The following is a 111,517-nucleotide window of genomic DNA, read 5'->3' on the forward strand; positions in this document are numbered from 1 at the left end:
CTCTTCGTTGTAGTTCTTGGACATCGGGTAGATCTTCTCGCTTTCCCTGGTCTGAGACCAAGATCAAGCGTGTCCACTACCCGGGGTCAAGGCCCGATGGGCCCTGGCCGCAGGCTCGGCCTGATCTGAGTGCGGGTGCGCCTGCGACTGCGGAGGTACTCGGCGCGTATGCGCATCGCGCCGAGATACCGAACGATCTCTGGACTTCACTCGTTCTAGGGGCCACCGAGCAGATCGACATCAACGGGTATGCCTATCCGTTCGTCTTCGAGCTGCTTCCCAATGCACCGCAGCTGATCGCATCGAAGTGCCGGCAGGGGGCGCGGGTGCGGCTGGCTTTCGCGGATCCTGATTGTGCTCATGTTCTGGAGCGTGATGCGCTGGAGCAGATGAACGGGACACTGGCGGGGCGTATTCGCAATGCGCTGAACATGTTCGGGCAGCTGACCGATACGCCTGGATACAATCGGTCTGCACACTACGCATCTGTACAACTCGGTGTTCAGGTTCGATGACAAGATGATCGTGACGCCGTATCTGGTGCGCGCTCGCGGGTATCAACACCCTGCTATGTATCTCCGGCAGCTGACCCCGCACGGCATCTTTTCGTCGTTTGCCGATCAGGTGGAACAGATCTGGGGCACGGTGGCCCCCTATGAGCGGGAGGTGGCTCGTGGGCAGTCGGCATGACTACTATCGGGACCCCAGTGCTCCCAAGGCGAACAGCCTGGTGCCGGGCGGCTCGGCGCTGGTGGTCGACGAGCGCGGCGCGATTCTGATGCAGCGACGGAGCGACTCGGGCAACTGGTCGTTTCCGGGTGGGATCATGGACATCGGGGAGACGCTGGAGCAGTGTGTGGTCCGGGAGACCAAGGAAGAGTCCGGGCTGGATATCGAGATCACCGGTCTGCTGGGCATTTACACCGATCCGGAGCACATCATCGAGTACGGCGATGGTGAGATTCGGCAGGAGTTCAACGTTACGTTCTACGGTCGGGTCGTCGGTGGGCGGATCGAGGTCAGCGACGAGTCCACGGAAGTTCGGTTCCTGACCATGGATGAGCTGGCGGAGTTGCCCGTGCACGACACGGTTCGACTGCGACTGCGGCACCACGAGGAGCAGCGGGGTACGCCCTATCTCGGTTAGAGAGTGTCGGCGGGCACAGGCGAACGCGGTTGGGGTGATACGCGGATCGGTTAGCCTGGGCGGGTGCGTTTCTGATCGGGATGGGCGATTGAGGCGGTGGGGTGATGGACGGGAAAATTGGGCTGGGGCAGCCTCATTCGTCGCGGATGTATGACTACTTTCTTGGGGGGAAGGATAATTATGAGGTTGATCGGCAGGCTGCTGCCGAGGTGTTGAAGGTGTGGCCGGGGATTCGGACTGCGGCTCGGGCCAATCGGCAGTTCATGCAGCGGAGTACTCGGTTCCTCGTCGACATGGGGGTTCGGCAGTTTTTGGACATCGGGACGGGGATTCCTACCGAGCCGAATCTGCATCAGATTGCGCAGCGGGGGGAGCCTGGGGCTCGGGTTGTTTATGTGGATAACGATCCCCTGGTGCTGGCGCATGCTCGGGCGTTGATGACGGGGAGTGGGCTGGGGGCTACGACCTACATTCATGGGGATGTCACCGAGCCGAAGTCCATCCTGCAGGCGCCGGAGCTCGGGGAGGTGCTCGATCTGGACGAGCCGGTTGGGTTGAGCATGATCGCGTTGCTGCACTTCGTCGACTCGGGGACCGAGGAGATCATGTCGGCGTTCGTCGATGCGCTCGCTCCTGGGTCGTATCTCGTGATATGCACCGCTACAGCGGATTTCGATCCCGAGCAGGTGGCGACGGCGCGGGCGATCTATCGCGCTCGCGGGATCACGGCGCAGGAGCGCACTCATGACGAGGTCACGGGATTGTTCCGTGGGTTGGATCTGGTGGAGCCGGGGGTGGTGCCGCCGCATCGGTGGCGGGCCGATCAGATGACCGAGGTCTCACCGTCTTACGACGCCGATGTCTCCTGCTATGCCGGAGTGGCCCGCAAGCCCTGACCCGGCGCCTGACATTCCGGAGAGCTGTGTCGTCGAAACACATGGGCGGCACTCGCCCATCGATATCGACTCCGGGAGACGATCATGACCACTTCAGTTCCAGCAGCACAGTTCACCGAGGCCGCCTCCGAGGAGAGCCTGGCGCGGACGGCGGCCGCGCTCACCGCGCACGGTTTCACCGCCGAGATTCTCGACGATGCCGCGGCCGCCCGGGCTCGCATCGAGGAGCTGATTCCCGCGGGCAGCAGCGTATTCACCGGCGCCAGTGAGACTCTCCGCCTGTCGGGAATCGACAAGGACATCAATGCCGGCGACCGCTCCACGTCGGTCAAGGCACGAGTCCTGAGCATGGATCGCGTCGCCCAGGCCGACGAGTTCCGCCAGCTGCTGGCGAGCCCGGATGTCGTCGTGGGCAGCGTCGCGGCGGTCACCGAGACCGGCTCCCTGGTGGCCGTGTCCGCCACCGGCAGCCAGATCCCCTCGTACGCCGGCGGCGCCGCCCGGGCGATCTGGATCGTCGGCGCGCAGAAGATCGTCCCGGACCTCGCCACCGCGCTGCGCCGCGTCGAAGAACACGCACTCCCGCTCGAAAGCGACCGCGCCCGAGCGGTCTACGGTCAGCCCAGCGTGGTGAACCGCTTGCTCGTGCTCAACGGGGAGCTCATTCCCGGGCGCGGCACCGTGCTGCTGCTGCGCGAAGCCATCGGCTTCTGAATCAGTCCACCAGCACGGTGTAGATCCTGTTGTCCGGGTCGACGGTATTGCGCACGGCCTTCAAACGGCTCCAGTTGTCGCCGAAGTAGCGTTCGATCCGGTCGCCGGGCTCGAGGTAGTTGACGTAGCCGCCGGAGGAGGCGGATCTGATCAGCTGATGCGCCGCGAACACCCAGGCCATCGCGATCTCGGATGGAATAGGCTGGTAGGCACCCCATTCCACCATCGCGGCATGATTGCGCCACGGGTAGGCGGCCTCGGCGAGCGGGGTGTCACGCACCGCGCCGTCGAGCGTATTGATCTGCACCCAGCCGGTGTTCCCGGCCTGCGAGAAGGCCGTGATCGCCTCGATGATCACGCCGATCACGTTCTGGTCCAGTGTGGCGACGATATCGGAGCCGTTGGTGAAACTGGCCCGCGGTTCGGTGAGACTGCCGCCGGCGAGGTAGACGATCGCGTCCATATGCGACAGCGTCCGGGATTCCACTGTGAGCGGCCGCATTCCGATGGCGTCGGACAGCGCGTCGACCACGCTGTCCCCGCTGTCTGCGGGGCAGACGATCTGCATCCAACATCGCAGCCCGCCGTGGCCGTCGGCATCGATGCTGACGTCGGCCCATTGGCTGTGGTCGGCGGTCCGCAGCCATTGCTGCCAGCCGGCGATGGCCTGCGCCGCGTGGTCGCCGGGGAAGGTTATCGCGACAACGTCTTTCGAGGTGGCCGGGCAGGTGTTGTAGGTGAACGACGTTGCGACGCCGACGAATTGGCCGCCGCCGCGCAGCGCCCACAGCAGATCGGGCCGCGAAGTATCGGAGACCTGCGTAATGGTGCCGTCCGGCAGCACCAGGGTCGCCCCGGTGAGCCGATCGCAGGTCACGCCGTAGGTGCGGGACTCGAAGCCGAGGCCACCGCCGAGGGTGAGCCCGGCGATTCCCACCGAGGGGCACATGCCGGTCGGCAGCGTCTGCCCGTAGCCGTCCAGGGCCTGGTAGACATCGCTGAGCGCATTCCCGGGCCCGATCACCGCGGATCCGCTGTCATAGTCGACGCCCGCGAGCCCGCGCAGGTCGATGATCATCACCCCGGTTGCGGACGAGACTCCCGCATAGGAGTGGCCGCCGGATCTGGCGGCGAATCGCAGCCCGTTCTCGCCCGCGAAAGAGACTGCCGCCGCGACGTCTTCGGCGGAGGACACCTGCACGACCGCCGCCGGCAGCAGATCGTCGAACCGGGTGTTGAAGATCTGTTTGGCGGCGCCGTATCCGCCGTCGGTGGGCAGGACGACCTGGCCCTGGATCCGGTTCTGCAGCTCACCCCAGTTCGCGCCGGCGGCGATGTCCGCCGCGGACGGCGATGGGTCGGCATGCGCCGCAGGCAACCATGTGGCAGACGCCCACGTGGCCGCCGCGACCCCGAGTACACCTCGCAGAAATGTGCTGCGAGAAATGTCAACGCCCCTGGTATCGATCGCTCGGCCCCTGTTCCCTCATACAACGCTCACCTACCTCTCAAGGTACTTGCAACTGGGGTTTCAGGTCACCCGAACCGGCAGCCGAGCTGCCAACGACGACAACGGATCTCGTTGATCGAATCGTTTCCGGATCGAAATTTCGGGGTGCTGGTGGGCCGTGAGCTGGTCTTGCGATGTGTCCGCGCCGGTTGCTGTGACTTCACCGAGAATATTCTGTGATTTTACCCGGAAGCTGAGATACGGGACCCGTTTCGCCCCTGCGGCTTCACCACGGCACCCGGCCGGCGTCATTGAAATAGCCGCCGGTGGGGCCGTCATCGTCGAGGGTGGCGAGGCGGACAGCTACGCGTGCGCCATCGGCGGCGGACCGGGTCACCCCGGGGATCCCGGCCGTGAAGTCCGTCGCACAGGCACCCGGGTCGGCGGCATTGACCAGGATGCCGTCCGGGGCAAGATGTTTCGCGTATTGGACGGTCACATGGTTGAGCGCGGACTTGGAGGGCGGGTAGCCCAGATACGCGGGCAACCCTGCGAAGTAGTCGTGCGGGTCGGTCATTCGGGCCATCGAAGACGTTGGTGTCCAACACCGCCCGCAGCGTCTCGAGGACAGTCGACCCGGGTACCTGGCTCTCTCGGGGACCGGAGATGCCCGCATTGTTCACCAGCACGTCCAAGCGTCCGTACGCCGCCTCGATCCACGCTGCTGTCGACTGGGAGTGACCCTGCTGAAACGCACCAGCCGCAGCGTCGAACTCACCGATCCTGGAAAGGTGCTGCTGCGCGCGGGAATTCGCGCCTTGGATGCCGTGGCCGGCGCGGTGCGCCCGGCCGAACAACGATCTCACCGGACTGCGCACACTTCACCTGCAGGCGCACAGCCAAATCGCGGTCCTCGCACCCGAGCACCCGCTCGCGGTCCGCGACGGCGGGGAACTCACGCATCTCGTCACCACGCATCGCGCGGTGGCGCTGCTGCCCGATTCCGCTGTGGGACAGTTCCCGCGCAGTCTGCCCTGCATTCCGGTCGCCGATGCCGAGCCGATCGTCTCGGTCCTGGCCTGGCTTCCGGATACCGAATCTCCTGCGCTGTCCGCGTTCCTGCGTCACAGCCGGGCGCTCGCGGAACGACTCGAAACCATTGCCGTCACCAGCCCAGTGCAATAAAGTATTCCTACATAATGAATGACGTACATAAATCTCCGGCCCGGAGCATCCGTGGCACGGACGGACTTCTCTATGACCCTGGTACCCGTCAATCGATGCAAATGCTGGCCGCCGACAACGGGATCGACGCACTCGAAGCAGCGGCGGCCCTGCGATCGGCCTGGCAAGCTGTCGACCGGCTCCGCTCACGAGGCGCGGGCGGGCGCGGGCTGAGCACCGGCGCCTTGGATGTGCTCGGCCGGCTCGGCGCCGCCGATCACGAGCTGAGCATCGGCGAGCTGGCCCGGGCCTGTGGCGTGAGCTCTCGCAATGTCACCGGGCTCGTCGACACTCTCGAGGGCAACGAGCTCGTACGCCGTGTCCCGGATCCCCGCGATCGCCGTAGCGTGCGAGTGGCGATCACCGACGCGGGACGGGAATGGCTCGATTCCTTCCGGCAGCCCACCGATAGAGCAATGTCGGCCATCTTCGCGGGGTTCAGTGCGGACGAGCTCGCGCAGCTCCGGCATTTGTGCCTTCGAGTGGTCGAGAACCAGCAACGGATAGAGCAATACCTCGCCGCGGACGACACGAACCCGGCCCCTTGAGCACTTGGAGAACACCATGACCGCAACGGATTCCGAGGCCCGGCAGGCCGTGCAGACCTACCACCGAGCCCGCCTGCGCGCCGATATCCCCACCGCCGCCGCGCAACTCGACGACGACTTCCACTTCCGCAGCCCATTCATCGAATCCGACAGCCCCACAGGTCATCTCGCGGGCATCGACCAGCTGGTTCAGATCACCGACCACGTCGACCTGATCACCGAGTTCTACAGCGAGACGGATGCCGTCCTGGTCTACGACCTGCATACCAACTCCCCCGCCGGTATCCAGCGCACCGCCGAGCACTTCCGCCTGCGCGCCGGCCGCATCACCGCGATCACCTTGATCTTCGATGCGTCCCCGTGGCAGGCCATCATGGCCGCCGCCCACCTCGAGGCGCACTGACCGGCTGGGCGCTATTGGCTGGGCGACCGACCGGCCCGTAGCCTGTGTCGCATGGCCCTCGACCACGGTGATCCCGGCGACGCTCCCTCGGCTCCGCTACCGCTGACAGCGATTCTGAACGACGCCCGGCCCAGCGCGGCCGAAGAGGCGAGAACAATTGTCGCGGCGACGAATACGGCGACCCTGGCGACCCTCACCGAGGGCGGGTCGCCGTGGGCGTCCTTCGTCACTTACGGATTGCTCGATGGGCAGCCGGTGCTGTGCGTGTCCCGGCTGGCCGAGCACGGCCGGAACCTGGCCGGCGATGCGCGAGCCAGCCTCGCCGTGGTGTCACCCGACCTGCCGGATGATCCGCTGGCGGGTGCGCGGATCACCTTGGCCGGCAGAGCCGAAAAGCCCGAGGGCGAGGAGGCTACCGCCGCGCGTGAGGCGTACATGGCGGCTGTGCCCGCGGCCAAGTACTACATCGATTTCAGTGACTTCACGCTGTGGGTAGTGCGGGTGGAGCGCGTCCGCTGGGTCGGCGGATACGGGCGGATGGATTCCGCGAGTGCCGAGGACTACGCCGCGGCCGCCGCGGATCCGATTGTGCCGCTGGCCGGTCGGGCCGTCACGCATCTCAATGACGATCACGCCGATGCGCTGCTGGCGATGGTGCAGGCCCGCGGCGGATTCCCGGACGCTACCGCGGCCGTCTGCGAGCGTGCCGATCGGTACGGCCTGGATCTGCGGGTCACGACGCCGCGTGGTGTGGCCGTGACCCGGGTCGGATATCTCGAGCCGCTCGACGAAGTCGGTGAATTGCGTGCGGCGACGGTCGAACTCACTCGCCTGTCGCGTGCGGAAGCACCGGACGGTCGGTAGCGAAAACCCCGGTTGAGCTCGCCCGATGTCAATCCGGGTGAGCACCACCGTGCAGCCGTTTCCCCCTTCGACCCTGCCCGGCAGGTTTGGCGCCCGTGACAGCGGGCAGGTGACTGCTGTCGCGCCGTGGCAATGTCGCCGTCCGGCGCGCACCACCGCTGTCAGAAGGGATCGAGACGATGGCGGTCCTCACCACACTCGCGCTCACCGTGGCCGCCGCGGCAATGGTCCCGGCCATGGCCGGGACCGGCTACCGAAACCCGGACTACCCGCAACCCGGATGGGGACTCCCCAGCGGTTGCATCATGCTCTGCGATCCGGGACCCGGCTCGACCATCCTGCCGCCCGATCAACCGATGCCGAGCTGCATCATGCTGTGCGACGACCGATCCGGGTGGATGATGCGCGGCAGCTAGGGCGCCGGCAGCGGCGGCAGTTCGAGGTTCTCGCGGAAAGTGGCGCCCACGTAGTCGGTGCCGACGATTCCACGCCGGCGCAACTCCGGGAGCAGACCGTTCAGCACGAAGTCCCGCGTGCGCGGGTCTGCGAGCCCGCCGAGACTGATGACGTCGAGGACGCCCGCGTCGTAGCGCTCGGCGATGGCGTCCGCGAGCTGATCCGGCGTGCCCGCCGGCGCCCAGTGGCCGGTGTCCTTGGCGGCGATGATCAGCTCCCGCAGCGTCTTTCCCGAACGCGCGAAGGCAGTGAAGATATCGACTCGCCCGCGGCGGCGTTGCACCGACTGCACGTCGGGTAGCAGGTTCTCGGGAATCGGCCGGTCCAGCGGCAGATCGGTGAGATCGATTCCGCCGCCGAACATGTCGGCGAGCGCTAGCCTCCCTGCCTCGAAATCGGTGGCTTCCTCCCGCTCGCGCACCAGGCGCTGCACTTCGGCCTCGGATGCGCCGTAGGTCGCATGGAAGGAGCTCATGATGAGCGGCAGCTCCTCCGAACGGCCCAATTCCACTGCGCGGGAGCGGATCTGCTTCGTGTAGGTGACCGCATCCTCCAGTGTCGGCAGCGACGTGAAGACGACCTCGGCGAATCGCGCACCGAGTTCGATCCCCGCCGCCGACTGGCCTGCCTGGAACTGCACCGGACGCCGCTGCGGCAGCGGCGGGATGTTCAAAGGCCCACGCACGGTGAAGTATTCACCCGCATGGTCGATCGGCCGGACCAGCGACGCGTCGAGGACGGCCCCGCCGCGCCCGTCCGGCGTCAGCGCCCCGGACCCCCAGCTGTCGAACAGCGCATTGATCACCTCGAGCGACTCCGCCGCCCGCGCATACCGTTCCTCGGGACTCGGCAGGTCCCCGGCGCCGTAATTCTCCTCGCCCACCGAGGAGGTGACCGCATTCCACGCCCCCCGCCCATTGCTGACGTGATCCAGCGTCCCGAACAGCCGAGCCAGATTGAACGGATGGTGATAGGTGGTGGTGACCGTGGCGATCAACCCGACATGGCTGGTCGCGGAACTCAACGCCGACACGACGATCAGCGGTTTCCTGCGCGCCGATGGCTCCCTGCGCCCCGAAACTGAGCAGGTCCGCCGCGAACAACGCATCGAACTTGTTGGCCTCCGCGATCTTGGCGATCTCGATCACCGACTCCAAGGTCGATCGCCCCGGATCCACCGCGGCCGCGTACACGTCCGCCGAACCACTGACTCCCGTAACCGTTTTCAGCGGCCGCCGCCGCACGCTGCCCACCTGATCGACGCTAGGCTCCCCACCACGTGGCGGCGATAGTTACTGTCGCCGTGAACGAAACTCCCACACACCCAACGCCGTCGATTCCGGTAGTCCCGGCAGCGAGACCGGCAAGATGCCGGACAGTGGCGCATCACCGCTGATGACATCCGACGGGAGCGAATCCGGCGGCGGAGTCAGCCAGGCCCGGACATGTCCGGATTTCGTGTGCACCAAGGCGGTGGGACGGTCGGCCGCCACCGCACCCAGCACGTCGACGGCGAGCAGGTCGGCTGGTCCGGGGATGTGGTCCGGTAGTTCCTGGCAGATGCCGTGCAGGTAGAGCCGGCCGTCCAAGCGAGCCGCCCGGAAGGCGTAGCGCAACTTCATCATTCGCCCATCGGGGCGGCGCATGAGCCATTCACCGGTCCCGGCGTGATCGGGTTCGGCGGTGTCCACCGCGGTGAGCACCTCGGCCGTGTCACGCAAGTCGGTGAGTGTCGACAGCAGATCGGTGAGGGTGGGTTCCGTACCGGGCGGGAAGCCGTAGAAGTCGGCGCTGCCCGGGTGCGACACCGTGCTCGGCCGCCCGGGGTCGGTGACGTCCCAGGACCAGCCCAGAGCACGCGGCGGCGCCGGTGGATTCTCGTCTCGGCTGCCCAGCCAGACCATGAGCGCATGCACCTGCCGGCCGGGACCGAGAATCGGACGCGCGTACGCCAGCCGGGTGCCGGGGGTGAGGTCGACGAGAGATTGCGAATCCTTCAAATTGTCGACGACCACACCCACCAGTTTCTGGACCATGGTCAGCGAACTGCCTCGGAAAACATTGCTCAGGGGCCGCCATTTGCGGACCCGCGATCCGGCGGCAACCACGGTCGGGGAGTCCGACAGGGTCTCGATGACCAACCATTCACCGTCACTCACCGCGATACCGCCCGCCACCCATGGTTGGCGATGGTAACGAACAAGTGCGGAGTCCGCAGTCCAGGGATTCTCCGGCAAACTCAAGCGTGCTCCCCGCGGGCCGCCGCCACGGGGTCCGCCGGCGATGCCGACGCCGCACCCAGCCAGAAGGTCAGCGCAGCAGCGAATCCCGGGTCCGGGCACCGTCGGGGCCGTCGACGCGGTCTCCCGACCAAGCCACATAGCCGTCGGGCCGGATCAGTACGGCCGCTGGAATATCGTCCGGAAGCTGCTGTACCGCAACGACATCCACCAATGGATGAGAGAAGCGCCCGGCTCCCGCATCAGCCAGCAGTAGCACTGCCCGCCCGCGTTGCAGCAGATCGGTGACCGCACGCGGTCCCTGCCCGGCCACCTCGACGGTGATGTTCGGGAAGAACTCCCCCGCCCACTCCCCATCGCCGGGCGCGCTCGGATAACTCACCGCATGGCCGTTGACCGTATCGGCCAGCCGATCGTGCGCATCGGGGTTGCTGAGCATTTCCCTGATGAACGCGCGCAGCGGATCGTGCTCGGTGCGCGGATTCATCAACATCGCCTGCACCCGGGTGTTCTCGATGACGCGCGCGGCCACCGGCTGCCGCTCGGTCGAATAGCTGTCCAGCACAGCGGGATCGGCGCTGTTGCGCAGTACCGATACCAGCTTCCAGCCCAGGTTCACCGCATCCTGCAACCCGGTGTTCAGCCCCTGCCCGCCCAGCGGATAGTGCACGTGCGCGGCGTCACCGGCGACGAACAGGCGCCCGTCACGATACTGGGTGATCAGGCGGCTGTAGTCGCTGAATCGGCTGGTGTACGCCAAATCCTCCAGGTCGACGCGCCGGCCGGTGATGCGCTCGACCGTGTCCGAGAACTCGTCGGCGGTAATGGGCCGATGCCGATCCGGATCGGGCCCGTCGAATTCGAAGGTGATGATGCGGCTGGACCCGAATCTGTTGAGGTTCAACAGCGTCCAGCCTCGCGGGGTGGGCTGCCAGCCGGGCCGCAGCTGCTCCGGATGCGGCAGCCGCGCCATGCCGAGCATGGCCCGCAGTGTCGGCGGATACTCCACGATGGGAAAGTTCCCGGACTCGCGCACGATACTGCGCGGCCCGTCACACCCGACGCCGTATTCGGCGGTGAGCGTGTAGTTTTCCGAGCCGTCACGGACCGACACGGTGACACCGGCCCCGTCCTGCTCGACCGCGGTGACGGTGTGACCGCGCCGGATCACCGCGCCCAGCCCCGCCGCCCGTTCGCCGAGCGCCCGCTCCACCGAAGTCCAGATACACCGTGCTCATGCGCGCACCCCGAAGATCGGCAGCCGCCCGGTGCGCCGGAAGGCCACCAGCCCTTCGGTGATCACCACGCCGTCCTGCAGCATCTCGATATTGAATTCGACCGTCCCGTCCTCGGTGGGCGGCAGCGGTTTCGCTGTGGTGCGCGTGGCCAATTCGAGTTCGCCCCGCCCGTCGTGGAACTCAATCGCGCGGTCGCGGTGTCCATGGCTTCGGGTCCGGCGGCGGCGCTGCGCATCGTCGACGAGTTGAAAACCGAAGCTGCCCTGTCGAATTCACATCTGCTGCCCAGCGTGCGCGGGGAGCTGCTCACCCGGCTCGGCCGCGTCGCGGAGGCTCGCTGTGAGCTCGAGCTCGCGATCGGGCTGTGCGGCAACCAGAGCGAGCGCACACTGCTCGAAGGCAAACTCGCCAACCTCAACTGACGACTGCCGCCAGCTGCTATCGGTGCAGGGACACCCGATCCAGGTAGCCGTCCAATCCCATGCTCGCGCGGCTCGCCCGCCATGCGAGATGTGCGTCCGGGCGCACCAGCATCGGCTCCGGCACGTCGGCGACCAGGGTGATCACTTCCCCGCCCAGCCGCTGCAAGGCTGGCGTAGGGGAACCATCCGGAACGAGCATCGCCCAACGACCGCCGAGGGCTCGGTGCAGCTGCGCCGTCTCCCCATCGGCCAGGCGGCATTTCACGTCAGGCACCCGATCACCGCTGTGTGCGGCCGCGAGGTCGCTGATGATTGCGGTCGGGAGACCTCGCCGGCGGCCCGAGCTGGCCAGCGGACCACCGCGATAGGAGACGCCGAGTTGACTACCGGCTGCCCGGACCCGGCTCTGGATGAACGATTGCCGCGCGAGCGGTAGTGCGACACGGTCGCGGAAGGTGCGGATCAGGGCATTGCCGCCCAGCATCATGCGGGTGAGGAGTGTGGTCCCGGCGCCCACTTCATTGGCGACCGGGCGCCGTTCGGTTTCGTAGGTGTCGAGGAGTTGCTCGACGGCCAGGCCTTTGGCGACGAGTACCAGCTTCCAGGCGAGATTCTCCGCATCGCCGAATCCGGTGTTCATGCCCTGGCCGCCGAAGGGGCTGTTGATGTGGGCGGCGTCGCCGGCCAGCAGGAGGCGCCCGGATCGGTAGTGGTCGGCGAGGCGGCGCTGGATCCGGAATACCGATGCCCACTCGACCTTGTCGAATTCGATTGCGCTGCTGAGCAGTTCGGTCATGCGGCGGTGCAGTTCCGCCAGGACATCCGTGTCGTCCGAGGACAGGGGCGCGATCAGGCGCCAGAGGTTGTCGCCGGGCAGCGGGAAGGCGATCAGCAGACCGTCCCGATGCGCCCACGCATGGGTGCCGTCGCGGCCGATCGGTAGGTGCGCGCGGACATCGGCGAGCCCGAACCGCTCGATAATGGCTTCGCCGGGGAAAGCGAAGCCGCCCAGCTTGCGGACTGTGCTGTGCGCGCCGTCGCAGCCGACCAGCCAGTCGGCGCGGGTACTTGTCGCATTGTCGAGGGTGACGGTCACACCGTCGGCGGATGGCACGGCGTCGGTGAGTGTGACACCCCATTCGACCGTGCCGCCGAGCTCCGAGAGCCGCTGCCGCAGTTGCCCTTCCACCTCGGCCTGGGAAACCAGCAGGATCGATTGGCTGCTTCCGGCGACCGGGCTCTCGCCCATTCGCACCGTGAGCAGGTCGCGGGCACCCTCGTGAAAGGTGAGGCCCATAGTCGTGATGCTGCGTTGCGGGAGATCGCCGAGAGCGTCCAGCCGGTCCAGTACTTCCGCGCCTCGCGGTTGCACCGCCAAGGCGCGGGAGGTGGTCGCGGGCTCCGCGGCGGCGTCGACGAGCCTGACGTCGATGCCGCGTTGCAGCAACCCGCAGGCCAGGGCGAGTCCTGTCGGTCCGGCGCCGCAAATGAATACTGTCATCCGCTCCCCCTCAGTGACTGCAGTCCGGCCCAGTCTAGGCGCGCGACACCGGGTTACGGGCGCATCACCGCGGAGATCTGGGCGACCAGCTGCCACGGCCGGTTCGCGTCCGCGATGGCTTTGCCGCTGGTGAGGATGGCCCCGGACAGTCCGCGTGCCGGATCGGCCCAGCCGTATTGGGTGGTCAGTCCGCTACGGCCGAAATGGGATTCGGTGTGGTCGCCGAACTTGGAGCGGCGGCCGCCGAGCTCGTAGCCGGCGATCGACACGCGCCCGGCCGCGCCGGGGATCCACCGCGACGGGTGTATTGCGGCGCGCAGCGTCTCGGGCTGCATAATGCGGACGCCGTCCAATTCGCCGCCGCGCGCGAGGATCTCGTAGAAGCGCGACAGCTCGAAGGCGGTCGTGATCAGATTGCCGGACGGCAGTTCGGCGGTGAGGAACGCGCGTTCGGTGTCGGCGGACCTCGGGCCGGAGAATCCGCCGCCGAGCGCTCGGCCTGCGAGATGCTTCCAGACGCGCGACGGGCCCGGGCCGACCTTGACGCTCGGCACCACCTCGTCGACGTCCTCGGGCCGGACCCCGAAGTTGTTCCACCGGAAGCCCAGTGGATCGAGCACCTGCTCCTGCAAGTGTTCCCGCATGCGTTTGCCTGTGGCCCGCTGCACCAGCAGCCGCTGGATCAGGCCACTCGTGAGTGCGTGGTAGACGCGGAACATGCCCGGCCGCCAGCTCGGCACCAGATCCGCGAGCCCGCGCACCGCCAGTTCCTCGTCGAGGACGAGCTCCTGCCCGCGATAGGGCGGCGAGATGAACGGCACGCCCGCCGCATGCGAGAGCACATCGGCGATGGTGATCCGATCCTTGCCGTGCGCGGCGAACTCCGGAATGTATTCGCACACCCGGTCACTCAGCGCGAACGCGCCCTGCTCGATGAGCATGGCCATGACCGCGGCGGAAACGCCCTTGGCCGTGGAGAATCCGCAGAACGGTGATTCGGTGGTGACGAGCCGCTTCTCCGTACCGGGTCCGTCGGTCGGGGCATTGCCCCAGCCGTACCCAAGGGCGCGGTTCAGCACGATCCGGCCGTTGCGGCGCAGGCAGACCTGAATGGCGGGGGTAGTGCCCAGGCGATACCAGGATTGCACCGACTGCCAGATGGCATCGACTTCGCCGGGAGTGAGGCCCGCGGCGGCGGGGTCGTCTTCGGGGCCGAGCGTCGTGGCGGCGTCCAGGTCCGGATCGATGCGGACCAGCGCTGTCGTGCTTGGGCTCATGCCAACAGGATAGTGAGATCACCCGACCTCGACTCACAGCAGATTCCCAGCCTCGAGCCAGGGTTCTCACCGGCTCGTTGGTAAGACTCGCCGCGGTGACAGCGACCACAGCCGAGCTGGCCCCGTCCGAGCCGACCACGCCGCCCACCACCGGAACCGCGACCCTGCCACCTGCCCGCCGCTGGGAGCGGCTCGCGCTGGCGGTGCTCTTGATCGGTACCGCAGCCGCCTACCTGTGGAACATCACGGTCAACGGGATGGGCAACAACTTCTACGCCGCCGCGGCCTGGGCCGGTTCCGAGAACTGGAAGGCCCTGCTGTTCGGTTCGCTGGACCCGGGCAACTTCATCACCGTCGACAAGCCGCCGCTCTCGCAGTGGATCATGGGGCTGTCCGGTCAGATCTTCGGATTCAGCAGTGCGAGCATGCTGGCACCCGAGGCAATCATGGCCGTGCTGGCCGTGGCCCTCATGTACGGCGCGGTGGCGCGGGCGACCCACAGCCGCGCCGCCGGCCTGCTGGCCGGTCTGGTGCTGGCGTTGACGCCCGTGGTGGCGTTGATGTTCCGGTTCAACAATCCGGACGCGGCGATGGTGCTGTGCATGACCGCGGCCGCCTACTGCACGATCCGGGCGCTGCCCAAGGCGAGCTGGAAGTGGCTGGCCCTCGCGGGTGTGGCGCTGGGCTTCGCGTTCCTGGCGAAGATGCTCGAGGGTCTGATGTCGCTACCCGCGCTGGGCCTGGCGTATCTGATCGTCGCGCCGACCACGCTGCGCAACCGGGTGTTGCATTCGCTGGGTGCGCTGGTGGCGCTGATCGTGTCCTCGGGTTGGTATGTGCTGCTGACCATTCTGTGGCCGGAATCGTCGCGGCCGTATCTGGCCGGGTCCAAGGACAACACGTTCATGGATCTGGTGCTGGGCTACAACGGTTTCTCGCGGTATCTCGGCAAGAACCATATCGGTGGAGGCAAGAAGGGCAATCCTTTCGGACTGCCCGAGGGATACGAAATCCCGAAGAGCTTCCGTGGCGGTTTCGGTGGTTTCTCCGGCGCTGGGCCGGACCGCTTGTTCACCGGTGAGATCGCGTTCGAGATCTCGTGGCTGCTGCCTGCGGCGCTGGTCGCGTTCCTGCTGGTGCTGATTTCGCGATGGCGGGCGCCACGCGCGGATCTGGTGCGTGGGGCGAGTCTGGTGTTCGGCCTGTGGGTCGTGATCGACGGTGTGCTGTTCGCCGAGATGAAGTCCGGCATGCACGCCTACTACACGCTGACCATCGCGCCCGCGATCGCCGGTTCGTTCGCCATCGGCGTGTACGAGTTGTGGCGCCGGCGGGCCGATGTGATCGGCCGCGTGGGCGGTGCCGCCTTGATTCTGGCCGCCGGTATATGGGGTTTCGTTGTGCTGCAGCGTAATTCCCATTGGCAGCCGTGGTTGCGCTGGACCGAGCTGGCGGTGACCGTGGTCGCGGCGGTCGGGCTGCTGGTGCTGGCGCTGCCGCCGGCCGCGCGCTGGGATCGCTTCCGCGGCCGGGCGACCGCGCTGCTGCTGGCGATCGGTGTGCTCGCGGGTCTGGCCGGTTCGGCCGCCTACGCGGTGGCCACGCTGCCGGAGTCACACACGGGTGGCGGTCCGACCGTGGGCCCGAAGATGCCGGAGAAGCCCGGCCCGATGGACCTGTTCCGCAAGCAGATTCAGACCATCTTCGGTGGTGACGTCAACCCACAGCTGGTCACCCTGCTGCAGGGCACCGATACCATGTGGTCGGCTGCCATCGACCGCTCCTCCCCTGCCGCCGGGCTGGAATTGGCCAGTCGCACTTCGGTTCTCGCGATCGGCGGTTTCCTCTCCGAGGATCCGGTGCCGAGTCTGTCCCAGTTCCAGGATTACGTCCGCAATCACCAGATCACCTACTACCTCACCACCCAGGTGCATCTGCCCGACGCGTGGCGCACCGACAAGAAGCCGGCCGAAACCGGCCCCGATGCCCCGAAACCCGATCCCGACCAGGGCATCTGGTACCCCGGCGGCAACGCTGACATCCGCAACTGGGTCCAGGCCCACTACACCCAGACCCGCAAGATCGGCGACATGGTCGTCTACGACCTGACCGCTCCCGCCCACTGACCCGGCGGCTTCACCACGGCTTCCTCACAGGCTGAACGCGATAGACCGCAAAACCAGCACGAGAATGAAGATGATGGTGAACGCCAGATCCAGTGACACACTGCCGAGCCGAACCGGAGGTAGCGCCCGCCGCAGCGGAGCGATCACCGGTTCGGTTACCCGGTAGGTAAACGCCCGAACCTTGTACGTCCACGGTGCAACGTCACCCCGACTCAGCGTCTGCACCCAATCGACAATCAACCGCACGATCAGGATCAGCAAAAACACCGTCAGGAGCCATCCGAGCACGGTTCCAACAATGGTCACGGCAAACTCCTTCGTCTGGTGCAAACCGTCTTACCAGGCTCAACGCACCCAATGACCTAGAAGTGCCGGACCATTTCCGCGTCGCGGTGAACGCCCCGGTGGAACTGGGGGCGGCTGGGGTGCTTGACCTTGGTTGGTGGGTCTTCGACGATGGGCGGATGGTGGCGGCGTGGAGACGGGCCTGTGCCGGTCGAGGGTTGGGTGTGGGGCTGGTCTTGTCGGCGGTGCTGGTCGGGGTGGCGCCGGGGGCCGGGGCTGATCAGGGGGACGGTGGGGTGGGGTGGGCGGCTGATTCGGAGAGTTATGCGCCGGAGGATTTTCATGCGGCGCCGTATTTGGGGAATGGGCGGATCGGGACTGTGGTGCCGCCGAGTGGGGGTGGGTATCACGATTATGGGGAGGGGGTGCAGACCTCGTTTCCGTTGCTGCAGTCGCGGTATACGGGGACGTATTTGGCGGGGTTCTATGCGCGGCAAGCACTTTCGCAGAACGTGTGGAACAACACTCAGGTGATTGCGGCGTTGCCGGCCTGGTCGGGGTTCACCGTGAGTGTGGGCGGGAAGGACTACGGGCCGGGGGTGGATCCGGCGGCGGTGCGGGATTATCGGCAGACGTTGGATTTTCGGGGCGCGACGGTGACGACTACGGCGGAGTGGGTGCCGGATGCGGATCATCGGGTGGATTTGCGTTATGAGACTTTTGTTTCGCGGGCGCGGCCCGATCTGGCTGTGCAGAAGCTGACGATCAAGCCTCGGTTTTCCGGTCGGCTGGATGTCACCGATGCGATCGATGGTTCGGCGGCGCGGCGTGTGACGCCGGTGAGTGCGAATGCTGATGCTGCGCAGCATCGAATCTCGGTCGGTGTTCGCGCTGAGGGGACTCAGGACACGGCGTTCATTGTCTCCGGTGATGAGACTCCAGCGGGGATGGTGGGGACGTCGTTGCCGGATGGGAGCGGGATCCGGTATGACGCGGCTGTGGAGGACGGCCGGTCCGAGACCTTCGTCAAGTACGTCGGTATCTCGTCTACCGATTACGGCGCGGACCCACAGGCTCAGGCCACCGCTGCCGCGGAATCGGGTCGGTCCGCCGGGTTCGATGCCGTCCATGGCGAGCATGCGAATGCGTGGGATCGGTTGTGGCAGCCTGCCATCGATATTGCCGGGCGTGATGACTATCGGGGGTGGGTGCGCAGCGCGTTGTATGCGGTGCTGTCCAGTGTGCGTGAGGGCGATCGGTGGTCGTTGCAGCCGGCGGGGTTGTCGTCGGATGACTATGGCGGGCTGACCTATTGGGATGCTGAAACATGGATATTCCCAACGCTTCTCGCGCTGTATCCGCAACTCGCGCGGACGGTGGTGGATTTCCGTGCCGCGGCCTTGCCACAGGCGGAAAGCAATGCGCGGGGTTACGGGCTGCCGGGTGCGATGTATCCGTGGGACGACGGGCCCGCTCAGCAATGCGCGTCACCGGCGGTGTGTGGGTTCACCGAGGAGCATCTGCACAATGAGATCGCCTTGGCGCAGTGGCAGTACTTCGTGGCCACCGGCGACGAGGCGTGGCTGCGCAGCACGGGTGCGCCGGTGATCGTGGCGATCGCGGACTATCTGGCTGCGCGGGTCGGGCCGAAACTGCCTGATGGGAAATACCATTACGCTCCGGCGGCAGGCTCCGATGAGTATGTGTCGGTGACGGTGGACAATGCGCTGACCAATGGCGGGGTCATGAACACGATGCGCATTGCGGCACTGGCGGCGCAGCGTGCCGGTTTGCCGGTGGATCCGCGGTGGGCCGATATCGAGGCGAATATGGCGATGCCGGGCGATATCGCACCCGGTGTGCCGGCCGAATACCTCGGTTACGGTGGTGCGCCGATCAAGCAGGCCGACACGGTGCTGCTCAGTTACCCCTTCTCCTATGCCGCGCAAGGCTATTCACCCACGGACACCTTGCACTATTACTTCGACCGCACCGATCCCGGCGGCCCGAACATGAGCAACAGTGTCGGTGCGATCCTCAGCGCTGAGCTCGATCCGTGCCGCACACAGGAATACCTCGACCGATCCGCGCAACCGTACGTCCGTGCGCCGTACGGATTCCAATCCGAGGCGCGCGGTGACCGCTCGGGGGCCAATGCGCTCGGTCAGTCGGCGTGGATCTTCATCACGGGATCGGCGGGCTTCCTGCAGGGACTGTTGTATGGCCCGACCGGATTACGCTGGACAGATACCGGCGCGCGCCTGGATCCGATGCTGCCCAGCGGATTTCCCGACGGCATGACCGTGCACGGCCTCGCCGTCGGCGACACCCGATTGACGGTACGCATCGAATCCTCCGGCACCACGGTCACCGCCGAGTCAGGACCGGCCGTCACCCTGGACACACCCATCGGCAACAAGACCATCGCATCAGGGCAATCCCTGCGACTGCCGACTCGCGCAGCCTGTTGAGTCAGGGGCAGGGAGTGCCCTCGAAGTCCGGATCGAGGGCCCGCTCGATGATGTAGGCGACCGTGGGCGATTGCGGCAGCGTGGCATGCAGGTACGCATCGGCCGGGCACAGGTCCTGGACCATGACGTTGTTCACGGTCGCGCCGGGACCGGCCCGCAGGAAGGTCGCCTCCGGTGGCGTCGAGACGTCGTCGAGCCGGCTCGCGATCGCGGTGTAGGCGATGCCCGGGACGGTATCGCCGTCCGCATTGAGTGCGCGCAGGAACTCACTGCCGGTGAGCTGCTGCAACACCGCGACTCCGGTGAACGGCGCGGCCAGCCACTCCGGACCGTTCGGGGCCGGAACACGATTCGCCAGCAGACCCCACAGGCTCATCCCGTGATTGGGTCCGACCAGTGTGATGAGATGCCCGACCTTGTCGGCGCCGTCATCGAAGCGCACATACTGCCGTGCCACCTCCGCACCCTGTGAATGCCCGACCAGCGCGACCTTCGCCGCACCGGTCGCACTGCGCACCTGCTCCACGAACGCGCCGATCTGCTGCGCGGAAGCATGAATGTCCCCGGTCGCGTACTGCCCCGGGATCGCCCCGAGCACACTCGACGTATCCCGCCCATAGTTCAGCGAGAACACGCAGTACCCAACCGCTTTCAACCGCGGCGCGAGCACATCCCACGCGTTCTGGTTGTCCCACGTGCCATGAATCAGCACAACGGGCTCGGGATGCGCCGCGCTCGGCACGCAACTCCAGTCGTTCGATCCGGGCGGCGCGACGCTGCCGTCCGGATTCTTTCCGAACGGCACCGCACCCGCATTCGGTGCACTGCACGCAACGAGAATTCCGAGTGCGGCAACGGCCGCGACCCGCCATTTCGAGCCAACCACCCGGATTCCTCCTCTGATCAGGCCACCAGGACGAATTATCAACCGCACAAATGATCTTCATCGATCATGCCGAGGACTTCCGCGCGGCGCACGCCCCCGGTATCAAGGTCACTCCCGCAGCAGCGGCCGCCCGCACTGTCACATGACGGATGTGCGCTGTTCGACTGCATGTCACCGGCGGGCGAGACGAGTTTGCGAACCTTGACCCGCGTCGGACGAGCCACGGTGACTCGGGATAGGACCGCCATGACAGAACATTTGCGCGCCTACAACAGTCTGTGGCAGGTCCGCGGCGACTCCTGGTGCCGATTGGAGGAAGCCTCCGATCGGCTGACCCGCCCGACCACCACGGGCGAATCGAAAGACAAATGGGCCGGCGTCTGCAAGGAACTGCTCGCGCGCCTGAGCACCCTGGAACCTTATTGGGCTTATCCCGGTTCACCCCAATTCGCGCGCTTGCAAAGGCTTTTCGTGGTGGGCAGCTACGACAAGTTCGCCCAAGCGGTCGCACGGATCAATCGCGCATTGACGACGGAGTCGTATCGCTCGGGCGATGTGGAGAACGCGGGCGCCGACGACCTGGATATGTTCCCGGCCGATCCGCGGCAGCTCGAACATGCCTCGGCCACTCAACGCGACCGCCCCTATTTCGAAGTCCTCGTGGTCGAGAAGATGACCGAGGACCAGGAACGGGCGCTGCGCAACGAGGTCCGTAAATGGCGGCGCCCCGACGACGAATTCGTCTATGAACTGGTGGTGGTCGCCAGCGGCGACGAGGCGCTCATCGCGGCACGGCTGAACGTCAACCTGCAGGCCGTGATCATCCGGCGGCGGTTCTCACACCAGTCGACACGAGACCTGTCGGCGCTGTCGGAATTCGCCGACAACGACATCTCGCACGAATTGGCCGATCACCAGACACCCGAGGAGCGCGCGCAGATTCTCGCGGTCTCCATGGCGAAGCTGCGGCCCGAACTCGACCTGTACCTGATGACCGAGGTCGAGGTCGAAGAGGTCGCGGGCCGCCTGGGCAAGTACTTCCGCCGGGTCTTCCACGCCCGCGAAGGCATGCTCGAACTGCACCTGTCGATCCTGCAGGGCGTGGCGACGCGCTATCACACCCCGTTCTTCAGTGCGCTCAAGCAATACAGTCACCGGCCCACGGGTGTCTTTCACGCACTGCCGATTTCGCAGGGCAAGTCGATCGTCAACTCACAAATGGCACGTCGACGGCCAACAAGGTGGTCACCCTGGCGCTCGTCGCGCCCGGCGATATCGTGCTGCTGGATCGCAACTGCCACCAGTCCCATCACTACGGCATGATGCTCGCGGGCGCGAATGTCGTTTACCTGGACGCATATCCCGCTCAACGAGTACTCGATGTACGGCGCGGTCCCGCTGCGCGAGATCAAGTCGAAACTGCTGGCCCTGCGCCGCGCCGGGAAACTCGACCGCGTGAAGATGATGTCGCTGACGAACTGCACGTTCGACGGCATCGTCTACGACGTCGAGCGGGTCATGGAGGAATGCCTCGCCATCAAACCCGATCTGGTGTTCCTGTGGGACGAGGCGTGGTTCGCGTTCGCCCGTTTCCACCCGGTCTATCGGACGCGCACGGCCATGGCCTCGGCGCGCGCCCTGCGCGAGCGGCTCCAGGAGCCGGAGAGCATGCGCCGCTTCGAGGAGTCGCTGACCGGCGAAACACCCAGCGACGAGGAGCTTCTGAACCGTCGGCTCGTCCCGGACCCGGCGCGGGCCCGCGTGCGCGTGTACGCGACCCAGTCGACCCACAAGACGCTCACCGCCTTGCGGCAGGGCTCGATGATCCATGTCTACGACCAGGATTTCGAGCAGAAGGTCGCGGAGTCCTTCCACGAGGCCTACATGGCGCACACCTCGACCTCGCCCAACTATCAGATTCTCGCGTCGCTGGATCTCGGCCGCCGGCAGATGGCGCTGGAAGGCGTCGAACTGGTGCAGCGGCAGATCGAGAACGCCATGCAGCTCCGCGATGCGATCGACAATCATCCGTTGCTCAGCAAGTACGTGAACTGTCTGCGCACCACCGATCTGATCCCGGAACGCTTCCGCCCGTCGGCCATCGCCCAGCCGCTGCGCTCGGGCCTGCGCAATATGATGGCCGCCTGGGAGCAGGACGAATTCGTCCTCGACCCGTCCCGCATCACCCTCTCCATCGGCCGCACGGGCTACGACGGCGACACCTTCAAACGCGAACAGCTGATGGATCACTCCGGGATCCAGATCAACAAGACCTCCCGCAACAGCGTGCTGTTCATGACAAATATCGGCACCACGCGTAGCTCGGTGGCCTTCCTGGTGGAGGTGCTGGTCAATATCGCCCGCGATCTCGACCAGAACATCTCCGAGATGAGTCTCGGTGAGCGTGAGCATTTCGAGCAGGCGGTGTACCGCTTGACCGAACGTTCGGTGCCCCTGCCGGACGTCGGTGGCTTCCACCCCGCCTTCCTCGATCACAGCGGTAGCGAGCCGACCCCCGAAGGCGATGTGCGCCGGGCCTTCTACCTCTTCTACGACGACACCAACTGCGAATACCTCAGTGGCGACCAGATTTACGAGCGTCTCGACGCCGGAATCGACGTCGTCTCGGCCACCTTCGTGACGCCCTATCCCCCGGGCTTCCCGGTTCTGGTCCCCGGCCAGCTGTTCAGCCGCCAGGTCCTCGACTTCATTCGCGACCTCGACACCCCGGAAATCCACGGCTACAAGCCGGACTTCGGCTACCGCGTCTACACGGAGAAGGCCGTCGAGATCGCGAGCTGACCTGCCTGTCCACCTTCTCACCGGAAAGACTAGCGGCTAGGTTGCTAGCATGCTAGCCTTGTCTCGTGGGCGACGAAGATGTGAAGCAGTTCAACGTGTACCTGCCGATCAGTTTGATCAAGCAGGTGAAGATGCATGCCATCGAAGAGGGCATGTCACTGTCGGCACTGGTGGCCGATGCGCTGCGGTCATATCTGGACGACCCACGCCAGCACTGAGATTCGGTAGGACAGGAGGCCTGACGTGAGCATCGAAGGCATTGAAGCGGTATTTCTCGAAACCCATAACTGGGGCCGGGCAGCGAAGTTCTACGAGGCCCTCGGCTTCGAACTCGAGTTCGCCACCGACCACAACTCCGGCATGCTGCGGCACCGCACCGGCCCGTACCTGTTCCTGGCCGAGGTCCCGCCCAGCCAGGAGACCAAGACGAGCCTGGTACTGAAGGTGACCGACGAGCAGGAATTCCGGCCGGACCCGATCCTCGAGGTGACCACCGAGTTCGAGGACACCCACTACGGCACCCGCGAACTCACCGTGCGCGACCCCGACGGCCGCGACTGGGTGCTGTCGGCGCCCGGCAAGGCCTGAACCATGCTGAAAACCATTGCCCCCGAGGACACCGCCCTGCGCGTGGCCCTCTGGCGGGCGCTGCACGTGCTGGTCGATCCGCAGCCGCACGTGCTCGAGGACGAGGTCGGCCTGCGACTGGCCGCGCCGGACGCCGGGTGGCGGAACCGGCCGGATATGGATCCGCGCTTCACGGCCCGCATCCGCGCCACCATCGCGGCGCGGGCCCGGCTGATCGAGGATCTGGTCGACCAGCAGTCGGCGCAGGGCGTCGATCAGTACGTGCTGCTGGGCGCGGGCATCGACACCCTCGCTCAGCGGCGCCCCGATATCGCCGCGCGCACAAGGATTTTCGAGATCGACCAGATCGGCCCGCAAGAGTGGAAGCGCGGGCGTCTGGAGGAACTGGGTTACGGGGTGCCGGAGTACCTCACGCTGGTCCCGGTCGACTTCGAGACCGATTCGTGGTGGGAGCGGCTGCTCGCGGCCGGCTTCGACCCGAAGCGCCCCGCGGTGGTGGCCTCCACCGGGGTCACCATGTATCTGACGGCCGAGGCGAATGCGGCGACCTTCCGTCAGGCGGCGGAACTCGCGCCGGGTTCCACTTTCGCGACCACCTTCACGCTCCCGCTCGAGCTGGTGGAACCCGGCGAACAGCCCGGTCGCGCCGACACCGAGCGCATGGCCCGCGCCGCCGGCAACGCGTTCATCAGCTTCTACTCCCCCGAGGAGATCGTGGCCCTGGCCTTGGAGTCCGGATTCACTGCGGCACAGTATGTTTCCGCGGACGATCTCACCGAGCGCTATTTCACCGGCCGCACCGACGGTCTGCGGCCGTCGACTTCGGAGCAGATCGTCGTCGCGACCACCTGAATGATCGCTCAGCTCCCGAATTGTCGAATTTGTCCGTGACAGTACCGCACGGATCGGGTCGGCATGCAAGAATCGGCTGCTGTCCGATAGGTTGCCCTCGAATTGCGATTGGAGAGTTTTGTGAGCGTTCGTTTTCTGGTGGGACTGCCCGCGGCGTTGCTCGCGGTAGGGCCCGTCCTCGGCGTGATCGGAACCCCCGTCGCGCAGGCCGCGCCGGCGCAGTACAGCTGCACGGCGCAGACCTGGGGCGGTGACACCCTGCCGACGATCACGGTGCAGGCAAAGACCGGAACGCATCAGGCCAAGGGCGAGGCGCAGACCCAGTGGGGCGGCACCGCCAAGTACGCCACCATCGTCTGCACCCCGGCCTGATCGACTCCGCGGACATGACCGGCGCCGGATCGAAATATCCAGCGGCACTGCGCAGTTGCAACCGCGCATGAGCGATACCGCACGACAGCAAATGCAGCACGAGGTCATCGAGGAATTCCGGGCCGGCGGCGGGAAGGTGGGCGGCCAGTTCGCCGATATCGACCTGCTGCTGCTCACCACCACGGGCGCACGGTCGGGCGAATCCCGCACCTGGCCGCTGGGTTTTCAGCGCGACGGTGATCGGCTGGTCGTTTTCGCGGCCAACGGTGGACGCGCCAATCGTCCCGGCTGGTATTTCAATCTGGTCGCCGATCCGGCCGCGACCGTCGAGGTGGGCACCGAGTCCTGGCCGGTGACCGCGGTTCTGGTCACCGGCGCCGAGCGGGCCCAGCTCTGGGAGCGTCAGCTCGTGGCCACCCCGTTCCTGGCCGACTTCCAGGCCAAGGTCGAGTGGGAGATCCCGGTTTTCGCGCTGACGCGCACCGGCGAATAGGGCTGTCAGCGGCGGTCGCGGAAGGTCCGGCGGAGATCCTCCACCCACAGGTCGGGGATCTCCCAAGGGATGAAGTGACCGCCGTGGTCGTGGGCGGTGAGGTTCACGAGGTGGTACCAATCGGCGCGATCGCTGGCGAGGTAGGCCTCGACGCGCTGATCGGTGGAGACGCCCGGCGGATTCTCGTGGGCGACAAAGGTTATGCCCGTGGGGACTTCGATCGGCGGGTGGCGGTCATGGTCCGGGGTCCAGGGGTAGCGATTGTGGTTGGCGTAGATGCGGATCGAGCTGCCGATGGAGTTCGTCGCCCAGTAGACGGTGGCATGGGTGAGCAGTTCATCCTTGGTGAAGACCGATTCGATGTCACCGCGGCAATCGCTCCACTTGATCCAGCGTTCGAGGATCCAGGCCAGCATGCCTGCGGGCGAATCCGACAAACCGTGCGCGAGGGTGCTGGGCGCCAGCATCTGCGTCGCGAGGTGCACGGCGAAACGGTGTTCCAGCTCGATGATCCGGTCCCGGACCGGTTCGGGCACCCCGTCCGGTAGTGGACGGCCGCCGGTGATATCCCAGGCCCGGTCGCCGTTGAACAGGTCCAGGCGCTGGCCCGATCCGATGTGGATGCCGAGCAGTTCCGCGCCATATTTGTGGCCGAGCTGGCCGGTGGCCAGGGCGCCGACATCGCAGCCCGCGGCGGCATAGCGGGAGTGGCCGAGGACCTCGGTCATCAGGGTGTGCCAGAGGTCGGCGACCTTCCAGAAGTTCAGATCCGGGCGCTTCTCGACGGGCGTGGAGAAGCCGAATCCGGGAAAGGACGGCACGATCACGTCGAAGGCTTCGGCTGGGTCGCCGCCGTGCGCGGCCGGATCCGCCAGTGCGTCCACGACTTTCGACCAGTGCCAGAAGGTCCAGGGCCAGCCGTGGGTGAGGATGAGCGGCGTGGGATTCGGACCGACACCCGGCTTGTGCATGAAATGCACGGGCACACCGTCGATTTCGACGCGGTAGTGGTCGTAGGCATTGATCCCGGCTTCGGCTGCGCGCCAGTCGAAGTCGGTGCGCCAGTAGTCGACGAGCTCCTCGAGCAGGTCGCGGCGGACGCCGTAGAACCCATCCTCGTTGCCCGCGTCATCGGACCAGCGCGTCAAGCGCAGTCGCAACCGCAGGTCGTCGAGTACCTCATCGGACACATGGATCGGGGACTGCCGCAACGGGATCACATACGCAACTTATATAAGTCTCGGATATATTTCCAGGTGTGCCCCGCTCAGCCCACACCGACCTCGACCCGGAGGCCTTCACCACGGCCATCCACGATTTCAATCGGTTCTACATCCGTATACCGACTCTGGAGCGACTCCCGTTCACCACGCTGTCGGTGCTGGATTCGCTCGTCGCGGCCGATCGACCGCTGCGGTTGTCGGAGCTGACCACTACCGAGCAGATCAGCCAGCCCGGCCTCACCCAGCTCGTCACCCGCATGGAACGCGACGGGCTGGTGGAACGCCGCCCGGATCCGGTCGATCGCCGCGCGAGCCTGATTCACATCACCGCGGCGGGGCGGGCCGTCAGCAGCTCACGGCAGGACGATCGCACCCGTCATCTCGCGCCGCTCCTGGACCAGCTCACGCCCGCCGAGCGCGACGCCCTCGCCACGGCATTGCCCGCGCTGGCGCGCCTGGCGGAGCTGGGCCGAGACCCGGTTTAGGCCAGCGCCTTTCGCAGCCGGATCCGGCGCGGCCGGTGCCGTAGGGTCGAACCATGTCCGATCAGCAGGCAGAGGTCAGCGGTTCCCCGGTCATCGCCGTGCCCGATGCGGTGTATACCGAGCTGCGGCGCGGAGTGCGCAGTGTGCTGGTCGATTCCGCGGCGCTGCGGCTGGTGCGGGAACGGTTCGATGCGGATCAGGCCGGATCGCTGCGGCGGTATCTGGAGGCGTCGCAGTCGGCGAACACCTTGCGCGCCTACCGCACCGACTGGGTGGCGTGGGCGGGCTGGTGCATGGCCGAGGGGCGGCAGGCGTTGCCGGCGGATGCCCTGGATGTCGCGGTCTATCTGGCCGCGGCCGCCGATGCGCGGCGCCCCAACGATGAATGGGCGTTCAGCGCAGCAACTCTCGAACGCAAGGCGGCTGCGATCGCCGCTGTGCACGCCGCCAACGGCCTGCCCTCGCCGACGCGCGCGGACGTGGTGCGGCTGACCTTGCGCGGTATCCGGCGCACGCGCCGCACCCAGCCCAAACGCAAACGTCCGGTTCTGCTGCACACTCTCGATCAGTTGCTGGCGGAGGTCCCCGCACCCGGCTGGCCCACCGAGCCTGCCCGGCGCCGCGATACCTTGCTGCTGCTGGTCGGTTTCGCGGGTGCGCTGCGGCGCAGCGAGATCGCGGGCCTACGGGTCAGCGATGTCAGGATGCACACCGACCATGCGAGCGGCGAGCCGGTGTTGCTGCTCCAATTGCCCAGCACCAAGACCGATCCGACCGGTGTCAACGAGCAGCGCGTCGCCCTCCCCCGCGGTCGCCGCCCGCAGACCTGCCCGGTGTGTGCGTTCGCCGACTGGATCCGCCTGCGCGAGGCCCATTCCGCGGATCCCGCCGGGCTGACAGCTTGGCTGGCCGCGCATCCCACGGCAGATCCGGGCATCCACCGCTGCCACGGATTCACCGGGACCACTCTCACCGATCCGGATATCCCGTTGTTCCCCACCATTTCCCGTCACGGCGGCATCGCCTCCACCGCCATGTCCGGCCGGGCCGTCGCCGAACTGGTGAAACGTTATGCCGGCCGCGCCGGACTGGATCCCGACCTGTTCTCGGGTCACTCGCTGCGTGCCGGCTTCGCCACCCAGGCGGCCCTGGGCGGTGCCAGCGACCGCGAGATCATGCGGCAGGGTCGCTGGTCCAACCCGCGCACCGTACACGGCTACATTCGCACCGCTAATCCGTTGGAGGACAACGCCGTCACCAAGCTCGGGCTGTAACCACGCGCTGCAGAATCAGGCCTGGGCGCTCGGCTTCTGGATGCCGACGAGCTTGGCCAGGAACCGGTCGAGTTGTTCGGCGGCGGGCGGCCAGGGTAGGTCCGGTTCGTTGATGCGCTGGGCCAGCATGCCGTTGACCGCGGTGCGGAGGTCGATTGCGACGGTGGCGGCGTCATCGTGCGGCGCGATGCCGGCGTCCATGCATTCCTGCACCGAATCGATGGTGCGGTCGACCATCACCTGTTTGAACGGCATACCGAGCCGGCGGTGCACGGCGCTCTCGTGCAGCACCTTGTACAGACCGGGATGTTCTTCGGCCCACTGAGCTTGGGCCAGAATGCGAGCTCGCAGTGCCGCGCCCGGATCGGGTTGCGCGGCAGCCGCTTCGTCGCCGAGGCGGACCAGTCCTTCGTGGCAGTGCTGCATCGCCGCGAGGACGAGGGCGTCGCGGTCGGCGAAATGCAGGTAGAGCGAGGTCGCGGCGACGTCGACCGATCGGGCGACCGCGCGCAGGGAAAGCGCTTCGTCGTCGGCGAGTTCGTCGAGCATTCGCACTGCGGCGGTGATGATTTCGGCGCGCAGGAGCTCACCCTGGCCGCGTGCGTTCGGCCGGCGTCGAGCGGCGGGCCGGGCCGGGGGCTGCGTCATGTGGCCATTGTAACTGGACAGGCTTAGCGCTACATTTATAGCGCTACAGCTGTAGCGCTACGGGCGTTAACCGATAGGACTGCTGCCGTGACGAACACGAGCAATATCACCGCCACCCTTCCCGACCTGCGCGAAATGGATCCGGTCTTCGCACAGATGGCAACTGCTTCCCTCCGATTCGCCGGCGCGGTGCCGGAACTCAGTGACCGCGAAAAGGTGCTCCTGCGACTGACCGCGGACGTCTGCCAGCAGTGCCTCGGACTGCCGTTCGCGATGCATGTTCAGGGCGGCCTCCGCGTCGGGGTCTCGACCGGGGATATCCGGGCGCTGTTGCGCTTCATCTCCTACGACTCCGGATATCACGCCGCCCTCGCCGCCTTCGAGCGGCTGACCGAACTCGAAGCGGCACTGGGGCTTTCCACTGAGGAGGTCGTGCTGCTGCCGGATGCTCTGGTAGCCACCGGACCCGGCGTCGCACCCAGTCCCATGCCTGAATCAGCCCGCGCGATCCTCGCCGAGTTGGATCCACATTTCGCCGAGTACTTCGACCTGCAGTCGCGGATGCGCTCGACGACGGGGCCCGGCACCTTGGCCATCCGCGAGCGGGCCTTCGTGACGATGAGTATCGACATGCACTATCAGACCCTGGGCGACACCTTCCGCATTCACACCCAGCGAGCGCTGAACAGCGGAGCGACGCTCGACGACGTGCGGGCGGTGCTGCGGTTCAATGCCCAGTTCGGCGCCACCCGGGCCTGGCAGTCCTGGCGGGCGTTTCACGCCCATGCTGCCGATGCGGGCTGGATCGATCCTGAGGTCACGACACGCGGGTAATCACTGCTCCCACTGACTGTTTGCGAACAGCGCGTACTGGGCGGCGGCACGCTGGTGGGCGTCCGGCAGCGCGTCGGAGCCGACGTAGGCGAGGTAACGGCGGTAGGCCACCAGGCAGGTGAAGCGGGTGGCGGCGGACGGGTCGCTGGTCGAATTGTCGACACAGGCCGAATTCGGCACCAGCGGTGGCGGATCGGCGGGTGCACCCGCGGGTCCGGGCAGTACGCGCTCCGATACGGCTTTGCGGGCGGCTGCCGCGTCGGCCGTGCGCACGACGAGAGTGTTTTCCACACGGGCGAATTCGTCCGCACCCATGCCGGTGAAGGCCTGCTCGGCGAGCGCCGGGTGGGCCGCGCTGTTCAGGGTGCCGCGCAGGCCGGCGATCTGGGCGGTGCCGCGATCGCCCTGCGGGGTGAGGGTGCGGCTCAGTACGTGGTCGGGATCCCATGGCAGGCTTGCCAATGCGTGCAGGTCGGCGATGGCCGGATGCTGGGCCAAGCGGGGAACCTGGAGGTCCAAGGCCTTTTCCGTCATCGTCGCCAGCCCGGCGCGATCGATGGTCGGGGATTCGGTGTCGATCTGGATGACGTAGGCATCCTGTGCCAGATAGGTGCGCATGGTTTTGGTGTTGTCGAGCCAATATCCCTGCGCACCTCGGTATTTCGCCGATGTGACAGTCTGTGGGAGCTGACCCTGCGTGACTCGGGCCGTGACGTCGAAGGTGTAGAGCTGCCCGACGGCCTGACTCGCCTCCTCCGGGCTGCCGTATTGCAGGACCGTGGTGGTGAGGCGGGTCGCGTTCGGCGCATCTCCGGGCAGGGTGGCGATACCCGAGGTCGAGAATCCGAACATGAGGCCCGACTGGCCGGCAGGGTCCGGATTGTCGTGGAAGCCCGGCAGTTTGTCGGTGCCCGTGATCGTCTGCGGATCGCTGCCCGTGTCCAGGCGCGGATCGACCTTGTAGGCGGTCACCACGTAATCGGACAGTTTCACGGCCGCGAGTCCACGAAGATCGGTCGTCTCGTCGACATGGATAACGATCGGCGCGGTCGGGTAACCACCGACATCCAGTGTGCGGACGTCGATTTCGCCGGGCTTCGCGGTGCCACGGGCGGCGGGACCGCAGCCGGTGACGGTCAGCGCAGCGGCCAGCCCGATCAACAAAAGCCCACGGGCCCCGCGCATCCAGCCTCCCAGAGCTCGGCCGCCATCGCTCGCGACTGCCGACATTGCGAAGAAGGTAGCAGCTGAATCGGCTGGGTCAAATGAAGAACTCGCGTAGAGCGTCGGCTACCGGCTGGGCATCGTCGAAGGTGTGGCCCAGGCCCGGGAAGGTGATGGTGCGGGCATTCGGAATGGTCTGCTGCAGTAGGTCGATGCTCTCGGTGCCGTAGGAGTCGGTCAGTTCGCCGCTGAGCAGCAAGGCCGGCACGTCGAGGGTCGACCATCGGGTCAGGTCGGGATCCATTCCGGTGAAGCACTCGAGGTCGGCCACCAGGCCGTGTGCCCGGGGGGCGAGCATCGCCGCCATCCCGTCGAGCATGCCCGCGGGTGGCTCGTAATCCAATATCGTGCTGAAGAATTCAATGATCGCATCGCCTGGCCGTCCCGCGGCCATCGAGTCACGCGCCTTCTCCAAGGTCGCGGACAATGCCGGTCCGGCCAGCGCGACGGGCGGTTCGTAGAGGGCAACGCGCCGTATCTTCGCCGGGGTGAGCAGCGCATGCAGTGCGACGACACCGCCGCAGGAATGACCGAACACGAAACTCGGCTCACCCACCGCATCCAGCACCGCGACGACATCGGCCGCCTGCCGCGCGAAGTCGAGCGGGCGCGGGCCGTTCTCGCTTACCCCGTACTCCCGCCGCTCCACCAGCACGACCCGGTAATGCGGTGCCAGCAGGTCAGCGACGGCGTAATACGTGTCCACCGGTGCGAGGGTGCCGTGGAGGATCACCAGCGGCGCTCCCTCACCTTGCACGTGATAGACGATGCGCGTGCCGTCCGCCGAGGTGACGCTGTCCGTGATCCGCTCCATGGCCCAAGAATGTCCACGCCCGCTTGCACCACTCTTGCGTCAAGCTGGCAGCCTCACACGCCGATATCGGCGACCGCGACCATGGCCGTGCGGTCATCTGCTTCGGTGATAAGCGCACCGCCCGGCGCCCACAACGCCGCACCACCACACCCGGTGAACGGACCCGCCGCACCTACGTGATTGGCCAGAGCGACAAAGACATTCGCATCCGCCGCAATCCCCGGATACACCTTCGCACGCTCTTCGATACCGCCACCGGTGCCGTACAGCGAACTCGCCAAATGGACGTCGCAGCGATCCTCCCGGACGCGAGCAATCAGGTCCGAGAAGTGATTGTCGAAGCACGTAGCCAGCGCGAACCGCACCCCGTCGAACTCGAACCGCCCATCCACCTCGCCGGCAGTGAAGTACTGCTGCTCTTGCTCATACAGACGCTGCTTGTAATAGGCGGTGATGAGGGCTCCATCCGCACCGTAAACATAAGTGGCAATCCGCGGATCACCGCCATGCTCACCCGGACCAGCACAATTGACGACAGTAACAATTCCCGTGCCGCGCAACGGATCCAGTCGCGAGTCCTCGGCACCCACCCAGAGCCCGCTATCCCCCGCAATTGCCTCGAGCTCATACCCGGTGACCGCCAACTCCGGAAACACAACCACCCGAGCACCGTCTTCCCGCGCCCGATCAGCAAGCGCGGCCACCTGCCGCACATTGGCCTGAACATCAGCAGGAACACAAGTGAGCTGCGCTGCGGCGATTCTCATCCGACAGGGTATCCATTCTGAAATGCCAGTCGCTCGTCTGCACCGGCGGCGATCCGGCCGGGGACCATGGGAGGTGTTCGCAGCGACCCGGGGTCGGTCAGAGCTCTGTGCCGCACGTCGGAGGTCGTTTCTGCCACTGCCGAATGATATCTAGATGATCTTGGAGCGCTACGACTCAGGTGTGACGACCGTTCCTTGGTGGTAGAGGGCGGTCCAGACTTGTTCGCGGCGCTGCCATGCGGTTACGCGGCGGGTTAGGCGGTCGGGCTGGCGGAGGGTGTAGGTGAGGAGGTAGGTGTCGGGGGCCAGTTCTCGTAGGTGGAATTCGCTGGCTGCCCAGCCTTTTTCGGGCCATTGGGGTGGGTTTGTCGCGTATCGCTGTTCGAGGATGGACCAGATGTATTCGCGGCTGTAGCGCCGGCCCGAGGCGCCGGTTTCCCAGTAGTCGGGGGCGGTGAGGCGGTCGAAGTCGGCGCGGGTGGTGCCGAGTTCGGGGCGGTGGAAGATGGGTTCGCGCTGGATCAGCTCGTCGAGCTGGGCGCGCAGGGCGGGGGCGGTGGCTAGATCGGGTTCCTGATCAGGGGTTTTCGGCACTGGAGTACGGTAAACGCTGTGACGACGCCCGCGCACGCATTGGTTGTGCCCTGAGAGCAGGTCCGCTGTAGTTCCGGCCGCCATCGGCGGCTGCGTAGCTGCCGCTCTCCGCGGCGGTTTTCCCGAACCACAGTTCCCTCGTGCCCGCTGTCGGCCGGTGTCCATTTCGCTGTGCACCTCGCGCGTCCTGATCGCGCGATCACCGGCTGTCCGCGTGCTCCGGGATTCTCCGAGGAACGGACCTCATGATCGACACACCTGAGCCGCAGTCCGCTGCGCTCGAAATCATTCAGAGCCCCGGCGGATTCGTCGTCGAATGGCAGGAGGGCGGCGAATTGCATGCCGCCGTGTGGCATTCCGAGAACGGGGCGCCGCCTCCCGGGCGGATTGTCGCTGTCGACGATGATCTCACCGCGGCTGCCGCGCTGCGGCTCGCGCTCGGTGGGACCGCCATGCTCTGGCGTGGTGACTTTCCAACCGCGCGCCGGCTCCTGAAGGCCCTCGATACTCGAATCGCGCGCCCCGCCAATCGGTCCCGCACTCCGGCGGAGGAGTTCCACGCCCAGCGCCAACTTCAATCCCGTCGCGCTCGGCTGCTCGGCATGATTCTGGTCCAGCTCGATCCGTCACCTATGGTCCCGGCGCTGCGGCGGGCGCCTGATGTGGCGGCAGCGTGTTTGCACGCGTATGGCGTGGTGAGCGAGACGCGGCTGGTTTCATTGCGGGAGTTGCTGGGGGTATCGAGCGCCTATCACTGGTTCGTCGAAGGCGTGGCCGTGCCTGCGCTGGGTGCGCGAATCCATCCCCACTACGGAGTGTTCTCACCGGTACGCGGCGAGTATGTGGATCTGGTGGCCCGGGCCCCGCTCCCGTCGAACCGTCTCGCGTTCGATATCGGCACCGGCAGCGGCGTGCTCGCGGCCGTGCTCGCCGCGCGAGGTGTCCAATCGATCGTGGCGACCGACCGTGAGCCGCGCGCATTGGCTTGCGCGCGCGACAATCTCGATCGGCTCGGGTACGGCGAGCGTGTCGAGATCCTCAACGCCGACCTCTACCCGACCGGGCGAGCGCCTCTGGTGGTCTGCAATCCCCCGTGGCTCCCGGGCAAACCGCGCTCACCCCTTGACCACGCCGTGTACGACCCCGGCAGCCGAATGTTGCGCGCTCTGCTCGACCGGCTCGGCAAACATCTCACGCCCGATGGCGAGGGTTGGCTGGTGATCTCGGATCTGGCCGAGCATCTGGGCCTGTCTTCCCGCGGAGACCTGCTGTCCGCCTTCGACTCTGCCGGTTTACAGGTCCTCGATCGCCTGGACACCAAACCTCGCCACCCCCGCGCCACCGACCGTGACGACCCGTTGCACGCCGCGCGCGCAGCCGAAATCACCTCCCTGTGGCGACTGTCGGCCCACTGAGGCCGGGCCGCTATTCGGCTCGTGCGTCGCGTGCGGAGGCGATGATGGCGTCCATGTCGAGGCGCAGGCCCGGGTTGAGTTGTTGGAGTTCTTCGAATTCCAGGATCACGTCCTGCATCGTGGTCCGGCGGGCGACCGTGAGCAGCTCCTGGCGGACGTAGGCGGTCAGCGGGATCCGGGCAGCGGCGGCGCGGCGGCGGAACGTGGACCAGGCATCCATGGGCAGATCGTAGGTGTGGATCAATGCCATTGCTTCACTGTCGATCTCGGGCATCGGATGGTTCGGTCGCTCGGATTCGAGGAATTCGACCACCGCGTCCACCGGAACGCGGGTGCGGGCGAGGGAGATCAGTTCCTCGCGGATGAGGGCTGCCGTGGATGTGCCTGCCGCTCTTGCTCGCCGGCGGAGTACGTCGGCTGCGGGAGCGGGCAGGTCGTCGATCGCCATCGTCGTCATGGCCGACACCGTAAGCATGGGCGCCGAGCCTCGACAAGAGTCGGTGCGCGGTCAGAAGCTGCCGGTGAAGACGGCAATCGAGCAGGGGCTGGAGAGGCGGCCATTGTCGGGGGTCTGGTTGGCGAGGGTGGGGTCGAACGTCATTTCCCAGGGACAGGGCAGGTGGAAGGTCTCGCCGGCGCGGCAGGTGTAGTAGGCGGTGGTGAGGCCGGGGTCGGCGTAGTCGCCGTCGGGCCTGCCGGAGCAGAAACTGTCGTCGATGAAGGACGGACCGGCCTGCGGGACGGTCGCGATGGGGACGGCGGTGGCGGGGGCTGCGAAGGCGAACGAGGTTCCGAGGGTGGCCGCGGCTGCGGCCGCGACGAGGAATGCCGTGCGGGCAGAACGGGGGGGACCGTGCGGGAATGCTCATGAATTGGTACGAAACGCCCCGGGGCTGGCAATAGTCGTAGGGCTGCCTGGCAGCTGGCTGTCAATCGGGAACGGCCGCACCACTCGGAAAGTGGTGCGGCCGTTCGCTTGCCGGATCCCGGTTACGCGGTGGTCTGGCGCTTGGGGAGCTTCCAGCCCGGACGCGGGAAGTGGCAGGTGTAACCGTCGGGGTAGCGCTGCAGGTAGTCCTGGTGCTCGGGTTCGGCATCCCAGAACGCGCTTGCCGGGGTCACCTCGGTGACCACCTTGCCGGGCCACAGCCGCGAGGCGTCCACGTCGGCGATGGTGTCCAGCGCGACCGCCTTCTGGTCGTCATCCAGATAGAAGATCGCCGACCGGTAGCTCGAGCCGATGTCGTTGCCCTGACGGTCCTTCGTCGACGGATCGTGGATCTGGAAGAAGAACTCCAGCAACGCCCGGTAGTCGGTGACCGCGGGGTCGTAGACGATCTCCACCGCTTCGGCGTGCCCGGGGTGATTCCGGTACGTCGGATGGTCGTTGCGGCCACCCGTGTACCCGACCCGGGTCGAAATGACGCCCGGCTGACGGCGGATCAGATCCTGCATCCCCCAGAAGCAGCCGCCGGCCAAGATCGCGGTGCGGGTGTCGGTCATGCGTCCTCCTTGGTGAACAGGCTCTTGAACTGCCCATACCCTTCGGCCTCGAGGTCATCGAGGTGAATGAAGCGCAGGGCCGCGGAATTGATGCAGTAGCGCAGGCCACCCTGGTCGCGGGGACCGTCAGGGAACACATGCCCCAGGTGACTGTCGCCGAACGTGGACCGCACCTCGGTGCGAACCATGAAATGCGACCGATCGCGCTTCTCGACCACATTCCCGGTATCGATCGGCTTGGTGAAACTCGGCCAGCCCGAACCACTCTCGAACTTGTCGACCGAGGCGAACAACGGCTCACCCGAAACCACGTCCACATAGATCCCGGGCTCGTGGTTGTCCCAATAGACGCCGGTGAACGCCCGCTCGGTCCCGTTCTCCTGAGTGACGTGATACTGCTCGGGCGACAGCGCCTCGACCGCCGCGGGGTTCCGGTTGTACTCCTTAGCCACATGACCTCCTCTTATCGGCCACACGTACAACCCGTGCACCGAGGCGGATAGTTCCCGCCCGCGCCCACGTCATACATCGGTCATTATTCGCCCGCCACAAGCGGACTCCAAGCTCGGAGCGTCCGGGACGCCTCTACCCCACCGGCACGCCAACCTGTTCCAGTTACGATCGCGCGGTGAGTGCGGCGCAGACGGTTCTCGAGTACATCGACACGCTCAGGTGGCCTGTTCTGGGAGGCGGTCTCGCGCTCTACTACCGCGGTTCGATCGTTCAATTGCTTGGAAGAGTGGAGAAGATCACGGCCAAAGCCGGTCCCGCGGAGATCGATCTCGAAGCTCGGAAACTCGAGAAAGACGCGAAGGAAACTCGCGCACAGATCGAATCCGCGGCACCTGCAGCCGGGGGCCAAGCAGTACTTTCGCTTGCTCCACAACAGCGGCAGCGAATGGAACAGTCTGTCAAGGCTCTACAGAAGTTTGCGCAGCCGGAAGAAGATCCGGTGCCGGCGATCATGGATGCCCCTGCAGCGGCGTCTCGGACCACTTTTCGGCAGTGGGATGACCTGATCCGTGATGTCCGCGCGCAGATGGCGCCGAGCAACTTTTGGGGCGAGGCACCTGGCCGGATGCTCCTGAACTGGTCGAACCTGTCGCGGTTTGCAGCGGACATGCTCGATGCGCCCAAGAGCATCACGGCGCTTTCGGCGTATGAATTCGACAAGGCTGTGCGGGCGTGGACTCGGCAGTTCGCAGAGTTTCTGCAAGCGGCCCTCGACGGCGCTGCAGCGAGCCCGGACAGCTAGCCAGTCGGAGTGGAAATAGCCGAATCCGGCTGCCAGGTCACGGGGAGGGACTTGGGGCCTCGGACTATCAGGCCGGTTTTCCAGGGGATTTCGTCGGCGGGGACTGCCAGGTCCAGGTGGGGGAAGCGGTGTAGGAGTGCTTCGAGGGCCACTTGGAGTTCGAGGCGGGCTAGTTGGGCGCCTACGCAGTGGTGGAAGCCGTGGCCGAAGGCTAGGTGGGGGTTCTTTTCTCGGGAGAGGTCGAGGGATTCGGGTGCCTCGAAAACTGACTCGTCGCGGTTGGCGGTTTGGCTGTGGACGAAGACGGCTTCGCCTGCGCGGATGCGGGTGCCGGAGAGTTCCAGGTCTTCGGTGGCGATGCGGGGGGCCGAACCGCCGGAGCCCAACTGGACGTAGCGGAGCAGTTCTTCGACCGCAGTTGGGATCAGGTCGGGGTGGTCGCGCAGGTAGGTCCACTGGCCTGGCGTGGTGAGCAGTGTGTAGGTGAAGTTGCCGATCTGGTTGGCGGTGGTTTCGTGGCCGGCTACAAGCAGGCCCATGCCTAGGTTGACGAGTTCGCGTTCGTTGAGGCGGTCTTCGTCGTCGCGGGCGGCTACCAGTGCGCCGAGCAGGTCGTCGGATGGGTTGGTGCGGCGCTGGGCTACCTGTTCAGCGAGGTAGGACTCCAGGCCGGCGCGGGCGACGGCGATCTGTTCGCGGGTGGCGGCGGTGGTGGAGAGGATGGTGTCGGAGAATTCGCGGAAGCGGTGCTGGTCTTGCGGTGGGATGCCGAGCATTTCGCAGATGACGGTGACGGGTAGTGGAAGTGCCAGGGCGGCAACCAGATCGGCGGGTGGGCCGGAGTTCTCCATGGCGGTCAGGAGGGTGTCGACGATTTCGCTGACGTGGGGGCGCAGGCGCTGGACGCGGCTTTTCGTGAAGGCGCTCATCACCAGTTTGCGGAGGCGGGTGTGCTCGGGGGCGTCCATGCTGAGCAGGGAGTCGGGGCGGGCGGTTTCGGGGGTGATGCGCGGGATGTCTTCGCGGTCGACTGCGGCGGCGCGGCTGAATCGGGGGTCGGCGAGGACGGTTTTGACGTCCTCGTAGCGGGTGACCAGCCAGCCTTCGCCGCCGTAGGGCAGGCGGATGCGGGAAACCGGTTCCTCGCGCTGGAGTTTCGCGAGCAGTGGGTGCGGGTCGAGCCGCACCGGCTCGCCGAATGGGAAGCCGCGGACCTCGGTGTGCGTGTCCGGAGCATCGGGATGTGGTGTCGGAGCATCGGTATGCGTGGTCATGCGGGTGTCCTTCCCCGGCGGAGTCCCCAATCACAGATGTAAGCCGTTGCTTACATCTGTGATGGTAGGAGTGCGCACCATCCACGTCAACGAGCGAATTGTGTTATGACAGAGGAAAACTCGCATCCACCCGCTCGAGCAGGACCTGCGCGGCGCTCAGTACGTGACCGGCGATGACGGCGGGATCGGCACTCGCCAGCGGATCGCGCTGATAGACCGAGCGCACCAGGCCGATGCCGAGCAGCCACGCCAGCAGGAGATCCGAGCGCAGCTCGGCATCGGGTGCGTCGGTGAGTTCGGACAGGGCGCGCACGTACTCGTCGCCCAGTTCGTGGCGGATGGCCGTCGCGCCCTCGTCGTTGCCGCTCGAGCGCAGTGCGGCCTGTAGCCAATGGCCCTGCGCCGCGGCCGGATCCAGGGCGCCGGCCAGCAATCGGCCCAGGAGTTCAGGCGCCGGCCCCTCCTCCAGGACCCGGTGGCCCCGGTCGGCGATCGCGGCTCGGAACAGCTCCTCTTTACTACCGAAGTAGCGGAACAGCAGGGCCTGGTTGGCGCCTGCCCGCGCTGCGATGTCGCGTACTGTCGCGCGGTCGAAGCCGCGCTCCGCGAACAACTCCTGTGCCGCGGTCAGCAGTGCCGCCCGCGTGGCCGCTGCGTCCTTCTTGCGGCCGCTCGGCTCGCTCTCCCCGGCCATTCGCCCTCCCGCGCATCATCATCGGCACGGAACCGGCTCGGCATTCGCCGCGGTCGCCGGATCCTGTCGCGACGATAGACTCACACACAGGCACGTGTGGGTTCTATCCAGGAGGCGTCCATGACCGAGCCGGCCTTCCAGCATCTGGCGGCGCTGGGTAGTTCCTTCGCCTCGGGGCCGGGCATCGACCCGGTGATCGACCGCATGGCGGGGCGATCTGCCCGCAACTATCCGCATCTGGTCGCGGAGGGGCTGGGCGCGCGGCTCACCGATCTGAGCGTTTCGGGTGCGACGACCGCGAACGTGCTCGATACACCGCAGCGGGTGCTGAATCACACCTTCGCGCCGCAGCTGGACGGGCTGCCGGCCGATGCGGATCTGGTGACCATCACGGTCGGCGGCAACGATCTCGGCAACGGGCTCACCACGATTCTCGCGGGTGTGGTGGGACGGCTGCTGTCGCCTATCCCGGTCGCGGGGTTGGGGTCTTCGCTAGTGCGGCGATTCCGGCCGGCCCGCGGTGAGGATGTCATCGACCGTGCCGCAACGACTCTCGTCCAGATCATCGATATCGTGCGTGCTCGGACCGGTGGCGCGCGGGTGCTGGTGGTCGGGTATCTCACCGTGTTCGGCGACGATTCCCGACCCGGTCCGGAACTGCCCTTCGATGTCGCGGCCATCGATGATTTCCGGCGGCGCGGTGAGCAGGTGCAGGAGGTTCTGGGCCGGGCCGCGGCGAAATCCGGCGCCGATTTCATCGATGTCGGCGCGGCCAGCCGATCGCACGCGGTCGGGTCTGCCGAACCCTGGGTGCTCGGCATGACGCCCATTCGTTCCGTCGTGGAAACCGTGCCTTACCACCCGAATGCGGCGGGTATGGCCGCGGTGGCCGACATGATCCTCACGCACTTGCGCACGAGCGATTCATGACCGCTTTCACCCTGCGCAAGGTGCACAGCTGCGAATTCTGCGGCACCGAACAGGAACCGGTCGGGGACGGTTATCCGACCCTGGATGCCGCGCGAGCGGCCGCGGCTACCGACGCCGCTCAACCCTTGACCTGGGAATCCGCGGATGCGCCGGCGGGTTTGCCGCTCTGGTCCGATACGGATGACGCGAACTGGCGTTACTACATCGAAAGTGATTCCCTCACAGCAGATTAGCGCGCAACCAATCGAGCACCTGTTCCGCGTGCCGATCAGGAGGAAATACCGGATAGAACACATGCTCGATCAACTCCCGCCCCACGAGATGCGCCGCACCCCCGTCATCGACCGGCACGGGCAAATCCTCCGGCAGGCGCAGCAGTTCCGAATCCGTCAGCCGCGCACCGCTGTTCCGATAAGCCGCCTCCCGCAACCGCCCCTCCAACGCCTCCTTCCGCGCCGTCAACGCCGAAATCCGCGCACCCACCTCATCGATCGCCTTCCGATACTCCGCCAGCGAAGCCGGACAGTCGTCCCCATGCTCCCCACCCGCAGTGAGGCATTCCAGAAACGGCCGAGCGTCCTCCACCGCAATCCCGAGCCGATTCAACGCCCGAATCTCCCGCACCGCCCGCACATGCCACTCATCGAATTCGCGATAACCGTTCGCGAGCCGCACCGGCGCCACCAGCCCCAGCTCCTCATACCGCCGAATGGCCTTGGGGCTGGCCCCGGTGACCTGCGCAAGCTCTCCGATCTTCATGCCACGAACCTAAACCTTGCCCACCGGGGCAAGGTCAAGCCCATATCCGGCGCTCAGAGCGCAGCAAGCCATTCGTGCCCGGGATGCACACGGCCGAGCCATTCCGCCAACCGAGTAATGCGATGGTCCGGCAGCAGCGGTATCACCCGAGCGAAGTCGCTGTTGTCTTTCGGCCGATGCGCCTTGGCTTTGAAAAGCAACGTCACTTCCGGGATGACGTAAGGGATTCCCGCGTCACCGATTTCGATCAGTTCCGCGTAAGGCAGTGTGATGGAGGGATCCCTGCGACAGATCCACTGATCACCAGCATGCGGTTCGCGGAAGACGTCGAGGTGATAACTCCCGGTCGAGATGTCCCGCAACCAGGTCTGATGCAGCTCGGGTTGATCGGCGACATCCGCATATGACCAGACCATTCCCCCGCCGACGACATCCCATTCGTACTCGGGCAAGGCTGCGGCCACCTCGCCGAATGCTGCTCGCGGAACAGTGATTTCGATGTCATCGTGCTTGCGGCTCGTGTGGCCGATGAACAGGTCCAACGACCAGCCGGCAGCGACGCCCCACGGCGCCGACACTCCCATGAGCCTCTCGGCGACTCGAGCCGGCGTCCACGGCTCCCATCGCCGATCACACTCGTCGGCATCGATCGGGCGGCCGCCCGCCGGGAGTTCCTCGCTCACGCTCAGTCTTTGAAGTAGACCAGTTGGTGGCTGGTGGAGAGGGGGTGGCCGTCGGGGGTCCAGAGGTGGGCTGATTGGTCGAAGTAGCCGTTGCCGAAGTGCTGGGCTCGGGCGGTGGCGAGGACGGGGGCGTCGGCTTGGGTGGTGAGGAGGTCTGGGGTGGCGTGGAGGTAGGTGGTGAGGGAGATGGTGCTGGCGGCGGCGAAGGCGCCGCGGCGGATCATGATGCGGGGGAAGAAGACATCCGTCATCGCGGTGAGGGCCGCGTAGTCGAGGGGGCGGACGGGGAGGTCGCGGACCCAGAGGGTGGAGGCCGATGTCGGCTGGGGTGCGGGGTCGGGGCCGAAGGGGCCTCGGCCCGAGATGAAGCGCATCTCGTAATTGCGCAGCCAGGAAGGGTATTCGGGCAATTCGTCGACGGCGACGGAGTCCGCCGGTGGGGCTTCCGGCGCGGTGATTTCGGTGTCGGACCAGGTGTCGCGGCGGTGGCCGCAGACGACCGTTGCCGTGGTGGTGACGGCGTCGTCCTGGGTCATGGTCAGCATCCAGTGCTGGGTGGCGCGGTTGGTGCGGACCGGCTGGGCGTCGATGGTGAAGGGGCCGTCGGCGATGGGGCCCGCATAGTTGACCGTGATGGAGATGGGGTCGGCGAGGCGGCGGGGATCGGCCAGGACGGCCCGGAGCAGGGTGGCGGCGGTGATACCGCCGAAGGGGCCCACCATGTTCGAGTAGGCGGCCGCGGTGTGACCGGTGTAGTGGCCCTCGTCCCCGGCGGTCAGCGTCGTGGCGACATCGAACGGGTGCGTCAAGGTTCGGATCGGGCCCACCATGATCTCCTTCCACTGCTTCGACCTCACCGTAGCCGAGTGATCAACTCGGTCCGGCAGGTGGTCTACGCTGGTCGCCTTATGGCCCTGAACGCGACTATGCACAACTTCACCGTCCAGCTCGCCGACGTCGACCGCGGGGTCTACGAGGAGGTGGAGCTACGGGTGGCGCGGCACCCCTCGGAGAGCGCCGAGTTCATGGTGACCAGACTCCTGGCCTACTGCCTCGAATACGAGGACGGGATCACGTTCAGCGACGGCGGGGTGTCGTCCACCGACGAGCCCGCCGTGCTGGTGCGCGATCTGACCGGACGCCTGACGGCCTGGATCGAAATCGGTGCACCCGATGCCGATCGGGTGCACCGCGGCAGCAAGATCGCCGATCGTGTCGCCGTCTACACGCATCGCGATCCGGCCAAGGTGCTGGCGCAGTTGACCGGCAAGCGCATTCACCGCGCCGACGCGATCCCCGTCTACAGCCTCGACCGCGCCTTCGTCGATGAGGTTGTGGCCGTGATCGATCGGCGCAATACCGCGTCGGTGTCGGTCACCGAGCGGGTGCTGTATCTGGAGATCAACGGCGCGACATTCAGCACTCCCATCGAGGAGCACCGGCTCGTCTAATCGGATTCCCGTGGCGCCAGCAGATATTCGACGAGGGTGATCAGCGATTGCACGCAGGTCGTGCGGTCGCGGGCGTCGAGCGAGAGCAACGGGGTGTCCGCGTCGAGATCGAGTGCGTCGCGCACCTCGTCGATCGGATAGCGGATCGAGCCCTCGAACTGGTTGACCGCCACCGCATACGAGACGCCGCGCTCCTCCAGCACCGACAATGCCTCGTCGGCCTTGTCCAGCCGCCGCGTATCGACCAGGACCAGCGCGCCGAGCGCGCCCACGGCCAGGTCCTCCCACATGGGTACGAACCGCCGTTGCCCGGGTGTGCCGAAAAGGTACAGCGCCAGTCGCGGATTCAGGGTGATGCGGCCGAAGTCCATGGCCACCGTGGTGGTGGTCTTGCCGGGCAGCCCGGCCATATCGTCGACGCCGACGCTGGCCTCGGTGATCGTCTCCTCGGTGCGCAGCGGCCGAATCTCGGACACACTGCCCACGAACGTGGTCTTCCCGACGCCGAAGTTGCCTGCCACCAGCAACTTCACCGCGCGGGTGACGGTCTGGGGCACGTAGTCGACGGCGCGCTCAGGCGATGAGAGCGCGGAGCCCATTGAGTACCTCCTTCAACAGGGCTTGCTCCGGCACGTTTTCGGCCGGAGTGGGGTCGACCAGGTGACCACTATCGAGCAGATCCGCTGCGACGATCTTCACGACGGACGGGGGCAGGTCGAGATAAGCGGCGATTTCGGCCAGCGTGAGTGCGCCCTGACGGCACATCTGCACGATCCGGCGCGCATCCGCCGTGGCGCCGGGCGGCGGATCCTGTGCGGCGACAACGAGTGTCACCAGATCCAGCGCCCGGGTGGGACGCGAGCGGCCGCCGGTGCGGACATAGGCCCGCACCAGGTCCGGATCGCGCCGCGGCCGGCTCATGCGCGTCCGAAGTCCGCCCTAGACCGGGACATGCTGCCCAGCTCGTGGCCGACCCGGACCGCAAGTTCGTTCATGCGGTGTGCGACCAGGCTGACATCCACATCCTGGGTGGTCGAAACGCCCAGCAGCGCACCGGCTCCGGCGGCGGTGATGAAAATCATGCCATCGTTGTACTCGGTCATGTTCTGCCGCACACCGTTATCGGTGGGTCCGCCGCAGAATTCACCGAGTGCCTTGCCCAGCGCGCGCAGGCCCGAGGCCGCGGCGGAGAAGCGTTCCGCGTCGTCGACGGTGATGCCGCTGGTGTGCGCGATGTGCAGGCCGTCGTCGGAGAGCAGCACCGCGAAACGCACGCCGGGCATTTCGAGATCGTCCAGCAACCAGGCTAGCTTGTTGCTGTCGGTCACTGCCGCACCGGGTGTAGCCATCACGATGTCATCCCTTCGGAGTGCTCGGTCGCGGCCAGGCGGCCGCGCTGGGAACCGCTGTGCCAGGCGGCGGCGATATCCGGTCGTGCTCCACCGGAAATGCTCGCGACCGGGCGCGGAGTGGCGACGACATTGGCCGTCGCCGTCCGGCGCCGCCGTTTCGGCAGACCACCGGAGGTGAGATCGTGGCCGGCCGCCGCAACAGGTTCGGCAACAGGCGTTCTCGGCTCGGGCTCCGGTGCGGGCGGCGCCAGCACCACCGGGGCGATGCGTGCCGCCTCCGGTGTTTCGAGCGGAATGAGCAGCGAGTCAGGGATGAAGACCATAGCGCGCATACCCCCGTACACGTTCGGCCCGTCGACATAAAGGGTGAAACCGTAGCGGCGGGCCAGTGCGGCCACACCCGGGAAGCCCACGCGCGGTGTCGGTCCCAGCGCGTGAATATCGATGACCCGGTCGCCATTGAGGATCTGACGGGTCTCGTCGAGCTGTTCGCCGTTCATGCGCACGCCCGCGTCGTCGATGATCACGGTGACGCCGTGGTGGCCTTCCTGGAAGCCGATGTCCACGAACGAGTTCGGCGGCGAATAGCGCAGTGCGTTGTCCAGCAGCGTCGCGATGGTGTGCACCAGCGGCTCCACCACGCGGCTGGTCACGGTGCGATCGAGCTGGCCCGGGCGCACGCGGGTGTAGTCGCGCACGCGGCCGACCGCGCCGCCGACCACGTCGGTCAGCGTCTGCTGCGGCCAGCGCCGGCCCGGTAGACCACCGCACACGATCACGAAGGACTGCGCCTGCCGGATCATCTGCTGCACGGAATGGTCGATGCGGGTGAGGATTTCGTAGGTCTCGTCATCGCGGTGTTTGCGCAGCGCGCCACTGAGCACCTGGCTCACGTCGGCGCCGAGGCTGACCACGGAGGTACCGAAGGCGCGCACGGCGGCACGGGTGGCCTCGCGCGCGGCGGTCTCGACCTCGGCGCGGGCGGCGGCCACACCCTGGGTGACGGACAGCTGGGCGGCGGCATCGGCCTCGTGCTGGGTGCGGTCCCGGGTCTCCAGCTGCACCTGGCGCAATTCCTCGCCGGTGCGGGCGGCCAACTGCCACACCAATTCCGCCAGCTGGGTATCCTCCAGCATGGCGGGGAGGTCCACGGTCGGTTGGTCCGGGTCGGAGCGGCGCACCGAGGCGCCGAGGGCGGGCACGATGGTGGTCGTCAGATTCTCGATCATCTGCTCGACGGCAATGTCGCGGTCCCGCTGCGCGCGCGCCAGCGCGTCGGCGCGCGATCGCTCCCGGCGCGCGGTGAACCACGCGAACAGGGCCGCGATCACGGCGAGTACGAGTGCGGCGGCGAGACCTGAGGAAAGCAGCACGGCGGTTGTTTGATTCATCAATTCTCTTGTCGTCCGGCCGATCCTGAGAGCGGCGTCGCCACAGTAGCAGAATCTGGTGTCTCACCTAATCTTTCGGCACCTTCGGGCAAACCGCACGTCGGAGCGAATGCGGTTCATCGGAATTCGATCAGGTAGCGGCCACCGGAAGCCGGTTCACCGCAGCCGGGCGAACGAACGTTCGAGAAAATACCGCGTGGTCCTGGGCGTGCGCCCAGGACCACGCACCGGTAGCCTCGACCGGTTATCGAGGCGCAGCGGCCGGACTCCACGAGTTCACCCGATCCACGGCAGCGCGCCCGCCCGCACCGCTGCCCGCTTCGGCAGCAATCCATTGGCTCCCAGCAGGTCCGCGGCATGCTGCTGCTCGTCGAGGAATTTCAGCCCGCGTGCGGGACTCCGCGTAGGACGATCGCATTGCCGGTCGTCGCGGCATGCCGGTCGACGGAAATCGCCTGGTATTCCGGTGAGGCGGCCCAGCGTTCGGCCGTGGCGCGATCCGGGAACTCGATGAGGACGAATTTCGTGTAGGGCCACTCGCCTTCGAGGGCGTGCGGCTGTTCGTCGGCGACCAGGAGCCGAGCAGCGTAACCGTCGAGGGTGGCGGCGAAGGCGCGGACGTAGCGCTCATAGCGTGGCCGGTCGTGAATGGTGAACTGGGCGGCCACATACGCGGTCATCGGGATCGAACCTCCTCATATGCTTTACTGGTGAAGTATATGCTTCAGATGGAAGGTATCTGCCATGTCCCATGATTCGGCCGCACACCGGCTGCGGGTGTACCACCGGCTCCAGCTCGCGGCACACCTGAGCAAGCGGCAAGCCGACCGCGAACTGCTCGCCACCACCGGGCTCACCGTCGCGCAGGTCGCCGTCCTCAATGCCGTGGCGGCCACGGCGGACCCCACCCAGCGGCAGGTCGCGGGGCTGCTCGGCGTCAATGAATCCGCGGTCACCGGAATGGTGAAGCGGCTCATCGCCGCCGGCTATCTGGAACGCGAACGCAGTACGAGCGACAGCCGGGCCTGGGTCCTGCGCCTCACCGCACGCGCGCGCACCACACTGACCGGAACCGCCACCGCATTCGGCCCGATCAATGCGGCGATCGACGCCGCGCTGGGACCGGAGGGCGTGCAGCGATTGACCCGGGACCTGGAGGAACTCATCACGCGGTTCGAAGCAACGCCTTGACCGCCGTCGGCGTGTGACCCAGATGCGCCCGCATCGTGCGGGTCAGGTGGGCCTGGTCCGCGAAACCCAGCTCCGCCGCGAGGTCCGCGAGGCCGGTGTCCTGACGTTCCAGACTGTCCATGGCCCGCGAAACCCGTAGTCGGTTGCGGTATCTGGTCAGCGAGACACCGGTCTCCCGGGTGAAGGCCCGGCTCAGCCGGTAGGGCGAGACGGATAGCTCGGCAGCGAGCGGCAGCAGACCCGCGGCCGCCGGATGATCGTCGTGCAACAGAGCCCGCGCCGCGGCGACCAGCGCGCAGTCGCGGGACCCACCGGCCGCGGGGACGGCGGTATCGACGATCTGCCGCACCGCGGCGCTGACCAGGCCGGAAAGCCGCTCGGCACAGGCGAAATCGATATCGCCATCGGCGGCGTCCGCCACCAGCAGGCGGTGTTCCAGATCCAGGCGGGCATCGATGCAGACCGTGGGCGCGACGGTGCGGACCTCGTCACCGGCGATGGCATGCCACAGCGAGTGGCCGATGGTGATGGCGGTGCAGACGTCGCCGCCCGCGGGATGCGCGAAATGTTCCGGCTCACCGGGGATTCCGAGGTAGGCCGAGAGCCGATCGACCTCGGCCGCGCCCGAACGCGTGCGGCGCCGGAAGCGACCGCTGCGCACCAGCACCATGCGGTAGTCCTGCGGCGATTCGGCTTCCGACCATCCCGCGTGCTCGTCGCAGCAGGTCACCGCGTCGACCGTGAAGTCGGCGTGCGCGACGAGCCTGGTGAACGACTGCATGCTCCGCACCCTACTCAGCGTCTCCGACCATCTTGGCATGACAGTTTCCTGACCACCGTCACGGACGTGTATTACAGTGGAGGGACCGGCATCGAACGAATGGGGACCGTGATGAGCCGTGAAACCAATACCCGCGCACTCGAACCGGGCATCGTCACCGAGCTCGGTCCGGGTCTGAGTTACAGCGGCTATCTCGATCTGCCGGCACTGCTCGGTGCACAGCACCCGGTCAGCAGGCCGCCGCAGCACGACGAACTGCTGTTCATCATCCAGCACCAGACCACGGAGCTGTGGCTCAAACTCGTGCTGCACGAACTCCGCGCGGCCCGTGCGGCTTTCGACGCCGACGCACCGGATTTCGCGCTCAAGGCCATCGCCCGCGTCAAACACATCCAGCGCACACTCACCGAACAATGGTCGGTGCTGGCGACCCTGACACCCACCGAATACGCCCAGTTCCGGACCTTCCTCGGCAAGTCCTCCGGATTCCAATCACATCAGTACCGGGCCGTGGAGTTCCTGCTCGGCAACAAGAACCCGGCCGTCCTGCGCGTTTTCGACAACGACGCGGCGGCCCGATCCGAGCTGGAGACGCTCATGCGCGAGCCGACCCTGTACGACGCGTTCTGGCGTCATCTCGGCCGCACCGGACCGGCGGTGCCGGCCTCCACGCTGGAGCGTGACGTCACCCGGCCCTATGTCCTGAATCCGGAACTGATGCCGCTCGTGCAGGCGATCTACGCTGCCCCGCAGGAGAATTGGCCGGTCTACGAGGCGTTCGAGGAACTCATCGATCTGGAGGAGAACTTCCAGCTGTGGCGCTTCCGACACCTGCGCACTGTGCTGCGCACCATCGGCACGACCCGCGGCACCGGCGGCTCCAGCGGGGCCGAATTCCTCAGGCACGCACTCGATCTCACCTTCTTCCCGGAACTGTTCGCGGTCCGCGCCGAGACGGGGCGGTGAGATCATGACCACGACACCCACCGACTTCGCCGCTCGCGCCGCACTACTCGACGCCGAGGACCCGCTGCGCGATTACCCACACCGATTCGTCGGCAGCGACGATCCGTCGATCGTCGCCTACCTGGACGGGAACTCACTCGGCCGCCCGACCCGCAAAACCGCGGAACGAGTGGCGGCCTTCGTCACCGACGCCTGGGGCGGCAGGCTGATCCGCGGCTGGGACGAGCAATGGTTCGACCTGCCGCTCACTCTCGGCGACCGGCTCGGCGCCCTACTGCTCGGCGCAGCGGCCGGCCAGACCACGATCGGCGATTCCACCAGCGTGCTGCTCTACAAGCTCGCCCGCGGTGCGCTGGCACTGCGGCCGGGACGCACCGAGATCGTGCTCGACCGGGACAACTTCCCCACCGACCGCTATCTCATGGAAGCCATTGCCGCCGAATCGGGTCTGACGCTGCGCTGGCTCGACCCCGAATTCACCGGCGGCGTCACCGTCGATGAACTGGCCGCGGCGGTCTCCGAGCGCACCGCGCTCGTGGTGCTCAGCCATGTCGCCTACCGTTCCGGGTTCCTGCTCGACGCCCCCGCGATCGCGGCCGTCACCCATGACGAGGGCGCGCTGCTGCTGCTCGATGTCTGCCACTCGGTGGGCGCTACGGAGATCGAACTCGATTCGTGGGACATCGATTTCGCGGCGGGCTGCACCTACAAGTACCTCAACGGCGGACCGGGCTCGCCCGCGTTCGCCTACGTCAACGCCCGGCATCTGCCCAGCTTCGAGCAGCCGATCTGGGGGTGGATGGGACGCGAGAATCCCTTCGAGATGGCGCAGGGCTTTGTTCCCGCGCCGGGTATTCGCCGCGTCCTGAGCGCCAGCCCGGGGATCCTCGGCATGATCCCGGTCCAGGACACTCTCGACCTCATCGAGGAAGTCGGGATGCCCGCCATCCGCGCAAAGTCGCTGCTGCTCACCGAGTTCGCTCTCGAGCTCGTCGAGCGGTGGCTGGTCCCGCGCGGAGTGACCGTCTCCTCACCCCTGGATCCGGCGCGGCGCGGCGGGCATATCACCATCGATCACCCGGCCTTCCAGGACGTCACCGCACGACTGTGGCACCGTGGTGTGATGCCCGATTTCCGCCGACCGCACGGCATCCGCATCGGAATGAGCCCGCTGACCACCTCCTTCCGTGAAGTTCTGGCAGGTCTGACCGCCATCCGTGATGAACTCGGCGCGCACTGACATTCCGGCGGCGGCAGCGATTCTCGATGACATCGATGCCCGCCCCGGCAGCGCGACCTCCCTGGCCCGCACCGTGCTCGGCGCCTACGTCCGCGAGCTCGGTGGCTGGCTGGCGATAGCCGACTTCACCACGCTGCTCGCCCCTCTCGGTGTCCCCGAACCCAGTACCCGCACCGCGGTGACCCGGCTGAAGACCAAGGGCGTGCTGCAGCCGGAAACCCGCAACGGCCGCAACGGTTACCGTCTGACCGCAGCCGCCGAAGCCATGTACCTGCGCGGAGATCCGCGGATCTTCGGCTTCCGGCAGATGAGCGAAGGCGACCCCTGGCATCTGATCTCGTTCAATATCCCCGAATCGGCGCGCCCGGCCCGGCACCAGCTCCGTCGCCGCCTCACCTCCATCGGCTGCGGCACGGTCTCGCCGGGGCTCTGGATCTGCCCCGACTATCTGGCCGACGAAGCCACGGCGATCGTCACCGCCCTGGACCTCGCCCCTTACGTGACCGCGTTCCGCGCTTCGGCTCTCACGGTTCCGGATTCACCTCGGGCGGCCGCCGCGCGCTGGTGGGATCTCGCGGCCCTGTCCACCCTGCATCGGCGGTTCATCGACAATCACCGATCCCTCAGCGCCGCACGCCGGCTCACCGATGAGGAAGCCTTCCGCCTCTTCGTCCCCTTGCTCGACGAATGGCGCACCATCCCCTATCTGGACCCGGGCCTGCCCGATTCCATGTTGCCCGCGGACTGGCCCGGCCCGGAGAGCGTCCGTCTCTTCGCCGAGGCCCAGCGGCGCTGTCTGGCGCCGAGCCGTCGCTGGGTGCACTCCCGAATCCACGCGCATTAGCGCATGTCCGTGCCGACTGTTTGGAATTCTTCGGCTTACGCTGCGGTCACCTGCGACAACAGGAGTCGACCATCAGCTACAGCAACTACGACGCCGGCACCGGCCAGCGGCATGCGCGCGATGAACTCGACCTATTCGGCCGCCATGCGATCTTCTACGCACGGTCCCTCGCCTCGATTCCGCACGCGCTCGTGCACCACCGCACCGAGACCATCCGGCTCATCGCCGAAATCGGCATGGGATCGGGCGCTCTCGCGGTTATCGGCGGCACCGTCGCGATCGTCGGCTTCCTCACCATGGCCGCGGGCGGCACCATCGCGGTGCAGGGCTACAGCTCACTGGGCAATATCGGCATCGAGGCGCTCACCGGCTTCTTCGCGGCGTTCATCAATGTGCGGATCGCGGCGCCGGTCATCTCCGGCATCGGCCTGGCGGCGACACTGGGCGCCGGTACCACGGCGCAATTGGGGGCCATGCGGGTCGCCGAGGAGATCGACGCCTTGGAGGCCATGGCGATTCGGCCGGTGCCCTATCTGATCGGCACCCGTATCGTGGCCGGGCTGGTGACGGTCATTCCGCTGTACTCGCTCGCGGTGATCGCCTCGTTCCTCGCCAGTCGCTTTGCGACCGTGGACATTTACGGGCAGTCACCCGGCGTCTACAACCACTACTTCGATACGTTCTTGATTCCGACCGACATCCTCTGGTCGTTCGCGCAGGCCATCCTCATGGCGCTGGCGGTCATGCTCATCCACACCTTCTACGGCTTCCACGCCACGGGCGGGCCCGTCGGCGTCGGCGCCGCGGCGGGCCATGCGGTGCGCGCCTCACTGGTCGCGGTCGTCATGGTGACCCTGCTGACCTCGCTCGCTGTGTACGGCACGTCCGGCAACTTCCATCTCTCCGGGTAACGGCTGCAAGAAAATTCAAGACCCACCCGGCCGCACCGACGCACACTGATCCTCGACCAACAGGATCCGGAAGGAAGTGCGACAGTGGCGACCGTGCGAGTCGAATTCGACATCGAGGCCGATGCCGAGTCGGTATGGAAAGTGATCAGCGACTGGGCTTCCGCCCCGGTCCGCATGGCCCCGGGGTTCGTGACCGAATCCGTCGAGGCCGAAAACGGGGACCGGGTGGTCACCTTCGCCAGCGGCGCCGTCGCACGCGAACGGTTCATCGCCCTCGACGAGGACCGGCGCCGCGTCGTCTTCTCCGTCGTCGGCGAGGCCCTGAAACCGACCCATGACAATGCGTCCATGCAGATCCTGCCCCGGGAAGCAGGCGGCTGCACCTTCGTATGGATCCACGATGTCCTGCCCGACGCCTTCGGCGAGCCCATGCTGGCGACCATGCAGGCCGCCACTCCCGTCATCCAGCAGGCGCTGCGCACCCGCTGATCCGCCGGATCAGCGCTCCCCCAGCTCATCCCGCCGCGGACGGGCAGGCTCGGTGCGCAAGCCCTCGGTGATGCGCAGCCGATCGGCCATGCTGCTGAGCAGGTTCTGCGATTCCTCGCTCAGATCGAAGGCGCGGGAGGACAGTTTGCGCAGGCCGTACATCTGCAGGCGGGTGAGCAATGCATAGTCGTTGTCGATCTTGGCAGCATAGCCGTCGTTGTAGAAGTAGTCGGGCTTGACCCGGAAGAAGCGGGCGAGCTCGGCGACCGTCGCATCCGACGGGTCGGTCCGGGTGCCGGCGCGCAGCTGGCTCAGATACGGCTTGGAGATGGGGAACCCGCTCGCGGTCAGAGCGGCGGCGACCTCGGCATTGGTGTACGGGCGACGGCCCGGGGGGTGCACGGCCTCGAACAGGCGATTGAGCCGATCCGCGAAATTGCCCGGATGCCTGGACTGTTCGGCCGCCGCGCGCTCCACGATGCGGTCGATCAGGCGCGCGGGCAGGTCGTCGCGCAGCCGCTGCAATCCGGGATCGGCCAGCGAGGAATGTTCCAGCAACCGGGCCACCAGCGTCGCCGGGTCCACGCCGCGGTCCTCACGCAACTCCCTACCTTTGTCCTCGCACATCATTCCTCCGTCCCCGCGAGGCCGCGGCACCAGTCATCGTCTCGTTTCACGCGCGCCCAGCGTTGTTCGACCGCCTTGACCGAGGACCAGCCGAACAGGTCCCGGATTTCGGCGCCGCGCAGGCCCATGGCCTTACCCCAGGCCAGTCCGCGGTCGCGTGGGCTGAGCCGGGCTAGGCGGCGGCGGAATTCCATGCCCGCCACCACCGATCCGGCCAGGTCCTCATCGGAGGGCAGCCAGCTCAGCAGGTTCGGATCGTCGTCGGCGGCGGGTAGCGCCACGGCCACGCGCTGCTGGAAGAGTTCACCGCAGCGGCGGCTGCGGCGGAAGTTGTCGACGAAGGCCATGACGCAGCCGTTGACGAAATACGTTGCGAGACTGGTGCCGCCGTCCGCGCGCCAGCCGTCGCCGTCGAGGCAGTGCTTGCGGAACCGTTCCAGGGCGCTGGTCACGGTCTCCTGCAGGACGTCCTCGCACAGGCGGGTCGCGACCAATTCCCGTTCCTGGTCGGTACATCGCACCGGCATGCCCTTGTCGGTGGCCACCTTGAAGATCCAACCGGTCCGGATCCAAGGGCCCATGACGGCCAGGCCGTGCCGGACCAGCCTGTCCGCCAGCAGCTTCCACGCCGAACCGGTGAATCCCGCCTTGCGGACCAGCTCGAACAGTTCGCGTTCGGCCGATTCCCGATCCGGCTCGCTATACGGCTCGCTCAACTCCAACGTGTCACCCCCGCGCCTCCTGCCTCTTCTGTTGCCATGGTTATAGGAGTGGCAAACACACAGCCCCCGTCCGGCAACAGAACGGAACACCAGGTTTGTAAATCATTCCTTGACAAGCGGTTTGGCGTAAAGGCAGGCTTTACACATGAGCGATGCCCAACACCGGGACCCCGCCGACGAACGCGCGGTCCTGGCAAAACTGTTGTCCACCAACGCCGAATTCGTGGCGGAAGTGCTGCATCCGGCCGAAGGAAAGCCCACACCATCGGTGATGGCGGCACTGCGGGCGGCGCGCAGCCTCGACAATGTCGTCGACGATGTCCTGCGCTCACTGGTGCTGCAGGCGCGTGAGGAGGGGCGCACCTGGGCCGAGATCGGTGAAATCTTCGGCACCTCACGACAAGCCGCGTTCCAGCGCTTCGGCGGTGCGCCCAGCGGGATGCAGGTGCCGCCCCTGCCGCCGGTCCCGCCCTTGCCGCCCATGCCGGAGATGCCTCGCATGCCGGAAGTACCGCCCATGCCGCACTTCCCGAGTCCGCCGAAGATGCCGCCCATGCCGGGCTGGCCCACTTCCCACGAGTGACGCCATGAACGTCGAGGGGACGGCCGGGGTGGACAGCGGCGCGCCGGGCACCGTCGGTGAGCGCAACTGCCGGCACCTGTTCGCCGCGGCCCGCTGCCGCTTCGCCGAGGACCGGCTGGCCGATGCCATAGCCACCGGGATTCGGCAGATCGTCCTGGTCGGCACGTCTCTCGATACCTTCGCCGCGCACAACCCGTACCGGCATGTGCGAGTCATTCAGCTCACCGACGCCGATATCGCCCCGACCGCAACGGCTTTCGATCCCCGGGAACCGGGCTTCGTCATCATGCTGGATGATTCGGCACGACACGGCGCTGATCATCGGGCATTGAGCTTCGGGCAGGCAGTCCGGGGCCTGGGCGGGCTGGCGGCCGGAAGTCAGCTCATCGCCGCCTATTCCGCGGCGGAGGCGGACCGGGTGGCCGGGGAACTGCGCGACACGGTGGCCCAGGTGCTGGAGGATCTGGATGCGCGGGCATTAGCCTGCCGGTATCTCGATCTGCCGGGTGTCGCGGCATGTCCGGGCGAACCCCGTGTGATTCGGGCGAGGGTCCGCCATACTGCTGGTCGGCCGCCCAGTTCCTAGCCGCCGATGAGGAGCCCCATGCGATCGCACACCCGACGCCCCGCTCACGCCACACTGGCCATTGCAGCCGCCGCACTATTGGCGGCCGCCGCACCCGCGGCCGCCACTCCCGCGCCCACCAGCCTGCCGGCACTCGGCCCGGATTTCTCCTGGGGTGTGGCCATGTCCGGGTTCCAGTCCGAAGGTCATGCGCCCGACAGCAATTGGGTCCGCTACGTCGCCTCCCACCCGGACTACGACCGCTACGGCGACAGCGTCGACTTCTACGACCGCTACGCCTCCGATATCGAACTCGCCAAGAACCTCGGTATCAACACCTATCGCCTCGGCATCGAATGGGCGCGGATCGAACCGCAGCCCGGGGTCTGGGACGAAAACGGATTCGCCTTCTACGACAAGGTGATCGCGGCCATCCGCGCCGCCGGCATGCGGCCCATGATCACCCTCGATCACTGGGTCTACCCCGGCTGGGAAGCCGACCGCGGCGGCTGGCACAACCCCGGCATGCTCGACGACTGGCTCGCCAATATGCGCAAGGTCGTGGATCGCTACGCCGGCGACGATCCGTACTGGGTGACCATCAACGAACCGTTCGCCTACATCCTGAACGAATTGCGCAACGGCGGACTGCCGGCCACCGACATCCTCACCATGCAGGACCGGCTCGCGGCCGCGCACAACACGATCTACGACTACATCCACGCGGCCCAGCCGGGGGCCATGGTGACCAGCAATGTCGCGTATGTGCCCGCCGCGGACCCGATCGTCAACGGCGGCATGCTCGATCGCATCGCGGCCAAGCTCGACTACGTGGGCATCGACTACTACTACGGCATGTCCCCGGACACGGTTACGCAGTACAGCGCGTTCCCCCAGAACGCCCTGTGGAAGCTGCCATTGCAGGCGGACGGGCTGTATTACGCACTGCGGCACTTCGCGCAGCGATTCCCCGGCAAGCCGCTCTACGTGGTGGAGAACGGCATGCCGACCGAGAACGGGCAGCCCCGCGCCGACGGCTACGACCGCGCCGACAATCTGCGCGACAGCGTCTACTGGCTGCAGCGCGCCAAGGCCGACGGCATGAACGTGATCGGCTACAACTACTGGAGCCTCACCGACAACTACGAATGGGGCTCCTACACACCGCGATTCGGCCTCTACACCGTCGACACGCTCACCGACCCGAGCCTGACTCGCCGGCCCACCGACGCCGTGGACGCCTACCGCGCGATCACGCACGACGGCGGCGTCCCGGCCTCCTACCTCCCCACCCGTCCCCCCACCACCTGTTCCATCGTCGACGCCCTCGAGAGCTGCACCGACCCGGTCACCCTGCCGCATTAGCGCAATCCTCTTCCCCCGCATCGCCTTCACGATCACCTTCGCATCGGCTTGCGGCTCACCCCTCGGAACCTTTTGAGCCACAAGCCGGTACAAGACAAAACGCTAGGCTCGGAGAACCGGCGGACGCAGGCGCGAACCCGCTGCTGGGAACGAAGCCGCTGATGAGGAGCCCGGGCGAGAATTCCGGACCGGAAACCCGCACCCGACCGGCAGATCCCCGGCTCCGCCACGGCGCTGTGATCCAGCCCCCAGCCGTCGCGACACGCACCGCCACGGCGCGATAAACCTCAACTTGACGGTTATTCTCCGAATCGGGACGCTCCAACGGCAGTCCCGAAGGAGGAGCCATGCGCGCAGGGCTGCACCGCCTGCTGGCGACCAGTCTCGCCGTAGCCGCGATCATGCTGCCCGTCGCGGGCGCAGTCCACGCCCAGCCGCCCTTACCTCCCTCGACCCAGCAACTACCCGTACCGGGGCAGACGGTGCCCGCGCCCGGTCAGCCTGCGGTCGCGCCCAGCCAAACACTGCCGGCACCGGGTCAACCCGCGGTTACGCCCACCCAGTCGGTGCCGGTGCCGAATCTGCCCCCGGTCGTGTCGAGTCAGACCCCGACCGTGCCTGGTCAGCCTGCGGTTGCACCCAACCGCACAGTGCCGGGACCGGGCCGCCCGGCGCCCGTGCCGCACCAACCCGCGGCCGCGCCCGATGAGCCCATGCCCGCGGCCGGTCAACCTGCCGCGGCGCCGAGCGAACCGGCGTCCGTGCCGGGGCAGCCTGCGACCCCGGGCCAGCCGATGGTTGCACCGACCCAATCCGGAGCGGTGCCCGGCCAACCGCCCGTTATGCCGGGTCAGCCTGCGGCGGCGCCGAGCCAACCCGCACTGGTACCAGGCGAATCAGTCCCTGCGCCCGGCCAACCGGCCATCGCGCCGGGTCAGACTGCGCCGCAGCCGGGGCAGCGGACGGTCGCGCCGAATCCGCGTGGTCCGCTCGGGCCTGATTTCCATTGGGGTGTGGCCACATCCGGTTTCCAGTCGGAAGGGCATGCGCCGGACAGCAATTGGCTCCGCTATATCGATGCCAATCCCGGCTGGGATCGGCTGGGCAACTCGGTGGACTTCTACGACCACTACCAGACCGATATCAAACTCGCGGCGGACCTCGGGGTGAAGGTGTTCCGCATCGGTATCGAATGGGCTCGGCTGCAACCGCAACCGGGTACCTGGGATACCGAGGCGTTCGCCTACTACGACTCGGTCGTCAATGCCATCGTCGACGCCGGTATGCAGCCCATGCTCACGCTCGATCACTGGGTTTATCCGGGCTGGGAGGCCGATCGTGGCGGCTGGAAGAATCCGGGGATGGTGGACGACTGGCTCGCGAACGCCCGGGCCGTCGTCTCGCATTTCGCGTCGCGGAATCCGGTGTGGGTCACCGTCAATGAGCCGGTCGCCTACATCCAGCACGAGGTGAAGCACAATGACACCAACGCCGACGAGATGCTCGACAAGGTCGCGCAGGTGCACAACACCATCTACGACTTCATCCACAAGGTGCAGCCGGGCGCGCTGGTGACCAGCAATGTCGGCTATGTGGCCGGCGCCGAGACGCAGGTCAACGGCCCGCTCATGGAGAAGATCCACGACAAGCTCGACTTCATCGGCGTGGACTACTACTTCGGTTTCGAGCCGCCCAAGGCCGACGGTTCGGCCGCCGCACCCGAGGGCATGTGGGATCTGCCGATCCACCCCGAGGGCATCTACTATGCGCTGCAGCATTATTCGCGGCTGTACCCGGACAAGCCGCTCTGGGTGGTCGAGAACGGTATGCCCACCGAGAACGGCAAGCCCCGCGCCGACGGCTACACCCGCTCCGATCATCTGCGCGACACCATCTACTGGCTGCAGCGCGCCAAGACCGACGGCATGAACGTCATCGGCTACAACTATTGGAGCCTCACCGACAACTACGAATGGTCCTCCTACACACCGCGATTCGGCCTGTACAGCGTGGATGTGGAGAACGACCCGGACCTCACCCGTAAGCCCACCGACGCGGTGGACACCTATCGCCGCATCGTCGCCGACGATGGCATCTCCCCCGGCTACACGCCGGTGCGCGCCGTCGCAGACTGCCACCTGGTCGATCCCCCGGCCAGCTGCGAAGCCCCTGCGCCGGTGCCGTAATGCCGTCAGAGATCGAGTTCGCGTGCCGCGCGCTCGATTTCGGCGGCCAGCGTGGCGCCGCCCACCTCGCGGGCCGCGGCCCGGAAGCGATCCCGGAAACGGTCGAGGTCGATGGGCACCTCGTCGCCGCCGTAGCTGGTGGCCGCGGCATCGACGAAGGCCTGCACCATCTCGTCGGCCAAGGCGGCGATGCGGGTGCGGATCAAGGTGCGCAGGGTGCCCGACAGCGCGATGTCGGTGCCCAGGTCGTAGAGGATGAGTGCGCCGGTGAGCATGGCCGGCTCCGGAATCCGCCAGCTCTTGCCGTGGCGATAGAGGTATCCGTTGGCGATGAGCTCGTCGAGCAGGCCGCCGTCGCGGTCGCCGAGCAGTTCCGACAGGCCCTGCTCGTCGACGGTCACGCCGGGATCGGCGGAATCGCCGAGGCGCGGATCGAATACCGCGCGCCAATCACCGTCCGGCGCGCCCTCGCCGTCGAAGACCTCCCGGATGGCATCCAAGCGCAGCCCGCGCACCTGCATGGCCGTGATGGCACGCAGTCGTTCCAGGTGTTCGTCGGTGTAGACGGCTTCCTTGCCCGCGCGGCCGGGCTTGGGCAGCACGCCGAGCGAGTGGTAGTAGCGGATCGTGCGGGCAGGCACGCCGCTGAGTTCGGCGAGCTGCGGGCGGCTGTATCTCTCGACCCCGGCGGCGACACTGGATCTATCCACGCGATCAGCATAGATACTGCAACCGCCAGACGTTGACAGTTCCAACTGTCCGCATTAGCGTAACCGCCGCCACACTGTCGACGACGACAAGGGAGTTTCCATGACCCAACGCGCTACCGATTTCGACGTACTCATCGTCGGGTCCGGCTTCGGCGGCAGTGTGACCGCATTACGACTCATCGAGAAGGGCTACCGCGTCGGCATCCTCGAGGCCGGTCAGCGCTACGCCGACAACGAACTCCCCGACACCAGCTGGGACCTGCGCAAATTCCTGTGGGCGCCGAAGCTCGGCTGCTACGGCATCCAGCGCATCCACCCGCTGCGCGATGTCCTCATCCTCGCGGGCGCGGGTGTCGGCGGCGGATCGCTGAACTACGCCAACACCCTCTACGTGCCGCCGCAGCCGTTCTTCGAGGACGCCCAGTGGCGCGACATCACCGACTGGCACGACGAGCTCATGCCCTACTACGCGCAGGCGCAGAAAATGCTCGGCGTGGTGCGCAACCCGCACATGACTCCCGCGGACGAGGTGTTCAAGCAGGTCGCCGACGATATGGGCGTCGGTGACACCTTCGTGCAGACCCCGGTCGGCGTGTTCTTCGGTGAGCCCGGCAAGACCGTGCCCGACCCGTTCTTCGGCGGCGCCGGACCCGAGCGCACCGGTTGCATCGAATGCGGCGAATGCATGACCGGCTGCCGGCACAACTCCAAGAACACGCTGGTCAAGAACTACCTGTACCTCGCGGAACAGGGTGGGGCGCAGATCTTCCCGCTCACCACCGTCACCGAACTGCGGCCGCTGCCGGACGGCACCTGGGATGTCTCGACCGAGAAGACCGGTGCGTGGGTGCGCAAGCAGCCCAAGACCTACACCGCCAAGAATGTGGTGCTGGCCGCCGGTACGCGCGGCACCCAGCAGCTGCTGTTCGCCATGCGCGATCGCGGTGTGCTGCCGGAACTTTCACCGCAGCTGGGCGTGCTGACCCGCACCAACTCCGAATCCATCGTAGGCGCGGCGACGCGGAAGGTGAACCCGGACCGCGACTTCACCCGCGGCGTGGCGATCACGTCGTCCATTCACCCCACCGCGGACACCCATATCGAGCCGGTTCGCTACGGCAAGGGCTCGAACTCGATGGGCCTGTTGCAGACCCTCATGGTCGACGGCGGCGGCAAGATTCCGCGCTGGCTGCGGTTCCTCGGCATCGTGCTGCGGCATCCGTTGACGTTGCTGCAGTTCATGTCCACCAAGAACTGGAGCGAGCGCACCATCATCACGCTGGTGATGCAGCACCTGGACAACTCGATCACCACCTACACCAAGCGTGGGTTGTTCGGGCGCAAGCTCACCTCCAAACAGGGCCACGGCGAACCGAATCCGACCTGGATCCCGGCCGGCAACGATGTCACGCGCCGGGTCGCGGACAAGATCGGCGGCGTCGCGGGCGGGTCCTGGGGCGAAGTCTTCAATATCCCTCTCACCGCCCACTTCCTCGGCGGTGCGGTGATCGGCGCGGACAGCAACAGTGGTGTGATCGACCCCTACCACCGTGTCTACGGCTACCCCACCCTCAGCGTCGTCGACGGCGCCGCGGTCTCCGCGAACCTGGGTGTGAATCCGTCGCTCACCATCACCGCCCAGGCCGAACGCGCCGCCGCCATGTGGCCGAACAAGGGCGAGCAGGACACCCGCCCCACCCAGGACGCCGGCTACCAGCGTATTTCCCCCGTCGCTCCGAACTCCCCGGCCGTCCCGGCGACCGCTCCCGCCGCCCTGATCCTGCCCATCGTGCAAATCCGCACCGGCAGCAAACCCGAATCCACGCCCGCCTGAACTACTCTCACCGGCAAGCCATCCGATTCCGCTCGCCAGGAGGAGAGATCAGTGCTCGACCACATCTACATCTCGGTAAGCGATATCCCCCGCTCGCTCGCCTTCTACACCGCGGCCTTGAAGCCGTTGGGCTGGCGAGAACTCGGCAGCTACGACTCCTCGACCGGGCCGGCGGGAGTCCCCGACCTCTTCGGGTTGGCCGATGCCGCCTACGGTTCGGGCACCGCTGTCGGCGCCAGTATTTGGCTCCGACAGCGTCAGCCAGGCGAGACCGGGCTGTACGTCGGGTTCGTCGCTGACAGTAAGGCCGAGGTCGACGCCGTCTACGCTGCGGCGATCGACGCCGGCGGAACGAGCGAGGGCGAACCGGCGATTCGCGAGTACTTCGCCCCGAGCTACTACGCCGCCAATATCGCCGACTTCGACGGCAATCACCTCGAGATAGTCCACAAGACCTTCAACCCGCCGAGCCGTCCACGCCGCACGTAGACGGACCGCGGGTTCATGGCTGCGCGGGGATGCCGAGTTCGTCGAGCAGTCCGCGGATGCGCTGCTCGATCTCGTCACGGATGAGGCGTACTGCGTCGATGTCCCGACCGGCAGGGTCGTCGAGTTTCCAATCGAGGTACCGCTTTCCGGGGAAGTACGGGCAGGTGTCGCCGCAGCCCATGGTGATCACGATGTCGGAGGATTGCACCGCGTCGGGGGTCAGGATCTTGGGGGATGCTGCGGAGATGTCGATTCCGATCTCTCGCATGGCCTTCACCACGGTGGGGTTGAGATGATCGGCGGGTGCGGAACCGGCCGAGCGGACTTCGACGCGATCACCCGCTAGATGGGCGAGGAAGGCGGCGGCCATCTGGGAGCGGCCGGCGTTGTGGACGCAGACGAACAGCACGGTGGGCACGAATGTCATTCGTGGAGTGCACCTTTCAGCGGGGCGGGATAGACGATCCCGATCAGGGTGAGGCCGATTGCGGCACCGGCCAATTCGGCAAGGACGAAGGCCGGTGCCGAGGACGGGGCGATGCCGGCGAAGGTGTCGGAGAAGACGCGGCCGATGGTGACCGCGGGGTTCGCGAAGGACGTGGAGCTGGTGAACCAGTAGGCGGCGCCGATGTAGGCGGCGATCGCGGGGGCCGACAGTGCGGCACGGGCGGTGCGGGTGAGGGCGAAGACGACTGCGATGAGGCCGGCCGTGGCCACTACCTCGCCGATCAGGTGGCCGGTGGTGACGCGGTGACAGGTGGAGATCTGGATCGCGGGCTGGTCGAACATGGCGTTGGCCAGTACCGAACCCGCCACCGCGCCGAGGACCTGGGCGATGAGATAGCCGGCCAGGTCGACGGTGGTGAGGCCGGTACCGGTACGGCGTCCGGTCAGCCAATCGGCCAGGGAGACAGCGGGATTGAAGTGCGCGCCCGAGGCCGGGGCGAAGATCAGGATCAGGACGCCGAGGCCGAGGACCGTCGCGGTCGAGTTCTCCAGCAGCTGCAAGCCGCTATTGCCGGGCGACAGTTGCTGAGCGGCGATGCCGGAGCCGACGACGGTGCAGACGAGCAGGGCGGTGCCGAGGAATTCGGCGAGCAGTCGGCGGCCAGGGTTCAGCAGTGGCAAGGCGTGCCGAAGGTTTCGCAGTCGGCGAGGACGGTGTAGACCTCCCACGGCTCGGTGTCGGGCGCGGTGACCCAGACCTTGTCCTGGGTGGCGAAGCAGCAGGTGGTGGCGATCTGTTCCTCGGTGAACAGGCCCGCCTGGGAGAGGCGGGCGATTTCGGCGTGGACTTCGGGGCTGGATTCCACTTCGACGCCGAGGTGGTTGAGGGTGCCGCCGTGGCCGGGGTTCTCGATCAGGACGAGCTTGAGGGGCGGGTCGGCGATGGTGAAGTTGGCGTAGCCGGGCTTGCGTTTGGCGGGCTCGGTGCGGAACAGCGTCGAATAGAACTGGATTGCCGGTTCGAGGGCGTCGACATTGAGGGCTAATTGGATGCGGGACATGACCGGACCTCTACTTGTGAGACATATGTCGAAGAACTGGATGAACCGAGTCTGCTCCACCTCTTCGACATATGTCAATAAGGTGCGTGGGGTTGGTGACATGCCGAAGGCGCTACCTGTGATCGATATGTCCAGCCCGGTCTGCTGCGCGCCGGTCGCGGCGGGACCGCTCGACGACGCCATGGCGCTGGAGATCGCGTTGCGGCTCAAGGCCATTGCGGATCCGGTGCGTGTCAAACTGCTGTCGCTACTGTTCGCCAGTCCCGACAGCGAGGAGAACACCGGCAATCTCGCCGAGCTGGTCGGGCTCGCGGAATCGACCGTCAGCCATCACCTCGGACAGCTGAAGAAGGCCGGGCTGATCGAATCCGAACGTCGCGGCATGAACACCTATCATCGCGCTCGGCGTGATGCGCTCTCGGCTTTGTGCCTGGTACTGGATCCCAACTGCTGTCGCTGAAGACCCGATTCGCGCCCGTCCAGTAGCGCCCACAGCGCGAGGCCGACGAGGCTGAACCCGGCACCCAGAGCACAGACCGCACCCCAGCCCGCCACCGCGTAGAGGCTTGTCGCGGCAAGGGCGCCGGTGGCGCTGCCGATGGAGTAGAAGACCATGTAGCCACCGATCACGCGGCTGCCCGCGTTGGGATGCAAGGCGTAGATCAGGGTCTGATTGGTGACATGGACTGCCTGGACGGCGAGGTCGAGCAGGATCACTCCCACGATCAACGCCCACAGCGAACTCCGCGTGCAGGCGAGCGGCAGCCATGACACGGCGAGCAGAGTCAGGGCGAGACCGGTGGTCCGGCGGGAGAATCCGCGGTCGTTCAGGCGGCCCGCCACCGTCGCAGCCAGGGCGCCGGCCGCGCCGATCAGGCCCAGTGACCCGATTGCGCTGTGGGACCAGGAGTATGGGGGCTCGCTGAGCGGAAGTGCCATGCTGCTCCACAGCGTGCTGAAGGCAGCGAAGATCAAGAAGGCGAACAGGGCCCGGAGCCGCAACAGTCGTTCGCCGGCAAACAGCGTGATCGTGGAACGCAGGAGTTGCCCATAGCGCAGGGTTTCGGGGCGAATATCGGTGTGGCGCGGCAGGATCCGGAACAGGATCAGGGCGAGCAGAGCGGCGACCGCGGCCGAGGCGAGGTAGACGGAACGCCAACCGGCAAGATCGGCCAGGACGCCGGATACGGTGCGGGCCAGCAGGATTCCGATAACCACGCCACTCGTGACCAGGCCGACCACGCGACCGCGGCCGGCAGGCGGAGCCAAGGCCGCCGCGAAGGCCACCAGCGTCTGCGTGACCACCGCGAGCAGGCCCATCGCGACCATGCCCGCGAGCAGGATCGATGCAGTGGGCGCGGTGGCTATGACGGCCAGCGCGATCACCAGCAGCAGTAATTGGGCCACGATGAGGCGCCTGCGATCGACCTTGTCGCCCAGCGGCACCAGAAGGAAGAGTCCCAGCCCGTATCCGACCTGCGTCAGGGTGACGACACCGCCGACCAGCGCCGCGCTCATATCGAGGTCCTGCCCCATGGTCACCAGAAGTGGTTGGGAGAAGTAGACATTCGCCACCGCCGCCCCGCAGGCGACCGCGAACAACAAGACCACACCACGGGTCATCAGCATTCCTCCACACATCCAGTTTCAACTTGCTACCAGATCTGACGGTAAACATTTTGGTAGCATGTTGCAACCGGAATGGAGAGGACCCGCCATGGTGAACCGCACGCGCTTCGACGACAGCGAATGCCCCGTCGCCCGATCGGTGGACGCGATCGGCGACTGGTGGTCACTGCTGATCGTGCGGGACGCGTTCGACGGCAGCCGCCGCTTCGGGGAGTTCCAGCGCAGCCTCGGCGTCGCGAAGAACATCCTCACCGCGCGACTGCGCGCACTGGTCGAGAGCGGGATCCTCGAATCCGTCCCCGCCTCGGACGGCAGCGCCTACCGCGACTACGTCCTCACCCCGAAGGGCAAGGCGCTCTTTCCGGTCATCGTCGCACTACGGCAATGGGGTGAGCAGAACTTCTTCACCCCGGGCGAACCCCACTCCGAACTGGTCGACCGCAGCCAGGGCCGGCCACTGCGGCCATTGGAAGTCCTGTCCATGGACGGCCGGCACCTGACCCCGGACGACACCATCGTCCACAAGCTCTCCCTCTCAGCGAGCTGACGCCTGCCGGATTCGCTGTCGCGCCGCCGCGCGTTCGGCGCGGATCTGCGCACGCCGCGCAGCCACGGCCGCGGCCGCGGATTCGCCTGCGGTGATGGCTCGATAGACGGCATGCACGTCCTCGAGCGCATCGCGGGCGCCGACCCCGGCCGCCGGCGTGATGGCATGGTCCGCGTCTCCGACCAGCACCACCGGCGCCTTCGGGGCGGCCGCCGAATCCAAGGGCACGGTACGGGCATTGGACACGTGCACCGAATCGGTATGGGCAAGAAGGGTTTCCAGCACATCACGATTCGAGGGCGTGGCCGCGAGCACCTCGTCGGCCCATTCGCCGACCGGACGCAGGCCCAGATCGTCGGCCGGGAGAGGTTCGCGCGGAATGCGCAGGAACCACACGGTATCGACGCCGCGGTCCCACACATGCCCGAAGGTACTGCCCTTACCGCCCGGGATGATCTCGTTGCAGAAGTGCAGGATCGCCGCAGACGTGGGCAAGGTCAGCGACTGATCGGCGATGCCGTAGACGACCACATCCCCGGCATAGACCGGCGTGCGATCCGGTTCGATCGCCCTGCGCACCACGGAGTCGATGCCATCGGCCGCGACCACCGGACCATCGGCAGCGATCATCTGCCCGTCTATCTTCAGCAGGCACACACCCGCATCGACGGAGACCTCGGAGACAGCGGTGTCGTAGTGGGCATCAACCTCGGAACCGTCGAGGAATTCACGCAATACGCCGATCAGATTGCGGCGCAACCACAATCGGTGCCCGGTATCCATGCGCGCCGACACCGGCCCGGAACCACTGGTGACATCCACACCCCGAATCGGATGCGACACCGCATGCAGAGCATCGAGATCCACACCGAGCCCGGTCAGCGCGACATGCCCGCGGGCGTCCAGAAACAGGAAAGCCCCGCCCCCGCCACCGTGACGCTGCCGCTCGTAGAGGCTGACCGGTTCACCCGCCCGCGCCAGCGCCCCCGCCAGTGCGGTACCGGCAATACCGCCGCCGAGGATCGTGGTCGCCATATTCGGGTCTCCCGCACGCTGTTCCGTAACGAACAATTCCAGCCGGAAGCGATCCTACGGTCTAGCGCGCGTGAATGTGCGAGATGCCCATGGGCGAGGTCGGCGGGGGGACGTCCCCGACCGGAGCCCGGAATTCCTGAAGGGCCGGAAGGACATCCACATGCCGGGCGGCATAGCAGCGGACCTGCGGCAGCGCGTGCCCCACCTCGCTGCGCTCGAGCGGTTCGGAGTCGATGTACCCGACCTGGTCGAGGCCGACGCCGAGGGTTTGGGCAATGCGGGAGATGGCGGCCGACTTGCGGCCCCAGCCGACCTCTACCACCGCGAAGCGCTCGTAGACGCCGTGGCGCCGCAATTGTTCCACCGTCCAGGCCCATTCACCCCGGGAGGCCACCGCGTGCATGACGCCCCGCTCGGCGAGAATGCGTAGTGACCTTGCTGCTTCCGCACGCAGAGTGCCTGCGGTGGAATCGCACACCGTTCCGTCCCACAGTGTGTTGTCCACTTCCCAGACAAGACATTTCACAGTCGTCGCCACCATTACGCGCCCCTACAGTCTCTCCAGCGTCCCGTACCGCGTGCACATCGCAAGCGAGGACAGCAACCATCCGGTACCACAGGTGCCGGACGGTCCCCTCTTTCCGGAACCGTCCTGCGCGTGACATCGTAGGTGCTGTCTGGGCCAATGCACCAGCGCTGGCAAATGCGAGACACTGGTATTTCAGCGCCGGGGAACGGTTCCTGACGGTGAGATCATTGCTGGTGGCGTCGTTCCGCAACCCCGTGGACGACGTGGAAAGGAAGAGGCCGATGCGACAGCGCAGGAAACTGTCGAGTGGCCTGTCCGCATTCGCGCTGGCACTGGTACTGACCGGTTGTGGCGCCGCGCAGGAATCCGCTCCCGTGGTGGTCGGTTCGCTCCCGCCCGTGCCGCCCGCCGCCGCGCCGACCGCGCAGGCCCCGGTCACCTCGGCCGCCGCGACCTCGTCCGGCGCGCAACCCGCCGCGAGTCCCACCGCGGTCCCGGCCGTGGATCCGCTCGCCGATCAGCCGCTCATCGACCACACCGAGTGGACCGACGACACCGACGGCCGGCGCCTGCACGTCTACCCCACCCAGGCCGGGCGCACCGATACCTTCCCCACCGCCGGCGACCGGGCCTGGCAGGAGGTCCTCGCGGACGCCCCCGATGCCGACACTCCCGGCATGTACGACCAATTCAAATGTCACTGGCAGTACGCCCGGGTCGTCGCGCCCGACAAGGTCAGCTGGAATCTCGAGCCGTGGCGCCCGGCGGTCGGGTACGACGCCACGGTTGCCGCGCTGTGCAATCCCGGCGGGCCCGACCGCTGAGACGCCGTTCGTAACCACTGGGACGGCGTCCACCGGGGTACCCGCATGCCCTTTGCGTCGGTAACGAGAAGGTACCGGCGAAAGAGGTTGCGGGCGAGAACCTTCGAGCCGCGCGGGAAAACTGCGTATCGTTGGTGGGGTCCAGCGCGAACTCCTGGAGGGAGGGCACGGTGCGGTTCTCTGCGCCTGCGTCCACCGCCGGGCCCGACGCCGCCCGGGATCCGGTGCGCCCGGCCGTGCGCCACCTGTTCCCCGCGCTGGGCGAAACCACCGACGTCTATCTGGATTCCGCGTCCACCACGCAGAAGCCGGCCGCGGTGATCAGCACCGTGCATCGATACCATTCCTCGCGCACCGCCAATGCCGGTCGCGGCACCTATCCGTGGGCCGGCAGCCTCACCCGCGAGATCGAGGCGGTGCGCGAGCGCATGGCCGCGTTCATCGGCGCCGAACCCGACGAGGTGGTGTTCACCGGCGGCGCCACCGCGGGACTCAATGCGGTCGCACTGTCGTGGACCCTGACCAATCTGCGCGACGGCGACGAAATCCTGTACAGCCCACGCGATCACGCCTCCAACGTGTATCCGTGGCAGCACCTGCGGCGCATCCTGCACGGCTTCGGGCGCAGCATCCGGTTGACGCCCTATCGCGTGAACGCCCTCGGCGAGGCCGATTTCGAGGACCTGTTCGCTCGCATCACCCCGCGGACCCGTCTGATCGCCGTCTCGCATCTGCACCACGTGTTCGGGGCGCTCACCACGCTCGAGGAACTGCGCGGGCGCATCGATCCGGGCATCGCCTTGTGCTTCGACTGCAGTCAGAGCGGCGGGCACGTGCCGGTCCGAGTGGACGAACTCGACGCGGACTTCGCGGTGTTCTCCGCGCACAAGATGTTCGGCGCCCCCGGCACCGGCGTCCTGTATTGCCGCCGTCGCCGCCACGGCGAGCTCGCGCCGTTCCTGCCGGGCGGCAATTCGGCTGTGTCACTGGACGAGTCGGGATTGCTGGCGGGCCCGATGCCGCAGCTGATGGAGGGCGGCACGCACAATATTCCGGGCATCCTCGCACTGGGCACGGCCCTGCAGGTCCTGGAGGAGTTCGGGCTCGACACCATCCGATCCCACAATCGCGCCCTGACCCAGCGGCTGATCACCGGCCTGCGCCCGATTCCCGGCCTGGAGTTCCTCCCGGGACCGGCGCATGCGCCCTGCGAAACTGGTTACGGCATAGTATCTTTCACCCTCGCCGGGATCAGCGCCACCGATCTGGGGTTCGTGCTCAGCGAACTCGGATTCCTGGTGCGCACCGGCGCGCACTGCATACCCACCGACAATTCGCCTGCCGACGAGGATTCGGTGCGGGTCAGCACCCACCTCTACAACACCCTCGACGAGATCGACCGGTTCACCGAGTGTGTCGCGACGATAGCCGAGGAGGTCAGATGACCATGAACGGCCACGAACCCCGCTACGACCGCCGAGCCGCCTCCCGCGTGCTGGCGAGTCTGGCCCGCCCCGGGCTCGGGACGCCTGCGCTGGTACCGCCGCCCCGGCGTATCGAATACACCGCTGCGCCACTGCGTCCCGAGGCCGGATCGCACCTGACGCTGTCGCAGCGCTTATACCTGGAACGGTTCATGCGCCCGTGCCGCGCCGACCAGGTCACCAGCGCGACCCATCGCATGACCTGGACCGACAGCGACGGCATCCCCAATACCGGGCACTTCCATTCCGGCGGACTGGGTCCGCTCGTGCCCATCGCCATGCGCGAGACCGTGCTGGCGCTCTGGCATGCGCTGGAGGCCGATACCGGCCTGGCCACCCGCATCACGGAGATGAGCCCGCGCGACGAGGCCGTGCTCGAGGGCACCACCACCGACCACGACCCCATGGACATCTTCCGCGTCGGCATCGAGGCCTGCGGGCGCGCGCTGGCCCAGCATGCGCTGCTGGCCCGCGCCACCCCGTATCGCACCGCGGCCGAATTCGCGCACGGCATGCGCGATTCCGGCATCTACTCCGCGGTGGCAACCCGCTGGTATTGGGAGCTGCAGGCATCCAGCTACCGGCGCGGCATGATCGCGGTCACGCTGTGCGCGCAACCCGACGGCACCATCCGCTACTCCGCCGAAACCGTTGCCACGCTGCGCGCCATGAAGGATATGACCATCGAGGACGCGCACCGCACCATGCGGCGCGCCACCCAGGTCGAGGGCTTGAGCGTGGCCGACGCCATCACCAAGTACCACGACGAACTCGACGTGATCTCGCGCCAGTACGCGCTGCTGCCGCCCGGTACCCGGCCCGCGTGCCTGGCCGCCATGCCGCATCAGCTCGGCGGCGCGCACTACAGCACTCTGCCCGTGGTGGTGGACAAGTTCACGGAGCTGTTCGCGGCCGTGGTGCCGACGGTGACCGTGGCCGAGGTCGCGGCCGACACCGGCTCGGAGACCGGCGAACTCGCCGCCGAGGACCAGGTGTTCTACGTGCCGGACATGAGCTGCAAGCACTGCGTGCGCACGATCACGGGTGTGCTGGAATCCATGAGCATCGGCGTGCGCGACGTCGACCTGACCAGTAAGCGGGTCATCGCCGAATTCCGCAGCCCGCGCAACCGGCACCGCGCCTTCGAGGCCTTACGCGACAGCGGCTACAACCCGACCGCGGAGCTCACCGAACCGGCCACCGCCACCCTGCCGACGCCCGCCACCACGGAAACCGCTGTATGACGGAGGTTTCCGCGCCGCCGATCCTCCCGGCATATCTGCATCCGCTGGTGCGCGCGTTCCTCGATGCCCCCGGCGCGGTCGAGGGTGCGCTGTCGCAGTACGGCTCCCCCGCGCATCTGATGTTCCCGCAGGTGTTCGATGCCAACTTGCAGCGACTGCAAGCGGTCCTGCGGCAGCGGCTGAGCGGGTTCCGGATCTGCTACGCGCACAAGGTGAATCAATCCCGGGCGTTCGTGCGCACCGCCGAACGCGCCGGCGTCGCCATCGATGTGGCGTCCGAGGCCGAGCTGGCCGGTGCGGTCGGCGCCGGATTCGGGCCCGCCCGTATCGAAGTCACCGGGCCCAAGGGAGAAGGGTTCCTGCGCACGCTGATCGGCAGCGGGGCCACCATCAATGTCGACAATCTGTGGGAGTTGCGGCGGCTGGCCGAACTCGGCGCGGACCAGGCCGGAGTGCCGGTGCTGCTGCGGGTCTCCGGATTCCCGGGGACGCCGGTCAGCCGGTTCGGGGTGCCGGTGCGTCAGCTCGGCGAGGCCTTCGAGATCCTCGCCGCGTACCGGGATCGGCTCGACTTCCGCGGGTTCGCCTTCCATCTCGACTCCGGCGAGCCGGTGGAACGGGTACGCGCGGTGGAGAATTGCCTGGCGCTGACCGAGCTCGCCTATGAACACGGGCTGGCGCCGGCCGTGCTGAATATCGGCGGCGGGTTCCGGCAGGTGTTCACCGCCGATCCCGATGCGTTCGACGCGTATGTGATCGCGCTGCGTGAATCACTGCTGGGCCGTGGCGAACCGATGGCGTGGGGCGGGAACACCTTCGGCTATCACCTCGACGGCGGCGCGGTGCACGGCACGCCGGTGTTTCACAAGTACGCCAATACCGTGCCGGCGGATCGCATGCTGGCCGATCTGCTCGATACCGGACTCGAGGCGCACGGCGGGCGCACGGTCGCCCGCATCGCGGACGAGAACCTCCTCGACTTATGGCTGGAGCCGGGCAAGGCGCTGGTCGATCATGCCGGAATCACCGCGGCGCGCGTGGAGTTCGTCAAGGAGACCGCCGATGGCAGCACCCTGGTGAATCTCGATGTCAGCCGTGACACGGTCACCCCCGCCGATCAGGAGGTGATGGTGGATCCCATCCTGCTGCCCGCGAATTCCGCCGCGGCGCCCGCCGATTCCGGTCCGGCCGGCGTGTTCCTGGCCGGGCGGCTGTGCCTGGAACGCGATCTCATCACCAATCACAAGGTGTGGCTGCCGCGGCGTCCCGGCCCCGGCGACGTGATCGTGTTCCCCAATACCGCCGCTTACCATATGGATCTCTCGGCAGCGACCGCATCCATGCACCCACTGCCACCGAAACTCGCTGTCGCACACTACGACGGCGGTTTCCAGGTATGCCGGGATCACGATTACGAACCCGCCCCGGAACGGCACGAGGTGCAATGATGCGCTACGACCACATCACCGAACTCATCGGCAATACGCCACTGCTGCGGCTGGATCCGGCCGTGCATGGACTGCCGAATATCGAGCTGTACGCCAAACTCGAGTTCTACAACCCGTTCGGGTCGGTCAAGGACCGGGTGGCGTGGGGCATGATCCGCGACGAACTCGACGATATCGTCGCGAACGAACAGACCCTCATCGAAGCCTCCAGCGGCAATACCGCCAAGGCGCTGCGCATTCTGGGCGCGCTGCACGGGATCGGATTGCGGGCGGTCACCAATCGCATCAAGGTCGCCGAAGTGCGGGAATTGCTGCAGCTGTTCGGCACCGAGATCGAGGAACTACCCGGGCTGTCGGAATGCCCGGACCCCACCGCACCCAACGACGTGTACTCGGTCATCGAATCGACCATGGCCAAAGCGCCGGGTGCCTGGTTCCATCCCTCGCAGTACACGAGCGAGAAGAACATCGAGGCGCACTACGAGGGCACCGGGCGCGAGATCCACGAGGACCTCACCCGCGACGGCATCACCCGCGTCGACTACCTGGTGGGCGGTTTGGGTACCACCGGATCGACCCGTGGCGCGGCCACTTTCCTGCGCAAGCACAATCCCGAACTCAAGACCGTCGCGGTGGTCTCCGAGCGCAGCGACTTCATTCCGGGCATCCGCTCGGAAACCGAGATGTGGGATGTGGGGCTGTTCCAGCCCGACTTCTACGACCGCATCATCGCCGTCGAAGCAGGGCGCGCGGTCGACGCGACCCTGGAACTGGCCACCGAGCACGGCGTGCTCGCCGGGCCGACCAGCGGGGCCACCTATGCCGCCGCCCTCGAATACCTTTCCGCGCTGCCGGATTCGACACCGGAGCGCCCGATCGTCGCGGTCTTCATCGTCTGCGACCGCATCGAGCCCTACCTGTCCTACATTCGCAAACGCCGCCCCGAACTGTTCGGCAAACCCGGTCGCGCCCAACCGCCCTCGCCCGCCGAGCTGGCCGAGACGCCCGCGCTGTCCCCCGATCAGCTCGAGGAGCTCGACCGCACCGCCCGCCCGACCATCGTCGACACCCGCGGCGCCATGGCCTATCGCATCGCGCACATCCCGGGCGCCCTCAATATCCGCGACGATCAACTCGACGACATGCTGGCCCACGGCATCCCATTCTCTCGCTCGCGCCCACTGGTTTTCGTCTGCCCTGTCGGCGAGGTCTCACTGCGTTTCGCCGCCCTGGCCCGCCGGGCGGGCTATGACGCGTCGAGCCTGGCAGGCGGTATCAACGCGTGGCGCGACAGCCGCAAACCCATGGAGTCGGCCCCTCGCGCCGGCTGATCGCTGTTCACTCCGGGCACGCACCGCGGTCATCTGCCTGTTAGCATCGCGAAGCATTCAGATCGCGTAGGGGCGGGAGAACACAGTCGTGAATGGGGGGCCGCCACCGGGGCCGCAACAGCCACCGGGGCAATCGCCGTACGGGTATACGCCGGCACCACAGCCGTACGGATATCCACCGCAACAGTTTCCAGCGCAACAGCAGTATCCACCGCAACAACAATGGCCGCAGCAGCCGGCGCAGCAACAATGGGCGCCGCAACAGCCGTATCCGGGGTACGTCCCCGGACAGCAAGCGTTTGCCCCGCAAGGGTTTCCACCTCCGCCACCACCGCCGAAACCCAAGGCGTTCCGTGGCTGGGTGCTGCCGCTGGCAGCGGTGCTGGTCACCTCGGTGATCGGTGCCGGCGCGCTCATCGCGCTGCGCTCGGGCGGCTCCACCGACTCGGCTTCGAGCAGCAGTCCCGATGATCGCGGCTACCATGTGGTCGACAAGCTCTGTGACACGGCCGATTTCAGCGTGATCGCCAAGACCGGGTTCGAACCCGATACCGAGGACTTCGCGAAGCCACGCTCGGTCACCTCGCGGGGCGCGGCCGTGGACTCCGCCTCCTGCGATACCACCTATTCGGTGCGCGGCGGTGGCACGGTGTTCGTCGAGACCAACTTCACGGTGCACAAGCAGACGAATCCGGTGCCGGAATTCCGCGCGGACTTCGATGCGGCGAAACAGCCTGCCGCCGACGGCAAGACCGCTCAGGTGGAACCGGTGACCGGGCTCGGCGACGAGGCCTACACGGTCTACACCGATGCCGACGAGAAGCCGATGACGCTGTGGGTCCGCGACGGCTGGGCCGTGTTCGAGGTGAACTGGGAGCCGATGAGCAATGAGGTCACCAAGGACACCGACATCAACAAGGACGACAAGAAGAACGTCCTGACGGCGATCGCGACAGGCACCCTGCCGCGGCTGCGGAAGTAGCGGGGGCGCAGCGATGATGCCAGGAAAAGGACGCCGCTGGTTGTGGGCCCTCGTCGCGGTCGTGGTGACTGCTCTCGTCTGGGGTGTGGTGATCGTGGTGGCGGGTCATCCCGCCGCCGGCGCCACCGCCGGCACGGCGGATCTGCGCGGCTATCACACGGTCGACGATCTGTGCACGGCAACGGATTACACGCCGCTGACCGGTCGTGGTTTCACCGTGAGCCCCAGCGAGGACGGCATGAAGAATCCCTCCGCATCGACGTTCCGTCATGCGGCACTGGATCAAATGGGATGCGATATCGCTTTCCTCGTGCCCGGCAGCAAAGACGCGAAGTATCCGGTGACCGCATCCCTCGGGATCAGCGCCGTCCTGCACAAACAGAGCGATCCGGGACCGGAATTCGCGGCCGCCTATCAGTCGCAGGTCACCGGTGATTTCACCAATGACTTCCCGCAATCGAAGGTCACTCGGGTGCCGGGCCTCGCCGATGATGCCTATCAGGTGGTTCAGCCGAACACCGAGCAGTATCCGCGCACCGACGTGAAGTTGTTCATCCGTGACGGCTGGATGGTGTACTCCATCACCTTCTACGAAGAACGCGGCAGCGACGAGACCAACGCGACCATCCCATCCGAATCCGATGCGCTGGCCATGCTGACCACCATCGCGAAATCGGGCATGGCCAAGCTCAAATCCTGAAGACCATCGAGGGGGACGAATTGACACAGCAATTTCCACCGCAACAGCAGTGGCCGCCGAACCCGAATCAACGGTGGGGGCAGCCCCCGGGGTTCCCTTACGGCGGCAATGCTCCGGTCCCGCCCCCGCGCAAGCGGTGGCCGTGGATCGCAGGCGGCGCCGGTGTGGTCGCGCTGGTGGTCGTCGGTCTGGTGATCGCGGTGAGCACCAAGCATTCCGGGACCACCAAACCGGCGCCGGCCGCACTCCCGTCGATCACGGGTAGCCCCGCGCTGAAGAAGAAGTTCTACACCAACATTCCCGAATCCTGCCTGCTCGCCGACGAAGCGACGCTGACCGCGGCGCACTTGGACTTCCGGTCCTGTCAGGGCGGACTGAACACGGCCCCGATCGGTCCCGCCGACGCACCCATGCTCTTCCGCAGCCCCAGCTGGAAAGGGGATGCGCCACAGGGTCTCTACCAGGCCGATGCCCGATTGACCACGAACGGTGTGCCTTCCAAGAAGGACGAGGACCAGAAGCTGTTCACCATGTTCGATGCCGTGGCCGGCACCGACAATCCGCTGCAGGGCGTGGGCGACGACAGCTACGTGTTCGCCGGTCCACAGACCGAGATGGTCGTGGGCAAGGTCGGCTACGACGCCATGGCGGTGATCAACGACGGCAATGTGAACATCGTCGTCGACGTGAAGGGTTATGCGTCCACGCCGGAGGCCGAGAATGCCGCGGTCGCCCTCGCGAAGAACGTGCTGAGCAAGCTGAGCTGACCGCCGCCCCGGGCCGGGGATGTTCGCCGTGCGCGAGCCAATGCGGTTTTTACGCCCCGGTCCTGGCACTATAGGCGGGTGGAGTGGGCGTTCGGACTCGTCTTGCTGGTGGCGGTGGCGGTGGCATTGGCCGCCGGGGCACGCCGGCTCGGGGTCGGTGAGCCGTTCGTGCTCACGGTGGCGGGTGTGATCGGGTCGTATCTGCCGTTCGTGCCGGAGATCGATGTGCCGCCCGAACTGGTGTTGCTGGGATTGCTGCCGCCGCTGCTGTACACCACGGCCGTGCGCACCTCGCTGATCGACTTCCGGCCCAAGAAGATGTCGATCACGCTGCTGTCGGTGGGGCTGGTGCTGTTCACCGCGTTCTCGGTGGGCGCGGTCGTGTATTGGATGCTGCCGGTGCCGTTCTCGGCCGCGGTGGCCATCGGCGCGGTGGTGGCGCCGCCGGATGCGGTGGCCGCCACGGCCGTCGCGCGACGGGTCGGCATGCCGCGCGGCATCGTGACCCTGCTCGAGGGCGAATCACTGTTCAACGACGCCACCGCGCTGGTCGCCCTGCGCACGGCGGTGGCGGCCATGGCGGGCAGCATCACCATCTGGCAGGCCGGCGCGAGTTTCCTCGGCGCGGCGGGCGGCGGCGCCCTGATCGGTGTGGCCGCGGCGCTGGTGCTGATCTTCCTGCGGCGCCGGATCACCGATCCCGTGCTCGATACGAGTGTGACGCTGCTGGCGCCGTGGGTGGCCTACCTGCCCGCCGAGGCCATTCACGCCTCCGGTGTGATCGGGGTCGTGACCTGCGGGCTCATTCTCGGGCACGAGGCGCCGCGCTGGCAGAGCGCGGCCTCCCGCATTGCCGAGCACACCAATTGGCGCACCATCCAATTCATTCTGGAGAGCGCGGTCTTCCTGCTGATCGGCCTGCAGGTGCGGCATATCGTGGACGACGCCTGGCACAGTGACCTGCCGCATACGACGCTGGTGCTGACCTGTGCCGCCGTGCTGGCGACCGTGGTTGTGGTGCGGCCGATCTGGGTGTTCCCGGCGACCTTCTTCTCCTGGGCGGTGGAGGGCAAGCGGCAGGGGAAGCCCAAACCGCATTGGACCGGTCCGGCGGTGGTGTCGTGGGCGGGTATGCGTGGCGTGGTGACGCTGGCCGCGGCGCTGCTGTTGCCATTGGATACACCCGACCTCTCGGTGCTGATCCTGCTCGCCGTCGTGGTGGTGGCCGGAACGCTACTGCTGCAAGGACTTTCGCTGCCGATGCTGGTGCGGGTGCTGCGCCTGCGCGGGCCCAGTCGCGCCGAGGATCTGCTGCAGGAGGCCAATCTGCTGCAGCAGGCCACCAGCGCGGGACTCGAGGCGCTGCAGGCCAATATCGTGCCGGAGACCCCGCCCGAGGTCGTCGACCTGCTGCGTGGCCGTGTCGCGCGCCGCGCCAGTTCGGCGTGGGAGCTATTGGGGCGCTCGGAATCCCAGCGGGTCACGCCCAGTGGCGAATACCGGCGACTACGCCTGGTCATGCTGGCCGCCGAACGCGAAGTCGTGCTGCGCGTGCGCGATTCGGGCACCATCGACCAGGAGGTGCTGCAGGCGGTGCTGGCCAACCTCGACCTCGAGGAATCCACCATCGACCGCATCGCCGAAGCCGAGGACGACGACGGGACCCCGTTGCGCGCGCCCGTGACCGGTGGTTGTGAGCACCTGCGCGAGGCGCCCTGCGTGCGCGTCCCCGATCACCCGGACGCCTGCACCGAATGCCTCGAAGAGGGCCTGGTCTGGGTGCATCTGCGCATGTGCCTGGAATGCGGGCATGTCGCGTGTTGTGACTCCTCCCCCGGCAATCACGCCACCAAGCACTTCAACAACACCGGTCACCCGGTCATGCGCAGTGTCGAGCCGGGCGAATCCTGGCGCTGGTGCTATCTGGACGAACTGCTCGGATAGCCGCGGATGGCGGCGCCGGGCTGGTGGACAATCCTTTTCACCGTCCGGACCACCGGGGCGCTCTCCATCGACAGCAGGCCCGGCAGATTCGCCAGCCGCTCGGTCAGGTACGAGTAGAGCGCCTCCAGGACGGTGGGCGCACCGGCGGTGACCTCCGGACGCAGGGCCTCGACCTGGTCCGCGGTGAGCGGGCCCTGTTTGGTGACCAGACCCTCGGCGCGGGTGATGAATCGGTGCAGCAGGTAGTGCGCGGTCACCGATTCGATGCGCGAGGTGCGGGGCAGCCGCTGCAACAGCAGGATGTCACCGTCGCTCTCGTGCTCGGGCTGGGCCAGGCAGGTGATCTCGGTGCCACCCGATTGCCGGTCCAGCTCGTCGTATCCGTCGGAATTCGCCACCACCGGTCCCCTGACTCCGAAATCCACCATCCTGCACCGCATTCCGAGCTTTCCCGAGTCTCCGCGCGCAGGGTGGAGCATGCAACCGATCGAAGGAGGATCTGATGGACACCGATGTGCTGATCGTCGGCGCCGGACCGACCGGCTCGATGCTCGCGGCCGAACTGCGGCTCGCGGGGGTGGCGGCCTTGCTCGTCGAGCGGCGGGCCGGGCTGAGTGCGAGTGGGCGCGCCGGTGGTGTGCAGTCGCGGACGCTGGAGATCTTCGAACAGCGCGGGCTGCTGGATCCTTTGCTGGCTACCGGCCACTATCCTTCGAACGCAGGACATTTCGCCGGGATTCTGCTCGATGCCGGTCACCTCGATGACCGCCTGGTCGGGCGGCTGGTGCCGCAGCACATTATCGAGGGCGTACTCGGGGAGCATCTCGCGGCGGCGGGTGCACCGGTGCGGCGTGGACACGAATTGGTCGGCCTCAGCACCGATTCGGCGGGTGTCACCGCCGCGATCTCGGACGGCTCACGGCGGTACGAGGTGCGTGCCTCCTACCTGGTCGCCACCGACGGGGCGCACAGTACTGTCCGGTCGCTGCTCGGCGTCGAATTTCCCGGCACGTCCGCGACCAATACCTCGGCGGGCGCCGACGTGTGGCTCTGCGGCGCCGCGCATTTCCGTACCGGCGGCACCCATTGGCGCTGGGACGATGCGGGCGACTGGGCGATGATGCTGCCGTTCGGTGATCACTTCCGGGTCGGTTTCGGCGGGCCCGCCCATCCCGAGGATCGCGCCCTTCCCGTCACCGATGACGAAATCCGGTCGAGCCTGACTGTTTTCGGTGCGGAGATCGAAGTTCTCGATATCCAGGACCGATTCCGGATCACCGATTCCACGCGTCAGCTGCGCCGTTATCGGGAAGGGCGGGTGTTCTTCGCCGGCGATGCGGCGCATGTACATCCGCCCTTCGGCGGGCAGGGCATGAACACGGGTATTCAGGACGCATTCAATCTGGGCTGGAAGCTCGCCGCCGTCCTCGACGGCAGCGCCGGGAGCGAGCTGCTCGATACCTATGATCAGGAACGACACCCGGTCGCGGAACGTGTGCTGTTCAATGTGCGAGCGCAGGGCGCGCTCATGAACCGCGGTGCGGCCGACAGCGATATCAATGAATTGCGGGCGCTCTTCACCGAATTGGTCACGTTGGCGGACACCCGCACCTATCTCGCGGAGATGCTGAGTGGTCAGGCGAGCCGGTACTCGATGCCCGCCGCGCCCGATCACCCGCTGCTCGGGCGCCCCGCGCGCGACCTCGAGCTACCGGAAGAGCGGCTGTTCGTCCGGTTGCGTTCGGGCCGTGGCGTACTCGTCGCGGGCAGTGCGGCGATCGCCGCGGCGGCGGCGCGCTGGTCGGATCGGGTCGATATCGTGCTCGCGCCGGTTCCCGACTCGCTGCTGGTGCGTCCCGACGGCTATATCTGCTGGGCCGCACCATCATCCGAGCCAGGTGCGGCACTCGGGTCCGTCCTCGCTCAGTGGTTCGGTCGGCCACCGCGGGATTCAGGGCATGAGCACGACGATTTCGAGGCCGTGGCGGTGTGAGGCCGCGGTCAGTGCGGCGGCAGGATCGTCGAGGCCGACGATCTGGATGTCCAGCAGTGACAGGTCGATGACGCCGGCGCGGACCATCGACCACAGGTCCAGGATGGTATTGTCACTGCACATCCAGGAGCCGTGCAGGGTGAGGCGGCGGTGCATGAAGTCGCTGTACGGGATCGGCAGGTCCTGCCGCACACCACCGACCAGGACCCACTGACCGTCGGTCCGGATCGCTTGATAGGCCGACATGGTGGGTTCCGGTGTCGGTGCCGCGCCGAGAGTGTCGATGACGGCGTCGACGGGACCGGCGGCCGCGAGGATGGCCGGGCCGTCGACGCCGCGATCTCCGGTGAGCGCCACGGGGATTACGCGCGGGTCGATGCCCGCGAGAGCGTCCAGGGCGTCGCGGTTGCGACCGATCGCGACCACCGCCGCCGCGCCGCGCGCGAGGGCGACCAGCACTGCGGCCGAGCCGAGTTGACCGGTGGCACCGACGATCGCGACGGTCTGGCCGGCGCGCACCTCGGCGCGTTCGATGCCCGCGCCGGCGATGCCGAGCCACGGCAGGAAGGCCAGTTGCTCGGTGGCCTTGTAGGTTTCCGCCCCGGGCAGAGCTAGTAGGGTGCGTTCCGGTTGCAGGGCCCGTTCCGCGCACAGGCCGTTGCGCCAGACGTCGCGCATTCGGTCGGTGGTCGGGGTGGGGCGGCCGTCGCCGCCGATTCCGGTCCAGCCCAGCAGTGCTTCCTCCGGGGCGGAGGCGCGGCCGGAGCGGAACAGGCCGGTGGCGACGGCGATATCGCCCTGGCGCACGCCGAACACATCGTCGGCGGTCGCGGTCACGCGTCCGATTCCGGCCGCGCCGAGCACGATCGGCAGCGGGAACCCGCCGCGGCCGCCCGCGACCAGGTCGGCGGTGTAGGCGGGGATCTGTACCGCGAGTATGTCCAGCGTCGCGCCACCGCCACGCAGTTCCGGATCGGGCAATTCGGCCAGCTGCAGGCCGCTTTCGGGTGTGGTTATCTGCCATGCCTTCATGTCCCTCAGCTCACTCTCACCGGGACGTGATATCCAGAGCCGTGTGATCGTGGAACCAGGACTGCCAGGATGACCGCCGACGACGACCCGGCCCGCGCCCGCCGACGCGAGCTCGGCGCCTTCCTCCGCGCCCGCCGCGAGCAGACCACCCCCGCCGAGGTCGGCCTCCCGGGTTCCCCGCGCCGCCGCACTCCCGGCCTGCGCCGCGAGGAACTCGCCGTCCTGGCCGGGGTCAGCACCACCTGGTACACCTACCTCGAGCAAGGCCGCAATGTCCGGCCCTCCGGTCAAGTCCTCGCCGCCATCGCCGGCGCCCTCTGCCTCACCGCCGAGGAGCGCACTCACCTGCACTCGCTCTCGGACCCCACCCCCGAACTCACCCGGCCCGCCGCCGCACCCACAACTGCTGCGCGTGAGCAGGTATCACCCGAGGTGGCGGCAATCCCCGCCCTGCTGCACCCGGCCCCCGCCTACATCACCGGCGCCACGACAGACGTGCTGGCATGGAACGAGGCCGCCGCACAACTCTTCTCGTCCCTCATCGATCACGCACCCGGCGCGACTCCCAACCTGGCCCGCTGGATCTTCCTCGACCCCAAGGCAAAAGAACTCCTGGTGGATTGGTCCGCGGTAGCCCAAACAGTCCTGGCCCGCCTGCGCACCAACGCCGGCCATCACCCCGAAGACCCGCGCTTCCCGGCCCTCGCACACGAACTCCGTACGGCCAGCACCGAAGCCGACGCCTGGTGGCCCCGCTACGACATCGCCACCAATCGCTCCGGCACCAAACAGATCCGTCACCCCACCCGTGGCCTGCTGACCCTCACCCACGCCGCCCTCACCGTCACCGACGCCCCCGACCAGGTCCTCGTCGTCTACTCGATCCCGTAGATCCGGCCCCCGAACGCAGGAGCACCCGACCGGGGCGCGCCGGGCGCGACCTGGCCGGTGCCTGGTCTTGCGGGTTTCTAGCGGGGGGTGGGTTCCCGGACGGGCAGGCCGGCGGCCGAGTAGACGGCGTCGATGAGGGCCATGTTGACCACCGCGTCTTCGGGTGGGGTGGCGACGGGTTCGCCGTGCAGGACCGCGCCGGCGAAGGCGTCCAGCTGGAAGTTGTAGGTGGGGCGGCGGGTGAAGTGTTCCATGCGTTTGCCGTTCGCGGTTTTGACGGTGAAGCGGTGGAACCATTGGGGCGCCAGGGGGTTGATGACGTGCAGGGTCCCCTTGTCGCCGGTGAGGCGGGCCGAGATGCGCAGGATATCGGAGGACCACATGGAGCAGCGGATATTGCCGGTGGCGCCGCCGGGGAAGCGCAGGTCCGCCGTCATGGCGCGGTCGATCTGGGGGTTGTGGAGTTTGGCTTGGGCCGCAACGACTTCGGGGATCTCGCCGGTGAAGGTGCGGGCCATGTGCAGGGCGTAGCAGCCGGCGTCCATGGTGGCGCCGCCGGCCAGGGCCCAGTTGTAGCGGATGTCGGAGAACTTGAAGAGGGGGAAGCAGAAGGCCACTTCTACTTTGGTGAGGCGGCCCAGTTCGCCCGAGGCGACGATCTCTTCGATGCGGTGGGTCAGGGGGTGGTAGCGGTAGTGGAAGGCTTCCATGACCACGCGGTCGGAATCGGCGGCGAGAACGGCGATTTCCTTGGCTTCGGCGGCATTGGCGGTGAAGGGCTTCTCGCACAGGACGTGTTTGCCGGCGGCCAGCGCGGCGCGGGTCCACACGCCGTGCAGGCCGTTGGGCAGCGGGTTGTAGACGGCGTCGATGTCGGGGTCGGCCAGCAGGGACTCGTAGGAGTCGTGCACCTTGTCGATGCCGTGCTTGGTGGCGAAGGCGCGGGCCCGGGCGCTGTCGCGGGCGGCGACCGCGGCCACCACCACTTCGGGGTTGCCCGCCGCGGGGCGGATGAGCGCATTGGGCGCGATAGTGGCGGCTCCGAGAATCCCGATGCGTACCGGGGCGCTGCTGATCATGCTCACGAATCTAGCGCCTTGTCCGGATTGCCCGGCGCGGTATGCGCGGTGGCGTCAGCCGGTGACGCTGGCGTGGCCGTCTTCGATGTGCCCGCGGAAGTCGCGGGTGTAGGCCGGGTCGGTGTCCACGGTGAGGGACAGGTCGTACCAGCCGTTCCCGTAGCGCAGGGCATTCCAGGTATCGGTCGTGGTCTGCCCGGCCTTGATGGTGTAGGCCCACGGGCCGTCGGAGCGGTAACCGTTGGCCTGCACCGTCACTGTGGCCGTGGCCTTTCCCTTGTTGGTCATCGACAGTTGGAGTTTGTTGTCGGAGGTGTAGGACGCGGTCACCTCCAGGGGTGAGGTGGAGGTGCCGGTCATGCGCCAGAGGAACCGGTTGGGGCCGTGGATCGCGATGCCGTATTTCTTGTCGGCATAGTTCTGCACGTTCCAGGTGTCGCTGACCTTGGCGCCCGCTTTCACCAGGTAGGGCCAGGGACCGTCGGTGCGCCCGTCGGCCCGGTAGGCGCCCAGCTGGATGTCGGCAGCGCCGTTGTTGGCGAAGGTCGTGGTCAAGGCGCCTGCGGCGGTGAGGGTTCCGTTCGCGACGGCGGCATACGGCAGTGGCCGTGCCGGTCGAGTGCCCGATTCCTGTTCGGGCGGTTGCTGATCGGCGGGCGGGGACGGGGCGGGCAGTGCACTCTGGGTCGCATCGGCCTGTGCCCGCAGGGCATCGGCGTCGGGCAGTACGGGAATGGTGGTGTCGGGCTTGGCGAAATCGAAACAGCCGGTGAGATCTCCGCAAATGGATCGGCGCCATTGGGAAATGTTGGGCTCCTGCACTCCGGTCCATTGTTCGAGGAAACGGATGACCGAAGTATGGTCGTAGACTTGCGAATTCACCCATCCCCCACGACTCCACGGCGAAATCACCAGCATGGGCACGCGCGGCCCGAGGCCGATGGGCAGACCGTTGACGAATTCCCCAGGGGTGCCCGCGGGCGCCATCGGCGGCGGGACGTGATCGAAGAAGCCGTCGTTCTCGTCGAAATTGATCAGCAGCGCGGTCGAGTTCCACAGTTTCTGATTGCCCCACAATGCCTTCAGTACGGCCTGGGTGTAGGCGGCCCCGTCGACGGGGCGTGCGGCGGGATGCTCACTGTATCCGTACGGAGCCACCACCCAGGAGACCTGCGGCAGGTTCCCGCCGGCGCAGTCGGCGAGGAAATCGGCGAGGACGTGGCCGACGTCCTTGCCCTGGCCGGAATCGGGCTTCCAGTTCTGGACCCCGAATACCTTCGCGCGAGTGGCGAGTTCGGTGTTCTTCGGATCGTGGTAGGCGTCGAACAGCCACAACGGATTGTCACCGTAGTCGCCGACGAAGGGGTGCACGCCGTCGTCGCCGATCTCGTCGTTGGAGTAGACCTTCCAGGTGATCCCCTTGGCCTGTAATCGCTCAGGGTAGGTGGTCCACTTGTATACGGGGTTGTAGTCGGCGGGATTGCTGATGGCCGGTCCGCCGAATTGCCCGGCGGGGTCGATGGTTCCGGTCCAGTGATAGAGCCGATTGGGTGTGGTGGGTCCCAGCACCGAGCAGAAGTAGTGGTCGCAGACGGTGAAGGCATCGGCGAGGGCGCGATGGAAAGGGATGTCGGCATCGGTGAAGTAACCCATGGTCATCTCGCCTTTCGCCGAGGTCCAGCCATCGCTCCAGCCGCCGTTGATCGCGCGGTGCTGATCGGTCCAGCCGTGCGGCAGGTCACCGAGGTCCTGGCCGTCGACCTGGCCGGTGTCGACATGGAAGGGCAGCAGGTAGCCGCCGTCGGTGCGACCCGAATCGGGCTGGTAGTAGACGTTCCGGCCGTCCGGCTTGACCACGACGGAGGCGTCACCGAGCCCGCGCACCCCGCGCATGGTGCCGAAATAGTGGTCGAAGGAACGATTCTCCTGCATCAGGACGACCACGTGCTCGACATCGTTGAGCGTGCCCTTGCGGCTCGGCGCCGCGAGCGCTTCGGCCATACCGGAGGGCAACAGCTGCAGACCACCGGTCAATGCGGCCGCGCCGAGGGCGCTCCCGATGAATCGACGCCTCGGAAAACCCGAACCTGATTGGGGCACAGCACTTCCTCCCGATCTGACTGGAATTGTCGAGCAGAGCGAAGAATGTCCGCAGGGAAGAAAGGTACCGAGACATTTCCGGCCGGAATCAAATACGCCATGAATCCCTCGTGACGTGAATCCCAACGCGAGCGGTCCGCGACGGGTGAATCGCATTAGTGGTGAAATTCCCCACCTGAACAGGACGGCACGAATTCCGTGTGCACCGCACGGAGGAACTAGGCTGGCGGGTATGGGTCCCAGCGACGGGGTGGTCGATGATCTCGGGGCGGCCGTTGCCGTGCGGCGCCCGGTCGGGCGGGTCGTGTCACTGGTGCCGTCGCTGACCGAAGCCATCGCGGTCACCTGTCCGGGGTTGCTGGTCGCCGCGACCGAGTGGTGCACCCATCCGCAGGAGCTGCAGGTCGAGCGGGTGCGCGGGACCAAGAATCCGAATGTACGCCGGATCGGTGAGATCGCACCGGATCTGGTGGTGTGCAATCAGGAGGAGAACCGCCGCATCGACGTCGAGCGGCTGCGGGCGGCGGGAATCGCGGTGTGGGTGACCAGGATTCGGACCCTCGATGAGGCCCTGGAGTCCATGCGGCGACTGTTCACCGTGGCCCTGGATATCGCCGTGCCGCAATGGCTGGAGCAGGCCGCGGCCGAATGGGCCGAGCCCGCGCCGGAACCGTTGCGTGCCGCGGTGATTCCGGTGTGGCGTGACCCGTGGATGGTCGTCGGGCGCGACACCTTCACCGGCGATCTGGCGCGCCGGCTGGGACTGCGCCTCGTGCACGCCGCGCTACCCGAGCGTTATCCGACGGTGCCGGTAGCGGAGCTGACGGCGGGCGTGGACCTGGCAGTGCTGCCGGACGAACCTTATGTCTTCACCGAAACCGATGGGCCCGAGGCCTTTCCGGGCATCGAGGTGGCACTCGTCGAGGGGCGCAGCCTCACCTGGTACGGCCCGTCGCTCGTCACCGCTCGCCGATTGCTGACCGAGCAGCTGGCGCATCCGCTCCGCGCCTGATCGGTTACTGCGGGCTGAGGACTCCGATGGGGAATTGCCGGCTGCTCAGCGCCCGGTAGGCGGCCGCGTGCGGGTAGACCTCCAGCAGTGCGCGCCAGCGCTTTTCGTATTCGTCCTCGTCGGTGACCACGCGCAGGGTCACCGTGTGGGTCTCGCGGCCCACTCGCGCCTGCGCGGTGCCGGCCGCCGCCAGGTTCTTCCACCAGTTCGGGGTGCCGGGATGCCCGCCGTTGGACCCGTACACCAGCAGGTCCTCCCCGTCGCGTACCAGCATGAGCATGACCGGGCGCGGTTCACCGGATTTGCGGCCCACCACCGTCAGCTCGAACACCGGCGCACCCGACAGCGTGGTGAAGCGGGTACCGCCGAACAGCCGGTACAAGCGACCGTGCAGGCGGCCGTAGAAGCGTGCGACAGGGGCGAGATAGGTGCTCGCGTAGTGGTTGAACCGTCCGGTGGCAGTGAGCCGATCGGTTCCGGAAGCATTGGCGGCCATAGCGTTTCCCAGCGTCAGCGGATCGGTGCGCCCCACTGTACGCAGCGGGCCCCGGCGCTCGTTCACGCCAGGCCCACTCAGTAGACACGCTGTCACTGTAGCGGAGCGTCCCCGGCACCGGTGAGCCGCTGCACGAGGAAGGCGATGATCTCGTCACGGGCCGCGAGGGTCGGCTCCCCCGCGGCATCGATCAGATGCGCGGTGACCACACTGTGCGGGCAGCCGATGTACTGCGAGAAGAACGGCGGCGCCGCGGGATTGGCGGCCGCGGCGGGCAGGAGCCGCGGCTCGAAGCGCGGACCCAGCGCCGCGGCGTAGGCGGCGAAACGCTGTTCGGTGCAGAAGCGGTCGCCCTCGAAGCGGTAGGCGCGCACCACGAGGTCCTCGCGGTCGATCCGCTCCCGCACCGCCGCCAGCTCGGCCGGTGAAATCTCCAGTCCGCCAGGCTCGTCCAGCGGCAGCGACGGCTGGCACAGCACCGGGGCGAGGGTGGCGGGCTCGAGCATCATGGTCAGGGCGAAATTGCCGGTGAAACACATGCCCAGCGCGCCGACGCCCGGGCCGCCGCATTCACCGTGGGCCTGTGCGGCCAGGGCGCGCAGCCAGCTCGCCACCGGGCTCGACTTGCCGGCGCCGAAGGCCCGGAACTCGGCACTGACACAGGCGCGTTTGAAGACCTCCGCGCCGGCGGCGGCCTCGGGGTAGGCGCCGTCGCGGCCGAACAGCGACGGCAGGTAGACGGTGAGCCCGGCCTCGCGCACCCAGCGCGCGAAGCGCGCCACATCGGGGCTGATTCCGGGCATTTCCGCCATCACGATGACCGCGGGACCGGTGCCGCCGACGTGGACCGTGCGCGTGGCGCCGTCGAGCGTGATCGATCGGGGCTCGAAGTCGGCGAGGTCGTCATCGCGGGATTCCGGCGGGAGAGATTGCTGCACAAACGAAACCTTGCCGCAGCGAGCAAGGACTCCGCTATTGACGAGATCGCCACTCTTCGGTCTAATCTCGCCAGATGATTACCCACCTCGCGCTCGACGGTGTGCTCGAGGGCGCCCTCGGTATCGGGCTCGACATCGTCGACACGGCCGCCGGACTCGCCGGTGAGGCGCAGGGCGGGCGGCTGGGCCAGCGCGTCGTGTCGCTGGACGGCAGACCGGTCCGCTCCGGGAGCGGGCGATCCATCGCCGTGGATACCGAAACCTCGCTCGGTTCAGCGCGGTTCGGGCCCGGGGATGTGCTGGTGATTCCGGGCCCCTCCGCATCGAGTGAGACCCGCGTCGGCGAACTACTCTCGCGGCCCGAGACGCTGCGGGCCGTCGAATCGATCCGGCGGGCCGCCGACTCCGGCGCGACGGTGGCCGCGTCGTGCTCGGCCACCTTCGTACTCGCCGCCACCGGACTGCTGGCGGGGCGTGCGGCCACCACCACCTGGTGGCTGGCGCCGCTGTTCGCGCGCCGCTTTCCCGAGGTCACCGTCCGGGCCGATCACATGGTCGTCGACAGCGGCGAAATACTCACCGCCGGTGCCGCTTTCGCTCATGCCGATCTGCTGCTGGCGCTGGTCGCCCGGCTCGGCGGCGGTGAGCTGACCGAGCAGGTGGCGCGCTATCTGGTGCTCGATGCGCGCATGTCGCAGTCGCGCTACATGGTGCTCGAGCATCTGCGCGCCACCGATCCGGTGCTGCACGCGGTGGAACAGCACATCAACGCCAATCTGACCCGTCAGCTCTCGCTGCACGAATTGGCCGCGGCGGCAGCGGTTTCCCCGCGCACCCTGGCCCGGCGTCTGCGTGACCGTCTCGGCCTGTCGCCCACCGAGTACGTGCATCGGCTGCGGGTCGGCCGGGCGGCCACGCTGCTCGCGACCACGCGCGAACCCGTCGACGCGATCGCGAACGCGGTGGGTTATGCGGATCCGGCCGCCTTCCGGCGCGTCTATCGCCGCCACACGGGTGAGGCGCCGACTGCGACGCGGACCCGCGCGGCGGTCAGCGGGTGGGACGCGGACCGACGATCGACGCGCGTTCCATGATGCGGATCTGCGGCCAGTAATCGCTGGAGGCGTAGTGCTGAACGGCGCGGTTGTCCCAGAACGCGACCGTGTCCGGCCGCCAGGTCAGGCGGACCTGGTGCTCGGGGTAGTCGACCTGACGGCAGAGCCGGTCGATCAGCGCATTGCCGGCCTCGGGGTCCATGCCCACGATGCTCTCGGTGAAGACGCGGTTGACGTAGAGGTGCTTGCGGCCGGTGGCGGCGTGGGTGGCGACCACCGGGTGCACGACCGAGGGGAAGCGTTCGCGCATCTGCTTGCGCTGTTCCTCGGGGGCGGCGTGGCCGAAGACGCGGGTGAAATCGTGGACGGCGTCGAGGTTTTCGATCTGCGCCTTGGTCTCGTCGTCGAGCACGTCGTAGGCGGCGTACATGTCCGAGAACAGGGTGTCGCCACCGATGTCGGGGACCGAGACGGCGTGCAGGATCGCGCCCATGGACGGCTGCGCGCGCCAGGTCACGTCGTGGTGCCAGGAGTTCTCGAAACCGGCGACCTGGGCGCTCTTCTCGAAGCGCACCAGTTCCGGCTGGCCGGTATTGGACGGGATGGCGGGGTGGATTTCGAGATCGCCGAAGCGGCGGGCGAATTCGACGTGCTGGGCCGAGGTGAGCGGCTGGTCGCGGAAGAACAGCACCTTGTACTCGTGCAGGGCCCGGCGCACGTCGGCGATCACCGCGTCGGGCTGCGGGGTGGTCAGATCCACGCCGCTGATCTCCGCGCCGAGGGTGGCGCCGACCTGGCGGGCATCGAAGTGCTGCCACCGCAGCCCGGCCAGGCGGTCGCGTTCGGCCGCGAGGTGGGTGAACGGGCCCGAGACCAGCGGATGGCCGGGGAGGCGGATCACGCCGAGCTGCAGTCCCTTGGACGGATCCTGCACGGCGGTACCTGTGGATTCGGACATGCCGGGTTCCTTTCGATGGCGAGAGCGATGGTGTAGTCACCCGACTACAGCAACTCGAATGCTAGCGTAGTCACGTGACTACACATCGGGCAACAAAAACTTCGCAGACGGCCCCCACCGGCCGCGATGCGGCGCCGACGGGCCGCGATGCAGTCGTCGCGGCCGTCCTGGACCACGCCGCGGACCTCTTCGCCGAACGCGGGCCCACCGCCACCTCGATCCGCGATATCGCCGAACGCGCCGGGGTCAATCACGGGCTGGTCTTCCGCCACTTCGGCGCCAAGGAACAACTCGTCGGCCAGGTGCTCGAATACCTCGGCACCGACACCGAAGCCCACGTCGAACACGCCGGATTGGGCACCGACGATCCCCGGCTGCGCCGGCACTGGACCGTGATCGCCCGCTGTCTGCTCGACGGTTATCCGGTCGGCGAACTGCAGAAGCGCTTCCCGACCATGGAACGGCTCGTCTCGGTCGCGCGCACCGAATACCCCGACGAGCAACAGGCCGCCCTCGCCGCCGCCCACATCGGCGCGCTCATCCTGGGCTGGGAACTGTTCGGCCCGTTCCTGCGCAGCGCGACCGGGCTGCAGGACACACCGGAAACTGAACTGCGGCAGGCGATCACCGACCGCGCCACCGGCATACTGCGACCCCAGGAAACAACCGGCGCGAACTGAAATACGCTGTGCGAGAAACGAAACGGCCGGGATGACGAATCATCCCGGCCGTTACCGCGTGACGGAGGTTCTCAGCTCAGCAGTGCGCGCCCGTACCAGTCGTTCACATCGGTGACGCCGGGCAGCACGAAGAAGTAGCCGCCGCCGAAGGGCTGCACGTAGTCGGTCAGCGGCTCACCGGCCAGGCGGGTCTGAATCTGCTCGAACTGGCGCTGCACATCCTGCTGGAAGCAGGTGAAGATGTGGCCCGCGGCCATATTGCCGTTGGGATCCATGCCCAGGTCGTAGTTGTAGGACCGCCGGACCAGTTGCTGGCGTGCGGTATCGGGGGTGCGCGGGTTGGCCAGGCGGATGTGCGAGGTCAGCGGGATGACCGTGCCGTCGTGATCGCGCTCGTAGTCGGGCGTGTCGAATTCCTGATTGCCGTCCAGCGGGGCACCCGAATCCCGGCGGCGCCCGAACATGTTCTCCTGCTCGTTGATCGAGACCCGGTCCCAGAACTCCACCAGCATGCGGATCAGCCGCACCACCTGGTAGGTGCCGCCGTGCGTCCACGCCGGTTCGGCCGGATCATCGGTCCAGATCAGCGATTCGGCATCCTTACCGGTCGGATTGGCGGTGCCGTCCTTGAAGCCCAGCAGGTTCCGGCCCGTGCCCGAGGGGCGCGGCGGCGAGTTGTAGCCCTCGATCTTCCAGCGCAACTGCAGCGCACCGCGAGTCTGGCGGGTGATGTCGCGGATCGCGTGATGGACGGTGTCGGGGTGGTGCGCGCACAACTGCACCATCACATCGCCGTGCATCCACGCGTCTTCGGGTGAATCGTCCGGGAAGATCTTCATCGGCGTCAGGTGCGCCGGCTTGAGCTTGGCCAGCCCGAACCGGTCGTCGAACAGGCTCGCGCCCACACCGGTGGTCACGGTGAGCCCGTCGGCGGGCGTATCCGGGCCCAGCACGTCACTGTCCGACGGCGGCTGGCCCAGGCCCAGATCCGGCGGCGTGTTGTCGGCGGTGAGGAAGCGGGCGCGCGCGGTGAGCGTCTTCATCAACTCGGTCAGCTCGGCCTTGCCCGACGCCGTGACATCGAAAGACGCATAGCAGGAGGCGTTCTGCTTGTCCGCCGGCCCGGGGGTGAGGATGCCCGCCTGATGCACCCCGTGGAACGGGTAGGACGAGGCGGCCGAGGGCGCGCCCGAGGCCGCGGCCGCGGCGTCCACGCGGGCGCCTTCGGCGACGAGTCCCGCGGTCAGGGCCGTACCGGCCGCACCGGCGGCGGCACCGGAGAGGAATCTGCGTCGGCTGAGGTTCATCGGAGGGAAGCCTTACGTGTCGAGGATCAGTGGGCGGCGGGAACTTCCAGCAACCGGGGAACCCGGGCCAGAACTTCCAGGGCGCCGCCGAGTGCGGCCTTCACGGACTGCTGTGCGGCATGCGGGGTCTGGGCGGGCGGGCGCCACTTGCCGTTGTCCTGGGTGGCCAGCAGCGCCCGCTGCAGGGTGTCCAGGCGCGCGGCGATGAGGGGGCGCAGGTCCGGTGCGCGCTCATCGAGCAGCGGGCCCAGGCCGCTGATCACGGTGCGGGTGATGTCGATATCGGCCATCGTGAGTGGGTAGGCGGCGCCGCCACCGAGATCGTCCATGCCCGAAATGTGGTCGCGCAGTGCGTCTTCGAGGATCTCGTGACCGCGGATCGGCAGATTGGTCGGGTCACCGGCCAGATCGGTCGAGGTCAGGTTCTGCTGCACGGCGGCGATATCGGCGCCCAGCTTGTCCAGCACCGGCAGCAGCTGCGCGGCGCCCTGGCCGTGCCACAGGCCGTACTCGAGGCGGTGCAGGCCGGTGAACCCGTCGTCGTTCACCCCGTCCGGCAGGCCACCGGGCAGGCCGTCCACGGCGGTGCCCTTGTCACCGAAACTGTTGTAGGAGGCGCCGACCCGTTCCCACTGCTCCTGGGCGGTCAGCCAATCCGCCTGCGCCGCGGCGATATTGTTCGCGTGCAGATCGTTGCGGATCGCGCCGAGGGTGCCGGTGAGCTGACCGAGGGCCTGCGCGGCGGCGGCCTGGTAGGCGTCGTTGGCGGGCTTGAGGTCGACCTGGGTGACCGGCTTGACCGCCGGCGGCGCGTCCGCGGTACCGCTGACCTGCACGGTGGCCGAGGTCGTCACGGCCTGGCCCGACATCGCGCACTTGATCGTGTAGCTGCCGTGGCTCAGGGTCGCGGTCATATCGGCGGTGGTGCCCGCGCCGATCGTCTCGATCTCGCCGACGATGGCGCCGTCGGCATTGACCAGGGTGATCTCCCCCGCCTTGCCGCTGTCGTTCTTGACCGAGAAGGTCTGGCTGCCCGAACGCGCCGAACCCCATTCCGGCGCACAGGAATTCGAGGTGATCGAGACCGCCTGGATCGAGCCTTCGCTCGCCGAGGGCAGCAGCGCGATGGCCAGGCCCGCGGCCAGTGCGGGCACCAGCACCAGGGCCGCGCTCACCACCGCGAGGCGCTTGCCCGCGATCCGCTCGAACCAGTCGCTGACATGCTCGTGATCCTCGGCCGGTTCGGGCTTGGGCGCGGCCGGTTTCGGGGCGGTGGCGCCCGCGCGGACGAACATGGTGAGCACCACGACGAGGTAGACCGCCCAGGCGACCACCTGCAGCACGGTCATCTTCGGTTGCAGCGCGGTGATGCCGGTTATGAGCGAGGCCCACCAGGAATTGGCGTCGATGTGGGCGCTCCAGTCGAAGGCGATCCACTGCGCACCCGGGATCACACCCGCGTTCTGCAGTTCGCCCAGCCCGTAGGCCAGCACGCCCGCGGCGATCACGATCAGCAGCAGCGCGGTGCGGCTGAAGAACACGCCCAGGTTGAGCCGCACGCTCTGGCGGTACAGCAGCCAGCACAGCACGACCGCCGCGATCAGGCCGATGGTGGCGCCGACCAGGGGGGCGAGGGTGGTGCCGGAGGCCTTGACCGCGGTCCACACGAACAGCGTGGTCTCCAGGCCCTCGCGCCCGACCGCCAGGAACGCCGTCACCGCCAGCGCGCCGGCGCCGATGGCCGCGGCCCGGGTCACCTCACCGCGCAGCTGCTTGGACAGCGTCGAGGCGGTGCGGCGCATCCAGAACACCATCCAGGTGACCAGTGCGACCGCCAGCACGCTCAGCACGCCGCCGACGGTCTCCTGCGCCGAACTCGACATCACGCTGGTCGAATAGGTCAGCACGGCAGCGAAACTGGCCGCCACCGACACCGCCCCGAGCAGCCCGAGCCAGACCGGTGTCGCGGACAACGGACGCTCGGCCGTCGACGCCTTGCGCACGGCTGCCAGCAGGATCGTCACCACGAGACCGGCCTCGAGGCCTTCCCGCAAGCAGATCAGAAGGTTCGGTAATGCCTCGGCCCAACTCACGCCGTAAAGGTAAGGCATACCTACTTCTCAGGTCCAGCGCACCCCCCTCGGAAACCTCGTGGTTACCTGCGCCGCAGGTCTAGAGGTGGGTGCCGAAGAACCCGGCGAGTCGCGCCACGGCGGGGTCGACGTACCGCGGTTTGTCGTAGAGATCGGTGTGGCTCGCGCCGTCGATCCAGTGCAGTTCCTTGGGGCCCTGGATCATTCGATACGCCTCGATGCTCATCCACGCGGTGACCGCGCGGGTGCCGGCCAGCAGCAGGGCCGGGCGGTCAGCGAGCAGCGGTAGTGCGGTGAAGGCGTCGAAGATCGCGAGTTTGTCGATACTGGGCCAGACGAAGAAGTCGGCTTGGCGGGGATGGTGGCCGCGCGCGGTGCGGTAGTACTCCCAGCCCTCGGCGCCGTATTCGCCGCCGTGGGCGCGGGCTTCCGCCTCGGTGTCCGGGATCAGGTGCAGCGGGGTGACGGTCTCGCCGCGAGCCTCGCTCGTGCGGGCGCGGGATGCTGCGTCGAGCAGTTGCCGGAAGACGGCCGGATCCTGGGTGCCGTCGCCGCCGTGCTTGAAGTGGCGGGCCAGGTCGGCCGCGGAGACCGTGGCCACGGCCTGCACGCGGGGGTCGCTCGCGGCGGCCGCCAGGGCGTAACCGCCACCGGCACAGATACCGAGCTCACCGATGCGGTCCGCCTCGACTTCGGGACGGCCGGTCAGGAAGCTCACCGCCGCCTTCAGATCTTCGACGCGATGGGCCGGGTCTTCCAGGCCGCGGGGTTCGCCACCGCTCTCGCCTTGATAGGCGGCGTCGAAAGCGAGTGTCACGAAACCCTTTTCGGACAGCTTGCGGGCGTAGAGCCCGGCGGTCTGTTCCTTGACGCCGCCGCCGGGATGTCCGACGACGATGGCGGGCAGTGGACCTCCCGCGGGCGCATCGGGGATGTACAGGTCGCCGGCGAGAGTGAGGCCCACGCTGTCGAAGCTAACGCTGGTTTTGGTCATGCATCCACGGTCACGCCGCGCTGACCTGCGCAAAAGAGCCGCATTCTTGCCTGGCCAAAATCTTGGCCCTCTTCCTCGCGCGGTACTGGTGTCCAGAATGGACGCATGCCCCACCCCACCGACTCCGCCCGGCTCGGCGACTTCTTGAAGGCGCGGCGCGCGCAACTCACCCCGCACGAGGTCGGACTGCCCGAGTCGGACAACCGCCGCAAGGTCACCGGCCTGCGCCGCACCGAGGTCGCGCAACTCGCGGCGATCAGCGTCGAGTACTACACCCGGCTGGAACAGGGGCGCGTACAGGCCTCCGCGACGGTGCTCGGCTCCCTCGCCCGTGCCCTGCGACTGGACGAGGACCAGCAGACCTACCTCTACGAAGTAGCCGGCAAGTCCGATGCCAGACCTCGCCGACGCCGCACCGCGCAACGTGTACGACCTGCGATGCGCCGCTTGCTCGATCAGCTCACCGAGACTCCCGCCATCGTGCTGGGTAAGCGACTCGACATCCTCGAATGGAATGCGAGCGCCATCGCGCTCTACGGTGATTTCACCCGATTCCCTGCGCCACAACGCAATTACATCCGCCTGCTCTTCACCGACCGCCACTTCCGTGCGCTGCACCGGGATTGGGCCCACGATGCCCGCAGCGCGGTCTCGGCCCTGCGCATGGAGGCCGCCCAGGACCCCGGCGACCCCGAACTGGCCCGCCTCGTCGGCGAACTATCGGTCCAGGACAACGACTTCCGCACCTGGTGGGCCGAACACCACGTCGACAGCACCGGTTCCGGCACCAAGAACTACCACCACCCCCTCGCCGGCGACCTCACTCTCGACTGCGACACCTGGCTCAGCCCCGACGGCTCCGGCCAACGCCTCATGGTCCTCACCGCCGACCCCGCCACGCCCTCCCACGACGCCCTGCGCATCCTCCTCGCATGGGAAACCACACACCCGCACACCAGCGCCGAGGAAAGCGAAATCCTATGAACGCCAGCGACTGACGCTCACGATCACCGCAAGCGCACCGGCTATCGCTGGGTCGTGGCCAGTTTCAGGCCGAAGGCGACCACCACTGTTCCGGTGATCGCGTCCATCGCGCGACGCACACGGTCGCGGTCGAGCCAGGCCTTCGCGGCCCCGGCGGCGCAGATGATCATCGTGAACCACACCATGCCTTCGATGTTGTGGACCACCGCGAGGGCGCAACCCATGACCAAGTGCGGGACGCCGGGCGGCAGGAACTGCGGGAGCATGGCCACGTAGAAGACGCCGACTTTCGGGTTGAGCAGGTTGGTGCCGAATCCTTTTGCCCAGGAAGCGAATACGGTTCGCGGTGCGTCGTCCGGGGTGAGGGTGTCGGTTGGTGGTGGACGGCGGAAAGCCTGGCGCAGCATGCCGATTCCCATCCAGACGAGGTAAATCGCGCCTGCGATCCGCAGCAGGGTGTAGGCCACTTCCGAGGCTGTCAGCAGGGCGGAGACACCTGCGGCAGCCGCCGCGCCCCACACCAGCGTGCCGGAGCCGACACCCAGTGCGGTGGCGAAGGCTTGGCGGCGGCCACGACCGACCGCGGCGCGCAGGACGAGGGCGGTGTCCAGGCCGGGCACGAGGGTGAGCAGGCCTGCCACGACGGCGAAGGACAGCAGTGCGTGCAGCATGGCCACAGAGTAGACAGGGACTGACGCTTAGGATTATGGAAGCGGATCACGTTTCGGGGAGGGAACATGGCTGAGATCGTGGGGCGGGCCGGGGTTGTCGGGGGTGGGATCGGGGGGCTTGCGGCCACTATCGCGTTGCGGGGCGCCGGATGGGATGTCACCGTGTATGAGCAGGCGCCGCGATTTGCCGAGGTCGGGGCCGGAATTACGTTGGCTGCCAATGCTTTGACGGCGTTGGATGTGCTCGGGGTGGGGGAATCGGTGCGGGCCGCGGGTGTCGCGGATCGGCGCGGGCTCGCGCGCAATCAGCGGGGGCGGGTGTTGGTCGATGCCAAGGTCAGTGACTTCGTGGGCGGGCTGATCGCGCTGCATCGGGCTGATCTGATCGCGATTCTCGCTGCGGCGGTGCCGTCGGAGTGTGTGCGGGCGGGCAGTCGTGTCGTCGGTGTCGATGCCGAGGGGCGGATCGAAACCGATGCCGGCACAATTCAATACGATCTGGTCGTCGGTGCGGATGGTGTCAACAGTGTGGTGCGGCAGCAGCTGTGGCCGGAGGCGGGTGCGGTGCGCCGGACCGGGATGACCGCGTGGCGGTGGGTCCTCGATACGTCGGCGCCCGATCCCGTCGGGGTGATCCTGGGTGAGCGCGCGGAGGCGGGTGTGGTGCCGATGGCCGGGGATCGGACCTACGTCTTCACCGCGGCCCGGCCCGGAATCTCGACGCTGGAGTACTTCGCCGACTGGCCCGATCCGCTCCCGAAGCTCATTGCCGGTACCGATCCTGCTCGCGTCGTCGTCGATGAGCTGCTGGAAATTCCTGTGCCGAAACGTCTCTGGAAGGATCGGGTCGCGCTGATCGGCGATGCCGCGCATGCGATGCGGCCGACGCTCGGGCAGGGTGCCGCCATGGCGCTCGAGGATGCCGTCACGCTGGCGGCCTGCGCACCGGACCTGGGCCGCTATTCGGCTGCTCGCCGGCGCCGGGTCGCGACGATGAGTTTCCTGTCCCAGCACGGGACGCGGTTCACCTCGCCGGGATCGGGCACGCTGGCCGCGCTGCGCGATGCCATGTTCGCCGCCACGCCCAATGCGCTGTCGATCAAGATGTTCCGCCTCGTCAATGATCGCGCCCTGCGTGGCTGGCGCCCGCCGACGCGGTAACTGCGGGTCAGGCGAAGCCGAACCAGACCGTGGCGGCCAGCAGGATGAGCGTGATCGCTACGACGGCGCGGGTGGTGTAGGTGTGGCGCACTCTTGCCTCCGTGGTCAGACGAAATTGAAGCGTTCGGTGTGGACTCGTTCGGCCGGAATCGCCAGGGCGGCAAGGGCATCCTCGACGGCGGTGACCATGGGTCCGGGGCCGCAGAGGAAGTACTGCTGGTATTCGCTGCGCGGTGGGAGGTGGCGGGCGAGGATGCGCTGGTCGAGGAAGCCGCGTTCGCCGTCCCAGGTCGGCGGGGCGGTTTCCAGGATGTGGATGACGGTGAGGTCGACGCGAGCAGTGAGTGCGTCGAGTTCGTCGGCGAAGGTGGCGTCGTCGAGGGTGCGGTTGGCGTAGAACAGCGTGCAGGGGCGGGGATCGGCGCGCTCGGCGAGGGTGCGCAGAATGCTGACCATCGGAGTGATGCCGACGCCGCCGGCGATCAGGACGAATCCCGGTCCTTCGTAGCGATCGGGGGTGAACACTCCGTGCGGGCCGTCGAGGTAGGCGCGTGTCCCGGGCGCCAATTGCCCGATGGTGGAGGTGAAATCGCCCAGCACCTTGATCGTCATCTCGACCCCCTCGGCGCGTTCGGCACTCGAGGAGAACGAGAACGGGTGCGCACTCACGGTGAACGGTGAACGGTCGACCACCAGCCAGCCGAACTGTCCGGGCTGGAATCGAAACCCCTTGTGCCCCACCGGCTCGAAGCCGAGCGTGTGCGCGTCACCGCGCTCGGCGGTGACGCTCGCGATACGCCACGGCCGTCGCAGCCGCCCGATCGGTTTGATCACCCGCACCCACACCAGCAGCCCGACCAGCGCCACGGTCATGACGATCCACAACGCCTTCTTCCACGTCTCGCCCAGGTAGTGACCGACCAGCAGCATGTGCGCCAGCGCGAAGCCGACGATCAGCACCGACAGCACCCCGTGCAGGACCTGCCACACCTCGTAGCGGATCCGTAATCGCCTGCGCCACACCGAGGTCGCGACGAGCATCAGCAACAGCACCACCGAGGCGACCGCGAACCGGGCCCGCCACGGCGCCTGCGCGAGATTCAGCAACCGCGCGACATCCACGCCACCCACCTGCAGCAGCACCGGATGGGCGAGGATGAAAGCCAGTGCGACATAGGAGATCTGGCGATGGAACCGCACCAGCGCGTCCTCGCCGAAGGGCGCGGCCATCGCCTGGAAACGCGCGACCAGCGCGAACTGCATGCCCATCATCGACATGCCCACGAAGCCCAGCGCGACGGAGAACTCGAGCCAGAACCCGCGGTTCGCCGACTGCGGCCCCAGCACCGCGAACACCAGCGGCACCACCGCGACGGCCACATACAACCCGAGCCAGCCGATTCCCCGCATCACCAGCGACAAACGATTCTCCTGACCATTCGACCCGCCGGCACGGTGGCGAGCGCGGACACGGTGGGAACAGCTGCCGGAACGGATCCGGAGCGAGTCCGGACGTCGAGAACCCGCACCTACGGTACGGCAGCGCCACCGGATTCGATTCGACCAGCGCGCCGCGTCGCCGGCCAGGGCCACCGGGCCCATCCCGGGGGTGCCGGGCGGCCCGAATCCGGCGTGTCGCTGCCCCTGAACGCCGACACTGGCGTATATGCGCCATCCACGGCGCATGTATCGGTTCGAAATCTTCATGGGGAGATGATCGAGATGATTCGGCATCGCAAATCGGTTGTCGCCGCTACCGCGCTCGCCGCGGCGGCGACGTCGCTGGTGTTGGCCGCACCGGATGCGGCCGCCGACGTCAACAGCGTGACGGTGACGGGCACCAGCCTCAGTCTGGGCGTCGACAGGTTCGGTACCGGCTGCTCCTACACGGTCGACGTGACCGGCAGCCCGTACGAGGACGTGTACCTCTTCGACAGCAACAGTGCCGGCTTCGGTCAGCAGCAGCTGCGCCTGGACAACAGCGGCAACGCCTCCACCAGCTGGAGTCCGTCCGCGACGGGCACGCATGTGATCACGGCCTGGGCGCGCCGCGGCGGACCGCAGTTCGCCTGGGAGCAGGTCGGATCCGGTATGGATCTCGGCAGCGCGTGCGTGGTCACCAGCTGAGCACGGACACAGGCCCGATTCCTGGACCGGTCCTCGACCTGGAGTTGTGCTGACACGGCTCCCATTGTGAAACACCGAAATCCGTGCCGTGATCGAATCGGGGTGTGCGTGGGCGGCCGGGGCCGGGCATTAGTCTTCAGGAGGTGCACACCGAGCAGCCCTCCCCCGACGCCGAACCCCGAATCTGGGGCGGTACGACCCTCACCGAACGCCGTGAGGTGCGGCGTGCGGCGCTGCTGGAGGCCGCGCTGGATCTGATCGGGGAGTCCGGGGCGGGGGCGGTGACCATGCGGGCGGTGTGCCGGCGGGCGGGGCTGACGGATCGCTATTTCTATGAATCCTTCACCAGCCGTGACGAATTGCTGGATGTGCTGTATCGGCTGGTCGCCGATGAGTTCCTGGAGCCGATGACGGCGTTCGCGGTGGTCGATGATCCGAGCCGGGATCGGGCGCTGTCGGAGGTATTGCTGGACAAGGTGCTGGCCGATCCGCGCAAGTCGCGGTTGTTCCTGGTGGAGCCGTATTCGTCGACGGGGTTGGGGCAGACCACGATTGCGGTCATGCCGGCGTTCACCCGGCTCATCCAGGATCATCTGTTCGCCCATATCGAGGATCCGGTGCGGCGGCGGCTGGCGGCGGTGACCATGGCCAGCGGTAATGCGGGCATGTTCTCCGCGTGGCTGAACGGCACGCTGCGCGCCAGCCGCGAGCAGCTGGTCGATCATCTGGTGGCGACCATCGCCGCCTATCGCACGATGTATCGCTGAGCTCGCGCGGGCGCGGGGTTCAGTCGCCGCCGGTGATCGGCGGGAAGTTCAGGTAGTGCGCGAGAGCCGGTCCGCCGCGGCCCATTTCGACCAGTTCCAGGCGCAGGCCGTCGCCGGTGCGGTGGTAGTAGACGCCGGGTTCGGTATCGCCATTGAGGACCACGGCACTGGCCTCGCACGGGAAGCCCGCGGCGGTCATGCGCTCGGATTCGGCGTGGGCGTCGGCGGCCCAGTAGCCGATGTGGTGCAGGCCCGGGGTCGACCAGATCGTGCCCGGGGTGAGCTCGAGCAGCTCGATATAGGGCGGTCCCTGCACGGAAATGGTGAGCAGGGGCGCGAGTTCCGGAAGTGGTCCGGGTTCGTGCTGGTGTCCGCTGGGCACGATGGGCAGCCACTGCAGCCCGAGCAGCTCGGTGAGTTCGTCCATGGCCTCGCGCAGATCGGTGACCACCACGCCCAGGTGGTAGCCGGCGGTGATGACGGGCATTTCCGGTCTCCTCCGTTCGATGGATCGGGACGGCCTCACCGTAACAATCAGTCCGACCGGTCGGATATATTGTGTTAGATTCTTCACGTGCCCACCACCGACGGACGCCGCCTGCGCGGCCATCGCACCCGCGAATCGGTGCTCGAGGCCGCGGTCGCGACCGCCTCGACCGCCGGTTTGGACGGGCTGAGCCTCGCGCAGCTGGCCACCGGTCTCGGCATCAGCAAATCGGCGCTGTTCACTCACTGGCCCGACAAGCAGACGCTGCAACTGGCGGTCATCGACCAGGCCGCCGCGCAATGGGCGGATCGGATCGTGCGCCCGGCCCTCGACGGCCGCCACGGCCTGGCGGCGCTGTGGGCCGTGCAGGAAAACCGCCTGGCCTTCTACGCCGCGCCGGTGCTGCCCGGCCGCTGCTTCTTCGTCACCGCCTACACCGAATTCGACGATCGCCCCGGCCCGGTGCAGGATCGGCTGCGCGCACAGCTCGTGCAGTGGGAAGCCTTCCAGGCCAACCTGATTCGCGAATCGATCACCGCCGGAGAGCTGCGGCCCGAGACGCCCGTGCAGTTGCTGGCCTTCGAGCTCGACGCCCTCGGTCAGGCGGTGGTCACCCGCGCGCGGCTGCTCGAAGCGGACACCGTCTTCGCCGAGGCGCGTGCCGCGCTGCTGGCGCGATTGCGGCACTGGGCAACTCGCCCCGATACCCTCCCGGCGGCCTAGGACCGCGCTCACATCGAGTTGCCGAATCGGTTGGCGCGGTGTTAACTCGCTGGCGCAAGGTGCCGTCGTTAGCTGAGGCTCCTTCACGGAAACAGGCCGGCGACCCCGAACGTCGAGAGACGCCCAAGGTCAGGACAGGCCGCCCCGAACTAAGGGGTGGCCCCGACCGGCTCCCGCAGTTGACGCGGGTTCACGCCGTGGAGTGCTGAAGGTCTTACGAAGGGTGGTATCCGTGCCCGGCGCGTCCGCCGGGCCCCTCCCTGGCGCGTGCGCGGTGGAACGAGGAGGTGGTCGGCATGCCCGATGGGGACACAGGTCCGTTAGCCAATCGTTCACTCGGTGACACCGACACAATCCGCTTTCCGCTACCTGTCGAGCGGTAGCGTGCGATTTCGAGTGCGCCGACGCTAGCTGGGAGAAGGGCGTCATGTCGACGTTGGAGATGCTGTTACGGCTCGGCGCGGGTGTCGGGCTGGGCGCGGTGATCGGGTTCGAGCGCCAGTACCGGGCCCGCATGGCCGGGTTGCGGACGAACACGCTGGTCGCCGCGGGTTCGACCTTGTTCGTATTGCTGTCCGCGCACGGGTTCCACGGTGGCGACGCCGACCCGACTCGGGTTGCGGCGCAGGTGGTTTCGGGTATCGGTTTCCTCGGCGCGGGTGTGATCATGCGGGAGGGTTTCACGGTGCGCGGGCTGAATACCGCGGCCACACTGTGGTGTTCGGCGGCGGTGGGTTCGCTCGCGGGTGCGGGCATGTACGACACGGCCGCGGCGGGCACGGTGGCGGTGGTCGTGGTGAACACCGCCCTGCGCACGGCGGCGCGCGCGGTGGACCGGCCGCAGGAATCCCATGAGATCGAGGCGCTCTACGCCTTCACCGCCGCGACCGACGATTCGCACGAGGCGCATGTGCGCGCCCTGCTGGTGCAGTCGCTGACCCGCACCGATTTCCGCCTGGTGTCGATCTCCAGTCATGACACCCAGCCCGGCCGGGTGCAGGTGCGCGCCGAGCTCACCGGTGATCGCCGCGATGATCGCCAGATGGAGGCCGCGGTGAGCCGCTTGAGCCTGGAACCGTCGGTGACCAGCGTCGGCTGGCGCACGGTCCCGCAGCCCACGGTGGCCGACGAATGACCGCGGGCCTACGCTCCTATCCCTCGCGCGGGGCGCTGGATCGCCCGCGCTCACGCTGGGCCGATGTGGCCGTGTTCCTGGGCGCGGCCATCCTGATCTGGATCATCGTCAAGGTGTCCGCGGGCATGCACGTGCCCTTCGATCAGGCCACCGCGGCCACCAACATCTCCACCGATCCGGCGAAACTGCCCTACTACGCGGCCCGTTCGCTGTTGCGCATGTTCATCGCGCTCGGGGTGTCGATCGTGTTCACCTTCGTCTACGCCGAGGCGGCCGCCCGGCTGCCGCGTGCGGAGAAGGCGCTGCTGCCGGCCCTGGACATCCTGCAGTCGGTGCCGATCCTAGGTTTCCTGTCGGTGACGGTGACCGGGTTCATCGCCCTGTTCCCGGGGTCCTCGCTGGGCCTGGAGTGCGCGTCGATCTTCGCGATCTTCACCTCGCAGGCCTGGAACATGACCTTCGCGTTCCATCACAGCCTGCTGTCGCAACCGCGCGAATTGGACGAGGCGGCACGCAATCTGCGCCTGTCGCGCTGGCAGCGGTTCTGGCGGGTGGATGTCCCCTCGGGCATGTTCCCGCTGGTGTGGAACGCCATGATGAGTTTCGGCGGCGGCTGGTTCTTCCTGACCGCGGCCGAGGCGATCAGCGTCAACAACCGCAATTACGCGCTGCCGGGCATCGGTTCCTATGTGGCCTCGGCGACCGCGGATTCGGCGACCGGCAAGGTGCTGCTGGCGATCGCGGTCATGATCATCATGGTGATCGGGCTGAATGTGCTGTTCTGGCGCCCGATCACGGTGTGGGCGGAACGATTCCGGGTGGAGGACAGCGAATCCGCCGACGGGCCGCGCAGCCTGGTGCTGGATCTGTTGCGCCGCAGCCACATTCCGGGCCTGCTGGGCCGGGTCTTCGGGCCGCTGATCTTCCCGGTGGATCGCGCCATGCGGATGTTCGGGCTGGCCGAGCATCCCCTGTATGTGCCGCCGGCACGCCGACGCGCCGCGGATGTGGTGTTCACGCTGGTGGTGCTGGCCGCGCTGATCTACGGCGCCTATCACATGCTGCACTACATCGGCACCACGGTCGGTTTCGGCGAGATCGCGCATGCCCTCGGGCTGGGCGGGATCACGCTGATCCGTGTGGTGGTGCTGCTGATCCTGGCCACGGCGGTGTGGGTGCCGATCGGGGTGTGGATCGGGTTGAACCCCAAGGTGACCCGCGTCGCGCAGCCGATCGTGCAGGTGCTGGCCAGCTTCCCCGCGAACTTCCTGTTCCCGCTGGTGGGTGCGGTGCTGATCGCGACGGGCGCGAGCCTGCAGTGGGCGGGCACGCTGCTCATGGCGCTGGGTGCGCAGTGGTACATCCTGTTCAATGTGATCGCCGGCGCCGCGGCGGTGCCCAACGATCTGCGCGAGGCGGCGGCGAATCTGCGGCTGCCGCGGCTGTTGTGGTGGCGCAAGCTGATCCTGCCGGCCATCTTCCCCAGTTATGTCACCGGTGCGATCACCGCGGCGGGCGGGGCGTGGAACGCCTCGATCGTGGCCGAGGTCGTGAAGTTCGGTGATCACACGCTGACGGCAACGGGTCTGGGCGCCTACATCGCCGAGGCCACCAGCTCCGGTGACTCGCCGCGCATTCTGGTCGGCGTGCTCGTGATGAGCTGTTTCGTCGTCGGTTTCAACCGGTTCTTCTGGCGGCGCCTCTACGCGCTGGCCGAACGCCGCTATTCGCTCTAGGACGGAGGATTATGACCAACTCGGTGACCACCGGAGAGGTCCTCATCGACATCGACGATGTCGACATGTCGTTCACCGGTGCGGCCGGGGAACGCCTCAATGTTCTCGAGCACATGAATCTGCAACTGCGCGAGGGCGAGATCGTCGCACTGCTGGGCCGCTCCGGCTCGGGCAAGTCCACGCTGCTGCGGATCGTCGCGGGCCTGCTGGCGCCCACCGGCGGGCAGGTGCGCTACCGCGGCACGCCGTTGACGGGCTCCAATCCCGGTGCGGCGCTGGTGTTCCAGTCCTTCGCGCTGATGCCGTGGCTGACGGTGCAGGACAATGTGGAACTCGGCCTGGCCGCGCGCGGGGTGCCGCCCAAGCAGCGCGCCGAGCAGGCCCTGCAGGCGATCGACCGGATCGGCCTGGACGGGTTCGAATCCGCTTATCCCAAGGAGCTGTCCGGCGGTATGCGCCAGCGGGTCGGTTTCGCTCGCGCGCTGGTGCTGGAACCGGACCTGCTGCTGATGGACGAGCCGTTCTCGGCGCTGGACGTGCTGACCGCGGAGAATCTGCGCACCGAACTGGTGAACCTGTGGGACACCGACGATTTCCCCACCAAATGCGTGTGCATCGTGACCCACAATATCGAGGAGGCGGTGCTGCTGGCCGACCGCGTGGTGGTGCTGGGCTCCAATCCGGGCCGCATCATCGCCGAGGTGCCGGTGGAACAGCCGCGCCCGCGCAACAAGCGCGCACCGGGCTTCGTGGCGCTGGTGGATCAGATCTACGGGCTGCTCACCGGGCGTGACGAGGTGCAGCCGGCGGTGGCCACCGAGACCGCGACCCCGTTCGCCACTCCCCTGCCCGATGCCTCGGTCGGCGGGATCGCGGGTCTGCTGGAACTGGTGTACGGCAAGGGCGGTCGCGCGGATCTGCCGGTGATCGCCGACGAGCTCAACTTCGAACTCGACGATCTGATGCCGCTCGTGGATGCCGGTGTGCTGCTGGGGTTCCTGCTGGCCGATTCCGGTGATGTCATCCTGACCAATATCGGCTCCAATTTCACCAATGCCGATATCCAGCGCAGTAAGAGCATTTTCGCCAGTCAGGCCCGCCGGCGCGCGCCGCTGGTGCGCACGATCTGCGGGGCGCTGGTCGGCAACGGGGACAAGTCGGTGCGCGCCGATTTCATTCTCGATCTGCTCAAGCGCGGATTCTCCGACGATGATGCGCGCCGGCAGCTGGAACTGGCCATCGACTGGGGCCGCTACGGCGAATTGTATGACTACGACACCGATTCCGGGCGCATCACCGCCGACGAGGATGCCGACCTGCAGGCCTCCTGAACCACCGGTCCGGATCCTACGATGGATCGACGGTCGAACAGATCGTTGCTGGTTCGAACGACTGGATGTGATCCTCGTGAAGCGCACGGTAATCGGGCACGTACTCGCGGCGGTGGCCGCGGGCGTCATGGTGACGGCCTCGGTCGCGGGGACGGCGGCCGCGGAAGTGGTGACCCCCATGCACCGCAGCGACGGCTCGGATTGGCGTGATCCCGGCGCCCCGCCCGGCACCGACCGGCACTGCGATCACCGCGGCTTCTGGCACAACGACGACCAGTGGGGTCACCCCGACGGGCGCTGCCACCCCTGGTGAGCCCCGGCCCGCGCGGGTCAGGGTGTGCGGGAATCGAATTGCAGGTGCAGTTCGCGGGGTGCGCCGACACTGATGCCGACCGACCGGTCGATCTCGGTGCCGGGTGCGAGGCGGAAACCGGTGAGCCGGTCCAGCAGCCGGGTGATGCCGATCTCGAGTTGCAGGCGCGCGAAGTGCCGGCCCACGCAGCGGTGGATGCCGATGCCGAAAGCCAGGTGCGGGTTGCGATTCCGGTCGAAGTCGAGCCGGTCGGGATCCTCGAAGCGGGCGGTGTCGCGGTTGCCCGAACGCCAGTGCACCGCCAGGCGATCACCCTTGGTCATCGGCACGCCCAGCAGGTCGTTGTCCTCCACGACGAGGCGGCCCATGACGCTCACAGTGGAGGTGTAGCGCAGTAGTTCGTCCAGATCGCGTGCGGCCCAATCGGGTTCGCGCAGCCGTGCCTCCAGGCCGGGCAGCTCGGTGAGGAATTGCGCGATGTAGGCCAAGGCGCCGCGGGTGGTGTCGAGCCCGCCCAGCAGCAGCACGGTGACCACGCCCAGGCGCTCCTCCATGGTGAGGCGCCGCCCGTCCTCGACGGTGGCGTCCACGATGGACTGCAGCAGATCCTCGCGCGGGGCCGCTTCGCGTTCGGCCATGATCTCGGCGGCCAGTGCGGCGACCGCGGCGAAGCTTTCGGGCGTGTTCTGCACCGACACCTGGGTGACGGCCTCGACCGCGCGCCGCAGCCGCGCCTCGTTGTCGTCGTCGAGCACCACTTTCGCCAGCGCTCCGGCGGTGAACGGGATCGCGAACTCGCTCACGAATTCGACCCGCCCGGTCGCGGCGAACCCGTCGATCAGCTCGTCGGCGAGCCGTTCCACCACCGGCGCATAGCGTTCCACCGCGGTGCGCGAGAACGGCCCGTTGAGAAAGGCCCGGAAGTCGCTGTGCAGCGGCGGATCCGTATCGATGGGCGGCAGCGCCACCGGCACCGAGGTCAGTCCCGGCATGGTCGAGCTGAAGATCTCCGGGTGTGCGGCCACCCGCACCAGATCCTCGTAGCGCGTCACCACGTGCATGCCGCCGCCGAATCCGGTGTGCACCACCGGGCAGTGCCCGCGCGCCCACCGCAAGTGCTCGTCGAGGCGCGCGCAGTCGCGTCCGTCGAACCAGTCCAGCTGATCGAAGAATTCCTGATGGCTCTCGGTCACGGCAAATCTCCTTCGCACTCCCGAGCAGGCTGCGCTGATGGTGCGCCCGCGGTTCGCGGGGTGTCAACCCGCCCCGGCGCGTCGAACACGCTGCGGCGCAGCCGAGCCGATCGGCGGAGCGTGCGGCAATTCCGGCAGCATTCGCCGCGGTGTGCAACGATCTTGTTGTCGGGCAACAGGTCTGGTGCGGCAATGCTGATGAGGGGCGAACGAACGTGGAACTGACCCAATTCCAGCCGGAGCTGATTCCCGCACACCTGGACCGCCTGGTCGGGCAGATCCGCGCGGTCATGCCGGCGCGGCTGTTCGCGGTGATCGAGCCGTGGACCACGCGCCCGCGCCGCTACCACGACGATTCCGCCCCGGCCACCGGTGACCCGTACGGGCTGGCGCTGCCCGGCGCGGGCGAGCTGGCCACCTGCGAGGTGCACGCCCCGATCAGGTGGCACGAGGTGGTGGCCGAGCTATCGGGGCTGCTGGTCTTGCGTCATCCCGCCCCCGACACCACCCAGTTGAACGGCATGTGGGAGCGGCTCGAGCAGGCGGGGCTGCGCCCGTCGATCACGGTGAATCTGTCGCCGTGGCGCACGGAATGGTCGGATGCGAGCGCGCGGCCCGCACCCGGCACCTGGGCGGTCGACATTCTCGGGGTGGCCGGGCGCGGCGCCGATCTCGGCAACACCCGCACCTTCGAACTCGCACGGGTGCTCAACGGACCGGACGTGGATCCGGTGCGCGCGAAACCTGTCCGGTTTCCCTTGGAGCAGTGGACGTATTGGCCCACGGTCTGAGCGCGGCGCCCCGGAATATCTCCCGGGCGCCAGGGTGACCGTAGCGCGCCGCGACGGCGCGCGGTTATGCTCGGGACCGCATAGGGCCGGTGAGAGGTCTCCCGCGTCATAGGCAGAGCTACCTGCGCCGAGCGGCGTTGCGCCGCAATCTGTTCGAAGGTTCACTGCCATGGGGCACGTCACCACGGCCGAGATCGACGGTGCGCGAGTGTATTCGCGCCGGGGACTCGGTATCTACGACCTCTACGTTCTCGGATTCAACAATCACCTCGTCTGGCGCTGCCCCACAAGGCATCTGCAGGCGCTCTACGACGCCAATATCGCCGCCGACCATATCGATATCGGTGTCGGCACCGGCTATTTCCTGCACCGGGCCGCGTTCCCGAACACGCATCCCGCGGTCACCCTGGTCGATCTGAACGAGCATTCGCTCACCGTGGCCTCGGAGCGACTACGCACCCGCGGGATCGCCGCCGACACCCATATCGGCTCGGTGCTCGCCCCCTTGCCGGTCGAATCGCGCCGTTTCGGTTCGGCGGCAGCGAATCTGCTCATGCACTGCGTGCCCGGCGACTGGGACGACAAGGGTGCGGCGTTCGGGCACATCGCCGATGTCCTGGTCGGCTCGGGCGTGTTCTTCGGGGCCACGGTCCTCAGCGCCGGCCTCCCCGGCACCTTCCTCTCGCGCGCCACCACACGGGCCTTCAACGACAAGGGCATCTTCCACAACAACGGCGACGATCTGGCCGGGTTGCGTGCGGCCCTCGCGCGATCCTTCGAATCGGTCGACATCCGGACCCGCGGGTCGATGGCGCTGTGGGTTGCCCGCTACCCGCGCCGCGAACGGTGAGCCCGCGCCGGCCTCACCCGGCCGGATCGTCCGCGGCATAGAGCATGACCGCCAAGGGCCGCACCGGTTTGCGGCCCTCGGTGGCCATGAGGAACGCCGACGCGTGGAACACGCCGCCGGCCAGGGTCACCGTGGTACCGATCAAGGCCGAGCGAGCCGAGGAGATCGCATCGAGGTCGAGCTGGCTCAGCAGGTCACGCACCACCCGATCGTCGGCGAACAGCGCCCGCAGCTTGCCCCACACCGTGACCGTCACCCGGGTGCCCGGGTCCACGATCACCAGCGTCGACCCCGCGGTGATCATCGCGCGGGTGGACTGGGAGATGTAGTCGCGATACGGCAGTTTCACCGTCAGCCCGTGCACATGGGCCGCCTCGGCCTCGACCACCATGGCCGAGGACCAGAAATGGGTGAACCCGGTGGCGCCGGTGGGTAGCAGCGACCAATACGCCTCCGCGCGCGTACCTTTCGGTCCGGTGCGCGCGGCGTAATACAGCGACAGGAATTCCTGCACGTCATCGGGATTCATGAACTGCAGCAGGTCGCGGATCGGCCGGTACTCGCCCACCGCGCGCCCGTCGCCGATGGCGGACAGATCGTCTCCCGCGCTCGCGGTCGCGACGGCCTCGATATCGAGGATCCACGTGTTGTAGGTGGGCCGCGGCGGTACCGGCCCGGGACCCAGCCACACCACCAGGCCGACCGGTACCCGATCCGGGGCCAGCATCCAATGCGCGCGGTATTCGATACCGTCGCGGGTGGATTCACGATCGCCGTATCCACCCGAGGCCAGTGCGTCCTCGACCAATCCCTCGAACAGCACCCGGCCGTCGAGATTGAAGCCCAGCGCCATTCCCTCGCGGCGTAACTTCTTGGCCACGCGCAGACCACCCGCACTGTGGAGGACGATATCGCCCTGGGCGAGCTGCGTCGCGATGACGTCCACACACACCCAGGTTTTCGGAAACCGCACGCGCACAAGACTAATCACTACCCGCACCGTCGGCGCAATCCCCATCTCCATTGCGCCACAATCGATTTGCCACACGATTACTGCCCGCGATCCGGCCTGCCGGTCGGGCGCTGCCCTGCCGTAGGCTGAGCATCGTTTCGGCAGGGGACGTATGGGAGCCATGACAGGAATCGACACCGGGCGTGCCGGTGACACGGGCAGGGACGCGCCCCGCGCAGGACGGGCCGCACGGCTTTGCGCCGCGGCGGGCGCGCTCGGGACTGGGTTGATCATCGGCGGGACCGGGCTTGCGGTCTTCAGCCGATTCTTCGCCACTCGCGGCCATTTCGGGCAGCAATTCGAGGGAAATGATCTGTTCGGGTCGTATTCGCACCTGGATGTGTCGGGTACGCCGGACCTACTCGGTGCCACCGGATTCGCACTCGGCGCTGCCTTGTTGCTCGCACTGGTCGTGGTGGTCGTGCGGGCGCGGTACCGGGTCAGTGTGTACGGCGAATGGGCACCGATGGTGATCATCGCGGTGGCTGCGGGGCTGTCGGTGCTGCCGATCATGGCGGGCAGGGCCCATCTGCCGGGGATCTGGCGGCAGGTACGCACGGACTATCCGCTGTCCCAGCAGTTGCCGACCGCGGTGGGTGCCGGTGTGCTGATCGTGGTGGGAACGGTGCTGACCCTGGCGGTGGTGGTCCGGCCGCGACTGCTGCGGGTCTGGTCGTGGCCCGCGTTGAGTGTGCCGCTGCTGGCAGGTGTGGTGGTGGCCGCGGGCACGGGAGTGGCGGCGATCGAAACCGGCGACGATGCCCGCCACATCGACCAGGTCACTGCCGCCGCGGAACCGGTTGCGGCCGTACCGGACCGGCTCGGCGGTGAGCGGTACCGGCTGAGTGTCCCGATACCGGCCGATTCCTGGAGCGACCGAACCGACACGGTATTGGCGGCAGGGCCCGGGTTCGTCGTGTTCGACGCCGCCGGTGTCACCGCCTACGACGGAGCGACCGGCGCGCCGCGCTGGCATTACCTGCGCACCCACACGCACGGCCCCGACCGTGCACCCGGCGTGCCGCTGCAGTCGTGGTCGGCGCAGTCGCTCGATGACGGTTCGGTGGTCCTGGCACGCTGGGAACAGCTGGGCTGGACCGCGTTCGACGCGATGACCGGCCGGATCCTGTGGCGGGACACGGACTACACCCGTGATATCGACTCCGCACCGAACGGCACAGATGCCGGTCAACTCTATGAATCCCGTTCCACGCCTGGATATCTCATGCTGTCGGATGGGGAACATATCGCCCGCTACGATGCCCGGACCGGGGCACGGATGTGGTCCGTGCCGACCGCACAGCTCGGTTGCACCGGCGCTTACCAGGTTCCCGAGGTCACGCGGACCGCCATCTATCGGGCGGCGGTGTGCTCGCAAGGTGTGCGGGGCGAGAAGACGGTGGTCCTGACGGCTCTCGATCCCGGCGACGGAAAGGTGCTCGCCAGACGCGAACTGGCGATGGCGCAGGCCGCCGAAGAGTCCGAGGCGCGCCTCGTGCGCTCCGGCGATACGGTCGTTCTGGATTGGCGGATGCCGGAATCGTATGCGTGGCTACTGGTCACCGTTCCGGACCGGCTCACCTCCGCGCGGGTGCAGATGTCGCCGTCGCGCTACCCGGTCGAAGTCGACGCCACCGGCGACGAAGGGCTCACCTATCTTCCGGACCGGGTATCGCTCGCTGTCCCGCAGTGTCTCGTCACCGACACCACCTCCGGCCTGCCCCATTACCCGGTACCGGGCCTGTACGCCACCGCCTGCGACGACTCGACCATCCACCGCGCTGCCTTCCTCACCCGCGAACTCGTCGCGGCCCAGCCCGGCCAAACCCCGCAGAGCCGGGACTATGAGGTGCGATCGTGGGATCGCGGCGACGGCACCCCGGTGACTTCCGCCGACCTGCATTTCGACGAGAAGATCAACAGCCTCACGGTTTTGGCCGTCCCAGGCACCCTCCTGGTCGTCGGCATCGGCACGCACATCGAGATCGTCGCCTACGCCCGCTGACGCCCCCGAAACGAATTCGCCCGCACCGGAAGGGATTCCGGTGCGGGCGAAGTTCGGGTTGTGGCGTCATACCCCTCGGTGCCGGGCGGCGGCTACCGCGCGCTCAGTGCGCGACGATGGCGGGGGCGTCGGCCAGCTCCGGGTTGGCGGGCTTGACGCGGGGCAGGAAAAACGCCGGGATGAGCGTGACCGCCAGGATGCACAGCGCCACCACGAAGGTGTGGGCGAAGGCGGTGGCGGCCAGGTCGAAGCCGTGGGAGAGCACGTCGGGCGGGACCAGTTTCGCGATTTCCGGGCTGAAAT

General features: G+C 67.3%; 120 protein-coding genes, 5 pseudogenes and 1 riboswitch (1 of these 126 cut by a window edge). Of the genes and pseudogenes, 68 read left to right on the forward strand and 57 right to left on the reverse strand.

The features are described 5' to 3' along the window. The 5 genes and pseudogenes from ACH438_RS38515 to ACH438_RS38535 all read left to right on the forward strand — a co-directional run. Window positions 1–515, forward strand: a pseudogene (locus ACH438_RS38515) (hypothetical protein); the annotation flags it as partial. Between the two features lie 4 nt (window positions 516–519). Then, window positions 520–690 carry a hypothetical protein gene (locus tag ACH438_RS38520; RefSeq protein ID WP_397014713.1) on the forward strand — a complete coding sequence of 57 codons (171 nt, stop codon included), beginning with the start codon at window positions 520–522 and terminating at the stop codon, window positions 688–690. Beyond that, window positions 674–1,147, forward strand: a complete 474-nt coding sequence (locus tag ACH438_RS38525; protein ID WP_397014715.1) for an NUDIX domain-containing protein — start codon at window positions 674–676, stop codon at window positions 1,145–1,147. Before ACH438_RS38520 ends, ACH438_RS38525 begins: the two co-directional genes overlap by 17 nt. 104 nt (window positions 1,148–1,251) lie before the next feature. Further along, entirely contained in the window at window positions 1,252–2,043 is a 792-nt protein-coding gene (locus ACH438_RS38530; RefSeq protein WP_397014717.1) for an SAM-dependent methyltransferase, read from the forward strand. 84 nt (window positions 2,044–2,127) lie between these two features. After that, a complete protein-coding gene (locus tag ACH438_RS38535) occupies window positions 2,128–2,757 on the forward strand; it encodes an LUD domain-containing protein (RefSeq protein ID WP_397014719.1) in 630 nt (209 codons plus the stop codon). A gap of 1 nt (window position 2,758) precedes the next feature. Here ACH438_RS38535 and ACH438_RS38540 read toward each other — a convergent pair whose 3' ends face one another. Continuing rightward, a complete protein-coding gene (locus ACH438_RS38540; protein ID WP_397014721.1) occupies window positions 2,759–4,135 on the reverse strand; it encodes an FAD-binding oxidoreductase in 1,377 nt (458 codons plus the stop codon). Window positions 4,136–4,493: 358 nt separating this feature from the next. Beyond that, entirely contained in the window at window positions 4,494–4,784 is a 291-nt protein-coding gene (locus tag ACH438_RS38545; protein ID WP_397014723.1) for an SDR family oxidoreductase, read from the reverse strand. A 245-nt stretch (window positions 4,785–5,029) separates the two neighbouring features. Between ACH438_RS38545 and ACH438_RS38550 the strand changes: the two genes are divergently transcribed. The 5 genes from ACH438_RS38550 (at window position 5,030) to ACH438_RS38570 (ending at window position 7,662) form a co-directional block, all read left to right on the forward strand. Beyond that, window positions 5,030–5,392: a hypothetical protein gene (locus ACH438_RS38550; RefSeq protein ID WP_397014725.1), complete on the forward strand. Its 363-nt coding sequence runs from the start codon at window positions 5,030–5,032 to the stop codon at window positions 5,390–5,392. 95 nt (window positions 5,393–5,487) lie between these two features. Continuing rightward, window positions 5,488–5,979 (forward strand): MarR family winged helix-turn-helix transcriptional regulator, encoded by a 492-nt coding sequence (locus tag ACH438_RS38555; RefSeq protein WP_397014727.1) that lies wholly within the window; start codon window positions 5,488–5,490, stop codon window positions 5,977–5,979. A 16-nt stretch (window positions 5,980–5,995) separates the two neighbouring features. Continuing rightward, window positions 5,996–6,382 (forward strand): hypothetical protein, encoded by a 387-nt coding sequence (locus ACH438_RS38560; protein ID WP_397014729.1) that lies wholly within the window; start codon window positions 5,996–5,998, stop codon window positions 6,380–6,382. A gap of 51 nt (window positions 6,383–6,433) precedes the next feature. Next, window positions 6,434–7,246, forward strand: a complete 813-nt coding sequence (locus ACH438_RS38565) for a HugZ family protein (protein ID WP_397014731.1) — start codon at window positions 6,434–6,436, stop codon at window positions 7,244–7,246. Between the two features lie 179 nt (window positions 7,247–7,425). Continuing rightward, window positions 7,426–7,662, forward strand: a complete 237-nt coding sequence (locus tag ACH438_RS38570) for a hypothetical protein (RefSeq protein ID WP_397014733.1) — start codon at window positions 7,426–7,428, stop codon at window positions 7,660–7,662. Here the strand turns inward: ACH438_RS38570 and ACH438_RS38575 are convergent. Next, window positions 7,659–8,895: pseudogene (locus ACH438_RS38575) on the reverse strand (NtaA/DmoA family FMN-dependent monooxygenase). The gene ACH438_RS38570 and the pseudogene ACH438_RS38575 sit on opposite strands and share 4 nt — an antisense overlap. Between ACH438_RS38575 and ACH438_RS38580 the strand changes: the two are divergent. Further along, entirely contained in the window at window positions 8,834–8,959 is a 126-nt protein-coding gene (locus ACH438_RS38580) for a hypothetical protein (protein WP_397015059.1), read from the forward strand. The pseudogene ACH438_RS38575 and the gene ACH438_RS38580 overlap by 62 nt on opposite strands. A gap of 35 nt (window positions 8,960–8,994) precedes the next feature. Here ACH438_RS38580 and ACH438_RS38585 read toward each other — a convergent pair whose 3' ends face one another. The 3 genes from ACH438_RS38585 to ACH438_RS38595 all read right to left on the reverse strand — a co-directional run bounded on the left by ACH438_RS38585 (window position 8,995) and on the right by ACH438_RS38595 (window position 11,332). Continuing rightward, window positions 8,995–9,861 (reverse strand): GAF domain-containing protein, encoded by an 867-nt coding sequence (locus tag ACH438_RS38585; RefSeq protein WP_397014735.1) that lies wholly within the window; start codon window positions 9,859–9,861, stop codon window positions 8,995–8,997. A 151-nt stretch (window positions 9,862–10,012) separates the two neighbouring features. After that, entirely contained in the window at window positions 10,013–11,155 is a 1,143-nt protein-coding gene (locus ACH438_RS38590; RefSeq protein ID WP_397014737.1) for an FAD-dependent monooxygenase, read from the reverse strand. Between the two features lie 21 nt (window positions 11,156–11,176). Further along, entirely contained in the window at window positions 11,177–11,332 is a 156-nt protein-coding gene (locus ACH438_RS38595; RefSeq protein ID WP_397015061.1) for a hypothetical protein, read from the reverse strand. 15 nt (window positions 11,333–11,347) lie between these two features. On the opposite strand from ACH438_RS38595, the pseudogene ACH438_RS38600 reads away from it, so the two are divergent. After that, window positions 11,348–11,602, forward strand: a pseudogene (locus tag ACH438_RS38600) (RNA polymerase subunit sigma-24); the annotation flags it as partial. Between the two features lie 16 nt (window positions 11,603–11,618). On the opposite strand, the gene ACH438_RS38605 reads toward ACH438_RS38600, so the two are convergent. Together ACH438_RS38605 and ACH438_RS38610 are read right to left on the reverse strand one after the other, a co-directional pair. After that, window positions 11,619–13,103: an FAD-dependent monooxygenase gene (locus ACH438_RS38605; RefSeq protein ID WP_397014739.1), complete on the reverse strand. Its 1,485-nt coding sequence runs from the start codon at window positions 13,101–13,103 to the stop codon at window positions 11,619–11,621. A 53-nt stretch (window positions 13,104–13,156) separates the two neighbouring features. Next, a complete protein-coding gene (locus ACH438_RS38610) occupies window positions 13,157–14,380 on the reverse strand; it encodes a serine hydrolase domain-containing protein (RefSeq protein WP_397014741.1) in 1,224 nt (407 codons plus the stop codon). Window positions 14,381–14,475: 95 nt separating this feature from the next. Here ACH438_RS38610 and ACH438_RS38615 point away from each other — a divergent pair, with 95 nt between their 5' ends. After that, window positions 14,476–16,506: an ArnT family glycosyltransferase gene (locus ACH438_RS38615; protein ID WP_397014743.1), complete on the forward strand. Its 2,031-nt coding sequence runs from the start codon at window positions 14,476–14,478 to the stop codon at window positions 16,504–16,506. 24 nt (window positions 16,507–16,530) lie between these two features. Here the strand turns inward: ACH438_RS38615 and ACH438_RS38620 are convergent, their stop codons facing one another. Beyond that, a complete protein-coding gene (locus tag ACH438_RS38620) occupies window positions 16,531–16,812 on the reverse strand; it encodes a YggT family protein (RefSeq protein ID WP_397014745.1) in 282 nt (93 codons plus the stop codon). Between the two features lie 203 nt (window positions 16,813–17,015). On the opposite strand from ACH438_RS38620, the gene ACH438_RS38625 reads away from it, so the two are divergent. Then, the gene (locus tag ACH438_RS38625; protein ID WP_397014747.1) at window positions 17,016–19,262 is read left to right on the forward strand and encodes a hypothetical protein; all 2,247 of its coding nucleotides are present in this window, start codon (window positions 17,016–17,018) and stop codon (window positions 19,260–19,262) included. Window position 19,263: 1 nt separating this feature from the next. On the opposite strand, the gene ACH438_RS38630 is transcribed toward ACH438_RS38625, so the two are convergent. After that, on the reverse strand, window positions 19,264–20,148 hold the full coding sequence (locus ACH438_RS38630) for an esterase/lipase family protein (protein ID WP_397014749.1): 885 nt from the start codon (window positions 20,146–20,148) through the stop codon (window positions 19,264–19,266). Window positions 20,149–20,394: 246 nt separating this feature from the next. Between ACH438_RS38630 and ACH438_RS38635 the strand changes: the two are divergent. From ACH438_RS38635 to ACH438_RS38660, 6 genes and pseudogenes are all read left to right on the forward strand, one after another. Then, window positions 20,395–22,950, forward strand: a pseudogene (locus tag ACH438_RS38635) (ornithine decarboxylase). 65 nt (window positions 22,951–23,015) lie between these two features. Next, complete coding sequence (locus tag ACH438_RS38640) at window positions 23,016–23,168, forward strand: ribbon-helix-helix protein, CopG family (protein WP_397014751.1); 153 nt, start codon at window positions 23,016–23,018, stop codon at window positions 23,166–23,168. Between the two features lie 25 nt (window positions 23,169–23,193). Beyond that, window positions 23,194–23,538, forward strand: a complete 345-nt coding sequence (locus ACH438_RS38645; RefSeq protein ID WP_397014753.1) for a VOC family protein — start codon at window positions 23,194–23,196, stop codon at window positions 23,536–23,538. A gap of 3 nt (window positions 23,539–23,541) precedes the next feature. Next, a complete protein-coding gene (locus ACH438_RS38650) occupies window positions 23,542–24,390 on the forward strand; it encodes a class I SAM-dependent methyltransferase (RefSeq protein WP_397014755.1) in 849 nt (282 codons plus the stop codon). A 120-nt stretch (window positions 24,391–24,510) separates the two neighbouring features. After that, window positions 24,511–24,762: a hypothetical protein gene (locus ACH438_RS38655; protein ID WP_397014757.1), complete on the forward strand. Its 252-nt coding sequence runs from the start codon at window positions 24,511–24,513 to the stop codon at window positions 24,760–24,762. 67 nt (window positions 24,763–24,829) lie between these two features. Beyond that, window positions 24,830–25,255 carry a nitroreductase family deazaflavin-dependent oxidoreductase gene (locus tag ACH438_RS38660; RefSeq protein ID WP_397014759.1) on the forward strand — a complete coding sequence of 142 codons (426 nt, stop codon included), beginning with the start codon at window positions 24,830–24,832 and terminating at the stop codon, window positions 25,253–25,255. A 5-nt stretch (window positions 25,256–25,260) separates the two neighbouring features. Here ACH438_RS38660 and ACH438_RS38665 read toward each other — a convergent pair whose 3' ends face one another. Next, window positions 25,261–26,475, reverse strand: coding sequence for an epoxide hydrolase family protein (locus tag ACH438_RS38665; protein WP_397014761.1), 1,215 nt, complete (start codon window positions 26,473–26,475; stop codon window positions 25,261–25,263). 38 nt (window positions 26,476–26,513) lie between these two features. Here ACH438_RS38665 and ACH438_RS38670 point away from each other — a divergent pair, with 38 nt between their 5' ends. Continuing rightward, window positions 26,514–26,963: a MarR family winged helix-turn-helix transcriptional regulator gene (locus ACH438_RS38670; RefSeq protein ID WP_397014763.1), complete on the forward strand. Its 450-nt coding sequence runs from the start codon at window positions 26,514–26,516 to the stop codon at window positions 26,961–26,963. Between the two features lie 53 nt (window positions 26,964–27,016). Beyond that, entirely contained in the window at window positions 27,017–28,237 is a 1,221-nt protein-coding gene (locus ACH438_RS38675; protein WP_397014765.1) for a site-specific integrase, read from the forward strand. A gap of 15 nt (window positions 28,238–28,252) precedes the next feature. On the opposite strand, the gene ACH438_RS38680 is transcribed toward ACH438_RS38675, so the two are convergent. After that, window positions 28,253–28,885: a TetR/AcrR family transcriptional regulator gene (locus ACH438_RS38680; protein WP_397014767.1), complete on the reverse strand. Its 633-nt coding sequence runs from the start codon at window positions 28,883–28,885 to the stop codon at window positions 28,253–28,255. Window positions 28,886–28,972: 87 nt separating this feature from the next. On the opposite strand from ACH438_RS38680, the gene ACH438_RS38685 reads away from it, so the two are divergent. Then, window positions 28,973–29,719 carry a carboxymuconolactone decarboxylase family protein gene (locus tag ACH438_RS38685; RefSeq protein WP_397014769.1) on the forward strand — a complete coding sequence of 249 codons (747 nt, stop codon included), beginning with the start codon at window positions 28,973–28,975 and terminating at the stop codon, window positions 29,717–29,719. On the opposite strand, the gene ACH438_RS38690 is transcribed toward ACH438_RS38685, so the two are convergent. The 4 genes from ACH438_RS38690 to ACH438_RS38705 form a co-directional block, all read right to left on the reverse strand. Beyond that, window positions 29,720–30,904: a hypothetical protein gene (locus ACH438_RS38690; protein ID WP_397014771.1), complete on the reverse strand. Its 1,185-nt coding sequence runs from the start codon at window positions 30,902–30,904 to the stop codon at window positions 29,720–29,722. It abuts the gene before it with no gap. Window positions 30,905–30,980: 76 nt separating this feature from the next. Next, window positions 30,981–31,757 (reverse strand): alpha/beta fold hydrolase, encoded by a 777-nt coding sequence (locus ACH438_RS38695; RefSeq protein ID WP_397014773.1) that lies wholly within the window; start codon window positions 31,755–31,757, stop codon window positions 30,981–30,983. Window positions 31,758–31,810: 53 nt separating this feature from the next. After that, window positions 31,811–32,524 carry a carbon-nitrogen hydrolase family protein gene (locus tag ACH438_RS38700; protein WP_397014775.1) on the reverse strand — a complete coding sequence of 238 codons (714 nt, stop codon included), beginning with the start codon at window positions 32,522–32,524 and terminating at the stop codon, window positions 31,811–31,813. A 168-nt stretch (window positions 32,525–32,692) separates the two neighbouring features. Beyond that, on the reverse strand, window positions 32,693–33,118 hold the full coding sequence (locus ACH438_RS38705) for a DUF4440 domain-containing protein (protein ID WP_397014777.1): 426 nt from the start codon (window positions 33,116–33,118) through the stop codon (window positions 32,693–32,695). Between the two features lie 245 nt (window positions 33,119–33,363). Here ACH438_RS38705 and ACH438_RS38710 point away from each other — a divergent pair, with 245 nt between their 5' ends. Beyond that, window positions 33,364–34,533, forward strand: a complete 1,170-nt coding sequence (locus ACH438_RS38710) for a methyltransferase (RefSeq protein ID WP_397014779.1) — start codon at window positions 33,364–33,366, stop codon at window positions 34,531–34,533. A 10-nt stretch (window positions 34,534–34,543) separates the two neighbouring features. On the opposite strand, the gene ACH438_RS38715 is transcribed toward ACH438_RS38710, so the two are convergent. The 4 genes from ACH438_RS38715 to msrB form a co-directional block, all read right to left on the reverse strand. Further along, window positions 34,544–34,990: a hypothetical protein gene (locus ACH438_RS38715; protein ID WP_397014781.1), complete on the reverse strand. Its 447-nt coding sequence runs from the start codon at window positions 34,988–34,990 to the stop codon at window positions 34,544–34,546. A gap of 51 nt (window positions 34,991–35,041) precedes the next feature. Continuing rightward, a complete protein-coding gene (locus ACH438_RS38720; protein WP_397015037.1) occupies window positions 35,042–35,284 on the reverse strand; it encodes a chitin binding peritrophin-A domain-containing protein in 243 nt (80 codons plus the stop codon). A gap of 239 nt (window positions 35,285–35,523) precedes the next feature. Continuing rightward, a complete protein-coding gene (gene msrA / locus ACH438_RS38725) occupies window positions 35,524–36,036 on the reverse strand; it encodes a peptide-methionine (S)-S-oxide reductase MsrA (RefSeq protein ID WP_397014783.1) in 513 nt (170 codons plus the stop codon). Then, the gene (gene msrB, locus ACH438_RS38730) at window positions 36,033–36,488 is read right to left on the reverse strand and encodes a peptide-methionine (R)-S-oxide reductase MsrB (RefSeq protein WP_397014785.1); all 456 of its coding nucleotides are present in this window, start codon (window positions 36,486–36,488) and stop codon (window positions 36,033–36,035) included. Before msrB ends, msrA begins: the two co-directional genes overlap by 4 nt. A gap of 176 nt (window positions 36,489–36,664) precedes the next feature. Here msrB and ACH438_RS38735 point away from each other — a divergent pair, with 176 nt between their 5' ends. Further along, window positions 36,665–37,291, forward strand: coding sequence for a hypothetical protein (locus ACH438_RS38735; protein ID WP_397014787.1), 627 nt, complete (start codon window positions 36,665–36,667; stop codon window positions 37,289–37,291). On the opposite strand, the gene ACH438_RS38740 is transcribed toward ACH438_RS38735, so the two are convergent. Beyond that, window positions 37,288–38,565, reverse strand: coding sequence for a cytochrome P450 (locus ACH438_RS38740; protein WP_397014789.1), 1,278 nt, complete (start codon window positions 38,563–38,565; stop codon window positions 37,288–37,290). The two genes, ACH438_RS38735 and ACH438_RS38740, sit on opposite strands and share 4 nt — an antisense overlap. A 103-nt stretch (window positions 38,566–38,668) precedes the next feature. Next, window positions 38,669–39,259, reverse strand: a complete 591-nt coding sequence (locus ACH438_RS38745) for a TetR family transcriptional regulator (protein WP_397014791.1) — start codon at window positions 39,257–39,259, stop codon at window positions 38,669–38,671. Window positions 39,260–39,379: 120 nt separating this feature from the next. Between ACH438_RS38745 and ACH438_RS38750 the strand changes: the two genes are divergently transcribed. Both ACH438_RS38750 and ACH438_RS38755 read left to right on the forward strand, forming a co-directional pair. Beyond that, the gene (locus tag ACH438_RS38750) at window positions 39,380–40,189 is read left to right on the forward strand and encodes an SGNH/GDSL hydrolase family protein (RefSeq protein WP_397014793.1); all 810 of its coding nucleotides are present in this window, start codon (window positions 39,380–39,382) and stop codon (window positions 40,187–40,189) included. Beyond that, entirely contained in the window at window positions 40,186–40,422 is a 237-nt protein-coding gene (locus ACH438_RS38755) for a hypothetical protein (RefSeq protein ID WP_397014795.1), read from the forward strand. The genes ACH438_RS38750 and ACH438_RS38755 overlap by 4 nt, the downstream gene beginning before the upstream one ends. On the opposite strand, the gene ACH438_RS38760 is transcribed toward ACH438_RS38755, so the two are convergent. From ACH438_RS38760 to ACH438_RS38770, 3 genes are all read right to left on the reverse strand, one after another. Continuing rightward, complete coding sequence (locus ACH438_RS38760; RefSeq protein ID WP_397014797.1) at window positions 40,409–40,948, reverse strand: MerR family transcriptional regulator; 540 nt, start codon at window positions 40,946–40,948, stop codon at window positions 40,409–40,411. The genes ACH438_RS38755 and ACH438_RS38760 overlap by 14 nt on opposite strands. Window positions 40,949–41,001: 53 nt before the next feature. Further along, the gene (locus tag ACH438_RS38765) at window positions 41,002–41,490 is read right to left on the reverse strand and encodes a hypothetical protein (protein ID WP_397014799.1); all 489 of its coding nucleotides are present in this window, start codon (window positions 41,488–41,490) and stop codon (window positions 41,002–41,004) included. Window positions 41,491–41,633: 143 nt separating this feature from the next. Further along, on the reverse strand, window positions 41,634–42,461 hold the full coding sequence (locus ACH438_RS38770; protein ID WP_397015039.1) for an acyl-CoA thioesterase: 828 nt from the start codon (window positions 42,459–42,461) through the stop codon (window positions 41,634–41,636). Between the two features lie 78 nt (window positions 42,462–42,539). On the opposite strand from ACH438_RS38770, the gene ACH438_RS38775 reads away from it, so the two are divergent. Further along, window positions 42,540–43,082: a YaeQ family protein gene (locus ACH438_RS38775; RefSeq protein WP_397015041.1), complete on the forward strand. Its 543-nt coding sequence runs from the start codon at window positions 42,540–42,542 to the stop codon at window positions 43,080–43,082. Here the strand turns inward: ACH438_RS38775 and ACH438_RS38780 are convergent. From ACH438_RS38780 to ACH438_RS38805, 6 genes and pseudogenes are all read right to left on the reverse strand, one after another. Continuing rightward, a complete protein-coding gene (locus ACH438_RS38780) occupies window positions 43,079–43,681 on the reverse strand; it encodes a GTP-binding protein (protein WP_397014801.1) in 603 nt (200 codons plus the stop codon). The two genes, ACH438_RS38775 and ACH438_RS38780, sit on opposite strands and share 4 nt — an antisense overlap. Further along, window positions 43,656–44,003, reverse strand: a complete 348-nt coding sequence (locus tag ACH438_RS38785) for a DUF742 domain-containing protein (RefSeq protein ID WP_397014803.1) — start codon at window positions 44,001–44,003, stop codon at window positions 43,656–43,658. Before ACH438_RS38785 ends, ACH438_RS38780 begins: the two co-directional genes overlap by 26 nt. Continuing rightward, on the reverse strand, window positions 44,000–44,431 hold the full coding sequence (locus ACH438_RS38790; protein ID WP_397014805.1) for a roadblock/LC7 domain-containing protein: 432 nt from the start codon (window positions 44,429–44,431) through the stop codon (window positions 44,000–44,002). Before ACH438_RS38790 ends, ACH438_RS38785 begins: the two co-directional genes overlap by 4 nt. Beyond that, complete coding sequence (locus ACH438_RS38795) at window positions 44,431–45,825, reverse strand: sensor histidine kinase (RefSeq protein ID WP_397014807.1); 1,395 nt, start codon at window positions 45,823–45,825, stop codon at window positions 44,431–44,433. The genes ACH438_RS38790 and ACH438_RS38795 overlap by 1 nt, the downstream gene beginning before the upstream one ends. Window positions 45,826–46,101: 276 nt before the next feature. Continuing rightward, a pseudogene (locus ACH438_RS38800) lies at window positions 46,102–46,206 on the reverse strand (ABC transporter substrate-binding protein); the annotation flags it as partial. Next, complete coding sequence (locus ACH438_RS38805; RefSeq protein ID WP_397014809.1) at window positions 46,206–46,505, reverse strand: DUF1330 domain-containing protein; 300 nt, start codon at window positions 46,503–46,505, stop codon at window positions 46,206–46,208. The gene ACH438_RS38805 and the pseudogene ACH438_RS38800, both read right to left, overlap by 1 nt. A 64-nt stretch (window positions 46,506–46,569) precedes the next feature. Here ACH438_RS38805 and ACH438_RS38810 point away from each other — a divergent pair, with 64 nt between their 5' ends. Beyond that, window positions 46,570–47,016: a MarR family winged helix-turn-helix transcriptional regulator gene (locus tag ACH438_RS38810; RefSeq protein ID WP_397014811.1), complete on the forward strand. Its 447-nt coding sequence runs from the start codon at window positions 46,570–46,572 to the stop codon at window positions 47,014–47,016. On the opposite strand, the gene ACH438_RS38815 is transcribed toward ACH438_RS38810, so the two are convergent. Then, the gene (locus ACH438_RS38815) at window positions 46,991–47,797 is read right to left on the reverse strand and encodes a helix-turn-helix domain-containing protein (RefSeq protein ID WP_397014813.1); all 807 of its coding nucleotides are present in this window, start codon (window positions 47,795–47,797) and stop codon (window positions 46,991–46,993) included. The two genes, ACH438_RS38810 and ACH438_RS38815, sit on opposite strands and share 26 nt — an antisense overlap. Window positions 47,798–47,908: 111 nt before the next feature. On the opposite strand from ACH438_RS38815, the gene ACH438_RS38820 reads away from it, so the two are divergent. The 5 genes from ACH438_RS38820 to ACH438_RS38840 all read left to right on the forward strand — a co-directional run bounded on the left by ACH438_RS38820 (window position 47,909) and on the right by ACH438_RS38840 (window position 52,247). After that, window positions 47,909–48,763 (forward strand): tryptophan 2,3-dioxygenase, encoded by an 855-nt coding sequence (locus ACH438_RS38820; RefSeq protein ID WP_397014815.1) that lies wholly within the window; start codon window positions 47,909–47,911, stop codon window positions 48,761–48,763. A gap of 4 nt (window positions 48,764–48,767) precedes the next feature. Continuing rightward, window positions 48,768–50,003, forward strand: coding sequence for a kynureninase (locus tag ACH438_RS38825; RefSeq protein WP_397014817.1), 1,236 nt, complete (start codon window positions 48,768–48,770; stop codon window positions 50,001–50,003). After that, window positions 49,984–50,847, forward strand: coding sequence for a PaaX family transcriptional regulator C-terminal domain-containing protein (locus ACH438_RS38830; RefSeq protein WP_397014819.1), 864 nt, complete (start codon window positions 49,984–49,986; stop codon window positions 50,845–50,847). Before ACH438_RS38825 ends, ACH438_RS38830 begins: the two co-directional genes overlap by 20 nt. Window positions 50,848–50,918: 71 nt before the next feature. Beyond that, window positions 50,919–51,758 carry an MlaE family ABC transporter permease gene (locus ACH438_RS38835; protein WP_397015043.1) on the forward strand — a complete coding sequence of 280 codons (840 nt, stop codon included), beginning with the start codon at window positions 50,919–50,921 and terminating at the stop codon, window positions 51,756–51,758. Window positions 51,759–51,842: 84 nt separating this feature from the next. Beyond that, on the forward strand, window positions 51,843–52,247 hold the full coding sequence (locus ACH438_RS38840) for an SRPBCC family protein (RefSeq protein ID WP_397014821.1): 405 nt from the start codon (window positions 51,843–51,845) through the stop codon (window positions 52,245–52,247). A gap of 9 nt (window positions 52,248–52,256) precedes the next feature. Here the strand turns inward: ACH438_RS38840 and ACH438_RS38845 are convergent, their stop codons facing one another. Then, window positions 52,257–52,724, reverse strand: coding sequence for a helix-turn-helix domain-containing protein (locus ACH438_RS38845; protein WP_397015045.1), 468 nt, complete (start codon window positions 52,722–52,724; stop codon window positions 52,257–52,259). Window positions 52,725–52,873: 149 nt separating this feature from the next. Beyond that, window positions 52,874–53,590, reverse strand: a complete 717-nt coding sequence (locus ACH438_RS38850) for a hypothetical protein (RefSeq protein WP_397014823.1) — start codon at window positions 53,588–53,590, stop codon at window positions 52,874–52,876. Window positions 53,591–53,741: 151 nt separating this feature from the next. Between ACH438_RS38850 and ACH438_RS38855 the strand changes: the two genes are divergently transcribed. The 4 genes from ACH438_RS38855 (at window position 53,742) to ACH438_RS38870 (ending at window position 58,295) form a co-directional block, all read left to right on the forward strand. Next, on the forward strand, window positions 53,742–54,179 hold the full coding sequence (locus ACH438_RS38855) for a hypothetical protein (RefSeq protein ID WP_397014825.1): 438 nt from the start codon (window positions 53,742–53,744) through the stop codon (window positions 54,177–54,179). Between the two features lie 4 nt (window positions 54,180–54,183). Continuing rightward, window positions 54,184–54,765 carry a class I SAM-dependent methyltransferase gene (locus ACH438_RS38860; protein WP_397014827.1) on the forward strand — a complete coding sequence of 194 codons (582 nt, stop codon included), beginning with the start codon at window positions 54,184–54,186 and terminating at the stop codon, window positions 54,763–54,765. Between the two features lie 18 nt (window positions 54,766–54,783). After that, window positions 54,784–56,109 (forward strand): family 1 glycosylhydrolase, encoded by a 1,326-nt coding sequence (locus ACH438_RS38865; RefSeq protein ID WP_397014829.1) that lies wholly within the window; start codon window positions 54,784–54,786, stop codon window positions 56,107–56,109. A 347-nt stretch (window positions 56,110–56,456) separates the two neighbouring features. Next, window positions 56,457–58,295 (forward strand): family 1 glycosylhydrolase, encoded by a 1,839-nt coding sequence (locus ACH438_RS38870; RefSeq protein ID WP_397014831.1) that lies wholly within the window; start codon window positions 56,457–56,459, stop codon window positions 58,293–58,295. 5 nt (window positions 58,296–58,300) lie between these two features. Here ACH438_RS38870 and ACH438_RS38875 read toward each other — a convergent pair whose 3' ends face one another. Then, complete coding sequence (locus tag ACH438_RS38875; protein WP_397014833.1) at window positions 58,301–59,005, reverse strand: MerR family transcriptional regulator; 705 nt, start codon at window positions 59,003–59,005, stop codon at window positions 58,301–58,303. Window positions 59,006–59,105: 100 nt separating this feature from the next. On the opposite strand from ACH438_RS38875, the gene ACH438_RS38880 reads away from it, so the two are divergent. After that, complete coding sequence (locus ACH438_RS38880) at window positions 59,106–60,839, forward strand: GMC oxidoreductase (RefSeq protein ID WP_397014835.1); 1,734 nt, start codon at window positions 59,106–59,108, stop codon at window positions 60,837–60,839. Window positions 60,840–60,890: 51 nt separating this feature from the next. Next, window positions 60,891–61,328 carry a VOC family protein gene (locus tag ACH438_RS38885; protein WP_397014837.1) on the forward strand — a complete coding sequence of 146 codons (438 nt, stop codon included), beginning with the start codon at window positions 60,891–60,893 and terminating at the stop codon, window positions 61,326–61,328. Window positions 61,329–61,341: 13 nt separating this feature from the next. Here the strand turns inward: ACH438_RS38885 and ACH438_RS38890 are convergent, their stop codons facing one another. From ACH438_RS38890 to ACH438_RS38900, 3 genes are read right to left on the reverse strand one after another with little or no spacing between them, the layout of a single operon-like run. Beyond that, complete coding sequence (locus tag ACH438_RS38890) at window positions 61,342–61,755, reverse strand: arsenate reductase ArsC (RefSeq protein WP_397014839.1); 414 nt, start codon at window positions 61,753–61,755, stop codon at window positions 61,342–61,344. Then, a complete protein-coding gene (locus tag ACH438_RS38895; protein ID WP_397014841.1) occupies window positions 61,752–62,456 on the reverse strand; it encodes an aquaporin in 705 nt (234 codons plus the stop codon). The genes ACH438_RS38890 and ACH438_RS38895 overlap by 4 nt, the downstream gene beginning before the upstream one ends. Then, a complete protein-coding gene (locus tag ACH438_RS38900; RefSeq protein ID WP_397014843.1) occupies window positions 62,444–62,836 on the reverse strand; it encodes an ArsI/CadI family heavy metal resistance metalloenzyme in 393 nt (130 codons plus the stop codon). The genes ACH438_RS38895 and ACH438_RS38900 overlap by 13 nt, the downstream gene beginning before the upstream one ends. A 100-nt stretch (window positions 62,837–62,936) precedes the next feature. Between ACH438_RS38900 and ACH438_RS38905 the strand changes: the two genes are divergently transcribed. Then, window positions 62,937–63,296, forward strand: coding sequence for an Rv2640c family ArsR-like transcriptional regulator (locus ACH438_RS38905; RefSeq protein WP_397014845.1), 360 nt, complete (start codon window positions 62,937–62,939; stop codon window positions 63,294–63,296). On the opposite strand, the gene ACH438_RS38910 is transcribed toward ACH438_RS38905, so the two are convergent. Beyond that, entirely contained in the window at window positions 63,230–64,459 is a 1,230-nt protein-coding gene (locus ACH438_RS38910; protein ID WP_397014847.1) for an MFS transporter, read from the reverse strand. The genes ACH438_RS38905 and ACH438_RS38910 overlap by 67 nt on opposite strands. A 94-nt stretch (window positions 64,460–64,553) precedes the next feature. Between ACH438_RS38910 and ACH438_RS38915 the strand changes: the two genes are divergently transcribed. Next, window positions 64,554–65,012: a winged helix-turn-helix transcriptional regulator gene (locus ACH438_RS38915; RefSeq protein WP_397014849.1), complete on the forward strand. Its 459-nt coding sequence runs from the start codon at window positions 64,554–64,556 to the stop codon at window positions 65,010–65,012. On the opposite strand, the gene ACH438_RS38920 is transcribed toward ACH438_RS38915, so the two are convergent. Then, the gene (locus ACH438_RS38920) at window positions 65,001–66,047 is read right to left on the reverse strand and encodes an FAD-dependent oxidoreductase (RefSeq protein ID WP_397014851.1); all 1,047 of its coding nucleotides are present in this window, start codon (window positions 66,045–66,047) and stop codon (window positions 65,001–65,003) included. The two genes, ACH438_RS38915 and ACH438_RS38920, sit on opposite strands and share 12 nt — an antisense overlap. A 61-nt stretch (window positions 66,048–66,108) precedes the next feature. Then, a complete protein-coding gene (locus ACH438_RS38925) occupies window positions 66,109–66,552 on the reverse strand; it encodes a hypothetical protein (RefSeq protein WP_397014853.1) in 444 nt (147 codons plus the stop codon). 305 nt (window positions 66,553–66,857) lie between these two features. On the opposite strand from ACH438_RS38925, the gene ACH438_RS38930 reads away from it, so the two are divergent. The 9 genes from ACH438_RS38930 (at window position 66,858) to ACH438_RS38970 (ending at window position 77,300) form a co-directional block, all read left to right on the forward strand. After that, window positions 66,858–67,400, forward strand: a complete 543-nt coding sequence (locus ACH438_RS38930) for a DUF2599 domain-containing protein (RefSeq protein ID WP_397014855.1) — start codon at window positions 66,858–66,860, stop codon at window positions 67,398–67,400. A gap of 170 nt (window positions 67,401–67,570) precedes the next feature. Beyond that, a complete protein-coding gene (locus tag ACH438_RS38935) occupies window positions 67,571–68,845 on the forward strand; it encodes an aminotransferase class V-fold PLP-dependent enzyme (protein WP_397014857.1) in 1,275 nt (424 codons plus the stop codon). Then, a complete protein-coding gene (locus ACH438_RS38940) occupies window positions 68,842–70,128 on the forward strand; it encodes a heavy-metal-associated domain-containing protein (RefSeq protein ID WP_397014859.1) in 1,287 nt (428 codons plus the stop codon). The genes ACH438_RS38935 and ACH438_RS38940 overlap by 4 nt, the downstream gene beginning before the upstream one ends. Further along, window positions 70,125–71,576, forward strand: coding sequence for a decarboxylase (locus ACH438_RS38945; protein WP_397014861.1), 1,452 nt, complete (start codon window positions 70,125–70,127; stop codon window positions 71,574–71,576). Before ACH438_RS38940 ends, ACH438_RS38945 begins: the two co-directional genes overlap by 4 nt. Further along, a complete protein-coding gene (locus tag ACH438_RS38950) occupies window positions 71,573–72,907 on the forward strand; it encodes a pyridoxal-phosphate dependent enzyme (protein WP_397014863.1) in 1,335 nt (444 codons plus the stop codon). The genes ACH438_RS38945 and ACH438_RS38950 overlap by 4 nt, the downstream gene beginning before the upstream one ends. A 361-nt stretch (window positions 72,908–73,268) precedes the next feature. Continuing rightward, window positions 73,269–73,889, forward strand: coding sequence for a hypothetical protein (locus ACH438_RS38955; RefSeq protein ID WP_397014865.1), 621 nt, complete (start codon window positions 73,269–73,271; stop codon window positions 73,887–73,889). Between the two features lie 13 nt (window positions 73,890–73,902). After that, on the forward strand, window positions 73,903–74,589 hold the full coding sequence (locus tag ACH438_RS38960; protein ID WP_397014867.1) for a hypothetical protein: 687 nt from the start codon (window positions 73,903–73,905) through the stop codon (window positions 74,587–74,589). A 20-nt stretch (window positions 74,590–74,609) separates the two neighbouring features. After that, the gene (locus ACH438_RS38965) at window positions 74,610–75,356 is read left to right on the forward strand and encodes a hypothetical protein (RefSeq protein WP_397014869.1); all 747 of its coding nucleotides are present in this window, start codon (window positions 74,610–74,612) and stop codon (window positions 75,354–75,356) included. 78 nt (window positions 75,357–75,434) lie between these two features. Next, window positions 75,435–77,300 (forward strand): Na+/H+ antiporter, encoded by a 1,866-nt coding sequence (locus ACH438_RS38970; RefSeq protein ID WP_397014871.1) that lies wholly within the window; start codon window positions 75,435–75,437, stop codon window positions 77,298–77,300. On the opposite strand, the gene ACH438_RS38975 is transcribed toward ACH438_RS38970, so the two are convergent. After that, on the reverse strand, window positions 77,276–77,698 hold the full coding sequence (locus ACH438_RS38975; RefSeq protein ID WP_397014873.1) for a hypothetical protein: 423 nt from the start codon (window positions 77,696–77,698) through the stop codon (window positions 77,276–77,278). The genes ACH438_RS38970 and ACH438_RS38975 overlap by 25 nt on opposite strands. Window positions 77,699–77,802: 104 nt before the next feature. On the opposite strand from ACH438_RS38975, the gene ACH438_RS38980 reads away from it, so the two are divergent. Then, window positions 77,803–79,293, forward strand: coding sequence for an FAD-dependent monooxygenase (locus tag ACH438_RS38980; RefSeq protein WP_397014874.1), 1,491 nt, complete (start codon window positions 77,803–77,805; stop codon window positions 79,291–79,293). Here the strand turns inward: ACH438_RS38980 and ACH438_RS38985 are convergent. After that, window positions 79,252–80,325, reverse strand: coding sequence for a zinc-binding dehydrogenase (locus ACH438_RS38985; protein ID WP_397014876.1), 1,074 nt, complete (start codon window positions 80,323–80,325; stop codon window positions 79,252–79,254). The genes ACH438_RS38980 and ACH438_RS38985 overlap by 42 nt on opposite strands. A 69-nt stretch (window positions 80,326–80,394) precedes the next feature. Between ACH438_RS38985 and ACH438_RS38990 the strand changes: the two genes are divergently transcribed. Further along, the gene (locus ACH438_RS38990; protein WP_397014878.1) at window positions 80,395–81,216 is read left to right on the forward strand and encodes a helix-turn-helix transcriptional regulator; all 822 of its coding nucleotides are present in this window, start codon (window positions 80,395–80,397) and stop codon (window positions 81,214–81,216) included. A 77-nt stretch (window positions 81,217–81,293) separates the two neighbouring features. Here ACH438_RS38990 and ACH438_RS38995 read toward each other — a convergent pair whose 3' ends face one another. Together ACH438_RS38995 and ACH438_RS39000 are read right to left on the reverse strand one after the other, a co-directional pair. Then, the gene (locus tag ACH438_RS38995; RefSeq protein ID WP_397014880.1) at window positions 81,294–82,295 is read right to left on the reverse strand and encodes a Gfo/Idh/MocA family protein; all 1,002 of its coding nucleotides are present in this window, start codon (window positions 82,293–82,295) and stop codon (window positions 81,294–81,296) included. A gap of 54 nt (window positions 82,296–82,349) precedes the next feature. Continuing rightward, entirely contained in the window at window positions 82,350–84,395 is a 2,046-nt protein-coding gene (locus ACH438_RS39000; RefSeq protein ID WP_397014882.1) for a phosphocholine-specific phospholipase C, read from the reverse strand. A gap of 232 nt (window positions 84,396–84,627) precedes the next feature. Between ACH438_RS39000 and ACH438_RS39005 the strand changes: the two genes are divergently transcribed. Next, window positions 84,628–85,407 carry a helical backbone metal receptor gene (locus tag ACH438_RS39005; RefSeq protein ID WP_397014884.1) on the forward strand — a complete coding sequence of 260 codons (780 nt, stop codon included), beginning with the start codon at window positions 84,628–84,630 and terminating at the stop codon, window positions 85,405–85,407. A gap of 4 nt (window positions 85,408–85,411) precedes the next feature. Here the strand turns inward: ACH438_RS39005 and ACH438_RS39010 are convergent, their stop codons facing one another. Together ACH438_RS39010 and ACH438_RS39015 are read right to left on the reverse strand one after the other, a co-directional pair. Further along, on the reverse strand, window positions 85,412–85,969 hold the full coding sequence (locus ACH438_RS39010) for a nitroreductase/quinone reductase family protein (RefSeq protein ID WP_397014886.1): 558 nt from the start codon (window positions 85,967–85,969) through the stop codon (window positions 85,412–85,414). Between the two features lie 26 nt (window positions 85,970–85,995). Then, window positions 85,996–86,841 carry a dienelactone hydrolase family protein gene (locus tag ACH438_RS39015; RefSeq protein WP_397014888.1) on the reverse strand — a complete coding sequence of 282 codons (846 nt, stop codon included), beginning with the start codon at window positions 86,839–86,841 and terminating at the stop codon, window positions 85,996–85,998. A gap of 74 nt (window positions 86,842–86,915) precedes the next feature. Here ACH438_RS39015 and ACH438_RS39020 point away from each other — a divergent pair, with 74 nt between their 5' ends. Further along, window positions 86,916–87,935, forward strand: a complete 1,020-nt coding sequence (locus ACH438_RS39020; protein ID WP_397014890.1) for a GlxA family transcriptional regulator — start codon at window positions 86,916–86,918, stop codon at window positions 87,933–87,935. On the opposite strand, the gene ACH438_RS39025 is transcribed toward ACH438_RS39020, so the two are convergent. Then, on the reverse strand, window positions 87,892–88,854 hold the full coding sequence (locus tag ACH438_RS39025; protein WP_397014892.1) for a TauD/TfdA dioxygenase family protein: 963 nt from the start codon (window positions 88,852–88,854) through the stop codon (window positions 87,892–87,894). The two genes, ACH438_RS39020 and ACH438_RS39025, sit on opposite strands and share 44 nt — an antisense overlap. A 74-nt stretch (window positions 88,855–88,928) precedes the next feature. Here ACH438_RS39025 and ACH438_RS39030 point away from each other — a divergent pair, with 74 nt between their 5' ends. After that, on the forward strand, window positions 88,929–89,534 hold the full coding sequence (locus ACH438_RS39030) for a TetR/AcrR family transcriptional regulator (RefSeq protein ID WP_397014894.1): 606 nt from the start codon (window positions 88,929–88,931) through the stop codon (window positions 89,532–89,534). Between the two features lie 71 nt (window positions 89,535–89,605). Here the strand turns inward: ACH438_RS39030 and efeB are convergent, their stop codons facing one another. The 3 genes from efeB to ACH438_RS39045 all read right to left on the reverse strand — a co-directional run bounded on the left by efeB (window position 89,606) and on the right by ACH438_RS39045 (window position 93,928). After that, window positions 89,606–90,841: an iron uptake transporter deferrochelatase/peroxidase subunit gene (gene efeB, locus ACH438_RS39035; protein ID WP_397014896.1), complete on the reverse strand. Its 1,236-nt coding sequence runs from the start codon at window positions 90,839–90,841 to the stop codon at window positions 89,606–89,608. A gap of 26 nt (window positions 90,842–90,867) precedes the next feature. Beyond that, the gene (gene efeU, locus ACH438_RS39040) at window positions 90,868–92,934 is read right to left on the reverse strand and encodes an iron uptake transporter permease EfeU (RefSeq protein ID WP_397014898.1); all 2,067 of its coding nucleotides are present in this window, start codon (window positions 92,932–92,934) and stop codon (window positions 90,868–90,870) included. Window positions 92,935–93,013: 79 nt separating this feature from the next. After that, window positions 93,014–93,928, reverse strand: a complete 915-nt coding sequence (locus tag ACH438_RS39045; RefSeq protein WP_397014900.1) for an alpha/beta hydrolase — start codon at window positions 93,926–93,928, stop codon at window positions 93,014–93,016. Between the two features lie 105 nt (window positions 93,929–94,033). Between ACH438_RS39045 and ACH438_RS39050 the strand changes: the two genes are divergently transcribed. After that, window positions 94,034–94,912: a helix-turn-helix domain-containing protein gene (locus ACH438_RS39050; protein WP_397014902.1), complete on the forward strand. Its 879-nt coding sequence runs from the start codon at window positions 94,034–94,036 to the stop codon at window positions 94,910–94,912. A gap of 41 nt (window positions 94,913–94,953) precedes the next feature. Here the strand turns inward: ACH438_RS39050 and ACH438_RS39055 are convergent, their stop codons facing one another. Further along, the gene (locus tag ACH438_RS39055; protein ID WP_397014904.1) at window positions 94,954–95,583 is read right to left on the reverse strand and encodes a LysE family translocator; all 630 of its coding nucleotides are present in this window, start codon (window positions 95,581–95,583) and stop codon (window positions 94,954–94,956) included. Between the two features lie 66 nt (window positions 95,584–95,649). Here ACH438_RS39055 and ACH438_RS39060 point away from each other — a divergent pair, with 66 nt between their 5' ends. After that, window positions 95,650–96,744, forward strand: a complete 1,095-nt coding sequence (locus ACH438_RS39060; RefSeq protein WP_397014906.1) for an FAD-dependent monooxygenase — start codon at window positions 95,650–95,652, stop codon at window positions 96,742–96,744. A 105-nt stretch (window positions 96,745–96,849) separates the two neighbouring features. On the opposite strand, the gene ACH438_RS39065 is transcribed toward ACH438_RS39060, so the two are convergent. Then, on the reverse strand, window positions 96,850–98,157 hold the full coding sequence (locus ACH438_RS39065) for a ferric reductase-like transmembrane domain-containing protein (protein ID WP_397015047.1): 1,308 nt from the start codon (window positions 98,155–98,157) through the stop codon (window positions 96,850–96,852). A gap of 300 nt (window positions 98,158–98,457) precedes the next feature. On the opposite strand from ACH438_RS39065, the gene ACH438_RS39070 reads away from it, so the two are divergent. Together ACH438_RS39070 and ACH438_RS39075 are read left to right on the forward strand one after the other, a co-directional pair. Next, window positions 98,458–98,871 carry a hypothetical protein gene (locus ACH438_RS39070; RefSeq protein ID WP_397014908.1) on the forward strand — a complete coding sequence of 138 codons (414 nt, stop codon included), beginning with the start codon at window positions 98,458–98,460 and terminating at the stop codon, window positions 98,869–98,871. 143 nt (window positions 98,872–99,014) lie between these two features. Next, complete coding sequence (locus tag ACH438_RS39075) at window positions 99,015–99,638, forward strand: TetR/AcrR family transcriptional regulator (protein ID WP_397014910.1); 624 nt, start codon at window positions 99,015–99,017, stop codon at window positions 99,636–99,638. Window positions 99,639–99,657: 19 nt separating this feature from the next. Here the strand turns inward: ACH438_RS39075 and ACH438_RS39080 are convergent, their stop codons facing one another. Beyond that, the gene (locus tag ACH438_RS39080) at window positions 99,658–100,125 is read right to left on the reverse strand and encodes a VOC family protein (protein WP_397014912.1); all 468 of its coding nucleotides are present in this window, start codon (window positions 100,123–100,125) and stop codon (window positions 99,658–99,660) included. An 87-nt stretch (window positions 100,126–100,212) separates the two neighbouring features. Between ACH438_RS39080 and ACH438_RS39085 the strand changes: the two genes are divergently transcribed. From ACH438_RS39085 to ACH438_RS39105, 5 genes are all read left to right on the forward strand, one after another. Further along, window positions 100,213–100,848: a TetR/AcrR family transcriptional regulator gene (locus tag ACH438_RS39085; protein ID WP_397014914.1), complete on the forward strand. Its 636-nt coding sequence runs from the start codon at window positions 100,213–100,215 to the stop codon at window positions 100,846–100,848. 57 nt (window positions 100,849–100,905) lie between these two features. Further along, window positions 100,906–101,080: riboswitch (M-box (ykoK) riboswitch) on the forward strand. A 195-nt stretch (window positions 101,081–101,275) separates the two neighbouring features. After that, window positions 101,276–101,983, forward strand: coding sequence for an MgtC/SapB family protein (locus tag ACH438_RS39090; protein WP_397014916.1), 708 nt, complete (start codon window positions 101,276–101,278; stop codon window positions 101,981–101,983). Further along, entirely contained in the window at window positions 101,980–103,719 is a 1,740-nt protein-coding gene (locus ACH438_RS39095) for an ABC transporter permease (RefSeq protein ID WP_397014918.1), read from the forward strand. The genes ACH438_RS39090 and ACH438_RS39095 overlap by 4 nt, the downstream gene beginning before the upstream one ends. 11 nt (window positions 103,720–103,730) lie before the next feature. Further along, window positions 103,731–105,050: a nitrate/sulfonate/bicarbonate ABC transporter ATP-binding protein gene (locus ACH438_RS39100; protein WP_397014920.1), complete on the forward strand. Its 1,320-nt coding sequence runs from the start codon at window positions 103,731–103,733 to the stop codon at window positions 105,048–105,050. Window positions 105,051–105,126: 76 nt separating this feature from the next. Continuing rightward, window positions 105,127–105,363 (forward strand): hypothetical protein, encoded by a 237-nt coding sequence (locus ACH438_RS39105; protein WP_397014922.1) that lies wholly within the window; start codon window positions 105,127–105,129, stop codon window positions 105,361–105,363. A gap of 17 nt (window positions 105,364–105,380) precedes the next feature. On the opposite strand, the gene ACH438_RS39110 is transcribed toward ACH438_RS39105, so the two are convergent. Further along, the gene (locus ACH438_RS39110; RefSeq protein ID WP_397014924.1) at window positions 105,381–106,556 is read right to left on the reverse strand and encodes a cytochrome P450; all 1,176 of its coding nucleotides are present in this window, start codon (window positions 106,554–106,556) and stop codon (window positions 105,381–105,383) included. 215 nt (window positions 106,557–106,771) lie between these two features. On the opposite strand from ACH438_RS39110, the gene ACH438_RS39115 reads away from it, so the two are divergent. Next, the gene (locus tag ACH438_RS39115; RefSeq protein WP_397014926.1) at window positions 106,772–107,347 is read left to right on the forward strand and encodes a hypothetical protein; all 576 of its coding nucleotides are present in this window, start codon (window positions 106,772–106,774) and stop codon (window positions 107,345–107,347) included. 169 nt (window positions 107,348–107,516) lie between these two features. Next, window positions 107,517–108,197, forward strand: coding sequence for a class I SAM-dependent methyltransferase (locus tag ACH438_RS39120; RefSeq protein WP_397014928.1), 681 nt, complete (start codon window positions 107,517–107,519; stop codon window positions 108,195–108,197). A 13-nt stretch (window positions 108,198–108,210) separates the two neighbouring features. On the opposite strand, the gene ACH438_RS39125 is transcribed toward ACH438_RS39120, so the two are convergent. Then, the gene (locus ACH438_RS39125; protein ID WP_397014930.1) at window positions 108,211–109,170 is read right to left on the reverse strand and encodes a hypothetical protein; all 960 of its coding nucleotides are present in this window, start codon (window positions 109,168–109,170) and stop codon (window positions 108,211–108,213) included. Window positions 109,171–109,330: 160 nt separating this feature from the next. Here ACH438_RS39125 and ACH438_RS39130 point away from each other — a divergent pair, with 160 nt between their 5' ends. Then, complete coding sequence (locus ACH438_RS39130; RefSeq protein WP_397014932.1) at window positions 109,331–111,214, forward strand: PQQ-binding-like beta-propeller repeat protein; 1,884 nt, start codon at window positions 109,331–109,333, stop codon at window positions 111,212–111,214. A 103-nt stretch (window positions 111,215–111,317) separates the two neighbouring features. Here the strand turns inward: ACH438_RS39130 and ACH438_RS39135 are convergent, their stop codons facing one another. After that, a protein-coding gene (locus tag ACH438_RS39135) for a DHA2 family efflux MFS transporter permease subunit (protein WP_397014934.1) crosses the window boundary here: on the reverse strand, window positions 111,318–111,517 show its 3' end. 1,354 nt of this gene lie beyond the right edge of the window; the window shows 200 of its 1,554 coding nt (coding positions 1,355–1,554); the start codon falls outside the window, past its right edge — the gene reads right to left on this strand; it ends in the stop codon at window positions 111,318–111,320.

It is taken from the genome of Nocardia sp. NPDC020380, from assembly GCF_044386975.1.
Lineage (GTDB): Bacteria > Actinomycetota > Actinomycetes > Mycobacteriales > Mycobacteriaceae > Nocardia.

Bases quoted from the DNA above. Each gene is read 5' to 3' on its own strand.
- ACH438_RS38890 (WP_397014839.1), bottom strand. From the start codon at position 61,755: ATGACATTCGTGCCCACCGTGCTGTTCGTCTGCGTCCACAACGCCGGC.
- ACH438_RS38565 (WP_397014731.1), top strand. From the start codon at position 6,434: ATGGCCCTCGACCACGGTGATCCCGGCGACGCTCCCTCGGCTCCGCTA.
- ACH438_RS38760 (WP_397014797.1), bottom strand. From the start codon at position 40,948: ATGAAGATCGGAGAGCTTGCGCAGGTCACCGGGGCCAGCCCCAAGGCC.
- ACH438_RS38695 (WP_397014773.1), bottom strand. From the start codon at position 31,757: ATGGAGCGGATCACGGACAGCGTCACCTCGGCGGACGGCACGCGCATC.
- ACH438_RS38930 (WP_397014855.1), top strand. From the start codon at position 66,858: ATGCGACAGCGCAGGAAACTGTCGAGTGGCCTGTCCGCATTCGCGCTG.
- ACH438_RS39050 (WP_397014902.1), top strand. From the start codon at position 94,034: ATGCCCCACCCCACCGACTCCGCCCGGCTCGGCGACTTCTTGAAGGCG.
- ACH438_RS38855 (WP_397014825.1), top strand. From the start codon at position 53,742: ATGAGCGATGCCCAACACCGGGACCCCGCCGACGAACGCGCGGTCCTG.
- ACH438_RS38550 (WP_397014725.1), top strand. From the start codon at position 5,030: ATGCCGTGGCCGGCGCGGTGCGCCCGGCCGAACAACGATCTCACCGGA.
- ACH438_RS38790 (WP_397014805.1), bottom strand. From the start codon at position 44,431: ATGGCTACACCCGGTGCGGCAGTGACCGACAGCAACAAGCTAGCCTGG.
- ACH438_RS38605 (WP_397014739.1), bottom strand. From the start codon at position 13,103: ATGACAGTATTCATTTGCGGCGCCGGACCGACAGGACTCGCCCTGGCC.
- ACH438_RS38945 (WP_397014861.1), top strand. From the start codon at position 70,125: ATGACGGAGGTTTCCGCGCCGCCGATCCTCCCGGCATATCTGCATCCG.
- ACH438_RS38520 (WP_397014713.1), top strand. From the start codon at position 520: ATGATCGTGACGCCGTATCTGGTGCGCGCTCGCGGGTATCAACACCCT.
- ACH438_RS38815 (WP_397014813.1), bottom strand. From the start codon at position 47,797: ATGCAGTCGTTCACCAGGCTCGTCGCGCACGCCGACTTCACGGTCGAC.
- ACH438_RS38535 (WP_397014719.1), top strand. From the start codon at position 2,128: ATGACCACTTCAGTTCCAGCAGCACAGTTCACCGAGGCCGCCTCCGAG.
- ACH438_RS38770 (WP_397015039.1), bottom strand. From the start codon at position 42,461: ATGGTGGGCCCGATCCGAACCTTGACGCACCCGTTCGATGTCGCCACG.
- ACH438_RS38610 (WP_397014741.1), bottom strand. From the start codon at position 14,380: ATGAGCCCAAGCACGACAGCGCTGGTCCGCATCGATCCGGACCTGGAC.
- ACH438_RS38880 (WP_397014835.1), top strand. From the start codon at position 59,106: ATGACCCAACGCGCTACCGATTTCGACGTACTCATCGTCGGGTCCGGC.
- ACH438_RS38680 (WP_397014767.1), bottom strand. From the start codon at position 28,885: ATGACGCAGCCCCCGGCCCGGCCCGCCGCTCGACGCCGGCCGAACGCA.
- ACH438_RS38795 (WP_397014807.1), bottom strand. From the start codon at position 45,825: ATGAATCAAACAACCGCCGTGCTGCTTTCCTCAGGTCTCGCCGCCGCA.
- ACH438_RS39005 (WP_397014884.1), top strand. From the start codon at position 84,628: ATGGGTCCCAGCGACGGGGTGGTCGATGATCTCGGGGCGGCCGTTGCC.
- ACH438_RS38710 (WP_397014779.1), top strand. From the start codon at position 33,364: ATGATCGACACACCTGAGCCGCAGTCCGCTGCGCTCGAAATCATTCAG.
- ACH438_RS38905 (WP_397014845.1), top strand. From the start codon at position 62,937: ATGCCGAAGGCGCTACCTGTGATCGATATGTCCAGCCCGGTCTGCTGC.
- ACH438_RS38555 (WP_397014727.1), top strand. From the start codon at position 5,488: ATGCAAATGCTGGCCGCCGACAACGGGATCGACGCACTCGAAGCAGCG.
- ACH438_RS38660 (WP_397014759.1), top strand. From the start codon at position 24,830: ATGAGCGATACCGCACGACAGCAAATGCAGCACGAGGTCATCGAGGAA.
- ACH438_RS38900 (WP_397014843.1), bottom strand. From the start codon at position 62,836: ATGTCCCGCATCCAATTAGCCCTCAATGTCGACGCCCTCGAACCGGCA.
- ACH438_RS38745 (WP_397014791.1), bottom strand. From the start codon at position 39,259: ATGGCCGGGGAGAGCGAGCCGAGCGGCCGCAAGAAGGACGCAGCGGCC.
- ACH438_RS38860 (WP_397014827.1), top strand. From the start codon at position 54,184: ATGAACGTCGAGGGGACGGCCGGGGTGGACAGCGGCGCGCCGGGCACC.
- ACH438_RS38980 (WP_397014874.1), top strand. From the start codon at position 77,803: ATGGACACCGATGTGCTGATCGTCGGCGCCGGACCGACCGGCTCGATG.
- ACH438_RS38915 (WP_397014849.1), top strand. From the start codon at position 64,554: ATGGTGAACCGCACGCGCTTCGACGACAGCGAATGCCCCGTCGCCCGA.
- ACH438_RS38560 (WP_397014729.1), top strand. From the start codon at position 5,996: ATGACCGCAACGGATTCCGAGGCCCGGCAGGCCGTGCAGACCTACCAC.
- ACH438_RS38910 (WP_397014847.1), bottom strand. From the start codon at position 64,459: ATGACCCGTGGTGTGGTCTTGTTGTTCGCGGTCGCCTGCGGGGCGGCG.
- ACH438_RS38785 (WP_397014803.1), bottom strand. From the start codon at position 44,003: ATGAGCCGGCCGCGGCGCGATCCGGACCTGGTGCGGGCCTATGTCCGC.
- ACH438_RS39025 (WP_397014892.1), bottom strand. From the start codon at position 88,854: ATGTCCGAATCCACAGGTACCGCCGTGCAGGATCCGTCCAAGGGACTG.
- ACH438_RS38570 (WP_397014733.1), top strand. From the start codon at position 7,426: ATGGCGGTCCTCACCACACTCGCGCTCACCGTGGCCGCCGCGGCAATG.
- ACH438_RS38650 (WP_397014755.1), top strand. From the start codon at position 23,542: ATGCTGAAAACCATTGCCCCCGAGGACACCGCCCTGCGCGTGGCCCTC.
- ACH438_RS39090 (WP_397014916.1), top strand. From the start codon at position 101,276: ATGTCGACGTTGGAGATGCTGTTACGGCTCGGCGCGGGTGTCGGGCTG.
- ACH438_RS38995 (WP_397014880.1), bottom strand. From the start codon at position 82,295: ATGATCAGCAGCGCCCCGGTACGCATCGGGATTCTCGGAGCCGCCACT.
- ACH438_RS38950 (WP_397014863.1), top strand. From the start codon at position 71,573: ATGATGCGCTACGACCACATCACCGAACTCATCGGCAATACGCCACTG.
- ACH438_RS38820 (WP_397014815.1), top strand. From the start codon at position 47,909: ATGAGCCGTGAAACCAATACCCGCGCACTCGAACCGGGCATCGTCACC.
- ACH438_RS38870 (WP_397014831.1), top strand. From the start codon at position 56,457: ATGCGCGCAGGGCTGCACCGCCTGCTGGCGACCAGTCTCGCCGTAGCC.
- ACH438_RS38530 (WP_397014717.1), top strand. From the start codon at position 1,252: ATGGACGGGAAAATTGGGCTGGGGCAGCCTCATTCGTCGCGGATGTAT.
- ACH438_RS38940 (WP_397014859.1), top strand. From the start codon at position 68,842: ATGACCATGAACGGCCACGAACCCCGCTACGACCGCCGAGCCGCCTCC.
- ACH438_RS39045 (WP_397014900.1), bottom strand. From the start codon at position 93,928: ATGACCAAAACCAGCGTTAGCTTCGACAGCGTGGGCCTCACTCTCGCC.
- msrA (WP_397014783.1), bottom strand. From the start codon at position 36,036: ATGACCGACACCCGCACCGCGATCTTGGCCGGCGGCTGCTTCTGGGGG.
- ACH438_RS39060 (WP_397014906.1), top strand. From the start codon at position 95,650: ATGGCTGAGATCGTGGGGCGGGCCGGGGTTGTCGGGGGTGGGATCGGG.
- ACH438_RS39095 (WP_397014918.1), top strand. From the start codon at position 101,980: ATGACCGCGGGCCTACGCTCCTATCCCTCGCGCGGGGCGCTGGATCGC.
- ACH438_RS38830 (WP_397014819.1), top strand. From the start codon at position 49,984: ATGAACTCGGCGCGCACTGACATTCCGGCGGCGGCAGCGATTCTCGAT.
- ACH438_RS38690 (WP_397014771.1), bottom strand. From the start codon at position 30,904: ATGCGCGGGGCCCGTGGGCTTTTGTTGATCGGGCTGGCCGCTGCGCTG.
- ACH438_RS38780 (WP_397014801.1), bottom strand. From the start codon at position 43,681: ATGGGCTCCGCGCTCTCATCGCCTGAGCGCGCCGTCGACTACGTGCCC.
- ACH438_RS38865 (WP_397014829.1), top strand. From the start codon at position 54,784: ATGCGATCGCACACCCGACGCCCCGCTCACGCCACACTGGCCATTGCA.
- ACH438_RS38990 (WP_397014878.1), top strand. From the start codon at position 80,395: ATGACCGCCGACGACGACCCGGCCCGCGCCCGCCGACGCGAGCTCGGC.
- ACH438_RS38810 (WP_397014811.1), top strand. From the start codon at position 46,570: ATGTCCCATGATTCGGCCGCACACCGGCTGCGGGTGTACCACCGGCTC.
- ACH438_RS39130 (WP_397014932.1), top strand. From the start codon at position 109,331: ATGACAGGAATCGACACCGGGCGTGCCGGTGACACGGGCAGGGACGCG.
- ACH438_RS38750 (WP_397014793.1), top strand. From the start codon at position 39,380: ATGACCGAGCCGGCCTTCCAGCATCTGGCGGCGCTGGGTAGTTCCTTC.
- ACH438_RS38715 (WP_397014781.1), bottom strand. From the start codon at position 34,990: ATGACGACGATGGCGATCGACGACCTGCCCGCTCCCGCAGCCGACGTA.
- ACH438_RS39080 (WP_397014912.1), bottom strand. From the start codon at position 100,125: ATGCCCGTCATCACCGCCGGCTACCACCTGGGCGTGGTGGTCACCGAT.
- efeB (WP_397014896.1), bottom strand. From the start codon at position 90,841: ATGAACCTCAGCCGACGCAGATTCCTCTCCGGTGCCGCCGCCGGTGCG.
- ACH438_RS38805 (WP_397014809.1), bottom strand. From the start codon at position 46,505: ATGACCGCGTATGTGGCCGCCCAGTTCACCATTCACGACCGGCCACGC.
- ACH438_RS38985 (WP_397014876.1), bottom strand. From the start codon at position 80,325: ATGAAGGCATGGCAGATAACCACACCCGAAAGCGGCCTGCAGCTGGCC.
- ACH438_RS38960 (WP_397014867.1), top strand. From the start codon at position 73,903: ATGATGCCAGGAAAAGGACGCCGCTGGTTGTGGGCCCTCGTCGCGGTC.
- ACH438_RS38920 (WP_397014851.1), bottom strand. From the start codon at position 66,047: ATGGCGACCACGATCCTCGGCGGCGGTATTGCCGGTACCGCACTGGCG.
- ACH438_RS38545 (WP_397014723.1), bottom strand. From the start codon at position 4,784: ATGACCGACCCGCACGACTACTTCGCAGGGTTGCCCGCGTATCTGGGC.
- ACH438_RS38700 (WP_397014775.1), bottom strand. From the start codon at position 32,524: ATGAGAATCGCCGCAGCGCAGCTCACTTGTGTTCCTGCTGATGTTCAG.
- ACH438_RS38740 (WP_397014789.1), bottom strand. From the start codon at position 38,565: ATGACCACGCATACCGATGCTCCGACACCACATCCCGATGCTCCGGAC.
- ACH438_RS39100 (WP_397014920.1), top strand. From the start codon at position 103,731: ATGACCAACTCGGTGACCACCGGAGAGGTCCTCATCGACATCGACGAT.
- ACH438_RS38825 (WP_397014817.1), top strand. From the start codon at position 48,768: ATGACCACGACACCCACCGACTTCGCCGCTCGCGCCGCACTACTCGAC.
- ACH438_RS38675 (WP_397014765.1), top strand. From the start codon at position 27,017: ATGTCCGATCAGCAGGCAGAGGTCAGCGGTTCCCCGGTCATCGCCGTG.
- ACH438_RS39055 (WP_397014904.1), bottom strand. From the start codon at position 95,583: ATGCTGCACGCACTGCTGTCCTTCGCCGTCGTGGCAGGCCTGCTCACC.
- ACH438_RS39020 (WP_397014890.1), top strand. From the start codon at position 86,916: ATGATTACCCACCTCGCGCTCGACGGTGTGCTCGAGGGCGCCCTCGGT.
- ACH438_RS38755 (WP_397014795.1), top strand. From the start codon at position 40,186: ATGACCGCTTTCACCCTGCGCAAGGTGCACAGCTGCGAATTCTGCGGC.
- ACH438_RS38775 (WP_397015041.1), top strand. From the start codon at position 42,540: ATGGCCCTGAACGCGACTATGCACAACTTCACCGTCCAGCTCGCCGAC.
- ACH438_RS39070 (WP_397014908.1), top strand. From the start codon at position 98,458: ATGATCGAGATGATTCGGCATCGCAAATCGGTTGTCGCCGCTACCGCG.
- ACH438_RS39120 (WP_397014928.1), top strand. From the start codon at position 107,517: ATGGGGCACGTCACCACGGCCGAGATCGACGGTGCGCGAGTGTATTCG.